The 115,343-nt window shown below is 66.8% G+C and carries 71 protein-coding genes, 1 tRNA gene and 1 pseudogene; 26 read left to right on the plus strand and 47 right to left on the minus strand.

Going from position 1 to position 115,343, the window contains the following annotated elements; translation table 11 throughout:
- Nucleotides 1-60: 60 nt before the first annotated feature.
- Nucleotides 61-1,566 (minus strand): annotated as a pseudogene (locus tag ACWKWX_RS17385) (TonB-dependent receptor); the annotation flags it as partial.
- A gap of 208 nt (nucleotides 1,567-1,774) precedes the next feature.
- On the opposite strand from ACWKWX_RS17385, the gene ACWKWX_RS17390 reads away from it, so the two are divergent.
- Nucleotides 1,775-2,455: a Fe2+-dependent dioxygenase gene (locus ACWKWX_RS17390; protein WP_483828444.1), complete on the plus strand. Its 681-nt coding sequence runs from the start codon at nucleotides 1,775-1,777 to the stop codon at nucleotides 2,453-2,455.
- A gap of 1 nt (nucleotide 2,456) precedes the next feature.
- On the plus strand, nucleotides 2,457-3,209 hold the full coding sequence (locus ACWKWX_RS17395) for a tetratricopeptide repeat protein (protein ID WP_483828445.1): 753 nt from the start codon (nucleotides 2,457-2,459) through the stop codon (nucleotides 3,207-3,209).
- 107 nt (nucleotides 3,210-3,316) lie between these two features.
- Here the strand turns inward: ACWKWX_RS17395 and ACWKWX_RS17400 are convergent, their stop codons facing one another.
- A complete protein-coding gene (locus ACWKWX_RS17400) occupies nucleotides 3,317-4,480 on the minus strand; it encodes a type III PLP-dependent enzyme (RefSeq protein ID WP_158152702.1) in 1,164 nt (387 codons plus the stop codon).
- A 480-nt stretch (nucleotides 4,481-4,960) separates the two neighbouring features.
- On the opposite strand from ACWKWX_RS17400, the gene ACWKWX_RS17405 reads away from it, so the two are divergent.
- The 3 genes from ACWKWX_RS17405 (at nucleotide 4,961) to ACWKWX_RS17415 (ending at nucleotide 9,363) form a co-directional block, all read left to right on the plus strand.
- A complete protein-coding gene (locus ACWKWX_RS17405; RefSeq protein ID WP_483828446.1) occupies nucleotides 4,961-5,533 on the plus strand; it encodes a hypothetical protein in 573 nt (190 codons plus the stop codon).
- 150 nt (nucleotides 5,534-5,683) lie between these two features.
- Nucleotides 5,684-6,880 (plus strand): sigma-70 family RNA polymerase sigma factor, encoded by a 1,197-nt coding sequence (locus tag ACWKWX_RS17410; protein ID WP_483828447.1) that lies wholly within the window; start codon nucleotides 5,684-5,686, stop codon nucleotides 6,878-6,880.
- Between the two features lie 62 nt (nucleotides 6,881-6,942).
- Complete coding sequence (locus tag ACWKWX_RS17415) at nucleotides 6,943-9,363, plus strand: TonB-dependent siderophore receptor (RefSeq protein WP_483828448.1); 2,421 nt, start codon at nucleotides 6,943-6,945, stop codon at nucleotides 9,361-9,363.
- Nucleotides 9,364-9,467: 104 nt separating this feature from the next.
- Here ACWKWX_RS17415 and ACWKWX_RS17420 read toward each other — a convergent pair whose 3' ends face one another.
- From ACWKWX_RS17420 to ACWKWX_RS17435, 4 genes are read right to left on the minus strand one after another with little or no spacing between them, the layout of a single operon-like run.
- Entirely contained in the window at nucleotides 9,468-10,634 is a 1,167-nt protein-coding gene (locus ACWKWX_RS17420) for an osmoprotectant ABC transporter ATP-binding protein OsmV (RefSeq protein WP_416422462.1), read from the minus strand.
- The gene (locus tag ACWKWX_RS17425) at nucleotides 10,631-11,284 is read right to left on the minus strand and encodes an ABC transporter permease (protein ID WP_416422463.1); all 654 of its coding nucleotides are present in this window, start codon (nucleotides 11,282-11,284) and stop codon (nucleotides 10,631-10,633) included. Before ACWKWX_RS17425 ends, ACWKWX_RS17420 begins: the two co-directional genes overlap by 4 nt.
- Nucleotides 11,281-12,195, minus strand: a complete 915-nt coding sequence (locus ACWKWX_RS17430; protein WP_416422464.1) for a glycine betaine ABC transporter substrate-binding protein — start codon at nucleotides 12,193-12,195, stop codon at nucleotides 11,281-11,283. The genes ACWKWX_RS17425 and ACWKWX_RS17430 overlap by 4 nt, the downstream gene beginning before the upstream one ends.
- Before the next feature lie 14 nt (nucleotides 12,196-12,209).
- Nucleotides 12,210-12,896: an ABC transporter permease gene (locus ACWKWX_RS17435; RefSeq protein ID WP_416427535.1), complete on the minus strand. Its 687-nt coding sequence runs from the start codon at nucleotides 12,894-12,896 to the stop codon at nucleotides 12,210-12,212.
- Between the two features lie 468 nt (nucleotides 12,897-13,364).
- On the opposite strand from ACWKWX_RS17435, the gene ACWKWX_RS17440 reads away from it, so the two are divergent.
- Nucleotides 13,365-14,108, plus strand: a complete 744-nt coding sequence (locus ACWKWX_RS17440) for a phosphatase PAP2 family protein (RefSeq protein WP_483828449.1) — start codon at nucleotides 13,365-13,367, stop codon at nucleotides 14,106-14,108.
- A 98-nt stretch (nucleotides 14,109-14,206) separates the two neighbouring features.
- Nucleotides 14,207-15,790, plus strand: coding sequence for a peptide chain release factor 3 (locus ACWKWX_RS17445; protein ID WP_416422466.1), 1,584 nt, complete (start codon nucleotides 14,207-14,209; stop codon nucleotides 15,788-15,790).
- A gap of 142 nt (nucleotides 15,791-15,932) precedes the next feature.
- Here ACWKWX_RS17445 and catA read toward each other — a convergent pair whose 3' ends face one another.
- The 3 genes from catA to ACWKWX_RS17460 are packed head-to-tail and all read right to left on the minus strand — an operon-like array spanning nucleotide 15,933 to nucleotide 18,367.
- Nucleotides 15,933-16,862 carry a catechol 1,2-dioxygenase gene (gene catA, locus ACWKWX_RS17450; RefSeq protein WP_416422467.1) on the minus strand — a complete coding sequence of 310 codons (930 nt, stop codon included), beginning with the start codon at nucleotides 16,860-16,862 and terminating at the stop codon, nucleotides 15,933-15,935.
- Between the two features lie 53 nt (nucleotides 16,863-16,915).
- The gene (gene catC / locus ACWKWX_RS17455; protein WP_416422468.1) at nucleotides 16,916-17,206 is read right to left on the minus strand and encodes a muconolactone Delta-isomerase; all 291 of its coding nucleotides are present in this window, start codon (nucleotides 17,204-17,206) and stop codon (nucleotides 16,916-16,918) included.
- A 12-nt stretch (nucleotides 17,207-17,218) separates the two neighbouring features.
- On the minus strand, nucleotides 17,219-18,367 hold the full coding sequence (locus ACWKWX_RS17460; protein WP_483828450.1) for a muconate cycloisomerase family protein: 1,149 nt from the start codon (nucleotides 18,365-18,367) through the stop codon (nucleotides 17,219-17,221).
- Nucleotides 18,368-18,488: 121 nt separating this feature from the next.
- Between ACWKWX_RS17460 and ACWKWX_RS17465 the strand changes: the two genes are divergently transcribed.
- On the plus strand, nucleotides 18,489-19,370 hold the full coding sequence (locus ACWKWX_RS17465) for a LysR family transcriptional regulator (RefSeq protein WP_483828451.1): 882 nt from the start codon (nucleotides 18,489-18,491) through the stop codon (nucleotides 19,368-19,370).
- Nucleotides 19,371-20,126: 756 nt separating this feature from the next.
- On the opposite strand, the gene ACWKWX_RS17470 is transcribed toward ACWKWX_RS17465, so the two are convergent.
- From ACWKWX_RS17470 to ACWKWX_RS17525, 12 genes are all read right to left on the minus strand, one after another.
- Nucleotides 20,127-21,206 (minus strand): polyamine ABC transporter substrate-binding protein, encoded by a 1,080-nt coding sequence (locus ACWKWX_RS17470; protein WP_483828452.1) that lies wholly within the window; start codon nucleotides 21,204-21,206, stop codon nucleotides 20,127-20,129.
- A 105-nt stretch (nucleotides 21,207-21,311) separates the two neighbouring features.
- Nucleotides 21,312-22,106, minus strand: a complete 795-nt coding sequence (locus ACWKWX_RS17475; protein ID WP_416422472.1) for an AraC family transcriptional regulator — start codon at nucleotides 22,104-22,106, stop codon at nucleotides 21,312-21,314.
- 82 nt (nucleotides 22,107-22,188) lie between these two features.
- A complete protein-coding gene (locus ACWKWX_RS17480; RefSeq protein ID WP_416422473.1) occupies nucleotides 22,189-23,160 on the minus strand; it encodes a peptide ABC transporter ATP-binding protein in 972 nt (323 codons plus the stop codon).
- Complete coding sequence (locus ACWKWX_RS17485; protein WP_473005372.1) at nucleotides 23,160-24,128, minus strand: ABC transporter ATP-binding protein; 969 nt, start codon at nucleotides 24,126-24,128, stop codon at nucleotides 23,160-23,162. Before ACWKWX_RS17485 ends, ACWKWX_RS17480 begins: the two co-directional genes overlap by 1 nt.
- 10 nt (nucleotides 24,129-24,138) lie before the next feature.
- Nucleotides 24,139-25,050, minus strand: a complete 912-nt coding sequence (locus ACWKWX_RS17490; RefSeq protein WP_416422475.1) for an ABC transporter permease subunit — start codon at nucleotides 25,048-25,050, stop codon at nucleotides 24,139-24,141.
- Nucleotides 25,051-25,060: 10 nt separating this feature from the next.
- A complete protein-coding gene (locus ACWKWX_RS17495; RefSeq protein ID WP_416422476.1) occupies nucleotides 25,061-26,071 on the minus strand; it encodes an ABC transporter permease subunit in 1,011 nt (336 codons plus the stop codon).
- A gap of 77 nt (nucleotides 26,072-26,148) precedes the next feature.
- On the minus strand, nucleotides 26,149-27,744 hold the full coding sequence (locus ACWKWX_RS17500; RefSeq protein ID WP_473005373.1) for an ABC transporter substrate-binding protein: 1,596 nt from the start codon (nucleotides 27,742-27,744) through the stop codon (nucleotides 26,149-26,151).
- Between the two features lie 70 nt (nucleotides 27,745-27,814).
- Entirely contained in the window at nucleotides 27,815-29,191 is a 1,377-nt protein-coding gene (locus ACWKWX_RS17505; RefSeq protein WP_416422478.1) for an OprD family porin, read from the minus strand.
- 129 nt (nucleotides 29,192-29,320) lie between these two features.
- Nucleotides 29,321-30,922, minus strand: a complete 1,602-nt coding sequence (locus ACWKWX_RS17510; RefSeq protein ID WP_473005375.1) for an ABC transporter substrate-binding protein — start codon at nucleotides 30,920-30,922, stop codon at nucleotides 29,321-29,323.
- Between the two features lie 264 nt (nucleotides 30,923-31,186).
- Nucleotides 31,187-32,800: an ABC transporter substrate-binding protein gene (locus ACWKWX_RS17515; RefSeq protein WP_483828453.1), complete on the minus strand. Its 1,614-nt coding sequence runs from the start codon at nucleotides 32,798-32,800 to the stop codon at nucleotides 31,187-31,189.
- A gap of 331 nt (nucleotides 32,801-33,131) precedes the next feature.
- Nucleotides 33,132-34,733, minus strand: coding sequence for an ABC transporter substrate-binding protein (locus tag ACWKWX_RS17520; protein WP_483828454.1), 1,602 nt, complete (start codon nucleotides 34,731-34,733; stop codon nucleotides 33,132-33,134).
- Between the two features lie 144 nt (nucleotides 34,734-34,877).
- On the minus strand, nucleotides 34,878-35,585 hold the full coding sequence (locus ACWKWX_RS17525) for an SIMPL domain-containing protein (protein WP_483828455.1): 708 nt from the start codon (nucleotides 35,583-35,585) through the stop codon (nucleotides 34,878-34,880).
- Between the two features lie 224 nt (nucleotides 35,586-35,809).
- Here ACWKWX_RS17525 and ACWKWX_RS17530 point away from each other — a divergent pair, with 224 nt between their 5' ends.
- From ACWKWX_RS17530 to ACWKWX_RS17565, 8 genes are all read left to right on the plus strand, one after another.
- Nucleotides 35,810-36,025, plus strand: coding sequence for an MbtH family protein (locus ACWKWX_RS17530; protein ID WP_473005379.1), 216 nt, complete (start codon nucleotides 35,810-35,812; stop codon nucleotides 36,023-36,025).
- Nucleotides 36,025-36,738, plus strand: a complete 714-nt coding sequence (locus ACWKWX_RS17535) for a thioesterase II family protein (RefSeq protein ID WP_483828456.1) — start codon at nucleotides 36,025-36,027, stop codon at nucleotides 36,736-36,738. The genes ACWKWX_RS17530 and ACWKWX_RS17535 overlap by 1 nt, the downstream gene beginning before the upstream one ends.
- 16 nt (nucleotides 36,739-36,754) lie before the next feature.
- On the plus strand, nucleotides 36,755-41,959 hold the full coding sequence (locus tag ACWKWX_RS17540; RefSeq protein ID WP_483828457.1) for an amino acid adenylation domain-containing protein: 5,205 nt from the start codon (nucleotides 36,755-36,757) through the stop codon (nucleotides 41,957-41,959).
- Nucleotides 41,956-47,646, plus strand: coding sequence for an amino acid adenylation domain-containing protein (locus ACWKWX_RS17545; protein WP_483828458.1), 5,691 nt, complete (start codon nucleotides 41,956-41,958; stop codon nucleotides 47,644-47,646). Before ACWKWX_RS17540 ends, ACWKWX_RS17545 begins: the two co-directional genes overlap by 4 nt.
- A complete protein-coding gene (locus ACWKWX_RS17550) occupies nucleotides 47,643-50,672 on the plus strand; it encodes a non-ribosomal peptide synthetase (RefSeq protein ID WP_483828459.1) in 3,030 nt (1,009 codons plus the stop codon). The genes ACWKWX_RS17545 and ACWKWX_RS17550 overlap by 4 nt, the downstream gene beginning before the upstream one ends.
- A 417-nt stretch (nucleotides 50,673-51,089) precedes the next feature.
- Complete coding sequence (locus tag ACWKWX_RS17555; RefSeq protein ID WP_483828460.1) at nucleotides 51,090-61,865, plus strand: amino acid adenylation domain-containing protein; 10,776 nt, start codon at nucleotides 51,090-51,092, stop codon at nucleotides 61,863-61,865.
- Nucleotides 61,866-62,050: 185 nt separating this feature from the next.
- Nucleotides 62,051-76,084, plus strand: a complete 14,034-nt coding sequence (locus ACWKWX_RS17560) for a non-ribosomal peptide synthase/polyketide synthase (RefSeq protein ID WP_483828461.1) — start codon at nucleotides 62,051-62,053, stop codon at nucleotides 76,082-76,084.
- A 26-nt stretch (nucleotides 76,085-76,110) separates the two neighbouring features.
- Nucleotides 76,111-77,079, plus strand: a complete 969-nt coding sequence (locus ACWKWX_RS17565; RefSeq protein ID WP_483828462.1) for an alpha/beta hydrolase — start codon at nucleotides 76,111-76,113, stop codon at nucleotides 77,077-77,079.
- A gap of 314 nt (nucleotides 77,080-77,393) precedes the next feature.
- Here ACWKWX_RS17565 and ACWKWX_RS17570 read toward each other — a convergent pair whose 3' ends face one another.
- The 5 genes from ACWKWX_RS17570 to ACWKWX_RS17590 form a co-directional block, all read right to left on the minus strand.
- A complete protein-coding gene (locus tag ACWKWX_RS17570) occupies nucleotides 77,394-79,865 on the minus strand; it encodes a TonB-dependent siderophore receptor (protein WP_416422493.1) in 2,472 nt (823 codons plus the stop codon).
- 79 nt (nucleotides 79,866-79,944) lie between these two features.
- Complete coding sequence (fhuF, locus tag ACWKWX_RS17575; RefSeq protein WP_483828463.1) at nucleotides 79,945-80,682, minus strand: siderophore-iron reductase FhuF; 738 nt, start codon at nucleotides 80,680-80,682, stop codon at nucleotides 79,945-79,947.
- Nucleotides 80,679-82,697 carry a Fe(3+)-hydroxamate ABC transporter permease FhuB gene (fhuB, locus tag ACWKWX_RS17580; protein ID WP_483828464.1) on the minus strand — a complete coding sequence of 673 codons (2,019 nt, stop codon included), beginning with the start codon at nucleotides 82,695-82,697 and terminating at the stop codon, nucleotides 80,679-80,681. Before fhuB ends, fhuF begins: the two co-directional genes overlap by 4 nt.
- Nucleotides 82,690-83,580: an ABC transporter substrate-binding protein gene (locus tag ACWKWX_RS17585; protein WP_483828465.1), complete on the minus strand. Its 891-nt coding sequence runs from the start codon at nucleotides 83,578-83,580 to the stop codon at nucleotides 82,690-82,692. Before ACWKWX_RS17585 ends, fhuB begins: the two co-directional genes overlap by 8 nt.
- A gap of 10 nt (nucleotides 83,581-83,590) precedes the next feature.
- Nucleotides 83,591-85,261, minus strand: a complete 1,671-nt coding sequence (locus tag ACWKWX_RS17590) for a cyclic peptide export ABC transporter (RefSeq protein ID WP_483828466.1) — start codon at nucleotides 85,259-85,261, stop codon at nucleotides 83,591-83,593.
- 256 nt (nucleotides 85,262-85,517) lie between these two features.
- Between ACWKWX_RS17590 and ACWKWX_RS17595 the strand changes: the two genes are divergently transcribed.
- Complete coding sequence (locus ACWKWX_RS17595) at nucleotides 85,518-86,855, plus strand: lysine N(6)-hydroxylase/L-ornithine N(5)-oxygenase family protein (RefSeq protein WP_483828467.1); 1,338 nt, start codon at nucleotides 85,518-85,520, stop codon at nucleotides 86,853-86,855.
- A 163-nt stretch (nucleotides 86,856-87,018) separates the two neighbouring features.
- Complete coding sequence (locus tag ACWKWX_RS17600) at nucleotides 87,019-88,314, plus strand: lipase family protein (RefSeq protein ID WP_483828468.1); 1,296 nt, start codon at nucleotides 87,019-87,021, stop codon at nucleotides 88,312-88,314.
- Here the strand turns inward: ACWKWX_RS17600 and ACWKWX_RS17605 are convergent.
- Nucleotides 88,268-89,065 carry an ATP-binding cassette domain-containing protein gene (locus tag ACWKWX_RS17605; RefSeq protein ID WP_483828469.1) on the minus strand — a complete coding sequence of 266 codons (798 nt, stop codon included), beginning with the start codon at nucleotides 89,063-89,065 and terminating at the stop codon, nucleotides 88,268-88,270. The genes ACWKWX_RS17600 and ACWKWX_RS17605 overlap by 47 nt on opposite strands.
- 148 nt (nucleotides 89,066-89,213) lie before the next feature.
- Nucleotides 89,214-90,086 carry a restriction endonuclease gene (locus ACWKWX_RS17610; RefSeq protein WP_483828470.1) on the minus strand — a complete coding sequence of 291 codons (873 nt, stop codon included), beginning with the start codon at nucleotides 90,084-90,086 and terminating at the stop codon, nucleotides 89,214-89,216.
- Between the two features lie 258 nt (nucleotides 90,087-90,344).
- Between ACWKWX_RS17610 and ACWKWX_RS17615 the strand changes: the two genes are divergently transcribed.
- Together ACWKWX_RS17615 and ACWKWX_RS17620 are read left to right on the plus strand one after the other, a co-directional pair.
- Nucleotides 90,345-91,328, plus strand: a complete 984-nt coding sequence (locus ACWKWX_RS17615; RefSeq protein WP_483828471.1) for an Abi family protein — start codon at nucleotides 90,345-90,347, stop codon at nucleotides 91,326-91,328.
- Nucleotides 91,329-91,751: 423 nt separating this feature from the next.
- Nucleotides 91,752-92,021: a BRO-N domain-containing protein gene (locus tag ACWKWX_RS17620; protein WP_483828472.1), complete on the plus strand. Its 270-nt coding sequence runs from the start codon at nucleotides 91,752-91,754 to the stop codon at nucleotides 92,019-92,021.
- A gap of 142 nt (nucleotides 92,022-92,163) precedes the next feature.
- Here the strand turns inward: ACWKWX_RS17620 and ACWKWX_RS17625 are convergent, their stop codons facing one another.
- The 9 genes from ACWKWX_RS17625 to ACWKWX_RS17665 all read right to left on the minus strand — a co-directional run bounded on the left by ACWKWX_RS17625 (nucleotide 92,164) and on the right by ACWKWX_RS17665 (nucleotide 100,261).
- Nucleotides 92,164-93,150 carry an Abi family protein gene (locus tag ACWKWX_RS17625; protein WP_483828473.1) on the minus strand — a complete coding sequence of 329 codons (987 nt, stop codon included), beginning with the start codon at nucleotides 93,148-93,150 and terminating at the stop codon, nucleotides 92,164-92,166.
- Nucleotides 93,151-93,372: 222 nt separating this feature from the next.
- Nucleotides 93,373-94,473: a redox-regulated ATPase YchF gene (gene ychF, locus ACWKWX_RS17630; protein WP_416422505.1), complete on the minus strand. Its 1,101-nt coding sequence runs from the start codon at nucleotides 94,471-94,473 to the stop codon at nucleotides 93,373-93,375.
- A 21-nt stretch (nucleotides 94,474-94,494) separates the two neighbouring features.
- Nucleotides 94,495-95,079 (minus strand): aminoacyl-tRNA hydrolase, encoded by a 585-nt coding sequence (gene pth, locus ACWKWX_RS17635; RefSeq protein WP_416422506.1) that lies wholly within the window; start codon nucleotides 95,077-95,079, stop codon nucleotides 94,495-94,497.
- A 146-nt stretch (nucleotides 95,080-95,225) separates the two neighbouring features.
- Nucleotides 95,226-95,822: a 50S ribosomal protein L25/general stress protein Ctc gene (locus tag ACWKWX_RS17640; RefSeq protein ID WP_416422508.1), complete on the minus strand. Its 597-nt coding sequence runs from the start codon at nucleotides 95,820-95,822 to the stop codon at nucleotides 95,226-95,228.
- A gap of 137 nt (nucleotides 95,823-95,959) precedes the next feature.
- A complete protein-coding gene (locus tag ACWKWX_RS17645) occupies nucleotides 95,960-96,901 on the minus strand; it encodes a ribose-phosphate pyrophosphokinase (protein WP_008373254.1) in 942 nt (313 codons plus the stop codon).
- A 48-nt stretch (nucleotides 96,902-96,949) separates the two neighbouring features.
- Nucleotides 96,950-97,024 (minus strand) — tRNA-Gln (locus ACWKWX_RS17650).
- Nucleotides 97,025-97,034: 10 nt separating this feature from the next.
- The gene (ispE, locus tag ACWKWX_RS17655; RefSeq protein ID WP_473005402.1) at nucleotides 97,035-97,910 is read right to left on the minus strand and encodes a 4-(cytidine 5'-diphospho)-2-C-methyl-D-erythritol kinase; all 876 of its coding nucleotides are present in this window, start codon (nucleotides 97,908-97,910) and stop codon (nucleotides 97,035-97,037) included.
- 1 nt (nucleotide 97,911) lies between these two features.
- Entirely contained in the window at nucleotides 97,912-98,529 is a 618-nt protein-coding gene (gene lolB, locus ACWKWX_RS17660) for a lipoprotein insertase outer membrane protein LolB (RefSeq protein ID WP_416422511.1), read from the minus strand.
- Between the two features lie 4 nt (nucleotides 98,530-98,533).
- A complete protein-coding gene (locus ACWKWX_RS17665; RefSeq protein WP_416422512.1) occupies nucleotides 98,534-100,261 on the minus strand; it encodes a tetratricopeptide repeat protein in 1,728 nt (575 codons plus the stop codon).
- A 174-nt stretch (nucleotides 100,262-100,435) separates the two neighbouring features.
- On the opposite strand from ACWKWX_RS17665, the gene hemA reads away from it, so the two are divergent.
- The 6 genes from hemA to ACWKWX_RS17695 all read left to right on the plus strand — a co-directional run bounded on the left by hemA (nucleotide 100,436) and on the right by ACWKWX_RS17695 (nucleotide 105,800).
- On the plus strand, nucleotides 100,436-101,713 hold the full coding sequence (gene hemA, locus ACWKWX_RS17670; RefSeq protein ID WP_416422513.1) for a glutamyl-tRNA reductase: 1,278 nt from the start codon (nucleotides 100,436-100,438) through the stop codon (nucleotides 101,711-101,713).
- Nucleotides 101,710-102,792 (plus strand): peptide chain release factor 1, encoded by a 1,083-nt coding sequence (gene prfA, locus ACWKWX_RS17675; RefSeq protein WP_416422514.1) that lies wholly within the window; start codon nucleotides 101,710-101,712, stop codon nucleotides 102,790-102,792. The genes hemA and prfA overlap by 4 nt, the downstream gene beginning before the upstream one ends.
- Nucleotides 102,793-103,623 (plus strand): peptide chain release factor N(5)-glutamine methyltransferase, encoded by an 831-nt coding sequence (prmC, locus tag ACWKWX_RS17680; protein ID WP_476295120.1) that lies wholly within the window; start codon nucleotides 102,793-102,795, stop codon nucleotides 103,621-103,623.
- On the plus strand, nucleotides 103,617-104,372 hold the full coding sequence (locus ACWKWX_RS17685; RefSeq protein ID WP_483828474.1) for a molybdopterin-synthase adenylyltransferase MoeB: 756 nt from the start codon (nucleotides 103,617-103,619) through the stop codon (nucleotides 104,370-104,372). Before prmC ends, ACWKWX_RS17685 begins: the two co-directional genes overlap by 7 nt.
- Nucleotides 104,365-105,156: a glutamate racemase gene (gene murI / locus ACWKWX_RS17690; protein ID WP_416422517.1), complete on the plus strand. Its 792-nt coding sequence runs from the start codon at nucleotides 104,365-104,367 to the stop codon at nucleotides 105,154-105,156. The genes ACWKWX_RS17685 and murI overlap by 8 nt, the downstream gene beginning before the upstream one ends.
- Nucleotides 105,157-105,272: 116 nt before the next feature.
- Nucleotides 105,273-105,800: an acyloxyacyl hydrolase gene (locus ACWKWX_RS17695; RefSeq protein WP_416422518.1), complete on the plus strand. Its 528-nt coding sequence runs from the start codon at nucleotides 105,273-105,275 to the stop codon at nucleotides 105,798-105,800.
- A gap of 63 nt (nucleotides 105,801-105,863) precedes the next feature.
- Here ACWKWX_RS17695 and ACWKWX_RS17700 read toward each other — a convergent pair whose 3' ends face one another.
- The 10 genes from ACWKWX_RS17700 to ACWKWX_RS17745 form a co-directional block, all read right to left on the minus strand.
- The gene (locus tag ACWKWX_RS17700) at nucleotides 105,864-106,334 is read right to left on the minus strand and encodes a DUF2878 domain-containing protein (protein WP_473005406.1); all 471 of its coding nucleotides are present in this window, start codon (nucleotides 106,332-106,334) and stop codon (nucleotides 105,864-105,866) included.
- Entirely contained in the window at nucleotides 106,327-107,592 is a 1,266-nt protein-coding gene (locus ACWKWX_RS17705) for a class I SAM-dependent methyltransferase (RefSeq protein ID WP_416422520.1), read from the minus strand. The genes ACWKWX_RS17700 and ACWKWX_RS17705 overlap by 8 nt, the downstream gene beginning before the upstream one ends.
- Nucleotides 107,585-108,379: a DUF1365 domain-containing protein gene (locus tag ACWKWX_RS17710; RefSeq protein WP_483828475.1), complete on the minus strand. Its 795-nt coding sequence runs from the start codon at nucleotides 108,377-108,379 to the stop codon at nucleotides 107,585-107,587. The genes ACWKWX_RS17705 and ACWKWX_RS17710 overlap by 8 nt, the downstream gene beginning before the upstream one ends.
- Nucleotides 108,376-109,620 carry an NAD(P)/FAD-dependent oxidoreductase gene (locus tag ACWKWX_RS17715; RefSeq protein WP_483828476.1) on the minus strand — a complete coding sequence of 415 codons (1,245 nt, stop codon included), beginning with the start codon at nucleotides 109,618-109,620 and terminating at the stop codon, nucleotides 108,376-108,378. The genes ACWKWX_RS17710 and ACWKWX_RS17715 overlap by 4 nt, the downstream gene beginning before the upstream one ends.
- On the minus strand, nucleotides 109,620-110,396 hold the full coding sequence (locus ACWKWX_RS17720; protein ID WP_483828477.1) for an SDR family NAD(P)-dependent oxidoreductase: 777 nt from the start codon (nucleotides 110,394-110,396) through the stop codon (nucleotides 109,620-109,622). Before ACWKWX_RS17720 ends, ACWKWX_RS17715 begins: the two co-directional genes overlap by 1 nt.
- On the minus strand, nucleotides 110,389-111,834 hold the full coding sequence (gene phrB / locus ACWKWX_RS17725) for a deoxyribodipyrimidine photo-lyase (protein ID WP_483828478.1): 1,446 nt from the start codon (nucleotides 111,832-111,834) through the stop codon (nucleotides 110,389-110,391). The genes ACWKWX_RS17720 and phrB overlap by 8 nt, the downstream gene beginning before the upstream one ends.
- A 22-nt stretch (nucleotides 111,835-111,856) precedes the next feature.
- The gene (locus ACWKWX_RS17730) at nucleotides 111,857-112,786 is read right to left on the minus strand and encodes a MerR family transcriptional regulator (RefSeq protein ID WP_416422525.1); all 930 of its coding nucleotides are present in this window, start codon (nucleotides 112,784-112,786) and stop codon (nucleotides 111,857-111,859) included.
- Nucleotides 112,787-112,790: 4 nt separating this feature from the next.
- A complete protein-coding gene (locus tag ACWKWX_RS17735; RefSeq protein ID WP_416422526.1) occupies nucleotides 112,791-113,747 on the minus strand; it encodes a YbgA family protein in 957 nt (318 codons plus the stop codon).
- A gap of 347 nt (nucleotides 113,748-114,094) precedes the next feature.
- Nucleotides 114,095-114,310 carry a TIGR02450 family Trp-rich protein gene (locus ACWKWX_RS17740; protein ID WP_416427536.1) on the minus strand — a complete coding sequence of 72 codons (216 nt, stop codon included), beginning with the start codon at nucleotides 114,308-114,310 and terminating at the stop codon, nucleotides 114,095-114,097.
- Nucleotides 114,311-114,318: 8 nt separating this feature from the next.
- Nucleotides 114,319-115,305 (minus strand): NAD(P)/FAD-dependent oxidoreductase, encoded by a 987-nt coding sequence (locus ACWKWX_RS17745; RefSeq protein WP_483828479.1) that lies wholly within the window; start codon nucleotides 115,303-115,305, stop codon nucleotides 114,319-114,321.
- Between the last annotated feature and the right edge of the window lie 38 nt (nucleotides 115,306-115,343).

Below are 115,343 nucleotides of genomic sequence, written 5' to 3' on the forward strand. Positions count from 1 at the left end.
AACGCTTGGAATATCGCAACGACCAGAAGCCATGGGCTAACTCACCAGCAACTTGAAAGTGTTTTTACACACTCTGGTACGGAAGCTGTCGTAGCGCGCGCCCAGGTTCAGCAGCCATTGCGGGTCCAGCTCGATGGTGTCGAAGGCATAGATGGCGCGGGTGTTGGCCACGGTGTCGACATCGCTGGCGTGGCTGCGGGTGATGGTACCGGTGTAGGCGTCATCGGGGTTCGGGTTGCTCAGCGAGGTGCAGGTGCCGCCGTAGGTTTCGCCTGGCTGGCAACCCACGCCACCTGGCGAGGCAGCGGTCGGGTTGGTGTTGGCCGGGTTGCTGAAGGCGTAGCCGCTGACCTTGCTTTCTTCACGGGTGAACTCGACACCGGTGGAGTAGCTGTTCTTGAACCCCAGCACGTTGAACTCGCCAAACAGGTCGGTCTGGTTGGTGGTGGTCTCGGTGGTGCTGACCCGGGCGTTGGCGCGGCGCCACACGGTGCCGTATTTGTTGACGTTCTTCTGGCTGTCGTCTGGCTGGGTCAGGATGTAGTCCTGGCCGGTGTTGCCGTGGCGCAGGGTATTCTTCAGCGTCATGGTGTCGCTGAAGTCGTGTTCGAAGGCGATGGTGCTGATGTCGGCGCGGGTCTTGCGGAAGTCGCGGTCCTTCAGGCCGTAGAAGTTGTTGCTGTCGCCGCCGTCGGTAGGCTTGTCGTGCACGTGGGCGGTGGCGGTGGAGGAGCTGTAGCCGTACGGAATGCCCGAGTCCGGCAGGTCGTTGCTTTCCACGTGGTAGTAGCTGAGGTTCAGGCGGTTTTCGGTGCCCAGGCCGAAGGTCACCGACGGTGCCACGCCCCAACGGTCGTAGTTCACCGCGTCGCGGCCGGCCACGTTCTGCTCGTGGCTCATCAGGTTCAGGCGGAAGGCCGCGGTGTCGAGGAACTTGCGGTTCACGTCCAGGGTGTAGCGGCGGGTCTGGTCGGAGCCGTAGGTGAAGCCGCCGTCAAGGAAGTCACGGTCCTGGGGCAGCTTGCTCACCAGGTTGATGCTGCCGCCGGCCGAGCCGCGGCCGCCGAACGCCGAGTTCGGACCCTTGCTGACTTCCACCGACTCGATGTCGAAGATCTCGCGGGTCTGCGCGCCGGTGTCACGTACGCCGTCCAGGTAGGTGTCGCCCTGGGCGTCGAAGCCGCGGATGAACGGGCGGTCGCCTTGGGGGTTGCCGCCTTCGCCGGCGCCGAAGGTGATGCCGGGCACGGTGCGCAGGGCGTCCTGCAGCGAGGTGGCGGCAGTGTCCTTGATCACCTGCTGCGGGATCACGGTGACCGAGCGTGGGGTGTCGGTCAGCGGTGCGGTGTATTTGCTCGAAGCCGACTTGGTGGTCTGGTAGGAAGGCTCTTGCGCCTCGCCGGTGATGCTGGTGGCGCCCAGCGAAATGGCGCCGGTCTGCTTGGCGTCGGTGTCTTCGGCGGCTTGTGCGAACTGCGCGACCGAAGCGGCGCCCAGCGCCATGCCGATGGCGGAAACCAGCAGGCGTGGCGAGCTGACAGGAACATAAACGTGTTGGCGTGACATTGTTTTTGGCCTTCCCCAAGGTGTTCGAGGCGGCGGAATGTAGGGTAAATGAAATTAGGTATCAATTGCGACACGGTGCTATCCGCACTGAATTTACATTCTTTACACATTTTGCTTACGGTTTTTACAATTTCGTACGTCAGACAGTTGTACACAGTCAATAAGAATCAATACCATTAGCGCCCTCACGTTTTCAGGTGCCTTTGCCATGCTGCTGCACATCCCCGGAATATTCTCCCCTGAGGAGGTAGCGCGCATTCGCCAGGCCCTGGAACAGGCGGACTGGGCAGACGGCAAGATCACCGCCGGGCACCAGTCGGCCAAGGCCAAGCACAATCTGCAGCTGCCCGAGGGGCACCCGCTGGCGGTGGAAATCGGCGCGGCGATGCTGGAGCGCCTGTGGCAGAACCCGCTGTTCATGTCAGCGGCGTTACCGCACAAGGTGTTCCCACCGTTGCTGAACTGTTACACGGCCGGTGGCAATTTCGATTTCCACATCGACAACGCCGTGCGCCAGGCCCGCGGCAACCCGGAGCGGGTGCGCACCGACCTGTCCTCAACGCTGTTCTTCAGCGACCCCGACGAGTACGACGGCGGCGAGCTTGAAATCCAGGACACCTACGGCACCCAGCGGGTCAAGCTGCCGGCCGGCGACCTGGTGCTGTACCCCGGCACCAGCCTGCACAAGGTCAACGCCGTCACCCGCGGCACCCGTTTCGCCTCATTCTTCTGGACCCAGAGCCTGGTGCGCGAGGACAGCCAGCGCGCGCTGCTGTTCGAGATGGACGGCGCCATCCAGAGCCTGAGCCGCGACGTGCCCGACCACCCGTCGCTGGTGCGCCTGACCGGCACCTACCACAACCTGCTGCGCCGCTGGGTGGACGTCTGACATGGGCTTCGAGCTGCGCCGCGCAGAGATCCTCGACGCCGAGCGCCTGAGCGCCATGCTCGATGCCAACCCGGCGCGCGCCGCCCAGGCCATCCTGACCGCGGCCCGCGCCGGCATCGTCGATGCCCAGGCGCTGCTGGGGCAGATCCTGCTCGACGGCCAGGGCATCGAACGCGACCCGGCGCTGGCGCGCACCTGGTTCGAGATTGCCGCCAACGGCGGCCACCTGATGGCGCGCAACATGCTCGGGCGCTGCTGTGAGCATGGCTGGGGCGGTGCGGCGGATGCCGGGCAGGCGGCGCTGCATTACCGCGAAGCGGCCGCCGCTGGGCTGGATTGGGCGCTGTACAACTACGCCAACCTGCTGGGCACCGGCCGTGGCGTGGCCCTGGACCATGAACTGGCGCTGGTCTGCTACCGGCGCGCGGCGCTGATGGGCCACGCCAAGTCGATGAACCTGCTGGGGCGCTACCTGGAAAATGGCATGGCCTGCGCAGCCGACGTGGCCCAGGCCCATGACTGGTACCGGCGTTCGGCCGAGGCCGGGGATTTTCGCGGGCAGTTCAGCCACGCGGCGGTGCTGGCCGAGGCGGGCAGGGTGGACGAGGCGCTGCACTGGCTGCAGCGGGCGCTGGAGGGCGGCAACCTGAACTTCCTGCGGGTGAGCGGGCCGGCGTTGTTGCAGGCCAATGACGCGCGCGTGCGGGCGATGGCGCAGGCCTACGCGGCAAAGGCCGCGGCGTTGAATGCCTGAGGGACGCGGCTACGCAGATCTCCGTAGCAGCGGCCGCAGGCCGCGTCATACCCCCCCCAAAAAAAAGCCCGGGCACATGGCCCGGGCTTCTTCATTGCCGCAAACGCTTAGATGTAGAACGACTTCAGCGGCGGGAAGCCGTTGAATTCCACGGCGCTGTAGCTGGTGGTGTAGGCGCCGGTGGACAGCCAGTACAGGCGGTCACCGATGGCCAGGTTCAGTGGCAGGCCGTACTTGTAGTTTTCGTACATGATGTCGGCGCTGTCGCAGGTCGGGCCGGCGATGACCACTTCTTCCACTTCGCCTTTCTTCTCGGTCCAGATCGGGAACTTGATGGCTTCGTCCATGGTTTCGATCAGGCCGCTGAATTTGCCCACGTCGGTGTATACCCAACGCTCGACGGCGGTACGCGACTTGCGGGCAACCAGTACCACTTCGCTCACCAGGATACCGGCGTTGGCGATCAGCGAACGGCCCGGCTCCAGGATGATTTCCGGCAGGTCGTCGCCGAAGTCTTCCTTCAGGAAGCGGATGATTTCTTCAGCGTAGGTTTCCAGGCTGTTGGTACGGGTGATGTAGTTGGCCGGGAAGCCGCCACCCATGTTGATCAGCTTCAGGTGGATACCGTCTTCTTCCTTCAGGCGCTCGAAGATCACCTTCACCTTGGCGATGGCGGCGTCCCACACGCTGATGTCGCGCTGCTGCGAACCCACGTGGAAGGAGATGCCGTACGGCACCAGGCCCAGGTCACGGGCCAGGATCAGCAGGTCCATGGCCATGTCGGTCTGGCAGCCGAACTTGCGCGACAGGGGCCAGTCGGCAGTGGTCGAGCCTTCGGTGAGGATACGCACGTAGACTTTCGAACCCGGGGCGGCCTTGGCGATGTTGCGCAGGTCGGCTTCGGAGTCGGTGGCGAACAGGCGCACGCCCTTCTCGTAGAAGTAGCGGATGTCCTTGGACTTCTTGATGGTGTTGCCGTAGCTGATGCGCTCAGGACCGACGCCCTGGCCCATGACCTTGTCCAGCTCGTAGATGGAGGCGATGTCGAAGCTCGAACCCTTGTCACGCAGCAGGTCGATGATTTCGACCGCAGGGTTGGCCTTGACCGCGTAGTACACCTTGGCGAATTCGAAGCCGGCGCGCAGGTCGTCGTAGGCCTGGCTGATCATCTGGGTGTCGATGAGTACGAAAGGGGTTTCTTGCTTGTCGGCGAACGCCTTCATTTTCTGGAAGGTTTCGCGCGCGAAATAGTCTTCGACCTGGATCGACATGCTGGGGACTCCTGCTGGCAAACGTTGAAAATATTCATGGGTGAAGGTGGCACCCGGTGCACACCTCTCTTGACCGCCCTCCGTATCCCCACTTTGGTTCGCCTACTTCCCAAGGCATGTCGCCGAAAGCAAAAAGGCCACTGGAAGCATGCTTCCTCATGGCCTTGCTGTCTCGTCGTCAGTACTTGAGCCGGATGGATCGTTTCCAGCATGGACGGTCGGCGCGAACTTTAGGACGTGAGGGGCTCAAGATCAACTAAAAATGTCGCGTTTTTACACGCGTTCGTCGTGGCGTCCTTTTCACCTCTTTAGTAACCGACCCACATGACAGCCTGATGTTCCCGGTGTTTGGCCGGCGGGAGACGTTTCACGCTGACTATCGCCCGCCAGGATGCCCACACTGGCCCCCGCTCCACAGCAACGCCGGGCAAGCCGCCCGACGCCAAAACACTGCGTGCGCAAGCACAGGGAACTATCGACATGGGTTGGATCAATCGAGAAAAATCGTTCGTGGCCGAGGTCAAGTGCCAGACGCCACATTTCGAAGGGCATTGGGACTGCGCGGAAATTCTGCTGGACGGGCCAGGGCAGGAGCGGCGCAAGTCAGTTGAATGGCTGACCGTGACCAATTACCCCGAAGGTGAGCGCCACCTGTTCCAGTTCGACTGCTTCTACGACGAAAAGGGCTACGCCGGCTATGACATCCGTTCCTACACCTACGGCCAAGGGCGACGCTTCAACAGCATCGGCCAGCGTTTCGGCTTCAGCAGCGGCGGCTACATCGCCCTGTATCCGTTGAAGCCCACGCCCGAGATGCTGTGGCAACCTTATATATTCGCCGACGGCCAGCCACAACCTATCCTGGAGGTGCTGAAAAATGGCCGGCTGGACAACGTCCGTATCGAAACCCGCCACGGCCGCACGCTCAAGCCCTACAAACGCTACGACGCCCACCGCAGCTGGTACTGCTACGTCAATGACGAGTCAGGCCCCGCCATGGAGCTCACCTTGCACATCCAGCAACTGGGCAAGGAGCACAATGACGACCATTGATCACGGGTAGGTCAATGCCCCGTCGAAGTGGCGTCCCTGCCACTTCGGCGCGTCGTCTGTCACTCAGCGGACGGCACTCTGTAACAGTTGCAATACATTAATGGTAACCATTACCATTCGCGCCCTCTCTCCCCTCAGTAGCTGCCGACCATGACCTCCAAGCTGCGCGGCCACCCCGGTTTTCTCGAGCATTATCAGGAGCTGCTGGGCGCCTGGACGCGCCGCCTGCGCGACCGTGCGCGCGCCGAGGACCTGACCCACGACGCCTTTGTGCGCGTGCTGGAAACCCCGGCCGCGGAGGTGCAGCAGCCACGTGCCTACCTGCATCAGGCCGCGCGCAACATCGCCGTGGATGGCTACCGCCGCGAAGACCGGCGCGCCGCGCTGGAGAGCCTGGCGCTGGCGCCCGACGCGGCCGCCGGCGCCGACCCCGAAGCGTTCGTGCAGGCGGTGCAGCTGGCCGACGCTGTGGAAAAGGCGCTGGACGAGCTGCCGCCCAACTGCCGCAAGGTGTTCGTCTGGCAGAAGCTGGAGGGCCTGAGCCAGGCCGAGATCGCCGAGCGCATGGGCCTGAGCCGCAACATGGTGGAGCGCTACATGATGCGCGCGCTCAAGCACCTGCGCGGGCACCAGGCCATTCGCTACGTGGTGGCGGCCAGTATTGTCGCGGCTGCGGTATGGCTGGGCTGGTTCACCCAGCTGCGCCACGACCCGGCCTACCAGGGCCAGTTCGCCACGGTGCTGGGCGAGCGGCGGCAGTTCGACCTGCCGGACGGCTCGCACCTGGAGCTCAACAGCCGCACGCGCTTGTCGGTGAGCTTCGTCGACGGCCAGCGGCAGGTCACGCTGCAGGAAGGCGAGGCCATGTTCAGCGTCGCCCATGACCCGTTGCGGCCGTTCGTGGTGAGTGCTGGCGCCGGCACGGTGACGGTCACTGGCACGCGCTTCGACGTGCGCCGCGACCCCGACCAGGTGCAGGTGGCGGTGGAGTCCGGCACCGTGCGGGTGCAGGGCCATGCCGCGCCGGTGGTGCTGACTGCAGGCCTGGGTTCGCGCATTGGCGAGGACGGCCAGGTGAGCCCGGCCGCCCCGGTGAACACCGCCGACCTCACTGCCTGGCGCAGCGGCAAGCTGGTGTTCAGCGCCGCGCCGCTGAGCGAGGTGGTGCGCGAAGTGTCCCGCTACCGCCAGCAACCGCTGCACGTCAGCGGCAAGGCCGCCCACCTGCGCCTGAGCAGCGTGTTCAAGGCCGATGACACCGATGCCCTGCTGCGCGCCTTGCCGAGCATCCTGCCGGTGAGCGTGCGCACCCTGGCCGACGGTTCGGCAGAAATTATCGCGCGCTGATTCAGGTTTTTTTGCCCTGGTTCGTCTTCCTGGCCAACTGTAACTTCAGGACAAGCCACGACGTGAACAACAACAAGCTCAATGCGTTAACCCTGGGCCTGCTGGCCATTACCTTCGGCAGTGTCGCCCCCCTGGCGTTTGCCGACCAGGCACCGGTCAGCGTGCAGATCCAGGCCCAGCCCCTGGCCGCGGCGCTGAACCAGCTGGGGCGGCAGACCGCGCTGCAACTGTTCTTCAGCCCCGACCTTGTGGCTGGCAAGCAGGCCCCGGCCGTCGCCGGCAACCTGGCGCCCGAGCAGGCCCTGAAGGCGCTGCTGGCAGGCAGCGGGCTGACCTATGAGATCAACCAGGGCAGCGCGGTGCTGCACGCCGCCCAGCCGACCGCCGCCACAGGCAGCGTCGAGCTGGCGCCCACCGACGTGAAAGTGGTGGGCGACTGGCTGGGCGACGCCGACAAGACCGTGGTGCAGAACCACCCCGGCGCGCGCACCGTGGTGCGCCGCGAAGCCATGGTGGAGCAGGGCGCGATGAACGTGCGCGACGTGCTGCGCGGCATCCCCGGCGTGCAGGTGCAGGACTCCAACGGCACCGGTGGCAGCGACATTTCCCTCAACGTTGGCGTGCGCGGCCTGACCTCGCGGCTGTCGCCGCGCTCCACGGTGATGATCGATGGCGTGCCTGCGGCGTTCGCCCCCTACGGCCAGCCGCAGCTGTCCATGGCGCCGATTTCCGCCGGCAACCTCGACAGTATCGACGTGGTGCGCGGCGCCGGTTCCGTGCGCTACGGGCCGCAGAACGTCGGCGGGGTGATCAACTTCGTCACCCGCGCCATCCCCAAGGACTTCAGCGGTGACGTCAGCACCACCCTGGAAACCTCGGCCCACGGCGGCTGGAAGCACACCGAGTCGACGTTCCTCGGCGGCACCGCCGACAACGGCCTGGGTGCAGCCCTGCTGTACACCGGGGTGAACGGCAACGGCTACCGCAGCAGCAACAACGGCAACGACATCGACGACGTGCTGTTCAAGACCCACTGGGCGCTGACCGACAGCGACGAGCTGTCGCTGAACTTCCACTACTACGACGCCCGTGCCGACATGCCCGGCGGCCTCACCCAGGCCCAGTACGACCACAACCCGTACCAGTCCGACCGCGACTACGACAACTTCACCGGCCGCCGCAAGGACGTCTCGCTGAAGTGGCTGCACCAGATCGACGACGCCACCCAGCTGGAAGTGCTGACCTACTACACCGACAGCTTCCGCGGCAGCACCATCGCCGCCCGCGACCAGAAAACCCTGTCGTCCTACCCGCGCAGCTACCACACCTTCGCCGTGGAGCCGCGGCTGTCGCACCTGTTCATCGGCGACAGCGTCAGCCAGGAGGCCAGCATTGGCGTGCGCTACCTGAAGGAGGCCATGCACGAACAGAGCAGCCGCCTGGCGCTGATCGACAACACGCCCACGGTCACCCCGACTTCCGACGGCCATATTTCCCAGGACCGCACCGGCGGCACCGAGGCCACCGCGTTCTACATCGACGACAAGATCGACGTCGGCAACTGGACCATCACCCCCGGCGTGCGCTTCGAGCACATCAGCACCGACTGGCACGAGCGCCCGGTGCTCGGCACCAACGGCGTGCGCGTGCAGGCGAAGGACCGCAGCGTCGAGAGCAACGAACCGTTGCCGGCGCTGAGCGTGATGTATCACCTGTCGGATGCCTGGAAGCTGTTCGCCAACTACGAGACCTCGTTCGGCAGCCTGCAGTACTTCCAGCTGGCCCAGGGCGGCATCGGCAACCAGACCGCCAGCGGCCTGGAAGCCGAGAAGGCCAAGACCTACGAGATCGGCACGCGCTATGACGACGGCACCTGGGGTGGCGAGCTGACGGCGTTCTACATCGACTTCGACCACGAGTTGCAGTACATCAGCAACGACATCGGCTGGACCAACCTGGGCGCCACCCAGCACCAGGGCATCGAGGCCTCGGCGCACTACGACCTGGCCGCTCTGGACCCACGCCTGGATGGCCTGAGCGCCAACGCCGGGTTCACCTACACCCGCGCCACTTATCAGGGCGATATCCCGGGCTTCAAGGGCCGCGACCTGCCGTTCTACTCACGCCAGGTGGCGACCGCCGGGTTGCGCTATGAAGTGAACCGCTGGACCTGGAACCTCGACGCCTTCGCCCAATCGAAGCAGCGCGCGCCGGGCACCGGCATGAACGCCGATGGCAGCTTCAACGGCAACTACATCACCCAGCCCAGTGCCGATGGCCAGTATGGGGATATGCCCGGCTACGTGACCTGGCAGGTGCGCGGGGGGTATGACTTCGGCCAGCAGCTGTCGAACCTGAAGCTGGGCGCCGGGGTGCGCAACCTGTTCGACCGCCAGTACTTCACCCGTTCCAGCGACAACAATTCGGGCATCTACCTGGGTGAACCGCGGACGTTCTATGTGCAGGCCAGTGTCGGGTTCTGATTGGCGTCGGTGTCGCCTTCATCGCGGCCAAGGCCGGCTCCTACGCCAACCGTGGTAGGAGCCGACCTTGGTCGCGATGAGGCCACCGCACATTTACCTGCCAATCAGGCTGGGGTTTGCTCCACCAACTCCGCCGGCGACACGATGTTGGTCTTCATCCCCCGCGAGCGGCCCGAGCTCAGGTACGCCGCGATGGATTCCTGGGTCACCTCACCCAGGAATACGTTTTCGGCATTGAGCACCGGCAGCCACGCGCGGTTGAACTCGTACATGCGCGACAGCAGGATGCGCAGGTGCTCGTCGTAGGCGGCGGTGGCGTTGAACGGGCGCAGGTAATCCTGGCAGGTGCCCTGCTGGCGGTGCAGGTCGCGGCGGCGCACGTAGCCCATGGCTTTATTCTGGGCGTCGGTCATGACCACGTAGCGGCGGTCGTGCTCGTCCATCAGCTCCAGGGCATCGGCCACCGGCGTCTGCGGGCTGACCGACGGCGCGTTGTCGGCGGCGTCCTCGGCCTTCACCAGCAGCAGGCGCTTGAGGGTGCTGTCCTGGCCCACGAAGTTGCTGACGAAGTCGTCCACCGGGTGCGCCAGCAGGGTGTCCGGGTGGTCGATCTGCAGCAGCTTGCCGGCACGGAAGATGGCGATCTTGTCGCCCAGCTTGATGGCCTCGTCGATGTCGTGGCTGACCATGATCACGGTCTTGTTCAGCGCCCGCTGCATCTCGAAGAACTCGTTCTGGATCATCTCGCGGTTGATCGGGTCGACCGCGCCGAACGGCTCGTCCATCAACAGCAACGGCGCATCTGCCGCCAGCGCGCGGATCACGCCGATGCGCTGCTGCTGGCCGCCCGACAGTTCGCGCGGGTAGCGGTGCAGGTACTGCTTGGGCTCCAGCTTGATCATGCTCATCAGCTCGCGGGCGCGCTCGTGGCATTTCTGCTTGTCCCAGCCCAGCAGGCGCGGCACCACGGTGATGTTTTCCTCGATGGTCATGTTCGGGAACAGGCCGATCTGCTGGATCACGTAGCCGATGTTGCGGCGCAGGGTCACCTCGTCAAGGCCGGTGGTGTCCTCGCCGTTGATCAGCACCTTGCCCGAGGTGGGCGTGATCAGGCGGTTGATCATTTTCAGCGTGGTGCTCTTGCCGCAGCCCGACGGGCCCAGGAACACGCAAATCTCGCCTTCGTTGACGGTCAGGCTCACGGCGTCCACGGCCTTTACTTCCTTGCCGTTGCTGGTGAAGGTCTTGGTCAGGTTCTGGAGTTCGATCATTTGAGTAATCCTTTGGGAGTCAGGGCGCGTTGCAGCCATTGCAGGAAGAGGTCGGCGATGATCGCCAGGACGCTCACCAGCACGGCGCCGACGATCAACATCGACATGTCGCTGCGGCTGATGGAAGTGAGGATAAGTACACCCAGGCCGCCGGCACCGATGGTGGCGGCGATGGTCATGACGCCGATGTTCATGACCACGGCGGTGCGCACGCCAGCCAGGATCACCGGCACCGCGATGGGCAGCTCGACCATGCGCAGGCGCTGGCCGAAGGTCATGCCGATGCCACGCGCGGCCTCACGGATGCCCGGCTCCACGCCGGTCAGCGCCAGGTAGGTGTTGCGCATGATGGGCAGCAGCGAGTAGAGGAACACCGCGGTGATGGCCGGCAGCGGCCCCAGGCCCTGGCCGAACTTCGAATAGAAGGGCAGCAGCAGGCCGAACAGCGCGATGGAGGGGATGGTCAGCAGCACCGTGGCGCTGGCCTGCATCACCCCGGCGGCGGCGGGGAAGCGGGTCATGACGATGCCCAGGGGCACGCCCACCAGAATCGCCAGGCTCACCGCCACGCCCACCAGGGCGATGTGCTGGCCGGTCAGGTGCAGCACCTGCGCCCAGTCCAGGTGGGAAAAGGTATCGAGGAAACTCATGGCTGCTCCTTCGCGGCGGCGGGCACGGGGTGGTCACGCAGGAACTCGGCCGCCACGGCGGTCGGGCTCAGGTGCTGCACGTCGACCTTGGCGTTGAGCTGGCGCATGGTCTCGTCGTCCAGCAGTTCGGCCAGCGGTTTCAGGTCGGCGGCCAGGTCCGGGTGGGCGTCGAGGAAGTCCCGGCGCACCACGGGCGCGGCGGTGTAGTCGGGGAAGTAGTGTTTGTCGTCTTCCAGCAGCTTGAGGTGGAAGGCGTTCAGGCGGCCGTCGGTGGTGTACACCAGCCCCGTGAACACCTGGCCGTTGCGCAGCGCGGTGTAGACCAGGCCGGCGTCCATCTGGCGAATATCGCGGCGGGTGAACTGCAGGTCATAGGTCTGGGTCAGGCCCACCAGGCCGTCGGAGCGGTTGGCGAACTCGGTGTCCAGGGCCAGCACGTGGCCTTTTTTCGGTTCATCGCGCAGCACCTGGTTCAGCTGGCTGATGGTGTTGACCTGGGGGTAGGCCTTGGCGATGTTTTCCGGCAGGGCCAGGGCGTAGGTATTGCTGAACTTCGACGGGGTCAGCCACACCAGACCTTTCTTGGCGTCGAGTTCCTTGACCCGCTGGTAGGTGGCGGCGCTGTCGAGTTTCTCGGTCACGTGGTTGTAGGACACCAGCGACACGCCGGTGTATTCCCACACCATGTCCAGCTGGTTGGTCTCCTGGGCGCTGCGCGCCAGGTTGCTGCCCAGGCCACTGGTGACCTGCACGTTGTAGCCTTTCGAATCGAGGTATTGCGCGGTGATGGCGGCCAGCACCGACTGTTCGGTGAACACCCGGGCGCCGAGGCGCACCAGCGGTTTTTCCGCAGCGTGGGCAGCGCCCGCGCACAGCAGGGCCAGGCCCAGCAGCATGCTTGGTACTTTCATGTGATTTCCTTCGCTCAGCGAGTCAGGCCGCGTTCCAGCCACAGGCGGCTGGCCATCGACACCAGGCCGTCCAGCAGCAATGCCAGCAACGCCGTGCAGGCGGCGCCCAGCAACAGTTGCGGCTGATTGTTCAAGGCGATGCCGGGGAAGATCAGGCTGCCCAGGCTGTTGGCGCCAATCAGGAACGACAGCGGCGCGGTGCCGACGTTGATCGCCAGGGCCACGCGCACGCCACCGACAATGATGGGCACGGCGTTGGGCAGTTCGACCTGGAACAGCACTTGGCGCGGGGTCATGCCGATGCCGACGGCGGCTTCCTTGAGCGAGCCCTGAACGTTTTTCAGGCCTTCGTAGGTGTTGCGCACAATGGGCAACAGGGAAGCGAGGAACAGGGCGAAGATGGCCGGGCCGCTGCCGATGCCAAGTATGCCCAGGGCGATGGCCAGTACGGCCAGGGGAGGGACGGTGTTACCGATGTTGAAGATTTGCATGAAGCGTTCGGCGCGGCCAACCATGTTCGGTCGGCTGAGCGCAATGCCGGCGGGGATGCCCACTAGCAGTGCGGCGGCCATGGAGGCCACTACCAGGATCAGATGCGCTTGCAGGTAAAACAGTAAATCTTCTTGGTACTGCTCGATGGTACTGATGCCGATCCAGTGGACCAGCAGGGCCAGGATGACGACGGCAGCCGCACACCCCATCAGCCCCTTGCCATAGCGAATAGCCACAGGCGGACTCCTATTTTTTCAGTCGGCGCACCCACCGTCGGTGGCGACAGCCATGCCTGGCGGTCAACGGTGGGTTCGCGAGAAGCAGCGCGCGGACGGCTGTGGAAACAGCGTCGATGCGCGCCATAAGCGCAGCCTCGTCAGGCTGACTTGCCGTTCTTGCAACACCCTGACGAATGGTCGAATCAGGGGAGTGGACGTCTCCGCTTATTAAAAGGTTCCCATCTGCGGCAGCATTTGGCCACCCTTAATTGACCCAGCGGTGTGGCGGGCGTGGAAAACACGACTACAATCGCCTGCCTGTTTTTGACGAAATTTTGACCAGTCAAAAGCGTATAGTCCACGCCGCGCGGCCCATGGGGCCGCACGCCTGCGTCATTTGAACCCTGGGCGCCCGACGCTCCGGGTGCCGCTTCTTCCGCTCGTGGACTACCCAATAAAATGCTACCTACCTTGCCGCGACCCACGTCACGCCCGTTGAACCTCTGGATCGGCCTCGGCATTCCTGCCGTCATCGCCATCGCCCTGTGCCTGCTGGAACTGACCGACATCGACATGGTGATCGAGCAGTGGTTCTACGACCCGGTGCAGCAGGCGTTCGCCGGCCGGCACAGCTACTGGCTGGAAAACGTGCTGCATGACCAGGCCAAGCGCGTGGTGATCGCCATCGGCGTGCTGGGCGCCCTGGGTTACCTGGCCAGCTTCCTGGTCAAGGGCCTGCTGCCGATCCGCCGTGAACTGGCGTGCCTGGTGGTGGCCATGTCGCTGTCCACCAGCTACACCGCGCCGCTGAAAGCGCTGACCGGCGTGCAGTGCCCCTGGAGCGTGACCGAGTTCGGCGGCACCCAGGCCTACAGCAAACTGTTCGAGCACCGCCCCGCCACTTCCAGCCCGGGCCGCTGCTGGCCGGGTGGCCACGCGGCCACCGGTTTCACCCTGTTCTCGCTGTTCTTCGTGCTGCGTGACCGCCGCCCGCGTATGGCCCGCGCCGGCCTGGTGTTCGCCTTTGGCCTGGGCACGGTGTTCTCCATCGGTCGCATGATCCAGGGCGCGCACTTCCTGTCGCACAACATCTGGGCGGCGATCTTCTGCTGGCTGATCTGCCTGGGCACCTACTACGTGATGCTGTACCGCCCGCAGGCCGCCACCGACAAGTTGCCTCAGGCCGCACCCGCCGCGGCCTGAGCCCCTGGCGACGGGCGAGTTGGACGCATGGTTCCAGCTCGGCCCGGGTTCAGCTATAATCGGCGCCCTTTTTTGAATCACCTCGCAGGCGATTTCCCATGACCCAACAGGCCGCCGAAGTCGCGAAACGCCGCACTTTCGCCATCATTTCCCACCCGGACGCCGGTAAAACCACCATCACCGAGAAACTCTTGCTGATGGGCAAGGCCATTGCCGTGGCCGGTACCGTGAAGTCGCGCAAGTCCGACCGTCACGCCACGTCCGACTGGATGGAGATGGAGAAGCAGCGCGGCATCTCCATCACCACCTCGGTGATGCAGTTCCCGTATCGCGACCACATGGTCAACCTGCTCGACACCCCCGGTCACGAAGACTTCTCCGAAGACACCTACCGCACCCTGACCGCGGTGGACTCGGCGCTGATGGTGCTCGACGGTGGTAAGGGCGTAGAGCCGCGGACCATCGCCCTGATGGACGTGTGCCGCCTGCGCGACACGCCTATCGTCAGCTTCATCAACAAGCTGGACCGTGACATTCGCGACCCGATCGAGCTGCTCGACGAAATCGAGGCGGTGCTGAAGATCAAGGCGGCGCCCATCACCTGGCCGATCGGTTGCTACCGCGACTTCAAGGGCGTGTACCACCTGGCCGGCGACTACATCATCGTCTACACCCCAGGCCACGGCCACGAGCGCACCGAGACCAAGATCATCGAGAAGCTGGACTCCGATGAAGCGCGCGCCCACCTGGGTGACGAGTACGACCGTTTTGTCGACCAACTGGAGCTGGTGCAGGGCGCATGCCACACCTTCAACCAGGACGAGTTCATGAACGGCCAGATGACCCCGGTGTTCTTCGGCACCGCCTTGGGCAACTTTGGTGTCGACCACGTGCTCGACGCCGTTGTCGACTGGGCGCCGCGCCCGCTGGCCCGGGTGGCCCACGAGCGCACCGTGGAACCGGTGGAAGAGAAGTTCACCGGCTTCGTGTTCAAGATCCAGGCGAACATGGACCCCAAGCACCGCGACCGCATCGCGTTCATGCGCATCTGCTCGGGCAAGTACGAGAAAGGCATGAAGATGCGCCACGTGCGCACCGGCAAGGACCTGCGCATCGGCGACGCCCTGACGTTCTTCTCGTCCGAGCGTGAGCAGCTGGAAGAAGCGTTCGCCGGCGACATCATCGGCCTGCACAACCACGGCACCATCCAGATCGGCGACACCTTCAGCGAAGGCGAAGCCCTGGGCTTCACCGGTATCCCGCACTTCGCCCCGGAGCTGTTCCGCCGCGTACGCCTGCGTGACCCGCTGAAATCCAAGCAACTGCGCCAGGGCCTGCAGCAGCTGGCCGAAGAGGGCGCCACCCAGGTGTTCTTCCCCGAGCGCAGCAACGACATCATCCTGGGCGCCGTGGGCGTGCTGCAGTTCGACGTGGTGGCCAGCCGCCTGAAGGAAGAATACAAGGTGGAGTGCTCCTACGAGCCGATCACCGTGTGGTCGGCCCGTTGGGTTGATTGCGCCGACAAGAAGAAATTCGAGGAATTCAAGAACAAGGCCGTGGAAAACCTGGCGGTGGACGGCGGTGGTCACATGACCTACCTGGCGCCTACCCGGGTGAACCTGGCGCTGATGGAAGAGCGCTGGCCTGACGTGAAATTCCGCGCGACGCGCGAGCACCACTAAGCGAAAAAGGGCAGCCCACGGGCTGCCCTTTTTTTCACCCCGCAATGATGCCGGTAGGAGCCGCGCTTGCGCGCGATTAGGCCCCGCCTGGCACACCGCAGTGCCTGCATCGCGACCAAGGTCGGCTCCTACGGTGTGTGCGTCAATCCTCCAACGCGCGCACGCGCTCGCCGCGCTGCTGCGCCTTCGGCACTTCGCTGGCCTGCAGGGTGAAGTCGAAGTCGATCTCGGCGAACCGGCCGCTCACCCCATGTTTCTGCGCCTGCACCTGATCTTCACTGAAGCGGATCTCGGCCACCAATTCGTCGCGGGTGGCGTAGGCGAAATCGTCGTACAGGTATTTGTCGCCGGCCAGGTTGATTTGCGTGGTCAGGTGGCGATGGCCCGGTGCCGAGATGAAGAAGTGGATGTGCGCCGGCCGCTGGCCATGGCGGCCCAGCTGGTCGAGCAGTTGCTGGGTGGGACCGTCGGGCGGGCAGCCGTAGCCCGAGGGCACGATGCTGCGGAAACGATAGCGGCCCTGGCCGTCGGCCTGGATGCGGCGGCGCAGGTTGAACTCGCTCTGCGACGGGTCGAAATACGAATAGGTGCCGCCGGTGTTGGCCTGCCACACATCGACGATGGCGCCGGGCACCGGCTGGCCGTCGACATCTTTCACCTGGCCCTGCATGAACAGCACGGTGCCCGGGTCGCTGCCGTCGTCCAGCCGCGCCTCGTACTGGCTCAGCGGCGCGCCGGCCACGTACAGCGGGCCTTCGATGGTGCGCGGGGTGCCGCCCAACTGGCCGGCGGCCTCGTCCTGGGCATCCAGCTGCAGGTCCATGTAGTGTTCCAGGCCCAGGCCGGCCACCACCAGCCCGGCCTCCTGGCGTGCGCCCAGCACGTTGAGGTAATTCACCGCGGCCCAGAACTCTTCCGGGGTGACCTCCAGGTCCTCGATGATTTTCACCGAGTCCTTGAGCATGCGGTGGATCAGGGTTTTCACCCGTGGGTTGCCGGCGTCGTTGAACACGCCGCTGGCTTCTTTCAGGAACTGCTGTACCGGTTCGGTCTGCGAGATGTTGACAGTCATGGGTGTGGCCTCATCTTATATTTATTAGTCAGCGCGCCAGGGGCAGGCGCCTATCAGCGGTCGTCTTCGTGGATCGAGGAAGGGTGGCGGCACATGGCGTCCACCTCGATGGTCATGTACGGGAACAGCGGCAACTGCATCAGCGTGTCGTGCAGCTCTTGCACGCTGGCCACGTCGAACACGCTGTAGTTGGCGTAGGCCCCGGCGATGCGCCACAGGTGGCGCCATGTGCCTTCCTGTTGCAGGCGCTGCGCCAGTTCCTTCTCGTCGGCCTTCAGGCGCGTGGCCTTGGCCGGGTCCATGTCGAGGGGCAGGTTCACGGTCATCTTTACGTGGAACAGCATGGCGGTTCTCTCTCAGCTGTGGCTGTGGGCCTTGGTGGCTTTGTCGCGGCGGAAGAAGGCCACGCGCTCTTCGTCGAGTTCCAGGCCCAGGCCCGGGGTGCTGGGCACGTGCAGCTGGAAGTCCTTGTACACCGGTGGGGTGGCGAGGATGTCTTCGGTCAGCAGCAGTGGGCCGAACAGTTCTGTATCCCAGGCCATCTTCGGCAGGGTGATGAACGCGTGCGCCGAGGCCAGGGTGCCGATGCCGCCTTCGAGCATGGTGCCGCCGTACAGGCCAATGCCCGCGGCGTCGGCGATGGCGGCGGCGCGCAGGGCCGCGCGGGGGCCGCCGGTCTTGGCGATTTTCAGCGCGAAGATGGTGCCGGCGCCCAGGCGGGCCAGGTTGTAGGCATCTTCCACCGATTCGATGGCCTCGTCTGCCATGATCGGGATCGGGCTGCTGGCGCTCAGGCGGGCCAGGCCGACCTGGTTGTAGCGCGAAATCGGCTGCTCCACCAGGTCGATGCCGTTGTCGCCCAGCACCCGGCAAGCACGCAGCGCCACGGCCTCGTCCCAGGCCTGGTTGACGTCCACGCGCACGCTGGCGCGGTCGCCCACGGCCTTCTTGATGGCGATGATGTGGGCCAGGTCCTTGTTCACCTCGCCGGCGCCGATCTTCAGCTTGAAGATGCGGTGGCGGCGCACGTCGAGCATCTGTTCCGCCTCGGCGATATCGCGGGCGGTATCGCCGCTGGCCAGGGTCCAGGCCACTGGCAGGCCGTCACGCAGGCGCCCACCCAGCAGCTCGCTCACCGCCAGGCCACGGCGCTTGCCCTGGGCGTCGAGCAGCGCGCTTTCAATGCCGGACTTGGCGAAGGTATTGCCACGCACGCTGCGCTCGATGCGCTGCATGGCGGCGTTGATGTTGTCGGCGGGCTGGCCAACCAGCAGCGGGGTGATGTGACTGTCGATGTTCACCTTGATGCTGTCGGGGCTTTCGTTGCCGTAACTCAGGCCGCCGATGGTGGTGGCCTCGCCAATGCCTTCCACGCCGTCGCTGCAGCGCAGGCGCAGCAGCACCAGGGTCTGGTGCTGCATGGTGTGCATGGCCAGCTTGTGCGGGCGGATGGTTGGCAGATCGACAATGATCGTTTCGAGCGACTCGATCGTGGGATGACTCATTTCGATACCCGTCAGGTTATGTTCTTGTCTGACCCGATAGTGATACGGCATTTTCTTGCAATCCAATATAGAATTGGTCTGGTCTGATACCTGTTGGGTATTATCACTGATGAGGTAAGCCGTGGAACTCAGGCATCTCCGCTATTTTCAGGTGCTGGCCCAGACCCTGAACTTCACCCGCGCCGCCGAGCGCCTGCACATCGCCCAGCCGCCGCTGAGCCGGCAGATCCAGCAGCTGGAGGACGAGTTGGGCGTCAGCCTGATCGAGCGCGCCCGGCCGCTGCGGCTGACCGAGGCGGGGCGGTACTTCTTCGAACACAGCAGCGCGCTGCTGCACCAGCTCGATACCCTGTGTGAAAACACCCGGCGCATCGGCCTGGGCCAGAAGACCTGGATGGGCATCGGCTTCGCGCCGTCGACGTTGTACGGCGTGCTGCCGGAGATGATCCGCCGCCTGCGCAGCGAAGACGCCGCGATCGAACTGGAGCTGGGCCTGTCGGAGATGACCACGGTGCAGCAGGTGGAGGCCCTGAAGGCCGGGCGCATTGACGTCGGCTTCGGCCGCATCCGCATCGACGACCCGGCCATTACCCAGACCGTGCTGCGCGAAGACCGGCTGATCGCCGTGCTGCCCACCGGCCACCCGCTGTTGGGCCACACCGCCACCCTGGCCCAGCTGGCGCGCGAGCCGTTCGTGCTGTACCCCGGCAACCCGCGGCCCAGTTATGCCGACCACGTGCTGGCGCTGTTCGCGGCGCACGGCTTGGGTATCAAGGTGGCGCAGTGGACCAACGAACTGCAGACGGCCATCGGCCTGGTGGGGGCGGGGATTGGCATCACCCTGGTGCCGGAGTCGGTGCAGATTCTGCATCGGGATGATATTGGCTATAGCCCGTTGGCGGAGGCCAATGCGACCTCGCCGATTATTCTTAGCCGCAGGGTGGGGGATGTGTCGCCGGCGGTGGGGTATTGCCTGGAGGTGATCGCGCAGCTACGAAGTTGAGCCCGGCGCCCCCGGCGCCGTTGCGGTCGCCTGTGATCTGGCTTGTGATCTGCTGTTGATCTGGCTTTTGATCTTGATTGTATGCCCCGTAAAGCGCCCGGGCCGACTGGAGGCGTCGATCAACGGGCTGCCCGAAGGGCCGAGGCCGCAGGCCGAAGAGACGGTAACCCGCAGGCTTCTATAGCGGGTGCCGTCTGCCCGTTGAGCGGCGCCGGAAGGAGGGGACCCGTAGCGCAGCGGAGGGCCCAAGCAGGGGCAAGCGTTTTTTGGTTACTTTTTTTGGCGTTTGAAAAAAAGTGACCCGCCGTAAGGGCGGAAAGGTGATTGTGCATCACTCTCGGTAATGGATATGGTCACGGATTCGGCATCTCGCTTCGGCGATTTCGAACATATCCATTTTCGCGGGGATACCACCGACCGTTTCGGCCTTACGCCGACTCACTTTTTGGCAGTCGCCCGGTGTGCCGGCCCAGCCAAAAAATCACCAAAAAGGGCTCGCCCCTGCTTGGGCCCTTCGCTGCGCTACGGGTCCCCTCCCTCCGGCGTCGCTCAAGCGGACGACGGCCCGGAATAGAAGCGCCTCCGGTTCCGTCTTCCACGGCTACGCCGTGGACCGCTTGATCAACGCCTCCAGTCGGCCCTGGCGCTTTACGGGGCCAAGATCAACGTCAAAAGCCAGATCAAGATCAAGAGCCAGAGCCAGAGCCAGATCAAGGGCCAGATCATAGGCTCGGGCGCGGTTTGTGGGTGGGGGCTTTAGCCCCCCGCGATCACCTTTGTCATTACTTTCGTGCGAATCACATCGATATCCGCCGGCATCGCCTCCAACGGGAACAACTTGCTCATGATGTCCTCGTCCGGGTACACCTTGTTATCCCCCCGCAACACCGGGTCTATCAGGGCATCGGCCTTTTCATTGCCGTTGGCGTAGTGCACGTAGTTGCTGATGCCGGCGATGACCTTGGGCTCCAGCAGGTAGTTCATGAAGGCGTAGGCGGCCTTGGGGTCGGGGGCGTCGGCGGGCATGGCGACCATGTCGAACCACAGCGGCGCGCCTTCGCGGGGCACCGAGTAGCCGATGTTCACGCCGTTTTTCGCCGCCTTGGCCTGGGTGGCGGCCTGCAGCACGTCGCCGGAATAGCCCACCACCACGCAGACCTTGCCGCTGGCCAGGTCGGCCATGTATTTCGCGGTGTCGAAGTACGCCACGTCGGGGCGGATTTTCAGCAGCGCGGCCTCGGCCTTGGCGTAGTCCTCGGGCTTGCGGCTGTGGGGTGGCAGGCCCAGGTAGTTGAGGGTGATGGGCAGCAGTTCCGGGCCGCTATCGACGAAGGCCACGCCGCAGGCCTTGAGCTTGTCGAGGTTTTGCGGCTTGAAGATCAGGTCCCAGGAGTCGGTGGGCGCGTTGTCGCCCAGGGCGGCCCTGACCTTGTCGATGTTGTAGCCGATGCCGGTGGTGCCCCACAGGTACGGGAAGCCGTGGCGGTTGCCGGGGTCGTTGACCTCCAGCACCTTGAGCAGCACCGGGTTGAGGTTGTCCCAGTTGGGCAGCTTGCTGCGGTCCAGTTCCATCAGGGCGTTGGCCTGTACCTGGCGGGCCATGAAGTGGGTGGAGGGGAACACCACGTCGTAGCCGGAGTTGCGCGCCATCAGTTTGCTGTTCAGCAACTCGTTGCTGTCATACACCGCGTAGCTGGGCACGATGCCGGTCTTGGCCTGGAACTGCTTGAGGGTGTCGGGGGCAATGTATTCGGACCAGTTGTAGATCTTGACCGTCTCCGCCGCCTGGGTGGCGCCGGTGGCGAGCAGCAAGGTGGCAATCAGGGAACGCAGCATCAGGGCAAGCCTTGCGGGTGGGGGCGGGTACAGCATAAGCCACCTGGCGGCAGATGGCACATCACCCCCTTGTGGGAGCTGGCTTGCCAGCGAGATGTTGGGGCCCTAAAAGCTCGCTGGCAAGCCAGCTCCCACACAGGCAGGCGATGTAACAAGCTTGCGTTGTTTCATGTAGGCGGTGGGCGACAGCCCGGTGTGCTGGCGGAAGCACTTGTAGAACGCCGACAGCGAGTTGAACCCGGCGGCGAAGGCCAGGGTGTCGATGCGCGCCTCGGGGTTGGTTTCCAGGGCCTGCAGCAGGTGCTTGAGGCGCGCCTGGTTGACGTAGGCGTAGAAGGTCTGGCCCAGCACCTGGTTGAGCAGGTAGGACATCTGGTTGCGGCTGTAGCCGCACACGCGGGCCACTTCCTGCAGGTCCAGCTCGGGGTCCAGGTAGGGCTGGCGCTGGTCGAAGTACTGCTGCAGGTCGTCGGCCATGATGCCTAGCTGGCGAGGGGACAGGCCCAGGCGCGAGGTGGCCGGGCGTGGTGCGTCGGCCGTGGGTTCGCGCACCAGGGCGGCGTATTCGTTGATGCGCCAGATCAGCCCGTCGCGCACGGTGATGGCTTCGCTGGCATGGAACGACACCAGTTGGGCGCCGCCGCGCAGGGTCAGGGTGTACTGGATGAAGGCGGTGTCGCCGTCCACGCGGATGCGGTCGCTGTGTTCCAGCGCCTCGTCGGCGTTGCGCGGCATGTTCGCCTGCACGTAGTCGCGCAGCTCGGCCAGGGCCAGGGTGCGGTTCTGGAAGAAATCGTGGTACTGGATAGCCGGGTGGTACAGCGCCATGACGCCGTCCAGGTCGCGGTGCTTCCAGCACAGGTGGTAGCGGGTGACGGTGGTGAGGGTGTCGGTTGGCATGCAGGCACCGGTGGTGGATGCGGACGCGGCCTGCGGCCACTGCTACGAACCCGTAGCAGCGGCCGCAGGCCGCGTCATGGCATCAGTTCAGGAACTGCTCCGCATAGTGGCAGGCCACCTGGCGGGTATCAACCTGGCGCAGCTCCGGTATTTCCATGGCGCAGCGCTCGGTGGCGTACGGGCAGCGCTTGTGGAAGGCGCAGCCCGACGGCGGGTTCAGCGGGTTGGGCAGCTCGCCGACGATCTTGATCTTCGGCTTGGCCGGGTCCGGCTTGATGGTCGGGGTGGCCGACAGCAGCGCCTGGGTGTAGGGGTGCAGCGGGCGCTTGTAGATGTCCTCCTTGGGGCCCATTTCCGCCGGGCGGCCCAGGTACATCACCAGCACGTCATCGGCCACGTGGCGCACCACCGCCAGGTTGTGCGAGATGAACACGTAGGCGGTGTTGAACTGCTGCTGCAGGTCCATGAACAGGTTCAGCACCTGTGCCTGGATCGACACGTCCAGCGCCGAGGTAGGCTCGTCCGCCACCAGCACCTTGGGTTGCAGCATCATGGCGCGGGCCAGGGCGATACGCTGGCGCTGGCCACCGGAGAACATGTGCGGGTAGCGCTGGTAATGCTCGGGGCGCAGGCCCACCTGCTGCATCATCGCCTGCACTTTCTCGCGGCGCTCGGCCTTGCTCAGGCTGGTGTTGATCAGCAGCGGCTCGCCCAGCTGGTCGCCGATTTTCTGCCGCGGGTTCAGCGAGGCATACGGGCTCTGGAACACCATCTGCACGTCCTTGCGCAGTTGCTTGCGCTCGGCCTTGCTGGCGCCATGCACCTCCTGGCCGGCGATTTTCAGCGAGCCCGAGGACGGTTCCTCGATCAGCGTCAGCGCGCGGGCCAGGGTGGACTTGCCACAGCCCGACTCGCCGACCACGGCCAGGGTCTTGCCGGCTTCAAGCTCGAACGACACGCCGTTGAGGGCGCGCACCAGGGCATGGCCCTTGAACAGGCCGCGGGAGACTTCGTAGTGACGGGTGAGGTCGCGGGCAGTAAGTACGACGGCCATCAAGCCACCTCCTGGTTCAGCGGGTAGAAGCAACGGGCCAGGCTATGGGCCTTGGGGTCCAGCGCCGGACGCTGGCTGCGGCAGTTGTCCTGGGCGTAGGGGCAGCGCGGCGACAGCAGGCAGCCCTGCGGGCGGTCATAGCGGCCGGGGACGATGCCGGGCAGGGTGGCCAGGCGCTCGGCGCCTTCGCTGTGCTCGGGAATGGCCGCCAGCAGCGCTTCGCTGTAGGGGTGCGCGGGAATGTCGAACAGCTGCGGCACCTGGCCCACTTCCACGGCTTGGCCGGCGTACATCACGCACACGCGCTGGGCGGTTTCGGCCACCACGGCGAGGTCGTGGGTAATCAGGATCAGCGCCATGTTCTGCTCTTTCTGCAGGTTCAGCAGCAGCTCCATGATCTGCGCCTGGATGGTCACGTCCAGGGCGGTGGTGGGTTCGTCGGCGATCAGCAGTTTCGGCTCGCCGGCGATGGCCATGGCGATGGCCACGCGCTGGCTCATGCCGCCTGATAGCTGGTGCGGGTAGGCGTCCAGGCGGCTTTCGGCGCCGGGGATCTCGACCTTCTTCAGCAGTTCAAGGGCACGCTGGCGCGCCTGCTTGTTGTTCATGCCCAGGTGCTGGCGCAGCACTTCCTGGATCTGGAAGCCCACGGTGTAGCTGGGGTTCAGCGCGGTCATGGGGTCCTGGAAGATCATTGCCAGGTCCTTGCCCACCACCTGCCGGCGTTGGCGCGCGCTGAGCTTGAGCATGTCGCGGCCGTCGAAATTCAGCGCGTCGGCGGTGATGATGCCAGGGTGATCGATCAGGCCCATCAGCGCCATCATGGTCACGGATTTGCCCGAGCCCGATTCGCCGACGATCGCCAGTACTTCACCCTTGTCCACCGACAGGTCGAGCCCATCGACCACCGGCACGGCCTTGGCATCGCCAAAGCGCACGTTCAGATTCTTGATATGCAACAGTGACATGGTCGTTTCCTCAGGCGGCATTCTTGAGTTTGGGGTCCAGCGCATCGCGCAGCCCGTCGCCCATCAGGTTGATTGCCAGCACGCTGAGCAAAATGGTCAGGCCAGGCAGGCTCACCACCCACCAGGCACGTTCGATGTAGTCGCGGGCCGAGGCCAGCATGGTGCCCCACTCGGGGGTCGGCGGCTGTACGCCCAGGCCCAGGAAGCCCAGCGCCGCGGCGTCGAGGATGGCCGAGCTGAAGCTCAGGGTGGCCTGCACGATCAGCGGCGCCATGCAGTTGGGCAGCACGGTGACGAACATCAGGCGCAGCAGGCCGGCACCGGCCAGGCGCGCGGCGGTGACGTAGTCGCGGTTCAGCTCGCCCATCACCGCGGCGCGGGTCAGGCGCACGTACGAAGGCAGCGAGACCACGGCAATGGCGATCACGGTGTTGATCAGGCCAGGGCCGAGGATGGCGACGATGGCCACGGCCAGCAGCAGCGAGGGCAGGGCCAGCATCACGTCCATCAGGCGCATGATGGTGGGGCCCATGATGCGCGGGAAGAAGCCGGCCAGCAGGCCCATGATGATGCCCGGGATCAGCGACATCACCACCGACGACAGGCCGATCAGCAGCGACAGGCGCGAGCCGTGGATCAGCCGCGACAGCAGGTCACGGCCCAGCTCGTCGGTGCCCAGCAGGTATTGCCATTGGCCGCCGGCCAGCCACACGGGCGGGGTCAGCAGCGCGTCGCGGAACTGCTCGCTAGGGTCATGGGGCGCCACCCACGGCGCGAAGATCGCGCAGAAGATGATCAGCAGCATGAACGCCAGGCCGGCGACGGCGCCCTTGTTCTTGGCGAACGCTTGCCAGAACTCTTTGTAGGGCGAGGGGTACAGCAGGCTTTGGTCAACGGTGACCGCGGTGTTTTCAGTAGTCATTGTCCGGGCCTCAGCGCTGGTGACGGATGCGTGGGTTGGCCAGGCCGTAGAGGATATCCACGACGAAGTTGACCAGGATCACCAGGCAGGCGATCAACAGGATGCCGTTCTGCACCACCGGGTAGTCGCGGGCGCCGATGGCTTCGATCAGCCACTTGCCGATGCCCGGCCACGAGAAGATGGTCTCGGTCAGCACGGCGCCGGCCAGCAGGGTGCCCACTTGCAGGCCGAACACGGTCAGCACCGGGATCAGCGCGTTGCGCAGGCCGTGCACGAACACCACGCGGGCGGGCGACAGGCCCTTGGCGCGGGCGGTGCGCACGTAGTCCTCGCGCAGCACTTCAAGCATGGACGAGCGGGTCATGCGCGCGATCACCGCCAGCGGGATGGTGCCCAGCACGATGGCCGGCAGGATCAGGTGGCGCAGGGCGTCGACGAACGAGCCCGGCTCGTCGCTGAGCAGGGTGTCGATGAGCATGAAGCCGGTCTTGGGCTCGATGTCATACAGCAGGTCGATGCGCCCGGACACCGGCGTCCAGCCCAGGCTCACCGAGAAGAACATGATGAGAATCAGGCCCCACCAGAAGATGGGCATGGAGTAGCCGGCCAGGGAGATGCCCATCACCCCATGGTCGAACAGTGACCCGCGCTTGAGCGCGGCGATCACCCCCGCCAGCAGCCCGAGGATGCCGGCGAAGATCAGCGCGGCGATCGACAGCTCCAGGGTGGCAGGGAACAGTTGCAGGAATTCGTGCCAGACGCTTTCGCGGGTACGCAGCGATTCGCCCAGGTTGCCATGCGCCAGGTTGCCGATGTAGTCCAGGTACTGGGCATAGAGGGGTTTGTTCAGGCCCAGGCGCTCCATCGCCTGGGCATGCATTTCAGGGTCGACGCGCCGTTCGCCCATCATCACTTCCACGGGGTCGCCCGGTATCAGGCGTATCAGTGCGAATGTCAGCAACGTGATGCCGAAGAAGGTGGGGATCAACAACCCCACGCGGCGGGCTATAAAACTAAACATCTTGAGTGGTACCTCGTCAGCCGGTTAGGCAGTTCCCGCCCACTACCCGTTTGGGGTGCGGGCGGGCGTTCTTCTTGTTACTTCACCAGGGTGGTAGCGAAGTTGTTATTGGTCAGGGGGCTAATGTGATAACCCTCGACGTTCTTGCGCACGGCGGTAAACAAGCGTGGGTAGGCCAGGCTCAGCCAGGGAATGTCCTTGGCAAAAATAGCCTGGGCCTGCTTGTAGGCCTGCTCGCGCTCGGCCGGGTCGCTGCTGGCACGTGCCTTGGCGAGGAACCCGTCGAACTCCTTGTTGCACCAGCGCGCGGCGTTCTCGCCGCTTGTGGCTGCGTCGCAGCTCAGGTTGGGGCTGAGGAAGTTGTCTGGGTCGCCGTTGTCGCCGGCCCAGCCGTAGAACGCCAAATCATGTTCGCCCTGTTTGACACGCTTGACCATTTCCCCCCATTCGAACACACGAATATCGAGGTTGAGGCCGATCTTGGCAAGGTCTGCCTGCAATAACTGGGCCGCCAGGGTCGGGTTGGGATTGGTGGGGCCGCCGCCGTTGCGGGCGAACACAGTGAAACGGGTGCCTGGCGGCACACCGGCTTCCTTGAGCAGGGCGCGGGCCTTGTCCAGGTCGTGGGGCAGGTCGCTGATGCTCTTGTCGAAGCCCAGCAGGGTCGGCGGGTAGGGGCCGGTGCCGGGGGTGGCGTTGCCCTCGCCGAACAGGGTCTTGACCAGGGTGGGCTTGTCCAGTGCCATGGCGATGGCCTGGCGCACGCGAATGTCGCCCAGGTATTTGTGCGAGGTGTTGATGGCCACGTAGCTGGTCATCAGCGCTTCCATCTCGTCCACCCGCAGGTTGGGGTCGGCCTTCATGCCGGGGATGTCGTCAGGCTTGGGGTACACCGCGATCTGGCATTCGTTGGCGCGCAGTTTCTGCAGGCGCACGTTGCTGTCGGTGGTGATGGCGAACACCAGCGCTTCGCTGGGGGGCACGCCCTTGTAGTAGTCGGGGTTGGCCTTGTAGCGGATCATCGCATCCTTGTTGTAGCGCGTGAGGATGAACGGCCCGGTGCCGATAGGCTTGCTGTTGATGTCGCCGGTCTTGCCGGCCTTCAGCAGCTGGTCGCCGTATTCGGCGGAGTAGATCGACGCGAAGCCCATGGCCATGTCCCGCAGGAAAGGTGACTCGGGACGCTTGAGGTTGAAACGAACAGTGTAGTCGTCAACCTTGTCGATGCTGTCGATCAGGTCTTTCATGCCCATGGCTTCGAAGTAGGGGAAGCCCATGGGCGCCTTGTCGTGCCAGGGATGCTTGGGGTCGAGCTGGCGCTCGAAGCTCCATAGCACGTCATCGGCGTTGAATTCGCGGGTTGGCTTGAAGTAGTCGGTGGTCTGGAACTTCACGCCGTGGCGCAGGTGAAAGGTGTAGGTCTTGCCGTCGGCGCTGATGTCCCAGCTCTGCGCCAGGTCGGGCTCGACGTCGGTGGTGCCGGGCTTGAAGCTGGCCAGGCGGTTGAAGAGGGTTTCCGCTGACGCGTCGGCCGTGGTGGCCGCCGTGTACTGGACGATGTCGAACCCTTCCGGGCTGGCCTCGGTACAGACCACCAGGGGCTTGGCGGAAATGCCGACGGCAACGCTGAACAGTGCTGCCGCGATTGCGGCTCGAAGGGGTAGCGCTTTCATGTGGTCCCTCTGTGATCAATAGCCAGGTTAGCCTGCGGCGGTGGATCGCACCGCGCGCAGGCCAGGTCGGTTACAGGATGTTGAACGGAATCGTGGTAACGATCCGCAGTTCGTCCAGGCTGCCATCAGCCTGGTTGGCACTGGCGCGGTGGGCGGTGTAGGTCGCCCGCACGCTGGTGTCTTTCAGGGCGCCACTCTGAATCACGTAGGAGGTGCCCACGCCGTATTCATAGTGGTGTTCGCCGTCCATGTTCTTCACGTCATAGGCGGTGCCGGTGTAGTGGGTGCCGTCGATGCCCCAGCCGCGGGCGCTGTAGACGTTGAACTTGAGCCCCGGCACGCCGTACTGGGCCATGTTCAGGCCGTAGGCCACCTGGAAGGATTTCTCGTTCGGGCCGTTGAAGTCCGACAGCAGGGAGTTGGCCAGGAAGATGCCGTTGGTTTCGTGCAGGTAGTCGAAGTACTCGTTGCCGTTGATCTGCTGGTAGGCGAAGGTCAGGCTGTGGGCCTGGTGGGTGGCGGTCAGCGACAGGCTGCCGGCCTGGTTGTCGATCTCGCCCATCTTGCGGGCGCCGGTGTCACGGGTCTTGTAGTAGTTGAGGCCAGTGGTCAGGCTGACCACGGCGCTGTCGCCCAGCACGTGGGTGCCGCCGAAGTAGTACTGGTTCCAGAAGTCTTCGACCTGGGTGGCGAACAGCGTGGTGGTGACGCTTTCGAACGGCTGGTAGTTGACGCCCGCGGTGGTCACCCGGTCGGTTTCCACGCCGGTGGCGCTGTATTCGCTGCGGAACTTGCTCAGGCTCTGCTCGGTACGTGGCGACACGCGGTCGAAGGTGCCGGCCTGGAACGACAGGTTGTTGAACTCCTTGCTGTCGATGCTCACGCCTTCGAAGCTGGAGGGCAGGGCGCGGTTGCCGATGGTGGCGACCATGGGCGTGTCCATGGCCTGGCGGCCCAGGGTCAGGGTGGTGTTGGACACCCGCGCCTTGACGTTGCCCAGGCCCAGCTTGCTCCACTGGCCGATGGTGTCGCCGTCGCTGTCGGCCAGGGTGCGGTTGTTCGAGCCGCCGTTGCGCGCGCTGCCACGCTCCAGCGCCACCACGTTGTACAGCGCCGCTTCCACGCCGAAGCCGACGGTGCCCTGGGTGAAGCCCGAGGTGTAGTCGACCGTGGTGCTCTGCAGCCAGTTGGTGCGGTTGTTCATGGGTTCCCGGGTGCCGTTCTTGGCGTGGCTGAACAGGGGGCCGCGCTTGGACTGTTCGCGGGCGTACCAGTTGCGCGTCCAGCCCGACAGGCTCTGGTCCTCGACAAAGCCCTTGGCGTCGGCCTGGGCGCTGCTGTCCTTGAGCGTGGTGGGGGTGAACGCCTGGCTGGCGTCATCGGCGTTGGCCAGGGCGGACAGGCCGCCGATGGACAGGGCCAGCAGTGTTTTTCTTGTAATGTTCATGGGTGAAGCTCCTTGGTTTTTTCTTTTTTTTATGCCGGGCACATTCGGGTGCTCGGTCAACTTTGGGTACAACTGTGTTTGCAAACGTTTGGCCTCGTTCAATTGGCCGCGGTTTGCCTGCACTGGGGCTCAGTCGGCCAGTGACACTCCGCTGAAGGTATTGCGGCCAAAGGGGCTGACCTTGAAGTCCTGCACCTTGGCGCTGATGGGCTGGTTAACCGTGGAGTGGGCGATCGGGGTAATCGGCACCTCCTGCTTGAGGCGCTGCTGGGCCTGGCGGTACAGCTCGCTGCGGGCTTCGCGGTCGTTGAGGGTCTTGGCCTTGGTCACCAAAGCGTCGAAGGTCGGGTCGCACCACATGGCGATGTTGTTGCTGCCGATGGCGCCGCAGCTGTACAGGGTGCCCAGCCAGTTGTCGGGGTCACCGTTGTCGCCGGTCCAGCCCATCAGGGCCACGTCGTGCTCACCGTTCTTGGTGCGCTTGAGGTATTCGCCCCACTCGTAGCTGACGATGCGCGCCTTGATGCCCACCTTGGCCCAGTCGGACTGCAGCATCTCGGCCATCAGCTTGGCATTGGGGTTGTAGGGGCGCTGCACGGGCATGGCCCACAGGGTTATCTCGTGGCCGTCCTTGACCCCGGCTTCCTTGAGCAGCTGGCGGGCCATTTCCGGGTTGTACGGCGCGTCCTTGATGCTGGTGTCGTAGGACCACTGGGTTGGCGGCATGGCGTTCATCGCCAGTTGGCCAGCCTCCTGGTACACCGCGTGCAGGATCGCCTGCTTGTTCACCGCCATGTCCATGGCCTGGCGCACCTTGAGCTGGTCGAACGGCGGGTGCTGCACGTTGTAGCCGATGTAGCCGAGGTTGTAGCCCGGGGTCTCGATGACTTTCAGCCTGGGGTCGGCACGCAGCGCGGCCAGGTCGGCGGGGCGCGGGTTGAGGGTGACCTGGCACTCGTTCTTGCGCAGCTTCTGCACGCGCACGGAAGAGTCGACGTTGATGGCGTAGATCAGCTGGTCGACCTTCACCTGGCTCGGCTCCCAGTACTGCTCGTGCGCCTTGTAGCGGATCTGCGAGTCCTTCTGGTAGCGCTGCAGGGCGAAGGGCCCGGTGCCGATGGGCTTGTGGTTAAGGTCGCTGGGCTTGCCGGCTTTCAGCAGCTGCTCGGCGTACTCGGCCGACTGGATGGCGGCGAAGCTCATGGCGATGTTCTGCACGAAGGCTGCGTCTACCGTGCGCAGCTTGAATACCACGGTCATGGGGTCGGCCTTGGTCACGCTGACCAGGTTCTTGTCCAGGCCCATGGACACGAAGTACAGGAACTCGGTGGGGTAGGCGCGGGTGAACGGGTGGTCGCGGTCGAGCATGCGCTGGAAGGTGAACAGCACGTCGTCGGCGTTGAAGTCGCGGCTGGGGGTGAACGCCTTGTTGCTGTGGAAACGCACGCCTTCGCGCAGGTGGAAAGTGTAGGTCAGGCCATCCTCGGCCACGTCCCAGCGCGTGGCCAGGCCAGGGATCACGGCGGTGCCGCCGCGTTCGAATTCGGTCAGGCGGTTGTACAGCGGTTCCGCGGCATCGTTGTCGGTGCCACCGGTGAACTGGGCGATGTCGAAGCCAGCAGGGCTGCCTTCGGAGCAGAACACCAGGCTCTTGTTGTTGGCATGGCTGAGCGGCACCTCGGCCAAAAGGCCCAGGCTCAGCAGGGATGCAACCAGATGGTGTTGACGCATGACGGTCTATTCCTTGTTGTCTGGATCGAGGCGGCCTGAGGGGTAGTCGGGCCGAGGTTCGAAACTAGGGGCGCGAGCCGTGACCGTAAATGCGCGAAATCGCTGCGACCTGTAGGAAAAATCTGAAATGCACGAAGGCCCTGCGTGAAAATGCAGTCATCGTTGTCTTCAGGGATTTCCGACTTGAGGCTGTGGGAGCTGGCTTGCCAGCGAGCTTTTCGGGGCCATCAAAAACTCGCCGGCAAGCCGGCTCCCACAGGGTGTTTACTTCTTGCTTTCGTCGATGCCCACGCCGTAGAACGAGTTCAGGCCGAACGGGCTGATCTTGAAGTCCACCACGCTGTTGCGCATCGGCTGGTAGACCGTGGAGTGGGCGATCGGGGTGATCGGCACCTGGTCTTTCACGCGATGCTGGGCCTGCTTGTACAGCTCGGTGCGCTTGGCCTGGTCAGAGGTGGCCTTGGCGGCCTTGACCAGCTTGTCGAAGTCGGCGTCACACCATTTGCCGAAGTTGTTGCCGTTGATGGCGTCGCAGCCCAACAGGGTGCCCAGCCAGTTGTCCGGGTCACCGTTGTCACCGCTCCAGCCGATCAGCATGGCGTCCATCTCGCCGTTGTGGGCGCGCTTGATGTACTCGCCCCACTCGTAGCTGACGATGTTGGCCTTGATGCCGATCTTGCCCCAGTCCGACTGCAGCATTTCAGCCATCAGCTTGGCGTTGGGGTTGTAGGGGCGCTGCACGGGCATGGCCCACAGGTTGATGGTGGTGCCTTCGGGGATGCCGGCTTCCTTGAGCAGGGCCTTGGCCTTGGCCGGGTCGTAGGCAGGGTCCTTGATGGTGGTGTCATAGGACCACTGGGTCGGCGGCATGGCGTTGACGGCCAGCTGGCCCGCACCCAGGTACACCGACTTGATGATTTCCTGCTTGTTCACGGCCATGTCCAGGGCCTGGCGGAACTTGAGGTTGTCGAACGGCTTGTGGGTCACGTTGTAGGCGATGTAGCCCAGGTTGAAGCCGGCCTGCTCAGGCATCTTCAGGTTCGGGTCGGCCTTGAGCGGCTCGATGTCGGCCGGGCGCGGGTAGGCGGTGATCTGGCACTCGTTCTTCTTCAGCTTCTGCATGCGCACCGAAGCGTCGGTGGTGATGGCGAAGATCAGGTTGTCGACCTTCACATCTTCAGGCTTCCAGTAGTCCTTGTTGCCCTTGAAGCGGATCTGCGCGTCTTTCTGGTACTTGCTGAACACGAACGGGCCAGTGCCGATCGGCTTCTGGTTGAGGTCCTGCGGCTTGCCTTCCTTGAGCAGCTGCGCGGCGTACTCGGCGGACTGGATGGAGGCGAAGCTCATGGCCATGTCCTGGATGAACGCGGCGTCCACGGTCTTCAGGCTGAACTTGACGGTGTGGTCGTCGACTTTCTCCACCTTGGTGATGTTGTCGTTCATCCCCATGTCGGTGAAGTACGGGAACTCGGTGGGGTAGGCCTTGCGGAACGGCATGTCCTTGTCGAGCATGCGCGTGAAGGTGAACACCACGTCGTCGGCGTTGAATTCGCGGGTCGGCTTGAAGTAGTCGGTGGTGTGGAACTTGACGCCTTCGCGCAGGTGGAAGGTGTAGGTCAGGCCGTCGGGGCTGATGTCCCAGCTGGTGGCCAGGCCTGGCACCACGGCGGTGCCGCCGCGCTCGAACTGGCTCAGGCGGTTGAACATGGTCTCGGCCGAGGCATCGAAGTCAGTGCCGGTCGTGTACTGGCCCGGGTCGAAGCCCGCCGGGCTGCCTTCTGAGCAGAACACCAGGCTGGTGGGTGCTGCCAGGGCAAAAGGAGCGCTGGCAAGCATGCCGGCGCCGATCAGGAACGGAATGACCGCGTGTTTGAGCATGGTGGCCTCAGTTGTTGTGTTTTTTGATTGAGGGGACCTTGTGGGTCTACCCGCCGATACTTATGCAGGCGGCATACCCAAAGCAATACTTTGACGCCAGCGAAAGGGCAAAGTGTGGAACACGCGTACAAGAATGTCGCATGGATATAAAAAACCATCCATTTGAACGTTTGCGTACGTTTTAAATGGTGCACGAGGCGCACTAAAGCTGATCATTTGGTCAGCTTTGTGCGCCATTATAGTGCACCTGTAGGAATGTGGGAGCTGGCTTGCCAGCGAGCTTTTCGGGGCAGTCAAAAGCTCGCTGGCAAGCCAGCTCCCACAATACGATTTACTGTTGCACACTCACGCCATAGAACGGCGTGAGGCCGAACGGGCTGATGCGGAAGTCCTGCACTTCCTTGCGCATGGGCTGGAACACCGTGGAGTTGGCGATCGGGGTGATCGGCACCTGGGCCTTGAGGATGTGCTGGGCCTGCTGGTACAGCTTGATGCGCTCGTCGCGGTTGCTGCTCAGCTTGGCCTGCTGGATCAGCTTGTCGTAGGCCGGGTCGCACCACTTGGCGTAGTTGCTGCCCTTCACCGCCGCGCAGCTGTACAGCACGCCCAGCCAGTTGTCGGGGTCGCCGTTGTCGCCGGTCCAGCCGTAGATCATCACGTCATGCTCGCCGGCCTTGGCGCGCTTGATGTACTCGCCCCATTCATAGCTGACGATGTTGGCCTTGATGCCTACCTTGGCCCAGTCGTTCTGGATCATTTGCGCCGACATGCGCGCGTTGGGGTTGGACGCGCGCTGCACGGTCATGGCCCAGAGGTTGATGCTGGTGCCTTCCTTGACCCCGGCTTCCTTCAGCAGCTGGCGGGCCTTGGCCGGGTCGTAGGGGGCGTCCTTGATGGTCGGGTCGTAGGACCATTGCGCCGGTGGCAGGGCGTTCTGAGCCAGTTGGCCGGCGCTCTGGTACACCGCCTTGATGATGGCCGGCTTGTCGATGGCCATGTCCAGCGCCTGGCGCACTTTCAGCTGGTCCAGCGGCGCATGGGTGACGTTGTAGGCCAGGAAGCCCAGGTTGAAACCGGGCTGGCTCTGCACCTTCAGGTCGGGGTCCTGCTTGGCCACTTCGATGTCTTCGGGGCGCGGGTAGCCGCTGACCTGGCACTCGTTGCGCTTGAGCTTCTGCAGGCGCACGGCGGCGTCCGGGGTGATGGAGAAGATCAGGTTGTCGAGCTTCACATCCTCGGGCTTCCAGTAGTCCTTGTTGCCCACGTAGCGGATCTGCGCGTCCTTCTGGTAGCGCTTGAACACGAACGGGCCGGTGCCGATGGGCTTCTGGTTGATGTCGGCGGGCCGGCCTTCCTTGAGCAACTGGTTGGCGTACTCGGCCGACTGGATCGAGGCGAAGCTCATGGCCAGGTTCTGCACGAACGCGGCGTCGATGTGGTTGAGGGTGAACACCACGGTGTGGTCGTCGGTCTTGGTCACGGACTTGATGGTGGTGTTCAGGTCCATGTCGTTGAAGTACGGCGACTCCGACGGGTACGCCTTGCGGAACGGCTGCTCGGGGTTGAGCAGGCGTTCGAAGGTGAACAGCACGTCATCGGCGTCGAAGGTGCGGGTGGGCGTGAAGTAGTCGGTGGTGTGGAACTTCACCCCGTCGCGCAGGTGGAAGGTGTACACCAGGCCGTCCTTGGACACGTCCCAGGAGGTGGCCAGGCCCGGTTCCACCTCGGTGCCGCCGCGCTTGAACTGGGTCAGGCGGTTGAACACGGTTTCGGCCGAGGCATCGAAGTCGGTGCCGCTGGTGTACTGGCTGGGGTCGAAGCCGGCGGGGCTGGCTTCCGAGCAATAGACCAGGGTGCTGGCCGCCTGGGCCAGGGGCGCTGCGCCAAGCAGCGCGGCGGCGAGCAGCAGCGGGGTGAAGGCGGATTTGTCCATGAAAGCCTCTAGGGGAGTGAGTGCCTGGCAGATTACCTCGCCGAACACACTTGTGGGAGCTGGCTTGCCAGCGAGCTTCTAAATCCCCAAAGCTCGCTGGCAAGCCAGCTCCCACAAAACCTTCATCATTTGTGCCGGGCGGTGTTACGGCATCTGCACTTCAATGGCGCCGTCGGCGCTCATGGTCACCTGGCTGGTGCCGGCCTCCACTTCAGGCGCGGGCGCCGAGTCGGCCATGGCCGATTTCATCATCATCGCCGCGCGCGGGAACGGCTGCTGATAGCCGCTGCTGTTGAGGTTCATGCTCACCACCTTGTAACCCTTGCCACCCAGCGCCTCGGTGGCCAGTTGCGCACGGGCCTTGAACGCCGCCACGGCATCCTTCAGCAGGGCGTCTTCGCTCTGGGTGCGGGCCTTGGGCGAGATGGTGAAGTTCATGCCGCCCATCTTCAGGTCCTGCAGCAACTGCCCGGTCAGGGTCGACAGGGCAGGGAAGTCGGCGCTTTCCAGGCGCAGCTCGGCGCGCTCGCGCCAGCCGGTGATCTTCTGGCCCTTGTCGTCGTAGATGGGGTAGCTGTTGCGGCTGCCCTGGCTGATCTTCACTTCCTTCACTGCGCGGGCCTTGCCCAGCGCCTTGTTCATGGCCTCGGTGACCTGGGCGGCGAGCTTGGCCGGGTCGGCGTTCTGTTCCTCGCTGTACAGGGTCACCAGCATCAGGTCGCGGGGCACTTCCTGGCTGACCTCGGCGCGCAGGGAAACCTGGTTGTAGCGGGGTTCGTCGGCCAACGCGGGAAGGCTGGCCAGCAGGCCGGCGCCGAGGAGGAAGGCGGCGCTGCGACTGAGGGTGTGCATGGGGGGACTCCTTGTGGGCAAACCGATGAGACTGTAGTTCCACCCGGGCGGTTCAGCACGGATGTGTAACCGTTTGTGGCATGGAGCGCGTTAGCGAAACGTCCCACGCCATTATCAGAAACGCCTCTCATTAATTTTCCCTCTGGCTGACTCGTCACTTCGTTGTGGTTCCAAAGCCGTGCAAGCGGCAATCCCCCAGCAACGCAATACTGACGAGGTCGGCAATGGCTTTTGATCGCGAAGACACCGTGTTCACCGTGGTGGTGAACCACGAAGAGCAGTACTCCATCTGGCCCGAATACAAGGCCATTCCCCAGGGCTGGCGCGAAGCCGGCAAGAGCGGCCTGAAGGCCGAATGCCTGGCGTTCATCGAGGAAGTCTGGACCGACATGCGCCCGCTCAGCCTGCGCCAGCACATGGAACAGCAGGCGGCCCGCTGATGCGCCTGTACTGCCTGCCGTACTCGGGCGCCAGCGCCATGGTCTACGGCCGCTGGCGCCGCAGCCTGCCGGCCGACATCGAGGTGCGCCCGCTGGAGCTGCCCGGCCGCGGCCGGCGGTTCAGCGAGCCGCTGGCCACCGACATGGTGGCGCTGGCCCGCCAGCTGGCCGCCGAGATCAGCCCCGAGCTGGACCGCCCCTACGCCCTGTTCGGCCACAGCCTGGGCGGCCTGCTGGTGCACGAGCTGGCCCACGCCCTGCGCGAGCGTGGCTGCCCGCCGCCGCGCCTGCTGTTCGCCTCGGGCACCGCCGCGCCGTCGCTGCGTGACACCGAGCGCTTTGCCGCGGACAAGACCGACGCCCAGCTGATTGCTGACCTGCGCGAGCTCAACGGCACCCCCGAGGACATCCTCGCCAATGAAGAACTGATGCGCCTGACGCTGCCGGTGCTGCGCGCCGACTTCGCCCTGTGCGGCGGCTACCAGTACCGCCCGCGGGCACCGCTGGACTGCCCCATCCAGGTGCTGGCCGGGCGCCAGGACTCGACCACGCCTGGGCAGTTGCAGGCCTGGCGCCAGGAGACCACGGGCGGTTTCGACCTGAGCCTGTTCGACAGCGGCCACTTCTTCATCCACGACCAGGCCAGCGATGTCCTCGCGCTGCTCCAGGCCCGGCTGCAACCCCTGCTGCACCGTCACGCAACAGCCATTTGAACCAAAGGTGATCGAAATGACCGAGCGCTTCGCAAGCTCGTTGGTGGAATCCTTGCAGCAACGCGCGGCCGCAACGCCGGACCGCGAAGCGCTGCGCTTCCTGGTGGACGGTGAGGAGGCCTTCGAGGCGCTCAGTTACCGGCAGCTGGCACAGCGGGCCCAGGCCATCGCCGTGTGGCTGCGCCAGCAGGCGGGGGCCGGCGAGCGCGCGGTGCTGCTGTTCCCCAGTGGCCTGGACTACGTGGCCAGCTTCTACGGCTGCCTGCACGCCGGGGTCATCGCGGTGCCGGCCTACCCGCCGGAATCCACCCGCTCGCAGCACTTGCAGCGTCTGCAATCGATCATCGAAGACGCCCAGCCCAAGGTCATCCTCACCGACTCCACGGTGGCCGGCCTGCTGGGCGACAGTTTCGCCGGCAAGGTCCAGGTGCTGGCCGTGGACCAGGTGGAAACGAGCATGGCCGCCGACTGGCAGATGCCGCGGCTGGCCGCCGATGACATCGCCTTCCTGCAATACACCTCCGGCTCCACCTCGCGGCCCAAGGGCGTGCAGGTCAGCCACGGCAACCTGGTGGCCAACGAGCGCCTGATCGCCCACGGCTTCGGCATCAACGCCCAGGACACCCTGGTCAGCTGGCTGCCGCTGTACCACGACATGGGCCTGATCGGCGGCCTGCTGCAGCCCATCTACAGCGGCGTGCCCTGCGTGCTGATGTCGCCGCGGCACTTTCTCGAGCGCCCGGTGCGCTGGCTGCAGGCCATGACCCGCTACCAGGGCACCCTCAGCGGCGGCCCGGACTTCGCCTACCGCCTGTGCACCGAGCGCGTCGCCGACGCGGCGCTGGCGCAGCTCGACCTGCGCCACTGGCAGTTGGCGTACTCGGGCTCCGAGCCCATCCGCCGCGAGACCCTGCAAGGCTTCGCCCAGCGCTTCGCTCCCTGCGGCTTCCAGGATCGCGCCTACTTCGCCTGCTACGGCCTGGCCGAGGCGACCCTGTTCGTCACCGGCAGCCAACGTGGCCAGGGCATCGCCGTGGACGAATTCGACAGCCAGGCGCTGGCCGACAACCGCTTGCAGGCGGGCCTGGGCTCGCCGCTGGTGGACTGCGGCAGCGCCCAGCCCGGGCACGCCGTGCGCATCTGCGACCCGCAGCACGGCCAGCCGTTGGCCGACGGCCAGGTGGGCGAGATCTGGGCCAGCGGGCCGAGCATCGCCAAGGGCTACTGGCGCAACCCCGAGGCCAGCGCCCAGGCCTTCGTGCAGGCTGACGGCCAGGCCTGGCTGCGCACCGGTGACCTGGGCAGCCTGGTCCAGGGCCAGTTGCGGGTGACCGGGCGGCTGAAAGACATGCTCATCGTGCGTGGCCAGAACCTCTACCCCCAGGACCTCGAACGCGCCGTGGAAACCCACGTGGCCGCCGTGCGTCAGGGCCGGGTAGGGGTGTTCGCCATCGAGCACCAGGGCCGCGAGGCCATCGGCGTGGCCGCCGAGATCGGCCGCGGCACCCAGAACAAGATCAGCGCCCAGGCCCTGGCCGAGGCCATCCGCCTGGCCGTGGCCCAGGTCTGCCAGGAAGCCCCGGCGGTGGTCGCGCTGCTCAACCCCGGCGCGCTGCCCAAGACCTCCAGCGGCAAGCTGCAACGCTCCGCCTGCCGCGCCATGCTGCAGGACGGCAGCCTCGACAGCTACGCCATCGACCGCCTGGGCGAACAAGGCCAGGTGCAGGCCCAGGCCCGCGCCCCGCTGACCGCCAGCGAGCAACTGATTGCCCCGTTGTGGGCAGACTGCCTGGGCATCGAGCCGGGCGCCGCGGACAACTTCTTCGCCCTGGGCGGCAACTCCATCACCGCCGTGCAGATGCTCGCCCGCCTGCGCGACGAACAGGGTCGCGAGGTGGCCCTGCGCGACCTGTTCGAAGCACCGACCCTGGCCGAGTTCGCCGCCCTGGTGCAGCGCCAGCCCCTGGCCACCACCACCCAGGCCGCCCGCGCCGGCGATGGCGTCGCCGGCCAGCTGTCGCCGGCCCAGCAGCGCATGTGGCTGCAATGGCAGCTCGACCCTGAAGGCCACGCCTACAACATCCACGGCGCCGTGCAGCTGCAGGGCACGCTGGACCAGGCCGCGCTGCAGCAGGCCTTCGACCAGCTGGTAGCGCGCCACGAAAGCCTGCGCAGCCGCTTCGTCGAGGAGGGCGGCGAGGTGCGCCAGCAGGTCCTGCCGGCACTGCAAACGGCCATCGAGCCGCTGACCCTCGACGGCCAGGCCAGCAGCGCCCGCCAGCCGTTCGACCTGCGCCAGGGCCCGCTGCTGCGCGCCAGCCTGGCCACGCTGGGCGCCGACAGCTGGCGCCTGGCGCTCACCCTGCACCACATCATCGCCGACGGCTGGTCGATGAACCTGCTGCTGGCCGAACTCGCCGAGCACTACAACGCCCTGCGCCAACAGCGCCCGGTCACGCTGCCGGCACTACCGGTGCAATACCGCGACTTTGCCGCCTGGCAGCGCGATTGGCTGGCGGCCGGCGAGGCCCAGCGCCAACTGGCGTACTGGCAGGCGGAGTTGGGTAACGAACACCCGCGCCTGGCCCTGCCCACTGACCAGCCGCGCCCGGCGCAACCAAGCCTGGCCGGCGCCGAACTGGCCATCGCCCTGGAGCCTGCCCTGGCCTGGGCCTTGCGCCGCCTGGCGCAGCGCCATGGGGTAACGCTGCCGACCGTGCTGCTGGCCAGCTTCCAGGTGCTGCTGCACCGCTACAGCCAGCAGCCCGACGTGCGCGTCGGCTGCACCGTGGCCAACCGCAACCAGGCCCACACCCAGGCGCTGATCGGCTGCTTCGTCAACCTGCTGGTGCTGCGCGCCGACCTGTCGGCCAACCCCTCGTTCAGCGCGCTGCTGGCCCAGGTGCACGAGCGCGCCTTGCAGGCCCAGGCCCACCAGGACCTGCCGTTCGATGCGCTGGTGGAAGCGTTGCAACCGCAGCGCACGCCGGGCGAACACCCACTGTTCCAGGTCGCGTTCGACCACCAGTGGCTCAACGACGACGTGCAGTTCGACGGCCTGCAGGTGCAGGCCCTGGGCCAGGAAGCCCTGGCCACCCAGTTCGACCTGATTCTGCACACCGTGGAGCGCGCCGAGCAGTTGTCGGCGTCCTTCACCTACCGCCTCGACCTGTTCAGCGCCGCCACCGCCGCCCAGTTGGCCCGGCATTGGCGCGCGCTGCTGCAGGAGCTGGTGGCGCAACCCGAACAGCCGCTGGCGCAGTTGCCGCTGCTGGGCGAGGACGAACAAGCGCAACTGCTGGCGCAGTGGAACCCGCAGCCCCAGGCCTTCGAACCCGCGCAGAGCCTGCATGGCCTGATCGCCGAACAAGCCCGCCGCCATCCCGTTGCGGTAGCCGTGCGCTTCGACGACCAGCACCTGACCTACGCCGAGCTCGACCAACGCGCCAACCGCCTGGCCTGGCGCCTGCGCGAGCAGGGCGTTGGCCCCGACGTGCTGGTGGGCCTGGCCGCCGAGCGCTCGCTGGAGCTGATCGTCGGCCTACTGGCGATTCTCAAGGCCGGCGGCGCCTACCTGCCGCTGGACCCGGACTACCCCGCCGACCGCCTGGCCTACATGCAGGCCGACAGCGGCATCGCCCTGCTGCTGATCCAGGACCACCTGCAACAGCGCCTGCCCGTGGTCGACGGCGTGCAGCGCCTGGGCTTCGCCAGCGACGGCTACCCCGACACCGCGCCGCCCGTGGCGGCAGGCCCCCGGCACCTGGCCTACTGCATCTACACCTCCGGTTCCACCGGCTCGCCCAAGGGCGTGCTGATCGAGCACGCCAATGTGCTGCGGCTGTTCCAGGCCAGCGAGGCGGTGCTGCCGTTCGACCATCGCGACGTGTGGACGCTGTTCCACTCCTACGCCTTCGACTTCTCGGTGTGGGAGATTTTCGGCGCGCTGCTGCACGGCGGCACGCTGGTTGTCGTGCCGTACTACGTCAGCCGCGAGCCACGGGCCTTCGCCGAGCTGCTGCGCGAGCAGGGCGTGACCGTGCTCAACCAGACCCCCTCGGCGTTCCGCCAACTGATGGTACCGCTGCTGGCCAGCCCTGAAGGCCTGCCGGCGCTGCGCACGGTGATCTTCGGTGGCGAAGCCCTGGAAGTCAGCAGCCTGCAGCCCTGGTTCGCGCGCTTCGGCGACCGCCAGCCGCGGCTGATCAACATGTACGGCATCACCGAGACCACCGTCCACGTGACCTTCCGCGAGCTGACCCAGGCCGACCTGCGCAGCAGCGCCAGCCCCATCGGCCTGCCTCTGCCGGACCTCGCCTGGTACTTCCTCGACGCCAGCCTGCAACCGGTGCCGCCTGGCGTGGTGGGCGAGCTGTATATCGGCGGTGCGGGCCTGGCCCGTGGCTACCTGAAGCGCCCCGGCCTGAGCGCCGAACGCTTCATGGCCGACCCCTTCAGCGCCACGCCGGGCGCGCGCATGTACCGCACCGGCGACCTTGCCAGCTTTAGCGCCGATGGCCAGGTGCAGTACCTGGGGCGTATCGACCACCAGGTCAAACTGCGCGGCTTCCGCATTGAACTGGGCGAGATCGAGGCGCGCCTGCGCGACCAGCCCCAGGTGCGCGACGCCGCCGTGCTGCTGCGTGCCGACGCCCAGGGCGAACAGCGCCTGGTGGGCTTCGTGGTGGCCGCCGAGCCGTGGCCCGACGCTGCGCAGGCGCTGTTGCAGCTGCGCCAGCAGCTCAAGGCCAGCCTGCCGCTGCACATGGTGCCGGCGCAGTTGCAGCAGCTCGACAGCCTGCCGCTGACCGCCAACGGCAAGCTCGACCAGCGCGCCCTGCACCTGGACGAAAACGCCTGGTTGCAACAGGCCTACGTGGCGCCCCGCACCGCCACCGAACAGGCCCTGGCTGCCATCTGGCAGAGCCTGCTGAACGTCGAGCAGGTGGGCCTGCACGACAACTTCTTCGAGCTGGGCGGTCATTCGTTGCTGGCCACGCAGCTGGCCTCGCGTATCGAGGTGCAATTCCAGCGGCGCCTGGACCTGCGCCAGGTGTTCGAAGCCGCCGACCTGCAAGCGTTGGCCGCAGCCCTGGACGCCGGCGAGGCGCTGCCCGACCAGGACGCCCTGGCCGATGAGGTGCTGGCGCTGATGCAGAGCCTGCAAGGTTTGTCCGAGGAAGAGCTGGCCCTGCTGGCCGCCGAGAAGAGCGACTCATGAACAAGGTGCTCGAATCGTTGCAAACCCTGAGCCTGGCCCAGCGCAAGGCGCTGGCGGCAGTGATGGCGAAGAAGGGCATCGACCTGTTCCGCCAGCTGCCGATCCCACGGGTGCCCCGTGACGCGCCGCTGGCGCTGTCCTTCGCGCAGCAGCGCCTGTGGTTCCTGCAACAGCTGGAGCCCGCCAGCGCCGCCTATGTGATCCCCGGCGCCCTGCGCCTCACCGGGCCGCTGGACGAGGCGGCGTTGCAGGCGGCGCTGGACCAGTTGCTGGCCCGCCACGAGCCGCTGCGCAGCCGTATCCAGGCCGAAGCCGGGGTGCCGGTGCAGCAGGTCCAGGCGCCGGCGCCGCTGCAGTTGACCCGTTGGGACCTCAGCGCGCTGCCGGTGGGCGAGCGCGAGATACGCCTTGAACAACTGCTCGACGCCGAAGCCGCGCGGCCCTTCGACCTGGCCCGCGACTGCCTGCTGCGCGGCGCGCTGATCAAGCTGGCGGCGGGCGAGCAGGTGCTGGCCCTGGCGGTGCACCACATCGTCGCCGATGGCTGGTCCATCAACCTGCTGATCCAGGAACTGACCCAGCTGTACCCGGCCCTGCGCCAGGGCACGCCACTGCAACTGCCGGCGCCTGCGTTGTACTACGCCGACTTCGCCCAGTGGCAACGGCACTGGCTGGAGTCGGGGGAGGGCGACCGCCAACTGAACTGGTGGAAGCAGCGCCTGGGCGACGAGCATCCGCCCTTGGCGTTGCCGTTGGACCGGCCACGGCCGGCGCAGCGCAGCGAGCGCGGCGGCAGCCTCGAATTTGCCCTGCCCACGGCCATGGCCCGGCAGCTGGAACAACTGGCCGAACGCTCGCGGGTCACGGTGTTCAGCGTGCTGCTGGCGGCGTTCAAGGCGCTGTTGTACCGCTACAGCGGCCAGCCGGCGATCCAGGTCGGCGTGCCCCTGGCCGGGCGCAACCGCAGCGAGCTGGAACCGCTGGTTGGGCTGTTCGTCAACACCCAGGTGCTGCGCAGCGAGGTCAGCGGCGCCCTGCCGTTCGCCACCTTGCTGGCCCAGGTGCAGGCCACGGCGGTGGAGGCCCAGCAGTACCAGGACCTGCCATTCGAAATGCTCGTCGACGCCCTGCAACCCGAGCGCAGCGCCAGCCACACGCCGTTGTTCCAGGTGCTGTTCAACCATCAGCGCCAGGGCGCGCTGGGCGCACGGCGGCTGGATGAGCAGGTGCAGATGGTGCTGGTGGAGCGCGAGCGCCGTGCGCAGAAATTCGACCTGACCCTGAGCACCGAACAGCGCGGCAGCGGCGAGATTCTCGCCAGCCTGGGCTTCAGCGCCGACGTGTTCGAGCGCGCCACGGTAGCGCGTCTGCAACAGCACTACTTGGCCGTGTTGAGCCAAGTGCTGGCACAGCCGTCGCTGCGCCTGGCCGATCTCGACCTGTTGCAGGGCGAGGCACCGCCACCGCAGTGGGGTGAAGCACTGCAGCAGCCGCAAGCGTCGGTGCTGCAGCTGTTCGACCAGCAGGTGCGCGAGCAGCCCGCCAGCATCGCCCTGATGCACGGCGGCCAGGCCTACACCTTCGCCTGGCTCGACCAGGCCGCCAACCGCGTCGCCCAGGCGCTGCTGACCCAAGGCTGCCAGCCCGGCGAGCGCGTACCGCTGGTGTGCGGCCGCAGCCCGGCGCTGGTGGCAGGGCTGCTGGGGGTGATGAAAGCCGGTGGCGCCTATGTGCCGCTGGAGTCGCAGACGCCGATCGGGCGGCTGCAGCAGATCTGCGCCGACCTGCAGGCCCGCCGCGTGCTGGCCTGCACCGAGCAACCCGAGCTGGCGCTGCCGCTGGTTCGCCTCGATCACCTGCTGGCCGCCACCGAGCCCGTGCCTGCGGTGCAGCCTGTCAGCCACGGGCTGCAACCGGCCTACCTGATCTTCACCTCAGGCTCCACCGGCCGGCCCAAGGGCGTGGTCATCAGCCACGGCGCCCTGGCCAATTACGTGCAAGGTCTGCTGCAACGCGTGGCGCTGGCGCCCGAGGCGAGCATGGCCATGGTCTCCACCGTGGCCGCCGACCTTGGCCACACCGTGCTGTTCGGCGCACTGTGCAGCGGCCGCACCCTGCACCTGCTGGACAACGACCAGGCCCGCGACCCGCAACTGTTCGCCGACTACCTCAGCCAGCACCGGGTAGGCGTGCTGAAAATTGTCCCCAGCCACTTGCACAGCCTGCTGGTGGCCGGCCACGAGGCGGCGGCGCTGCCCTGGCATGCGCTGATTCTCGGCGGTGAGGCCTGCGAGCCGGCGCTGCTGCAGCGCATTGCCCAGGCACGCCCGGCCTGCCGTATCTTCAACCACTACGGGCCGTCGGAAACCACCGTCGGCGTGCTGGCCGGCGCGGTGCTGGACGTCAGCACGCGGGCACCCCTGGGGCGCCCGCTGGCCGGCAGCAGCGTGCACGTGCTGGACGTCGACCTCAACCCGCTGCCAGTGGGCGTGGTGGGTGAGCTGTACATTGGCGGCGCAGGGCTGGCCCAGGGGTACCAGGGCCAGCCGGGGCAAAGCGCCGAGCGCTTCGTGCCCAACCCCTTCGGCGCCCCTGGCTCGCGCCTGTACCGCAGCGGCGACCGCGTGCGCTGGAACGCCCAGGGGCAGTTGGAGTACCTGGGCCGCCAGGACCATCAGGTCAAGGTGCGCGGCTTCCGTATCGAGCTGGCCGAAGTGCAGGCGCAAATCGCCGCCCATGCGGCAGTCCAGCAGTGCGCGGTGATCCTCGGCGCGGGCCAGTTGCTGGCCTACGTGGTGCTGGCGCAAGGCGCCACGTTGGACGCGATCAAGGCCGACCTGACGCGCTGGCTGCCCGACTACATGCAACCGGCGCACTGGCAGCTGCTGGCGGCGTTGCCGGTGACGGCCAACGGCAAGCTCGACAGCAAGGCGCTGCCGGCACCGGTGCTGCACAGCCGCAGCAGCGAGCAACCAATCACGGCCCATGAGCAACGCCTGGCGCAGCTGTGGCAGGACTTGCTGGGGCTGGAAGGCGTGAGCCGCGACGGTCACTTCTTCGAACTGGGCGGGCATTCCCTGCTGGCCACGCAGCTGGTGGCGCGGGTGCGCGAGCAGTTCGACGTGGCCCTGGCGCTGCGCGAAGTGTTCGACACCCCGCGCCTGGACCAGCTGGCCGCGCGCATCGCCGCGCTGGCCGGCGATACTGCCCCTGCACTGCCGGCGCTGGCCGCCGAGCCGCGCCAGGGTGTGCTGCCGCTGTCCCTGGCCCAGCAGCGCCTGTGGGTGGTGGACCGCCTCAGCGGCGGCCAGTCCGACGCCTACAACATGAGCGGCCGCCTGCAACTGGACGGCCCGCTGGACCGTCAACGGCTGGTGGCCGCCCTCGACCTGCTGGTGGCGCGCCATGAAGTGCTGCGCAGCCACTACCCCGAGGACGACAACGGCGACCCGCACACCCAGGTGCTCGACGCCCTCACGCTCGACGTGCCGTTCGCCGACTTGTCGATGCTGGCCGTGGACGAGCGTGAGCAACTGGCGCGCCAGGCCTCGCTGGACGACGCCCGGCAGCCCTTCGACCTGCTGGCCGGGCCGCTGCTGCGCGCGCGCTTGCTGCGCCTAAGCGAGCAACGGCACCTGCTGCTGTTCAGCCTGCACCACATCGTCGGTGACGGCTGGTCGGTGGGCATCCTTATCCGTGAATTCGCCGAGGCCTACCGCGCCCTCGGCGCCCAGCGCGCGCCGCAGTGGGCGCCGCTGCCGGTGCAGTACCTGGACTTTGCCATCCACCAGCAACGCTGGCTGGCCAGCGACGCCTTCAGCCGCGAACGCGGGTTCTGGCAGGCGCGGCTGGAAGGGGCGCCGAAGGTGCTGGCGCTGCCCACCGACTTCCCGCGCCCGGCCGTGGCCTCCACCGCCGGTGCCGAGCATCTGCTGCGCATCGACGCGGCGCAGTACGCGCAGATCGAGGCGCACTGCCGCAGCGCCGGGGTCACGCCGTTCATGTGGTTGCTGGCCAGCTTCCAGTGGCTGCTGCACCGGGTGGCCGGCACCGACGACCTGCTATTGGGCACCGACCTTGCCGGCCGCCAGCAGCAGGCGCTGGAGGGCCTGATCGGCTTCTTCGTCAACGTCCTGCCGCTGCGCTCGCGCACCGTGCCAGGCATGACCTTCGAGGCGCTGCTGGCCCAGGCCCGTGACAGCGCCCTGGCCACCTTCGAGCACCAGCAGCTGCCGTTCGACCGCATCGTCGAAGCCGTGGGCGTGCCCCGCGACCGCAGCCGCAACCCGCTGGTGCAGGTGCTGTTCGTGCTGCAGAACACCCCCAAGGGCCAGTTCGACATCGACGGCCTGCACATCCAGCGCCTGGAAGCGCTGGAGCACAGCTCCAAGTTCGACATGGGCCTGTTCCTCGAGCCCGAAAGCGACGGCCTGCGGGTGCGCTGGGCCTACGCCAGCGGCCTGTTCAGCGCCGCTCGCATCCAGCGCCTGGCCCAGGCCTGGCTGCAACTGATTGCCCTGGCGATTGCTTCGCCCCACACCCCGCTGGAGGAGTTCACCGTGCACGACAGCAGCGAAACCCCCGTTGGCCGCGATGCGCCGGCCATGGGCAACAAGCTCGACAAACTGAAAAAATTCATGAAGCAGCCGGCAGCCAGGCCCCAGGGCCCGCGTGAGCTGATCAAGACCCGGCCCATCGAGCCTGGCAAAGTGTTCCCGCTGCTGATCGAACCGGCCAGCCCGGACCTCGACGCCCTGGCCTGGGCCGCCGCCCACCGCGACCAGGTCGAGGCCCTGCTGCGCCGCCACGGCGGCCTGGTGCTGCGCAACTTCGGCGTGGTTACCCCGGCTGATTTCGAGGCCTTCGCCGAAGCCCTGCAGCCAGGCCTTTACGGCGCCTACGGCGACCTGCCGAAGAAGGAGGGCGGGCGCAACACCTACCGCTCCACGCCGTTCCCCGAGCGGCAGATGATCCTGTATCACAACGAAAGCGCGCACCTGGACCGCTGGCCGCGCAAGCAGTGGTTCTTCTGCGAACTGCCGTCGGCCATCGGTGGCTGCACACCCATCGTCGACTGCCGCGAGCTGTACCGGCGCCTGCCGGCCGACGTCGCCCAGCGCTTCGAACAGCGCGGCCTGCTGTACGTGCGCACCTTCCTGCAGAACCTCGACGTCAGCTGGCAGCACTTCTTCAAGACCGCTGACCGCGCCGAAGTGGAAGCGCGCTGCGAGGCCGGCGGCATCGACTACCGCTGGCTGGGCGACGACGAACTGCAGACCCGCACCCGCGCCCCGGCGGTGATCGTCCACCCGCTGACCGGTGAGCGTTCGTTCTTCAACCAGGTGCAGTTGCACCACATCTTCTGCCTGGAACCCGACGTGCGCAGCGACCTGCTGGACATGCTGGGCCTGGAGCGCATGCCGCGCAACGTCTACTACGGCGACGGTACGCCCATCGAGGACGAGGTGATGGAGTTGCTCGGCCGCCTGTACGAAGAATGCGCGGTGCGTTTCGACTGGCAGCAGGGTGACGTGGTAATGCTCGACAACATGATCGCCGCCCACGCCCGCGACCCCTACGAGGGGCCGCGCAAGATCGTCGTCGCCATGGGCGACATGTATGACCGCGCACGCCTGCAACAAGAGCGTGCCGCCCTGGCCCAAGCGCCCCTGGAGACTGTGCAATGAGCGAAGTGATGGAACTCGAACACCTGGCCCTGAGCCCGGAACAGCGGGCTGCCCAGGACGCCGGTGGCGAGCCGCAGGTGCTGTGGCTGGGCACTGCGGCCGCTGTCGACGCCCAGGCCCTGCGCCAGGGCTTCGAGCGCGCGGTGCGCGGGCAGTGGAGCCTGAACTGCCGCTTCAGCCAGCAGCCCGGCTACCGCGGCCTGCGCCAGCAGGCCCTGGAAGCGCCCGGTAGCGGCCGCTGGCAGTTCACCGATCTGCGCGGCGTGGCCGACGCCCAGGCGGCGCTGCACGGCGAACCGCCGGCGTTCGACCTCAGCCGCGGCGACGTGGTGGCCGCCCAGCTGTTTGCCGTGGCCGACAACGACTGGCGCCTGTGCCTGCGCGCCAGCGCCCTGGTGGCTGACGCCGGCAGCCTGCGCCTGCTGGCACGGCTGATGGTCGAAGAAGCGCTGGCCGAAGACGAGGAGAGCGGCCATTTCGGCCAGTTCGTCGAATGGCGCCAGGCCATGGCTGAAGACGAAGATGCCCCCGCCGGGCAAGCCTATTGGGCCGAGCACCTGCGCGCGGCGGGTGCCGGGCAGGCGCTGCAATTGCCCCTGCGCCGCCTGCACGGCCAGGCCGGCCAGGACCAGGCGTTCAGCGCCTTGGGCAGCGAACAGGTGCATGGCCTCAACGCCCTGGCTGAAAGCCGCCAGGTGCCCGTCGACAGCCTGTTGCAGGCGGCCTGGTGGGCGCTGCTGGCACGCATCGGCGGCCAGGGCCAGCTGCTGGGCGGCTGGCTGCACGACTGCCGCGCCGACTACGACTTTTTCGCCGCCAGCACCGGGGTCTACGAAAAGACCCTGCCGCTGGCGCTGAGCCTCGACAGCCGCCAGCCGTTCGCGCGCTGGCTGGCCGAGTGCAGTGCGTTGCTGGACAGCCATCGCGGCTGGCAGGAACACGCCCCGGCGCAATTGCGCAGCGACTGCTTGCGGGCCGGTTTCAGCGTCGAGGCCGCGGTGCCGGCCGGCTGGCGTGCGCTCGGCGCGCGGCCGTCGCCCTTCGAACTGGCCCTGCAGGTGCACCAGGACGCCCACGGCCAGGTCAGCGGCCTGGGGCTGTCGGCGGACCTGCGGCACTACCGCCCCGGCGACGCCCACGGCCTGTTGCAGCAGTACCTGCAACTGCTGGAGCGCCTGCCCGATGGCCTCGACCAGAGCATCGAGCGGCTGCTGGAGCCGACGGTGGCTGACGCGCGCCTGCCCGGCCCGGTGCAGACCTTCGGCGAAGGCAGCCCCCTGGCGCGCATCGCCCACTGGGCAGCGGTGGCGCCCAACGCCGCAGCGCTGCAAGGCGCCGATGGCGTGCTCACCTACAGCCAGCTCGAGCAACGTATCGAACAACTGGCGAGCACCTTGCACGCCCAGGGCGCCGGCCCCGAGACCATCGTCGCCCTGGCGCTGCCACGCTCCACCGAGCTGGTGATCGCCGCCTTGGCCGTGATGCGCAGCGGCGCCGCCTACCTGCCGCTGGACCCGCAGTGGCCGCAGGGCCGGCGCCAGCAACTGGCCGACGCCGCCAAGCCGCTGCTGGTCATCGGTGCCGACGCGGCGCTGGCCGGCCACCGCCAGCTGTCGTGGCAGGCCTGGGGTGAGCTGCCAGCGACGGCCGCAGCGCTGCCGCTGCCCACGCCGCACCAGGCTGCCTACGTGCTGTTCACCTCCGGCTCCACCGGCCAGCCCAAGGGCGTGGTCATCGAGCATCAACAGTTGCACAACTACGTCCAGGCGGTCAGCCAGGCCCTGGACCTGCGCGCTTGCCAGCGCTTTGCACTGACCTCCACGGTGGCCGCCGACCTGGGCAACACCTGCCTGTTCGGCGCCTTCGAGCAGGGCGCTTGCCTGGTGGTCGCCAGCACCGAGGACATGCAGGACGCGCCGTCCTTCGCGCGGTTCCTGGCGGCCCAGCGCATCGACTGCCTGAAGATGGTGCCGTCGCACCTGGCGGCCCTGCTCGATGACCAGGGCGGGGCATTGCCGGCCACGGTCATCCTCGGCGGCGAAGCCACCACGCCAGCGCTGGCCGAACGCATTCGAGCGCAGTCGCCGGCCACGCGCCTGTTCAACCATTACGGCCCCACCGAAGCCACGGTCGGCGTGCTCTACCAGGCAGTGGCGGGTGACCCGCTGGTGCTGGGCGGGGTGCTGGCCAACAACGTCGCCACCCTGCTGGACGAGGAGGGCCGCCGCGTGCCGGTGGGGGCCATCGGCGAGCTGTACCTGGGCGGCGCGCAGCTATGCCGGGGTTACCTGAGCGGCGACGAATCGTCGTTCATTGCCGACCCCGAGCAACCCGGCCAGCGCCTGTACCGCACTGGCGACCGCGCCGTGCGCCGCCACGATGGCGCGCTGGAGCTGCGTGGCCGTGGTGACGGCCAGGTGAAGATCCGTGGTTTCCGCGTGGAAGTGGGCGAGGTCGAGGCCACCCTGCAAGCCCTGGGGGAAGCCGCGGTGAAAGTGCTGCACGATGCTGATGGCGAAGCCAGCCTGGTGGCCTACGTGGTGGGCGACGAAGCCGCGCTGCGCCAGCAGCTGGAGGCGCGCCTGCCCGACGCCATGCGCCCGGCGCGCTACGTGCGGCTGACCAGCCTGCCGCGCCTGGCCAACGGCAAGATCGACCGCCAGGCACTCCCCGCCGTGCAGCCCGACCTTGCCAGTGGCCGCGCCCCGCGCGACGCCCTGGAGACCCTGCTGGTCGGCCACATGGCCGAACTGCTGGGGCGCGAGAGCCTGGACATCGACAGCGACTTCTTCGAGGCCGGCGGCCATTCGTTGACCGTGATCAAACTGGTGGCGGCGATCCGCAAGGGCCTGCAACTGGAAGTGCCGCCGGGCATCGTCTTCGACCACCCCAGCGTGGTGGCCCTGGCCGCCGCCCTGCGCGAACGCGAGAGCGCGCCGGGGCAGTTGGAAAAAGCGGCTGGGCTGCGCTTGAAGTTGCAGGCGTTGAACCCTGCGCAGCGCGAGGCGTTGCTTAACCGCCGGTGATTTTTGATTGGGGGATGGCTACAAGGCGCATGCCTGGATTGTTGTGGCGCCCTCAAGATCGAGCGCCGCCTGACGCGCAACCCGGCTCCTACCGTTTGTTTCGGGCCAGTTATGCCAGTGCCATCACCTTGTCCTCTTTGTTTTTTCACTGCCGATCTGTGTTGGTGTCAACAAAGCGGACGCAGGGGCCTCACAGACAAAACTGGCCCGAAACAAACGGTAGGAGCCGGGTTGCGCGTCAGGCGGCGATGCGCCGCGCGGGCGGCGCTCGATGTCATGAGGCATGCAAATCTCCCGGCAGGCCCATTGCCGCCCTGACTTGATCCCATTACCCACCCTCCCAAAACCCCGCTAAATTCCCCCACCCCCCCTTCGTCCTTCAAAGACACCAACGACACGGTCGAGAGACGGGACGACATGAACCAATTCATCGAAAATCAGGACGACGAACTGCTGGCGCTGCTGCTTGCCGAGGAAGCGGGCGAGCCAGGCATTCCCAGGCGTCCCGATGAAGGCAGTGCGCCCCTGTCGTTCTCCCAGCAGCGCCTGTGGCTGCTGCACCGCTACGACCCGGCCGCGGCCCAGTACAACCTGCCGCGGGCGCTGCGCCTGGAAGGCGAGGTGGACGTGGCGGCGCTGGAGCAGGCGTTCCAGGCGCTGATCCAGCGCCATGAAGTGTTCCGCACTCGCTTCGTCGAAGTCGACGGCCAGCCGCGCCAGGTCATTGAGCCCCACGTGAGCTTCCAACTGCACCGCGAAGAGAAGGTCGACTGCAGCCAGATCAACGCGCGTATCCGCGCCGAAGCAGCCATTCCGTTCGTGCTCGACCGCGCGCCGTTGCTGCGTGCCACGCTGCTGTCGTGCGCCGACGAGTGCGAGCAGGTGCTGCTGTTCACCCTGCACCACATCGTTTCCGACGCCTGGTCCAACGCTATCCTGGTGCGCGACCTGTCGGTGGCCTACGCCGCCGCCCTGGGCCAGGCCGACGCGCGCCTGCCGGTGCTGGAGGTGCAATACGCCGACTACGCCGCCTGGCAGCGCCAGCGCTATGAACAGGGCCACGCCCAGGCCGCTGCCGACTACTGGCGCGGCTACCTGGGCAGCCACCTGCCGGTGCTGAACCTGCCGATGGACCACCCGCGCCCGGCCATCCAGGGCCACCGCGGCGAGTCGCTGCAGGTGCAGTTGCCCGACGCCCTGCTGGCGCGCCTGCGGGCGTTCTGCCAACAGCAGGCATGCACGCCTTTCGTGCTGTTGCTGGGCGCCTGGCAGGCGCTGCTGGCGCGCCACAGCGGCCAGGACAGCTTCGCCGTGGGGGTTCCCAACGCGGCGCGCAACCAGCGCGAGATCCAGGAGCTGGTGGGCTTCTTCGTCAACACCCAGGTGTACCGCGCCGACTTCAGCCAGCCGCTCAGTGCCCGCGACCTGTGCCGGCGCCTGCGGGCCGAGGCCATGCAGGCGCTGGAGTACGCCGACTACCCCTTCGAACTGCTGCTCGACCACCTCCAGGTAGAACGCAGCCTCAGCCACAGCCCGGTGTTCCAGACCCTGTTCAACCTGCGCAACCAGGACGACAGCACCCGCCTGCAACTGCCGGGCCTGAACGTGGAAGTGATGACGCTGCCGAGCGTCACCGCCAAGTTCGACCTGTCCCTGGACGTGGCCCTGGGCGAGCACCTGCTGTGCACCCTGGAATATGACCGCGACCTGTTCGCCGCCAGCACCATCGCGCGGCTGGCCGGCCACTACGAACACCTGCTGGACTACATGCTCGACCACCCCGATGCTTGCCTGGACGACGCGCCGCTGCTTGGCCAAGCCGAGCGCGAACAACTGCAGGCCTGGAGCCAGGGCGGCGCGGCCCACGCCATGAGCGCGCCGGTGCACCGCCTGTTCGAACAGCAGGCGGCGCTGCGCCCGGACGCCCTGGCAGTGCTGTTCGACGACCGCCAGCTGACCTACGCCCAGCTCGACACCCGCGCCAACCACCTGGCCCTGCTGCTGCGCCAGCGCGGCGTGGGCGCTGACGTAATGGTGGGCGTGGCCGCCGAGCGCAGCCCCGAGCTGGTGGTGGCGCTGTTGGCCATTCTCAAGGCCGGCGGCGCCTACGTGCCCATGGACCCCGACTACCCGGCCGAACGCCTCAAGCACATGCTCGATGACAGCGGCATCGGCCTGCTGCTGACCCAGGCGCGGGTGCTGGCCAAGCTGCCGCTGGCCGGCCGCGCGCTGGACGTGCTCGACCTCGACGCCCTGGACCTGCGCCAGCCGGTGGCCCTGGCACCGGCCGCGCTGGACGCCGAGCACCTGGCGTACGTGATCTACACCTCCGGCTCCACCGGCAAGCCCAAGGGCGCCGGCAACAGCCACGGCGCGCTGTTCAACCGCCTGGCGTGGATGCAGCAGGCCTATGACCTGAGCGCTGCCGATAACGTGCTGCAGAAGACCCCGTTCAGCTTCGACGTGTCGGTGTGGGAATTCTTCTGGCCGCTGATGACCGGCGCCACCCTGACCCTGGCGCTACCCGGCGAACACCGCGACCCGGCGGCGCTGATCCGGCGCATCCGCCAGCAGGGCATCACCACCCTGCATTTCGTGCCCTCGATGCTCCAGGCGTTCATGGCCGAGCCCGACGTGGCCCGCTGCACCAGCCTGCGCCTGATTGTGTGCAGTGGCGAGGCGCTGCCCGCCGACCTGGCCGCGCGCACCCTGAAGGCGCTGCCCAACGCCGAGCTGGTCAACCTCTATGGCCCCACCGAGGCGGCCATCGACGTCACCCACTGGACCTGCCGTCTCGACGGCCGCGACAGCGTGCCCATCGGCCGCCCCATCGACGGCCTGAGCACCCAGGTGCTGGACAAGCGCCTGCAACCGGTGCCCATTGGCGTTGCTGGCGAGCTGTACCTGGGAGGCGTCGGCCTGGCGCGCGGTTACCACCAGCGCCAGGCCCTGACCGCCGAACGCTTCGTGCCTGCCGCCGACGGCAGCGGCCGCCTGTACCGCACCGGCGACCTGGTGCGCTGGCGCGAAGGCGGCATCATCGAGTACCTGGGGCGCCTGGACCACCAGGTGAAAATTCGCGGTTTGCGCATCGAGTTGGGCGAAATCGAAGCCTGCCTGCTCGAATCCGGGCTCACCCGCGAAGCCGTGGTGCTGGCAGTGGACGGCGTGGCTGGCTCGCAGCAGCTGGTGGCCTACGTGGTCGGTGACAGCGGCGTCGAGGCGCCGCTGCGCGCCTGGCTGGCCGAGCGCCTGCCGGACTTCATGGTGCCGGCGCACCTGATCAGCCTGGCGCAGATGCCCCTGAGCCCCAACGGCAAGCTGGAGCGCAAGGCGCTACCACTGCCCCAGGCGCAGGTGCAGGCCTACGTGGCGCCCCAAGGCGAGCGTGAAACCGTCATGGCCGGCATCTGGCAGCAGGTGCTGGGCCTTGAACAGGTGGGCGCCAACGACAACTTCTTCGAACTGGGCGGTGACTCGATCATCGCCATCCAGGTGGTCAGCCGCGCCCGCCAGGCGGGCCTGCTGCTGGCCCCGCGCGACCTGTTCCAGCACCAGACCCTGGCGGCCCTGGCCCAGGCGGCCCGACAGGCCGAAGCCCCGCAAGTGGAGCAGGCCCCCGTGACCGGCGCCAGCCGCCTGCTGCCGTTCCAGACGCGTTTCTTCGCCACCCAGATTGCCCAGCGCCAGCACTGGAACCAGTCGGTGATGCTCGGCTTCAACCGCACCATCATCGGCGAACACCTGCGCCAGGCCCTGCACCTGCTGCTCGAACATCACGACGCCCTGCGCCTGCGCTTCGACGCCCAGGGCCAGGCCCAGCACGCCGCCCCCGGGCAGAACGTGCTGTGGCAAGTGGCAGTGGCCGACCAGGCTGAATTGGAGGCCGCGACCGAACAGGCGCAAAACAGCCTCGACCTGCTCAACGGCCCGCTGCTGCGCGCCGTGCAGCTGCAACTGTGGGACGGCAGCCAGCGCCTGTTGCTGGTGGTGCACCACCTGGTGGTGGACGGCGTGTCGTGGCGCATCCTGCTCGAAGACCTGCAGCTCCTGTGCCGGCAGCTCGCCGACGGCGCGCGGCCGCAGTTGCCGCCGCGCACCACCGCCCTGCGTGACTGGGCCGATGCCCTGCACCGCCAGGCCGGCAGCGCGCAATTGGCCGCGGAGCTGTCCTGGTGGCAGGCGCAGCTGGCCGACAACCGGGTTGAACAGCTGGTGGCCACGCCCCAGGCGCAGGCCTGCCAGCGCGACCTGCAAGTGATCGAGACCGGCCTGGATGCCGAGCGCACCCGGCAGTTGCTGCGCCAGGCCCCGGCGGCCTACCGCACCCAGGTCAACGACCTGCTGCTGACCGCCCTGGCCCGCGCCTGGCAGCGCTGGAGCGGGCAGGCGGCGGTGCATGTGGAACTGGAAGGCCACGGCCGCGAGCAGGAGTGGGTCGACGGCGCCGACCTGAGTCGCACCGTCGGCTGGTTCACCAGCACCTACCCGCTGCGTCTGCAGGCCGCCAGCGACATGGGCGAGTCGATCAAGGCCATCAAGGAACACCTGCGCCAGGTGCCCAACCGCGGCATCGGCCATGGCGTGCTGGCCTGGCTGTCGCCCCACGGCGAAGCCCTGCGCGCGCTGCCGGCGCCGCGCATCACCTTCAATTACCTGGGCCAGTTCGACCAGAGCTTCGGCGACGACGCGCTGTTGTACCCGGCTGCCGAAAGCAGTGGCCGCAACAGCGACCCCGAGGCGCCACCGGGCAACTGGCTGAGCATCAACGGCAGCATCAGCGAGGGCTGCCTGCGCCTGGCCTGGAGTTTCGCCCCGCAGTGGTTCAGCGCCCCGCAGGTGCAGGGCCTGGCCGACGCCTGGCAGCTGGAACTGCGCAGCCTGATCGAACACTGCATCAGCCCCGCCGCCGGCGGCCTGACGCCTTCGGATTTCCCCCTGGCGCGCCTGACCCAGGCGCAGCTGGACAACCTGCCGGTGCCCGCCGCGCAGATCGAGGACATCTACCCGCTGTCGCCGATGCAGCAGGGCATTCTGTTCCACAGCGTGTTCACGCCCACCGCTGGCGCCTACATCAACCAGCTGCGGGTGGACGTGCAGGGCCTGGACCTGGCGCGGTTCCGCGCGGCCTGGCAGGCGGCGCTGGACGCGCACCCGGTGCTGCGGTGCGGCTTTGCCTGGGAAGGCGAGGGCGACGCGGCGCTGCAGATCGTGCACCGCCACGTCAGCCTGGTGCTGGAGCAGGGCAGTGCGGTCGAGGACGCGGAGCAGGTGGCCCGCGCCGAACGTCAGCGCGGCTTCGACCTGCGCCGGCCGGCGTTGATGCGCCTGCGCCTGGTGCGCCTGGCCGACGGCGGCCAACAGCTGATCTGGACCTGCCACCACCTGCTGCTGGACGGCTGGAGCCAGTCGCAGCTGCTGGGCGAGGTGCTGCAACGCTACGCCGGCCAGGCGCCGAGCCGCAGCGCCCCGGCCTACCGCGACTACATCCAGTGGCTTGGCCAGCGCCCCAGCAGCGAAAGCTTCTGGCGTGCCAACCTGGGCGAGCTGCAGGAGCCGACCTACCTGACCAACCTGCTGGCCTACGAAGGCAACGGCGACAGCGGCCAGGCCGAGGTGCAGGTGCAGCTCGACGCTGCACGCACCGCGCAGCTGCAGGCTTTCGCCCGCCAGCGCCACGTGACCTTCAACACCCTGGTGCAGGCCGCGTGGCTGTTGCTGCTGCACCGCTACAGCGGGCAGGCCACCGTGGCCTTCGGCGCCACCGTGGCCGGGCGCCCGGCGCAGCTGCCGGGCATCGAACAGCAGCTGGGGCTGTTCATCAACACCCTGCCGGTGGCGGCCACGCCGCAGCCGCTGCTCAGCGTCGACGCCTGGCTGGCCCAGGTGCAGCAGCTCAACCTGGACCTGCGCGAGCACGAGCACACGCCGCTGTACGACATCCAACGCTGGCTGGGCTACAGCGGCCGTGGGCTGTTCGACCACGTGCTGGTGTTCGAGAACTACCCCGTCAGCGAAGCCCTGCAGCAGGGCGCGCCAGCGGGGGTGAGTTTCGCCAACGCGCGCGCCACCGAGCAGTCCAGCTACCCGCTGATGCTGATGATCAACCTTGCCGAGCAACTGCACCTGCGCTTCACCTTCGACCTGGCCAGCTTCGACCGCGAGGCCATGGCGCGCCTGGCCGGGCACTTCCAGCACCTGCTGCTGGCCATGGCCGAGGACGCCGCACGGCCGCTGGCCGAGCTGCAACTGCTGGGCGATGCCGAGCGCCAGCAACTGCTGCAACGTGGCGTGCAGGGCGGCCCGGCGCTGGCCGCCGCCAGCCTGGTGCCGCTGTTCGAGCGGCAGGCCGCGCAGGCGCCGGCCAGCCTGGCGCTGATCGCCAGCGACCAGACCCTGGACTACGCCGCGCTCAACCGCCGCGCCAACCGCCTGGCCCGCGCCCTGCGTGCCTCCGGCGTGCAACCCGACGACCGCGTGGCCGTGGCCTGCGAGCGCGACAGCCAGCTGCTGGTGGCCTTGCTGGCGGTGCTCAAGGCCGGTGCCGCCTACGTGCCGCTGGACCCCGAATTCCCCGCCGAGCGCCTGGGCCACATGCTCGCCGACAGCGGCGCGCGCCTGCTGCTGACCCAGCAGCACCTGCTGGCCGAGCTGCCCGCGCACCCCAACACCTGGTGCCTGGACCGTGACCAGGCGCTGTGGGCCGACGAGGACGCCAGCGACCTTGCGCCTGTTACCCAGCCGCAGCACCTGGCCTACGTGATCTACACCTCCGGCTCCACCGGCCGGCCCAAGGGCGTGGCAGTCAGCCACGGCGCGTTGCTCAACTTCCTCGAAAGCATGGCTGAGCAACCGGGCCTGGCGGCGGGCGAGCGCATGCTGGCGCTGACCTCGCTGTCATTCGACATCGCCGGCCTGGAGCTGTACCTGCCGCTGACCCGTGGCGCCAGCGTGGTGCTGGTGGACCGCGACAGCGCCCGTGACCCGCAGCGCCTGTGGGCGGCCATCGAGCAGCACCAGGTGCGCAGCATCCAGGCCACGCCATCGACCTGGCGCATGCTCGCCGACCACCCGCAGCTGGCGGCAAAGCTTGCCGGGCGCCAGGTGCTGTGCGGCGGCGAAGCGCTGCCTGCCGACCTGGCCCAGCGCCTGATCGCGGCGGCTGGGCACGTGTGGAACCTCTACGGCCCCACCGAGACCACCATCTGGTCGGCGCGCCGCCGCCTCGACCCGCAGCAACCGCAGCCGTGGCTGGGCGAAGCCATCGCCCACACCGGCCTGTATGTGCTGGACGCCTACCTGCAACCGCTGCCCCAGGGCGTGGCCGGCGAGCTGTTCATTGGCGGCCAGGGCCTGGCCCGCGGTTACCATGGCCGCGCCGACCTGACCGCCGAGCGCTTCGTGCCGGACCCGCAAGGGCACGGCCGCCTGTACCGCACCGGCGACCTGGCGCGCTGGCGCGCCAACGGCCAGCTGGAATACGTGGGCCGTATCGACCAGCAGGTGAAGGTGCGCGGCTTCCGCATCGAGCTGGGCGAAATCGAAGCGCAGCTGCTGCGCCAACCTGGCGTGCGCGAAGCGGCCGTGGTCGCCCGCAGCGTGGGCCAGGGCCAGCAACTGGTGGGCTACGTGGTCGGCGAGGCGCTGGACCTGAACGCCCTGAAGGCCGCGCTCAAGCAGCAGCTGCCCGACTACATGGTGCCGGCGCAACTGCTGCAGCTGGCCGCCATGCCCCTGACCCCCAACCGCAAGCTCGACCGCAAGGCCCTGCCGGCACCGGACTGGCAAGGGCAGGCGTACCAGGCGCCCGAAGGCCCTCGCGAAACCCTGCTGGCCCAGATCTGGGCCCAGGTGCTGGGGCTGGACAAGGTCGGCGTGCTGGACAACTTCTTCGAACTGGGCGGCGACTCCATCGTCGCCATCCAGGTGGTGGGCAAGGCGCGCCAGGCCGGGCTGGTGTTCAGCCCCAAGGCACTGTTCGAACAGCCTACCGTGCGTGCCCTGGCCGCTGTGGTTGAAGCCGTGGCGGCCAGCACCGAGGACGACGCGCCGCTGCTGGTGCTCGACGACGCCCAGCGCGCGGCCTTGCCGGCCGGCGTCAGCACGGCGCTGCCGCTGACGCCCATGCAGCACGGCATGCTCTTCCATCAACTGCTCGACAACCGCGACGGCGTGTACGTCAACCAGCTGCGGGTGGACGTGGAAGCGGTGGACGCCGAGCGCCTGCGCCACGCCTGGCAAGCGGCGCTGGACGCCCATGACAGCCTGCGCACCGGCTTCTGCTGGCAGGGCCTGGACACCCCGCTGCAATGGGTGCAGCCGGCGCTGACCCTGCCGTTGCAGGTGCTGGACTGGCGCAATGCTTTCGACAGCCAGGCCCTCGACCGCCTGGCCGCCGACGACCAGGTCCGCGGCTTTGCCCTCGACCAGCCACCGTTGCTGCGCCTGACCCTGGTGCGTTGCGACGAGCAGCGCTACCACCTGATCTACACCCACCACCATATCCTCATGGACGGCTGGAGCACCGCGCAACTGCTGGGCGAAGTGATGCAGCGCTACCTCGGCGAGGCGCCGCCGGCCAGCCCCGGCCGCTACGGCGATTACTTGCGCTGGCTGCAGCGCCGCGACCCGGCCGCCACCGAGCAGTTCTGGGACCAGCAGCTGGCAGCGCTGGAGGCGCCCACGCGGCTCGCCGACTGCCTGGTGAAGCCCCAGGGCGGCGAGGGCTTCGGCCAGCAGGAAGTCCACCTGCCGCTGGCCGCGCTGGCCGCGTTCGCGCGCAGCCGCCAGGTCACGGTCAACACGCTGCTGCAGGCGGCCTGGGCCATCGTGCTGCAGCGCTACAGCGGCCAGCCGGCGGTTGCGTTTGGCGCCACGGTGGCGGGGCGGCCGCCGGAGCTGCCGGACATCGACCGGCAGCTGGGGCTGTTCATCAACACCTTGCCGGTGGTGTCAGTGCCCGCGCCGCACCTGCCTGTCGGCCAATGGTTGCAGCAGGTGCAGGCGCAGGCCGTGGCCTTGCGCGAATTCGAGCACACGCCGCTGTTCGAACTGCAACGCCGCCATGGCGACGGCGAGGCGCTGTTCGACAGCCTGCTGGTATTCGAAAACTTCCCGGTGGCCGAAGTGCTGGAGCGCGCCGACAGCCCGGTGCGCTTCTCGGGCGCGGGCATCCAGGGCAACACCAACTACCCGCTGACGCTGATGGCGTCGTTGGGCGACAGCCTCAAGCTGGCGTTCAACTACCGCCGCAGCCATTTCAGCGAACTGGCCGTGCAGGGCCTGGCCAGCCAGCTGCAGACCCTGCTGCTGGCGATGCTCGAAGACCCGGCGCGGCCCCTGGGCGAGCTGCCGTTGCTGGATGCCGCCAGCCAGCGCGCGCTGGTGCTGGACTGCAACCGCAGCGCCATGGCCTACGACCCGGCGCACAGCCTGCACCAGTTGATCGAGGCGCAGGCAGCGCGCAGCCCCGACGCGGTGGCAGTGATCGCCGACGACGGCCAGCTCACTTATTCGCAACTCAACGCCCGGGCCAACCGCCTGGCCGGCTACCTGCGCGAGCAGGGCGTGGGCCCGGACGTGGCGGTAGGCATCGCCCTGGAGCGCGGCGCTGCCTTGCCGGTGGCCTTGCTGGCGGTGATGAAGGCCGGTGGCGCCTACGTGCCCATGGACCCTGAATTCCCCCGCGAGCGCCTGGCGCACATGCTCGAGGACAGCGGCCTGAGCCTGCTGCTCAGCGAGCGACGCCTGCTGGCGGCGCTGCCAACCACCCAGGTGCCGACCTTCTGCATGGATGACCTCGACGGCCTGGCGCACTACGCTGCCGACAACGGCCCGGCGGTGAGCCACCCCGAGCACCTGGCCTACGTGATCTACACCTCCGGCTCCACCGGCAAGCCCAAGGGCGTGGCGGTGCGCCAGGGCGGGCTGGTCAACTTCCTGCACAGCATGGCCGCCGAACCGGGCCTGACGGCGACTGATCGGGTGCTGGGGCTGACCTCGCTGTCGTTCGACATCTCGGCGCTGGAGCTGTACCTGCCGTTGCTGGTGGGCGGCGCCGTGGTGCTGGTGGAACGCATGGCGGCCAAGGACCCGGCGCGCCTGCTGGAGGTGATCGAGCAGCATGGTGTCACTGTGATCCAGGCCACGCCGTCGAGCTGGGGCATGCTCGCCAGCCACGAGGGCTTCAGCCGCCTGCACGGCAAGCGGTTCTTCTGCGGCGGCGAGGCGCTGTCCACCGAACTGGCCGCGCGCTTGGGCGAACAGGCGGCGCAGCTGTGGAACCTCTACGGCCCCACCGAGACCACCATCTGGTCGGCGCTGAACCGCGTGCACGGCCGCCCGGACCTGGGCGGGCCGCTGGCCAACACCCAGCTGCACGTGCTCGATGACAGCCTCAACCCGGCGCCGCCGGGCGTGGCCGGCGAGCTGTACATCGGCGGCGACGGCCTGGCGCGGGGTTACCACGCGCGCCCCGGGCTGACCGCCGAGCGCTTCGTCGCCGACCCGTTCAGTGCCAGCGGCGCGCGCCTGTACCGCACCGGCGACCTGGCGCGGCGCCGCGCCGATGGCGTGCTGGAGTACCTGGGACGTATCGACCAGCAGGTGAAAATCCGTGGCCTGCGCATCGAGCTGGGTGAAATCGAAGCCTGCCTGCTGGCCCAGGCTGGCGTCGCGGACGCTGCCGTGGTTGCCCGCGAGTCGGCCTACGGCAAGCAGCTGGTGGGTTACGTCACCGGTGTCGACGACAGCCGCCTGGACGCGCTCAAGGCGCAGCTGCGCCGCGACCTGCCGGACTACATGGTGCCCGCGCAACTGCTGGCGCTGCCGCGCATGCCGCTGACCCCCAACGGCAAGCTCGACCGCAAGGCCCTGCCGGCGCCGGACTGGCAACCGCGCGACTACGTGGCCCCGCGCACCGGGACCGAGCAACTGCTGGCCGACATCTGGGCCCAGGTGCTGGGCCTTGAGCAGGTGGGGGTGACCGACAACTTCTTCGAACTGGGCGGCCACTCGCTGCTGGCCACGCAGGTGTTCACCCGCCTGCAAAGTACCTTGCAGGTGTCGTTGAGCCTGCGCCAGGTGTTCGAAGTCGCCACCGTCGCCGAGCTCGCCGAGCTGGTCGACGCCGCCCGCGCCCCGCAACCCACCACCGACCTGGACGACCTGATGGCCCGCCTGGAGGCCCTTTGACGCGCATTACCCCGTAGCCGCTGCCGCCAGGCTGCGCTGGCCCTCGAACCACGCTGGAGATCTCCAGCGTACTCTGGGGCCAGCGCAGCCTTCGGCAGCGGCTACGGGCGTTTGTGCATCCGCAACCGTTAACGATTCCCCTTCCCATTTCGTCTTGAATCACAAAGAACCCGGAATTCCTTGTGATGAACCCAGACCAATCCCTCGCCCTTGCCAAGCGTTTCATTGCCCTGCCCCTGGAAAAGCGCCGCCTGTTCCTGAGCAGCCTGCGCAATGACGGTGTCGACTTCGCCCTGTTCCCCATCCCCGCGCACAGCCATGCCGGTGACGAGCGCGAGCTGTCGTACGCCCAGCGGCGCATGTGGCTGCTGTGGAAACTGGAGCCCGCAAGTTCCGCCTACAACGTGGCCACCGCCGTGCGCCTGCGCGGCAACGTCGACCGCCAGGCGCTGGGCGTGGCCCTGCAGGCGCTGGTGGCGCGCCACGAAACCCTGCGCAGCCGCTTCGTCGAGGACGGCGCCTCCATTCGCCTGCAAGTGCTGCCGGCCGAGCAGGCCAGGGTCGAGCTGGCCGTGGAGACGGTCAGCGAAGACCAGCTGCAGGCCCGCTGCCGCGCCGCCAGCCGCGAACCCTTCGACCTCGCCAGCGGCCCGCTGCTGCGCGCGCAGCTGTTCGTGCTGGGCGCGGACGACTACCTGCTGAGCCTCACACTGCACCACATCATCACCGACGGCTGGTCCATGAACCTGCTGCTGGACGAGCTGGTTAAAGGCTACCTGGCCGGCCCAGCCCACGCCCCGCAGGCACTGCCCATCCAGTACAGCGACTACGCCCTGTGGCAGCGCTCGTGGCTGGAGGCGGGCGAGGCCGAGCGCCAGCTCGACTACTGGAAAACCACCCTGGCCGACGAGCAGCCGGCCCTGGAACTGCCCATCGACCGCCCGCGCGGCCGTGACTGGCAAGGGCAGGGCGAGCGCCATCACTTCAGCCTTGATGCCGGCCTGGTCAAGGGCCTGCGCGCGTTGGCTACCCAAGCCCGGGCGACCTTGCCGATGGTGCTGCTGGCGGCGTTCAACGCCGTGCTCTACCGCTACAGCGGCCAGGACGACATTCGCGTGGGCATGCCGGTGGCCAACCGCAACCGCCGCGAAACCGAGACGCTGCTGGGCTTCTTCGTCAACACCCTGGTGCTGCGCACCCGCCTGGACAGTCGCCAGGGCTTCCGGCACCTGCTGAACCAGGTGCGCGACACCCTGATCAACGCGCAAAGCCACCAGGACGTGCCCTTCGAACAACTGGTGGAGCGCCTGGCGCCCACCCGCAGCCTGAGCCGCAACCCGCTGTTCCAGGTGCTGTTCAACCACCAGCGGCAGACCGTCGACGCCCAGCGCCAGTTGGGGGGGCTGCGCATCGAGCCGTTCAGCAACCCCGAATGCTCGGTGAATTTCGAGCTGGTGCTGGACGTCATCGAAACCCCGGCCGGCGCGGTGAACGCGCTGCTGACCTACCCGCAGGCGCTGTTCGACGCCAGCACCATCGCCCGCATCGCGGCCGCGTTCACCGGCCTGCTGCACGCCGTGGTCGACGCCCCGGACACGGCGCTCGGTGCCTTGTTGCAGGGCGACGGCGGCAGCACCGCCCTGGCCCATGACGCGCCGCTGCCAGCGGCCGGCGCCTGGGTGCACGACAGCATCGCCGCCATGGCCCGCCGCCAGCCCGACGCCCCGGCCGTCAGCGGCGCAGGCCGCAGCCTGACGTTCGCCGAACTGGACCGCGCCGCCAACCGCCTGGCCCACCACCTGATCGCCCAGGGCGTGGGCGCAGAGACGCTGGTGGGCGTGGCGATGCCGCGCTCACCCGAGCTGATCGTCGCGCTGCTGGCGGTGATGAAGGCCGGTGCGGCTTATTTGCCGCTGGACGCCAGCTACCCACGTCAGCGCCTGGAATACTTGATGGCCGACTCGGGCATGGCCCTGCTGTTGAGCCACGCCAGCCTGCTCGATGCGCTGCCGGTGCCCGCCGGCGTGCCAGCGCTGGCCCTGGAACAGTTGGACCTCGGCGCGCTGCCCGACACTGCCCCCGCCGTGGCGCTGCATGCCGGCAGCCTGGCGTACCTGATCTACACCTCCGGGTCCACCGGCCAGCCCAAAGGCGTGGCCGTGGCCCATGGCCCGCTGGCCATGCACTGCGCCGGCATTGGCCGGCGCTATGAAATGACCCCAGCCGACCGCGAATTCCACTTCATGTCATTCGCCTTCGACGGCGCCCACGAGCGCTGGCTGACCCCGCTCAGCCACGGCTCCAGCCTGCTCCTGCGTGACGACGCGTTGTGGAGCGTGGAGCAGACCTGGCGCGCCCTGCACGACGAGCGCATCAGCGTGGTGGCGTTCCCGCCGGCCTACCTGCAACAGCTGGCCGAGCATGGCGCGGTGCACGGCAACCCGCCGCCGGTGCGTATCTACTGCTTCGGCGGCGACGCCGTGGCCGAGGCCAGCCTGGCCCACGTGCGCCAGCACCTGGCGCCGCAGTACGTGATCAACGGCTATGGCCCGACCGAAACCGTGGTCACCCCGCTGCTGTGGAAAGCCCCTGCCGAGCTGCCGTGCGGCGCGCCCTACGCGCCCATCGGCCATGGCGTGGGCGCGCGTACTCTGCACGTGCTGGACGCCGACCTTAACCCAGTGCCCCAGGGCGTGTCGGGTGAACTGTACCTGGGCGGCGAAGGCGTGGCCCGTGGTTACCACCAGCGCCCGGGCCTGACCGCCGAGCGCTTCGTCGCCGACCCGTTCAGCCAGGGCGGGCGCCTGTACCGCACCGGTGACCGCGTGCGCGTGCGCGCCGATGGCACCGTCGATTACCTGGGGCGCATCGACCAGCAGGTGAAGGTGCGCGGCTTCCGCATCGAGCTGGGCGAGATCGAAACCCGCCTGCGCGAAGTGCCCGGCGTCGGCACCGCCGTGGTGGTGGCCCGCGACACGCCGGCCGGCAAGCAACTGATCGGCTACCTGGAAGGCCAGGACAGCGCCGAGTTGCAGGCTGCCATCGACGCCCACCTGCAACGCCATCTGCCGGACTACATGATTCCCGCGCGGCTGGTGCTGTTGCAGCGCCTGCCGCTGAACGCCAACGGCAAGATCGACCGCCACGCGCTGCCCGAGCCGCAGTGGACCAGCATCGCCTACCGCGCCCCAGAAACCGAGGATGAAGCACTGCTGGCCGAAATCTGGGCCAGCCTGCTGGGCGTGGAACAGGTGGGCCTGGACGATGACTTCTTCGCCCTCGGCGGCCACTCGCTGCTGGCGGTGCAGGCGGTGTCGCGCATCAAGCAGGTGCTGGAGCTGGACGTGCCGGTACGCTTGCTGTTCGACGCGCCGCGCCTGCAGGATTGCGCCGCGCGCCTGCGCGACAGCAGCGGGGCCCAAGCGCCGGCGCTGCTGGCCGGGCCACGCCCCGAACGCCTGCCGCTGGCCAGTAACCAGGCGCGCCTGTGGTTTATCTGGCAGCTGGAACCCGAAAGCACCGCGTACCACATCAACAGCGGCCTGCGCCTGCTGGGCGCCCTCGACCAGCCGGCGCTGGAGCAGGCGTTCAACCGCGTGCTGGCCCGCCACGAAAGCCTGCGCACGCGCCTGGTGGACGATGGCCAGGGCCCGCAGCAACTGATCGACGCGCCGTGGACGTTCGAGCTGCCGGCCCGCCGCGTGCTACCGGCGGACGCCCGCGCCGAGGCCGGGCACCTGTTGCGCCAGCCGTTCGACCTGCAGCAAGGCCCGCTGCTGCGCGCAGAACTGCTGCAACTGGAGGAACAGGAGCACTGGCTGCTGCTGAGCATGCACCACATCGTCTCTGACGGTTGGTCGATGCAGGTGCTGATCGACGAGCTGACCCAGGCCTACGCGGCGCTGACGGCCGAGCGCGAGCCGCAGTGGCCGGCGTTGCCGCTGCAATACGCCGACTACGCCCTGTGGCAGCACCAGTGGCTGGCAGCGGGCGAGGGCCAGCGCCAGCTGGACTACTGGCGCACGCAGCTGGGCAACGAGCACCCGGTGCTGGAGTTGCCCGGCGACCACCCGCGCCCCGCGCGCGCCAGCCATCGGGGCGCGGTGTGGTCGTTCGAACTGGACGTGGCGCGCGCCGAACGCCTGCGCGAACAGGCGCGGCAACAGGGCGCCACGCCGTTCATGTGGTTGCTGGCCGCCTTCAAGACGCTGCTGTACCGCTACAGCGGCCAGGCCGACCTGCGTATCGGCGTGCCCCAGGCCAACCGCCAGCGCCTGGAGACCGAAGGCCTGATCGGCTTCTTCGTCAACACCCAGGTGCTGCGTAGCCAGCTCGACGGCCGCGCGCCGTTCACCCAGCTGCTGGCCCAGGTGCGCGACGTGACCCTGCAGGCCCAGGCCCACCCGGACCTGCCGTTCGACCAACTGGTGGAAGCCCTGCAACCGCCGCGCAGCCTCAGCCACAACCCGCTGTTCCAGGTGATGTTCAGCCACCTGCCGGCCACCCGCGGGCTGGAGCGCATCGGTCAGGCCGGACTGCAGATCGCGCCACTGCCCAGCCACGAGGAGACCCTGCAGTTCGACCTGCAGCTGTACACCCGCGACACCGCCGAGGGCGGCCTGCGTGGCGCGCTCAGCTATGCCCTGGACCTGTTCGAGGCCAGCAGTATCGAACGCCTGGGCGGCCATTGGCTGCAGCTGATCGACGCGCTGCTGGCCGACCCGGCGCTGCCGCTGGACAGCGTGCCGCTGCTGACCAATGCCGAGCGCGAGCAGATTGTTCATGGCTTCAACGCCACCGCCCGCAACTACAGCGCCACCGCGCTGCTGCCCGAGCTGCTGGTGCAGCAACGCCACGCCAGCGCCGACGCCATCGCCCTGGTGCACGGCGACCAGCGCCTGAGCTACGCCGAGCTGCACGCCCGCGCCAACCGCCTGGCCCACCGCCTGCAAGCCCAGGGCATCGGCAGTGACGACCTGGTGGGTATCGCCGCTCTGCGCTCAGTGGAACTGGTGGTGGGCCTGCTGGGCATCATCAAAGCCGGCGCCGCCTACCTGCCCATGGACCCCGAATACCCGCCCGAGCGCCTGGCCTACATGCTCGAAGACAGTGGCGTGAAACTGCTGCTGACCCAGCGCGCGTTGCTCGACAGCCTGCCGACGGTGGGCGGCGCCGAGCGCTGGTGCCTGGACGACGGCAGTGACGCCGCCTGGCCCGCCCATGAGCCGCTGCTGGACACCCAACCCGGCCAGTTGGCGTATTGCATCTACACCTCCGGTTCCACCGGCAAGCCCAAGGCCGCCGGCAACAGCCATGAGGCCCTGCACAACCGCCTGGTGTGGATGCAGCAGGCCTACCAGTTGACTGCCACCGACCGCGTGCTGCAGAAGACCCCGTTCAGCTTCGACGTGTCGGTGTGGGAGTTCTTCTGGCCGCTGATGACCGGCGCCACGCTGGTGATGGCCGACCCCGGCGCCCACCGCGACCCGGCGGCGCTGCAAGCGGTGATCGAGCGCGAGCAGGTCACCACCCTGCATTTCGTGCCGTCCATGCTGCAGCTGTTCAATGCCGCCGGCGCCCTGCGCGGCGGCTGCCCGAGCCTGGCGCGGATCATCTGCAGCGGCGAGGCGCTGTCCCACGACCTGCAGAGCCAGTGCCTGGCCGAGCACCCGGCGGCGCTGTACAACCTTTACGGGCCCACCGAGGCGGCCATCGACGTCACCCACTGGACCTGCCGCCTGGAGCCCGGCCAGTTCGCCGTGCCCATTGGCGAGCCCATCGCCAACACCGCCATTCACATTCTCGACGCCGAGCTGCAACCGGTGCCGGTGGGTGTCACCGGCGAGCTGTACATCGGCGGCATCAACCTGGCGCGCGGCTACCTGGGCCGCCCGGCGCTGACCGCCGAACGCTTCGTGCCCAACCCCTTCGGCGCCGGCCGCCTGTACCGCAGCGGCGACCTGGCGCGCTACCGCGACAGCGGCGTGATCGAGTACGCCGGGCGCATCGACCACCAGATCAAGGTGCGTGGCCTGCGCATCGAGCTGGGCGAAATCGAAGCCTGCCTGCTGGAACAGCCCGGCGTGCGCGAAGCCGTGGTCATCGACCGCGCCTCGCCCCAGGGCGTGCAACTGATCGGCTACCTGGTGGGCGAGGCGCTGGCCCTGGACGCCATCCGCGACGTGCTGCGCGCGCGGCTGCCGGACTACATGGTGCCGGCGCAGCTGATCGCGCTGGCGCAGATGCCGCTGTCGCCCAACGGCAAGCTGGAACGCCGGCTGTTGCCGGAACCGCACTGGCAGAGCCGCGCTTATGAAGCGCCGCAAGGGGCCACCGAAGTGCTGGTGGCCCAGGTGTGGGCCGAGGTGCTGGGCGTGGCCGAGGTGGGCCGTGGCGACGACTTCTTCGCCCTGGGCGGCCACTCGCTGCTGGCGATTCGCATGGTCTCGCGCCTGCGCCAGGCACTGAACCTGGAACTGGCGGTGCGGCAGGTCTTCGACACCCCGCAGCTGGCGGATTTCGCCCGCGCCCTGGGCGGCATCGCCAGCCCGTCGATTCGCCTGCAACGCCGCGAACGCCCGGTCTTGCTGCCGCTGTCCCACGCCCAGAGCCGCCTGTGGTTCCTGTGGCAGATGGAGCCGCGCAGCAGCGCCTACAACATACCCATGGCCCTGCGCCTGCGTGGCACACTGCACATCGAGCGCCTGCGCGAGGCCTTCGGGCAACTGGTGGGGCGCCACGAAACCCTGCGCACCACCTTCGCCACGGTCGATGGCCAGGCGGTGCAACGCATTCACCCCAGCATCGCCCTGGACATGCCGCAGATCGACCTCGGCGCCTTGCCCGCCGAGCAACGCCAGGCCCGCGCCCGCGAGCTGGCGCTGCACGAGGCCCGCGAGCCGTTCGACCTGCACAACGGCCCGCTGATTCGCGTGCAGCTGCTGCGCCTGGACGCAGAAGAACATCATCTGCTGCTGACCCTGCACCACAGCATCAGCGACGGCTGGTCGCTGACCGTGCTGGTGGACGAGCTGGCCAGCCTGTACCGCCAGGTGGCCCCGGCGCCGCTGCCGTTGCAGTACGCCGACTACGCCCTGTGGCAGCGCGACTGGCTGGCCGGCCCTGAAGGCAAGCGCCAGGTAGCCTACTGGCAACAGCAGTTGCAGGGCGCGCCAGCGGTGCTGGAGTTGCCCGGCGACTTCCCGCGCCCGGCTGAGCAAAGCTACCGCGGCGCCAACCTGCGCTGGCGCCTGCCGCGCGAGACCGGCCTGGCCCTGCGCGCGCTGAGCCAGGCGCAGCAGGCCACGCCGTTCATGACTGCCTTGGCGGTGTTCAACGTGCTGCTGTACCGCTACAGCGGCCAGGACGACCTGTGCCTGGGCGTGCCCATCGCCAACCGCCAGCGCGGCGAGACCGAAGGCCTGATCGGCTTCTTCGTCAACACCCAGGTGCTGCGCACGCGGCTCGACGCCGAGCAGCCGTTCGCGGCGCTGCTGCAACAGGTCAAGGCCACTGCGTTGCAGGCCCAGGCCCATCAGGATTTGCCGTTTGAGCAGCTGGTGGAGATTGTGCAGCCGGCCCGTTCGCTGAGCCACAACCCGCTGTTCCAGGTGCTGTTCAGCCACGAGCGGCACGCCCGCGAGCGCCGGGTGGAACTGGACGGCCTGAGCCTGGAAGCCATGGGTGGCGACAGCGCCACCGCGCAGTTCGACCTGTCGCTGTTCATGGATGAGAACGCCGACGACTCGCTGACCTTCAATTTCAACTACGCCACCGACCTGTTCAGCGCCGCCACGGTGCAGCGCCTGAGTGCGCATTTCACCCGCCTGCTGACGGCCGTGTTGCAGGCACCCGAGCTGCCGGTGGGGCAACTGCCGCTGCTGGACGCCGCTGAACAGCAGGCGCGCCTGGCGTCGGTCAACGACAGCGCGCGCCAGTACCCGGCCCTGCACTTCGAACACTGCGTGGCCGAGCAGGCCCGGCGCACGCCGCAGGCCGTGGCGGTCAGCGATGGCCGCCAGGCGCTGAGCTTCGCCGAGCTGGACGCCCGCGCCAACGCCCTGGCCGTGCGCCTGCAAGCGGCTGGCGTGGGCCCTGACGTGGCGGTGGCGGTGTGCCTGGAACGCACCAACGCCTTGCTGGTGGCACTGTTGGCGGTGTTCAAGGCCGGTGGCGCCTACGTGCCGCTGGACCCCGAATTCCCCGCCGAGCGCCTGGCGCACATGGTGGCGGACAGCGGCAGCCCGCTGCTGCTGACCCAGACCTCGTTACTGCCGTTGGCGGCGCAGCTGGGCCATGGCGGCGCGACCTGGAGCCTGGATACGCTGGCGCTGGAGCCGGTCGAGCAGGCGCCGCAGCACGCGGCGTTGCTGTCGAACCTGGCGTACGTGATCTACACCTCCGGCTCCACCGGCAAGCCCAAGGGCGTCGAAGTCAGCCGCGGCGGCCTGGTCAACTTCCTCCACAGCATGGCCGAAGCGCCGGGCCTGGCGGCCGGGCAGAAGATGCTGGCGCTGACCTCGCTGTCGTTCGATATCGCCGCGCTGGAGCTTTACCTGCCGCTGATCACCGGCGCCAGCGTGGTGCTGGTGGACCGCGACACCGCCCGCGACCCGCAACGGCTGATCGAGGTGATCGACGCCGAGCAGGTGGACGCGGTACAGGCAACGCCGTCGACCTGGCGGCTGCTCAGCGAGCAGCCGGCGTTCGCGCGCCTGCACGGCCGCACCCTGTTGTGCGGCGGCGAGGCGCTGCCGGCCGACCTGGCCGCGCGCCTGCTGGCGCTGCAAGGCCCGCTGTGGAACGTCTACGGCCCCACCGAAACCACCATCTGGTCGGCGCGCAACCTGCTCAGCGTCGGGCAGCCGCGCCCCGACCTGGGGCTGCCGCTGGCCAACACCACGCTCTACGTGCTCGACGCCGCCCTGGTGCCAGTGCCCGTGGGCGTGATCGGCGAGCTGTACATTGGTGGCGCTGGCCTGGCCCGGGGTTACCACGGCCGGCCGGAGCTGACCGCCGAACGCTTCGTGCCCGACCCGTTCGGCGCGCCGGGCCAGCGCCTGTACCGCACCGGCGACCTGGTGCGCTGGCGCGAGGGCGATGCCCTGGAATACGTCGGCCGCGCCGACCAGCAGGTAAAACTGCGCGGCTTCCGTATCGAGCTGGGCGAGATCGAAGCGCTGCTGCTGGCCCAGCCCGGCGTGCGCGAAGCCGCCGTGGTGGTGCGCGCCACCCCGCACGGCCAGCAACTGGTGGGCTACGCCGTGGCCGCCGACGCCGAGCCGCAAGCGCTGCGCGAGGCCCTGCGCGAACGCCTGCCCGAGTACATGGTGCCGGCGCAGATCGTGCTGCTGGAGCGCATGCCGCTGACCCCCAACCGCAAGCTCGACCGCCGCGCGCTGCCCGAGCCGGTGTGGCAGGCCCGCGCCTACCGCGCCCCGGCCAGCGCCACCGAGCAACAGCTGGCGGCCATCTGGGGCGAGCTGCTGGGCCTTGAGCAGGTGAGCCTAGACGACAACTTCTTCGACCTGGGCGGCGACTCCATCATCTCCATCCAGGTGGTCAGCCGCGCCCGCGACGCCGGCTTGCAGCTGACGCCCAAGGACCTGTTCCAGCACCAGCGCCTGGAGCAGCTGGCGGCCCAGGCCAGCCCGCTGCAAGCGGTGGCCGGGGTGACCGAGCAGGTACGCCATGTGCCCGGCACGCCGCTGCTGGCCGAGCACTTCCCGTTCACCGGCCTCGACCAGGCGCAACTGGACGCCCTGGACCTGGACCCGGCACGGGTGGAGGCCATCCTGCCGCTGTCGCCGATGCAGCAGGGCATGCTGTTCCACAGCGTCGAGGTGCAAGAGGCCGGGCTGTACGTCAACCAGCTGAACATTGGCATCCAGGGCCTGGACGCCGCGCGCTTCCGCCAGGCCTGGGCCGAGGTCAGCCAGGCCCACGACAGCCTGCGCAGCCTGTTCCTGTGGCAGGGCCTGGCCCAGCCGTTGCAGGTGGTGCTCACCGACGCGCCACTGCCGGTGCGCGAAGTGGACCTGCGCGGCCAGGCCGTGACCCCGGCGCTGATCGAGCAGCACGTGCTGGCCGAACGCGCCCAGTGCTTCGACTGGCAGCAGCCACCGCTGCAACGCCTGTTGTTGCTGCGCCTGGACGAATCCCATTACCGGCTGATCTGGACCTACCACCACATCGTGCTGGACGGCTGGAGCGTGTCGCTGCTGATCGGCCAGGTGCTGCGCCGCTACCTGGGCGGTGACAAGCCTGCGGTCAGCGGCCGTTACGGCGACTACATCGCCTGGCTGCAGGCCCAGGATGAAAGCGCTGCGCAAGCCTTCTGGCAGGCGCAGTTGCAGGTGCTGGAGCAGCCGACGCTGCTGGCCCAGGCCGTGGTCGACGCGCCGCAGGGCCGCGGCCATACCGCGCTGTATTCGCGCCTGGACAAGGCGCGCACCGAGCGCCTGCGCCAGTTCGCCCGCCAGCAGCGGGTGACCCTCAACACCCTGATCCAGGGCGCGTGGCTGCTGCTGTTGCAGCGCTATACCGGCCAGCGCACCGTGGCCTTCGGCGCCACCGTGTCGGGCCGCCCGGCCAGCCTGCCGGGGGCGGAAAACCTGCTGGGGCTGTTCATCAACACCTTGCCTATCGCCCAGACCCTGGCCCCGGAGCAGGCCCTGGGCGACTGGCTGCGCGCGCTGCAGGACTACAACCTGCGCGCCCGCGACTTCGAATACACGCCGCTGGGGCAGATTCAGCGCTGGTCCGGCCAGGCCGGGCAGGCGCTGTTCGACAGCATCATCGTGTTCGAGAACCAGCCGGTGGACCGCCTGCTGCGTGACTGGGACAACAGCGAGCTGCGCTTCGACGTGGGCCAGGGCTTTGGCGTGACCGACTTCGCCATGGACCTGATGGTGACCCTGGGCGAAGGCCTGGAAATCGAGTACATGTACCGCCGCGAGCAGTTCGCCGAGTCGGCGGTGTTGCGCCTGCGCGAGCACCTGGAAGGCCTGCTGGAGACCCTGCTTGAGGACGCGACGCGGCCGCTGGGCAGCATCGGCCTGCTGACCGCCAGCGAGCGTCTGGCGTTGGAAACGGCCAACCGCTTCGAGCCAGCCGCCACGGCGTTCGTGCACGAGCGCATCGACGCCTGGGCGGCGCACCAGCCCGAGCGCCCGGCGCTGGTGTGCGCAGGCCATGAACTGAGCTACCAACAGCTGGCGTCGCGCAGCCAGGTGCTGGCGCAGCACCTGCAACAGGCCGGCATCGGCGCCGAAGCGGTGGTGGGCATCGCCCTGCCGCGCTCGGTGGAGCTGCCGGTGGCGTTGCTGGCGGTGCTCAAGAGCGGCGCAGCCTACCTGCCGCTGGACATCGACTACCCGCCGGAGCGCCTGGCCTACCTGATGCGCGATTCGGGCATGCGCGTGCTGCTCACCGACCGCGCCACCCAGGGCCGCCTGCCGCTGCCTGAAGGGCTGGAATGCTGGGCACTCGAGGACCTGGCGGTGGACGGCGCCGGCCTGCCGCCGCTGCAACCGAAGCTGCACGCCGACAGCCTCGCGTACCTGATCTACACCTCTGGCTCCACCGGCCTGCCCAAAGGCGTGGCGGTGGCCCACGGGCCGCTGGCCATGCATTGCCAGGCGATCGGCGAGCGCTACCAGATGACCCCTGAAGACCGCGAGCTGCACTTCATGTCGTTCGCCTTCGACGGCGCCCACGAGCGCTGGCTCACGCCGCTCAGCCATGGCGGCTGCGTGGTGCTGCGTGACAACCAGCCGTGGAGCATCGAGCAGACCTGGCAGGCCTTGCATGAGCAGCGCATCAGCGTGGTGGCCTTCCCGCCGGCCTACTTGCAGCAACTGGCCGAGCAGGGCGCGCGCGAAGGCAACCCGCCGCCAGTGCGTATCTACTGCTTCGGCGGTGACGCGGTGCCCGAGGCCAGCCTGGCCCAGGTGCGCCGCCATTTGCGCCCGCAGCATGTAATCAACGGCTACGGCCCTACCGAGACCGTGGTCACCCCGCTGCTGTGGAAGGCGGCGCCCGAGACGCCGTGTGGCGCGGCCATCGCGCCCATCGGCGAGCGGGTCGGCGCGCGGACCACCTGGGTGCTGGACCCGGATCTGAACCCGGTGCCGGCCGGCACCAGCGGCGAACTGTATATCGGTGGCCAGGGCCTGGCCCGTGGTTACCACCAGCGCCCGGGCTTGAGCGCCGAGCGCTTCGTTGCCGACCCGTTCAGCCAGGAGGGCGGGCGCCTGTACCGCACCGGCGACCTGGTGCGCGCCCGCGCCGACGGTACCTACGATTACCTGGGGCGTATCGACCAGCAGGTGAAAATTCGCGGCTTCCGCATCGAGCTGGGCGAGATCGAGGCGCGCCTGCGCGCCGAGCCGCAGGTGCAGGCCGCGGTCGTGGTGGCCTTGGCAACCGCCGGCGGCAAGAAGCTGGTGGGCTACGTGGCCGCCGCACGCATCGACGGCCTGGCCGAGCGGCTGCTGGCCAGCCTGCACAGCCAGTTGCCCGAGTACATGGTGCCGGCGCAGATCCTGGTGCTCAGCCAGCTGCCGCTGAACGCCAACGGCAAGGTCGACCGCAAGGCGCTGCCCGAGCCGCAGTGGCAGGGTGGCGACTACGTAGCACCGCGCAACGAGCTGGAAGCCCAGTTGGCGGCCATCTGGGCGCAGGTGCTGGGTGTCGAGCAGGTGGGGGTGTTCGACAACTTCTTCGAGCTGGGCGGCGACTCCATCCTCAGCCTGCAACTGGTGTCCAAGGTGCGCAACAGCGAGGGCCTGGGCATCGAGATCAAGCTGCGCGACCTGATGCGCTACCAGACCATCGACGCCTTGCTGGCGCGCGGCGCCGACGATAGCGATGCCCCGCTGGTGGCGCTGGACAGCCAGCCCCAGGGCGCCGGCGAGCGCTTTGGCCTGTTGCCGATTCAGTCGTGGTTCTTCGAACAGCGCATGGCCGAGCCGCACCACTTCAACCAGGCGCTGATGCTGAGCATGGTCGCGCCGCTGGACGCCGTCGCGCTGGAGCAGGCGTTGCAGGCGCTGGTGCAGCACCACGATGCCCTGCGCCTGGGCTTCGAACAGGCCGGCGATGGCCAGTGGCAACAGCGTTATGCCGAGCATGACGCCAGCCAGGCGCTGCTGTGGGATGAACAACTGGCGTCTGCGGAGGCTATCGAAGCCTTGGCCAACCGCGCCCAGCGCAGCCTGGACCTGCAAGGCGGGCCGCTGCTGCGCGCGGTGCAAATGCACCTGCCCGACGGCACGGCGCGGCTGTTGCTGGTGATTCACCACATGGTGGTGGACGGCGTGTCCTGGCGCATCCTGCTGGACGATGTGCAGGCGCTGTACCAGGCGCAGGTCAGCGGCGTGCCGGCAAACCTGCCGGCGCGCACCAGCAGCTACCGCCTGTGGGTGGAGCGCTTGCAGGCCATGGCCGCCGACGAGCAGGGGCTGCCGTTCTGGCTGCAACTGCTGGACGACGCCCCGCGCGAGCTGCCACGCGACAACCCCCGCGGCCGCAACCTGGTGGGCGTGCGCGGCAACGCGCAGATGAACCTTGACCGCGAGCGCACCCAGGCGCTGCTCAAGCGTGTGCCGGGGGCGTTGCAGGCGCAGATCAACGACCTGTTGCTGACCGCCCTGGCCCGCGTGCTGTGCCGCTGGACCGGCGACAGTTCGGCGCTGATTCAGCTCGAAGGACACGGCCGCGAGGACCTGTTCGCCGACCTCGACCTGAGCCGCACCCAGGGCTGGTTCACCACCATGTACCCGGTGCACCTGAAACCCGGCACCGGCAGTGATTTCGCCGAGGCGGTTGGCCGTGTGCGCCGGCAGCTGCAGCGCATTCCCGACAAGGGCATCGGCTACGGCCTGCTGCGCCACGCCGGCAGCGCCCAGGCGCGCCAGCAGTTGCAGGCCATGGCGCAGCCGCGCATCACCTTCAACTACCTGGGGCAGTTCGACCAGACCTTCGAGGGCGGCCTGTTCACCCCGGCGCGCGAGTCCATGGGCGATGTCTACAGCCCGGTGGCGCAGTTGGCTAACTGGTTGGAAATCATCGGCCAGGTCTACGACGGCAGCCTCAGCCTGCGCTGCGTGTACAGCCGCAAGTGCTACCGCCCCGAGACCGTGCAGGGGCTGATGGACGCCCTGCGCGCAGAGCTTGAGCAACTGGTGGACAGCACCTTGGCGGTGGCCGCGCTATGAACCTTCTTTCGCATGGAAAACAGACAATGGCGTTGAACGCTGAACTGGCGGCCTTTCTCGACCTGGTGGACGAGGGCCGCGACGCCGGGCGCCCGGCAATGCACGAACAGACAGTGGCGCAGGCGCGCGCCGAATTCGAACGCTCTACCCAGGAGCTGGGCTGGCCGGTGGCGGGGCCGGTGACAGTCAGCGAGCACCGGTTCAGCGGCCGCGACGGCGCCCAGGTGCCGGCGCGGCTGTACATGCCCGCCGATGTGCCGGAACGACGGCAGCCGTGGCCGGTGCTGGTGTACTACCACGGTGGCGGTTACGTGGTGGGCAGCCTCGATTCCCATGACCAGGTGTGCCGCGAGTTCTGCTGGCGCACGCCGTGCGCGGTGCTGTCGGTGGGCTACCGGCTGGCGCCGGAGCAGCCGTTCCCGGCGGCGGTGAACGACGCCGAGGACGCGTTGGTGTGGTTGTGGGAGCAGGCGCCGGCCCTGGGCCTGGACCGCAACCGCGTAGCCCTGGCCGGCGACAGCGCCGGCGCCACCCTGGCCACGGTGGCGGCGATTGCGGCGGGGCAGGGCGGGTTGCCTGTGCAGCCGTGCCTGCAAATGCTGTTCTACCCGGTGACCGATGCGGCCGGCAGCACCACCTCGGCCGACCTGTTCGACCAGGGCTACCTGCTGGAGACGCCGACGTTGGCGTGGTTCTACGACCATTACCTGCCCGACGTGGAGCAACGCAGCGACTGGCGCGCCTCGCCGTTGCGCGCCGCGATCCCACCGGCCACCGCCCCGGCCTACATCGCCGTGGCCGGCTTCGACCCGCTGCTGGACGAAGGCCGCGCCTACGCCGCCCACCTGCGCGCCGCCGGCGTGCCGGTGACCCTGCACTGCCAGGCCGACCTGACCCACGACTTCCTGCGCATGGCCAGCATCACCCCGGCGGCGCTGCCCCTCTACGAAACCTTCACCGCCGTGCTCGCCCAGGCGCTCCACGCGAAAGCCTGACGCAGCCTTCGGCAGCTGCTACGCGAATCTGTAGCCGCTGCCGTAGCTGCGCAGGCGCGCGGCCTACGCGAAATCCTGCGTACACCGCCCCCTGTAGCAGCGGCCGCAGGCCGCGTCCTGGAGCAACGCAGGACCGCCGCCTGACGCAGCTGCTACATCCTGTGGGAGCTGGCTTGCCAGCGAGCTGTTGGGGCCATCAAAGCTCGCTGGCAAGCCAGCTCCCACAAAACAGCGTCCCCAGACGCCGCAATCACCCGCCAAAAAAAAACGCCAACCCCGCAAGGGGCTGGCGTTTTTTGTGCCGCAGGGGGCGCTTACCAGTTGTAGCTCAAGGTCGCGATCACGTTGCGGCGCGGGCCGTAGTAGCAGGCGGCGTAGTTGCTGCAGCTGGCCACGTATTCCTTGTCGAACAGGTTGCTGGCGTTGACCGCCACCTTGGTGCCGTCCAGTTTGCTCGACAGTTTGCCCAGGTCGTAGTGCACGGCGGCGTCGACGATGGTGAAGTTGCCGGTCTCGATGCGGTTGTACACCGCCGATGGCGAGGACACGCTGCTGCCCCACAGGTCGCCGGTGTAGCGCGCGCCCAGGCCGGCGCCGAGGCCGTCCATCAGGCCTTCGTGGAAGGTGTAGTCCAGCCACGCGGAGGCTTGCTGGCGTGGGGTGAACGGCAGTTCGTTGCCCTTGTCGGTGTACGACGAGGTGACATAACCGGTGCGGGTCACTTCGCTGTCGGTGTAGGTGTAGGACGCCAGCAGGTCGAGGTTCTTGCTCAGCACGGCCTTGCCTTCCAGTTCGAAGCCGCGGCTTTCGGCGGCGCCGATCTGGATGGTGTTGTTGATGTTGGTCGGGTCAGCCGTGGTCACGTTCTTCTGCTTGAGCTTGTACACCGAGGCGGTGATGTAGCTGTCCTGGCCCGGCGGCTGGTACTTGATGCCCAGCTCGTACTGCTCGCCCTCGGTGGGCTTGAAGATCGGCGTGGCGGCGCTGACCGCGGTGTTCAGCTGCGGGTCGAACGACTGCGAGTAGCTGAAGTAGGGCATCACGCCGTTGTCGAACAGGTAGGCCACGGCGTAGCGGTAGGTGCCCTTGTGGTTGTCCTGGTCGATGTAGCGGTTGGTGGCGTTGCTGCGGTCGGGACGGTAGTGGCTTTCCGAGTCAGCCCAGTCGAAGCGCCCGCCCAGGGTGAACAGCCAGTGGTCCAGCTTGATCTGGTCCTGGGCGTACACGCCGGTCTGCTTCTGTACCTGGTACATGTCGCGGGAGGTGTAGATGTTGGTGCGCGTGCCGCTGCTGTTGCCGCCGGCGTAGGGGTTGGTGGTGGTGTAGCTGCTGTTCACCACGTTGTTGTCCAGGGTGCTGCGGCGGTAGTCCAGGCCGGTGAGCAGGGTGTGCTCCAGCGCGCCGGTGTTGAATTTGCTTTCCAGCTGGTTATCGACGTTGAAGATCTGCAGGTTGCGCTTGATGTCCGAGGTCAGGCGCGACAGGTTCGGGCTGGTGGCTTCGTTGACGTAGCCGTTGCCGAACGCGGTGCGGTTCTCGATGTTGACCTGGCTGTAGCGCAGGTTCTGGCGGAAGGTGAAGACGTCGTTGAAGTGGTGCTCGAACAGGTAGCCCAGCTGCGAGCTTTCGCGGCGGAGTTTGTCGAAGTCGCTGTCACCCAGCAGGGTGTCGCTGGAGATCTTGCCGTACTGGGAGTGGTGCAGGGTGCCCGACTCCGGGTAGTACTGCTCGGTGCTGCCACCCCAGTCGCGCTGGTAGTTGGCCAGCACGGTCAGCGAGGTGTCGTCGTTGGGGCGCCAGGTGAACGCCGGGGCGATGAAGTTGCGGTTGTTCTGCACGTGGTCGACCTGGGTGCCGCTGTCCTTCACCAGGCCCGTCAGGCGGTAGCTGAACACGCCCTGGTCGTCGATGGGGCCGCCGAAGTCGAAGCCCAGCTGCTTGAGGTCATAGCTGCCGCCCTGCACCTGGATCTGGTGGTAGGGGGTGCTGGTGGGCATCTTGCTGGTCAGGTTGATCAGGCCGCCCGGGCGGCTCTGGCCGTAGAGCATAGACGCCGGGCCGCGCAGCACCTCTACGCTTTCCAGGCCGTAGGGTTCGGACATGCCGCCCTGGCCGCTCTCGCCGTAGGGCAGTTGCAGGCCGTCCTGGAACACGTAGGGCGAGAAGCCGCGGATGCGGAACTGTTCGCGGGTGTTGTTGGCGCCGGTGTATTCGCCGAACACGCCGGGGGTGTAGCGCACGGCGGAGCTGACGTCCTGCACGGCCTGCTCGTCCATCTGCTTGCGGGTGACCACCGAGATCGACTGCGGGGTCTCGCCAATGGGCGTGTCGGTCTTGGTCGCGGTGTTGGTGCGCTTGGCGACGATGCTGTATTCGGGGGTGTAGCCGCTGCCATCGCCGGCGGCGTTGATGTTGACGTTCTGCAGCAGCATGGCGTTGCCATCGGCAGTAGCGGCGCCCACGGTGATGGTGTTGCCGTTCACTTCGTAGCGCAGGCCGGTGCCGCGCAGCATCTGCTCCAGGGCCTGTTGTGGCTCCATGGTGCCGTCAACGCTGAGGCTGTTGCGGCCTTTGATCGAGTCGGCGCTGAACAGCACCTGCATGTTGGTCTGGGTGCCGAACTGCATCAACGCATTGGACAGCGGTTGCGCCGGGATGTGCACGGCTACCGGTGCCGCCAGGGCCTGGGCGCTGTACGCGGCCAGGGCCAGGCTTGCCGCCAACAGGGTCTTGGTGAAACCGGATCCTTGTGTTTCACGCCCTTTGTTGTGTCGAAACTCGAACATTATTAGCACTCGTTAAGGTTAGCTTATAAGAATCGTTTCCAATAAGACGAAACCCGCAAGCAAAACCAGAATGATTTTTTCACTTTTTTTTGCACTGCCGCCGATTGGCTGGCAACGGGCAGGACGGGCAGTAATCCACGCTGTCCAGGCGGTAGCGCAGGCAGCACACGCGGCGGGTGCTGGCGCTGGTTTCGTCATCGGGCACGGCGAAGCGCACGGGTTCGAACAGCGGGTTGCTGCAGCCGTTCGGCCACTGTTTGGCGCTGAGCAGCTCACGCCCCGGCGCCGCGCGTGCGGCGCCGCCCAGCGGGTGGCGGGCGACCACGCCCACGGCCCAGGCCACGCGCACCCCGGCGTTGCTCCACAGCACGCGCGGCGACAGGCCGCTGAACTGGGCGAGGGTGGCGCACAGCGGCGCCAGGTGCTCGAACACCAGTGGCGCGAAGCGCTCGAACGCCGAGCGCGGCTGGCGCACCTGGCCGTCGTCGCTGAGCTCGACCCGCTGCGGGTTGCCTTCGGCATCCAGGTGCAGGCGGGTGTGGTCGAGGCCTAGGGGCAACTGGCGGTCCTGCAGCAGGTCGAGGATGACCACTGGTGGCACCAGCACCGAGAAGTACCATTGCGTCCACAGCGACACCAGCGCCTTGGTGTCGCCGCCGGGGTAGCGCTGGGCGAAGGCTGCCAGCGGCGGCTGGTAGCGCTGCGGGTCGAGCAGGTCGCTGAGGACGATTCCAGGCGCGGCGCCGTCGGCCAGCGCCAGCGACTCGCCGACCCCGGCCAGTGGCCCGGGAAAGGCGCTGGCGAAGGCGGCGATCATGCGCCACCCCGGCGGCGGATCATCAGCCACATGAAGTACGGCCCACCAACAAAGGTGGCCAGCAGCCCGGCCGGGATCTGCCAGGGGAAGATCAGCGTGCGGCCCAGCCAGTCGGCCACCACCATCAGCAGCGCCCCCAGCAGCGCTGCGCCGTACAGCTGCACCAGCGCCCGGCGCAGGCCCAGCAGGCGCGCCATGTGCGGCGCCATCAGGCCGACGAAGCTCAGCGGGCCGACCACCAGGGTGGCAGCGCCGGTCAGCAACGCGGTCAGGGTCAGCAGCGCCAGGCGGCTGCGGCCCAGGTTCAGGCCGAGCATGCTGGCGGTGCTGGGGCCCAGGGCCAGCAAGTCGAGCCAGCGGCGGATCAGCGGCGCCAGGGCCAGGCCGACCAGCGCTACGGCGCAGGCGACCACTGCCTGGGGCGCACTGACCCGGTAGGTGGAGCCGGCCATCCAGCTGAGCAGGGTGCCCAGGCGCGGGTCACCGCTGACCAGGATGATGCTGGAGAACGCCCCGGAGATGGTCGCCAGGGCGATGCCGGTGAGCAGCAGCCGCTCGGGTGAAAAGCCATGCCGCCAGCCGAACGACAACAGAATCAGCAGGGTGACCAGCGCGCCGGCGCTGGCGGTCAGCAGGATGACGCCGGGGTTGAGCGGCAGGTTGGCGAGGAACACCAGGATCACCCCCAGGGCGGCGCCGGAGCTGACCCCCAGCACTTCGGGGCTGGCCATGGCGTTGCCGGTGGTGCGCTGGATCATGGTGCCGGCCATGGCCAGCATGGCGCCGGCGGCCATGGCGGCGAACAGCCGAGGGGCGCGCCAGGGCAGCAGTTGCAGGGTTTCACTGACGCTGCTGAAGGCCCAGCCACTGGGGCCGGGGGCCAGGGTCAGGGCCAACGCCAGGCACACCACCAGGGCCACGGCGCTCACCGCGAGGATGCGTGCCGGGTGGCGCGGTTTGGGCTGCTGGGCATCGGGCGTGCTGCGCGGCGGGTGCAGGCTGCGGCGCATCTGCGGCAGCAGCCACAACAGCAACGGCGCGCCCAGCAGCGCGGTGGCCGTGCCAGTGGGCAGCAGCGGGGCGAAGTTCTGGATGACCTGGTCGGCCAGCCACAGCAGCAGCGCGCCGAACAGCGGCGCGCACCATAGCTGCTGGTGCAGCCGGCGGGCACCGAGCAGCCGCGCCAGGGCCGGCGCGGCCAGGCCGACGAAGGCGACCATGCCGATGTGGCTGACCACCGTGGTGCTGAGGAATACCGCCAGGGCCAGGCCCAGGGTGCGGCTCCAGGACAGCGACAGGCCCAGGCTGCGCGCGCTTTCGTCGGACAGTTGCAGCACGTCCAGCGGCCGCACCAACAGCAGCGCGGCGAGCATGCCGGGGATCAGGCTGAAGGTCAGGTCGCGGGTCAGGCCCCAACCGTTCTGGGCCAGGTTGCCGGTCTGCCAGACGAACAGCTCGCCCAGGTATTCGTGGTTGAACAGCACCATGATCGAACCCAGGGCGCCGCAGTACAGGCCAATAATCAGGCCCGCCAGCACCACCGCCAGCGGCGCCAGCGCCTGGCGCCAGGCCAGGGCGAACACCAGCAGCATGGCCAGGCCGCCGCCGGCGCTGGTCAGCAGGGTGCGGCCCTGGTCGAGCAGACCGGGGGCGAACAGCAGGCCCACCACCAGCATCAGGTTGGCGCCAGCGGAAATGCCCAGGGTGGATGCGTCGGCCAGCGGGTTGCGCAAAATGCTTTGCAGCAGCGCGCCACTCAGGCCCAGGGCCGCGCCGGCCAGCAGGCTCACGGCCAGCCGCGGCAGCCAGGCGTGGTGCACCAGCAGCTGCGCGGTGTCGCTGGCGCTGGGGTGCACGGCGGCGCTCCACCACAGGCCGGGCGGCAGGTGGCGCAGCAGGCCGTGCAGGCTCAGGGCCACGGCGGCCAGCGCCAGCAAGCCGACCACCAGCAGCCAGCGCCGCTGCTGCGGGTTGCGGGTCTTGGTGGCGGCGTAATCGAGGGCGGAACTAGCCATGGGCGTACTCCGGGTCGGCGGGCAGGTGTTCCACCAGCAGCTCGGCGAAGCGCGCCGCAGTCTGCGTGCCGCCAAATACGTAGGTCGGCGGGATGGCGCTCAGGCGTCCTTCGCGCACGAAGGGCAGCACGTTCCACAGGGTGCTGGCACTCAGGGTCTTGAGCGAGCGCTGGCTGGCCTTGCCGAAGTTCAGGTAGAGCATGCGCGCCTCGGGGCGTTCCACCAGTTGTTCCAGCGGCACCAGGGCGAAGCCGGCCGGGCCCAGTTCGCCGTCCCAGGCGTTCACCAGGCCGACCCGCGCCAGGGCGTCGCCCAGCAGGCTATTGTGGCCCCACAGGCGCACGTGGCTGCCGCCCTGGTCGATGTCCGCGAGGTAAATCGGCCGGTGCTGTTGACTGAGGATGCGTGCGCGGGCAGCGTCCAGGCGGGCGCCGAGGCTGGCCACCAGGGCCTGGGCCTCGGGCTGGCAATGCAGCCACTCGCCCACTTCGCTGATGGCCGCCAGGCCACGGGGGATGGGCGCAAGGGTGGTAGGCACGTCCAGCACCCGCACTGGGGCAATGGCGGCGTACTGCGCCTGGGCCATCTGCTGCACGGGGCTGAGCAGGATCAGGTCGGGCTTGAGCCGCGCCAGCAGTTCCAGGCTCGGCTCCCACGACGCGCCCAGGTCCAGCACGCCGGCCGGCAGCGGCGGCTGCGGCACGCGGGCGCGGTACATGTCCAGGCTGGGAATGGCCAGCGGAGAAACGCCAAGGCCGAGCATGATCTCGGCCAGTTGCCAGTCCAGCGGGGCTACCCGCCGGGCCTGGGGTTGAGCGTGGAGCAGCGGGCTTGCCGCCAGTGCCGCCACGCCCATCAGTTGCAGGAATGAGCGCCTGTGCATGATCGCGTTGTCAGGCCTCCACGGGGTGTTGCTGGCGGGTGTCTTCGTAGATGCGCCCCGGTTCCATGCGCACCAGGCGGTCGGCGATATGGAAGTAACGGTCGTCGTGGGAAATGACGATGATGGTCTTGCCCAGGCGTTGCAGGTCCGGCAGCAGCTCGGTGTAGAAAATGCGCCGGAAGGCCGGGTCCTGGTCGGCGGCCCATTCGTCGAACACCAGCACCGGGCGGTGGTCCAGCCACGCCTGCACCAGGGCCAGGCGTTTGCGCTGGCCGGTGGACAGGTCGGTGGTGGTGAAGTTGCCGTCCTGGATGCTGACCTTGTGGCTGATTTCCAGGCGGTCGAGGTACTGGTGGGCCTCGTCGGGCAGCTTTTCGTCGGGGCCCATCAGGTCGTCGAACAGGAAGTAGTCGGCGAAGATGGTGGTGAACAGCTGGCGGTAGTCGTCGCGGTTCTCCACGCCCACTTCCTTGCCGTCCAGCAGGATGCTGCCCTGCTGCGGCGCGTACAGCCCCAGCAGCACCTTGATCAGGGTGGTCTTGCCGGCGCCGTTCTCGCCGGCGATGAACATGATCTCGCCAGCGTTCAGGCGCAGGTTCACCGGGCCCAGGGTAAAGGGAGTCACGCCTTCTACGCTGGGGAAGGTGTAGCGCGCGTCACGCAGCTCGATGCTTTGCAGCGGCGTGGCCGGTTTTACCGTGCCTTCCAGCAGCAGGTGCGGTTCGGGCGAGGCGAACTGTGCAGACAGCTCGGCGATGCGGCGGAACGATACCTGCGCACGGCTGACGATGGGCAGGTTGCCGATCAGGTGTTCCAGCGGGCCCTTCATGAACAACAGCACCAGGATGAAGCCGCTGAGGGTGGCCTTGTCGGTGTTGGGGTAGAGGCTCTGGTACACCAGCACCACGCCGATGACGATGAAGAACAGCGTCGAGCCGAAGGTCTTGGCCACCACGAACAGCTTGATCGAGCGCAGCTGGATGTCGCAGATCTTCTCCACGGTCTTCTGCAGGTGGTCGCGGTACACGCGGAAGCGGCGCGGGCGGTGGATGCGCAGTTCCTTGGCGCCTTCGGAGATGGCGCGGTAATGCTTCTGCAGGTCATCCTCGGCCTCGCGGGCCTCGAAGAAGCCGCGGATGCCTTTCAGGCGCGCGAAGTACTGGGCGGTGGTGCCCAGCAGGATCGCCACCACGGTGCAGACGAACATCGGGAACGACAGGTGTGCCAGGTAGCCCATGCAGCCCAGGGTCACGGTCAGCGACACGGCCAGGGGCGAGAAGGCGAAGGCGAAGTCGCTGATGACGTCGACGTCGTGGGTGAGTACCGGGATCAGCCGGTGCGACTTGTAGCGCTCGATCTGCTCGATGGGCGCGGAGAGGATCTTGCTGCCCAGGTCCTTGCGCAGCTTGGCGATCACGTGCTGGCCGACGTGGTTGGTGCCGATGTCGGAGAAGATCGAGCCCAGCAGCGCCAGGCTGCACAGGCCGCCGAACGCCAGCAGCAGGGTGCCGGCGGCGGGGCCGTCGGCGTGCAGGCTCTGGTTGATGGTGGCCAGCAGCGCGGTGATGCTCAGGCCGCCCATGATGCCCAGGGTGATGGACACCGCCAGGATGGGCCAGAACGGCTTGAGCAGGCTGAACAGTTCGGAGAGCGTACCTTTGGGGGGCTTGGGCTGCGTCATTGGGCTGTCGTCACAAATGGGATTCATATCCAGATAGGACGCACGAGCGGGGTAAAACCTTAAAAATTAATTTCTTGGCGGCGTTGGGGGATATCGCGAATGAGTGCCGTTTAAATTTTCCCACAGGCTTCTCGTCACCACTTGGGTAAGCGTTCCGACAGGGGACGCCGTTCCTGGGCGATACGCCTGGCGCCGCCCTTGGGGCCGCCACGGGTGTTCGTGCCAATCGACTAATGGATCGAAAGGTATTGGCGAGATGACTCAAACAGTAACTACAAGCACGCCGCTGGATGTGCTGGGCATCGGCTTCGGGCCTTCCAACCTCGCGCTGGCCATCGCCCTGGAAGAGCTGGGCGTGAAGCGCGGCCGGCACCTGGACGCGCTGTTCCTCGACCGCCAGCAGGACTACCGCTGGCACGGCAACACCCTGGTGGCGCAGAGCGAGCTGCAGATCTCGTTCCTCAAGGACCTGGTGACCCTGCGCAACCCCACCAGCCCCTTCAGTTTCGTCAACTACCTGCATCAGCACGGGCGCCTGGTGGACTTCATCAACCTGGGCACCTTCTACCCCTGCCGCATGGAGTACAACGACTACCTGCGCTGGGTGGCCGGGCACTTCACCGAGCAGTCCGCCTACGGCGAGAACGTGCTGGCGGTGGAGCCGGTGCACAGCGGCAACAGCATCGAGCAACTGCGGGTGATTTCCCAGGACAGCCAGGGCCGCGAACAGGTGCGCCACACCCGCTCGGTGGTGCTGAGCACCGGCGGCACGCCGCGCATTCCCGAGGTTTTCAGGGCCCTTAAGGGCGACGCCCGGGTGTTCCACCACTCGCGCTACCTGGAGCGCATGAACGAGCAGCCCTGCGCCAACGGCCAGCCCATGCGCATTGCCGTGATCGGCGGCGGGCAGAGCGCTGCCGAGGCGTTCATCGACCTCAACGACAGCTTCCCCAGCGCCCAGGTCGACATGGTGCTGCGCGCCGCCGTGCTGAAGCCGGCCGACGACAGCCCGTTCGTCAACGAGATCTTCTCGCCGCAGTACACCGACCTGGTGTTCAACCAGCCGGAGCTGGAGCGCGAGCGCCTGATCAACGAGTACCACAACACCAACTATTCGGTGGTGGACCTGAACCTGGTGGAGCGCATCTACTCGATCTTCTACCGCCAGAAGGTCTCCGGCCAGCCGCGCCACGGCTTCCTGTGCCGGCGCTCGATCGAGTCGGCCAAGGCCGATGCCAACGGTATCGAGCTGGTGCTGCGCGACCTGGCCACCGGCGACACCGAGGTGCACCGCTACGACGCGATCATCCTGGCCACCGGCTACGAGCGCATCTCGCACCAGCAGATCCTCGCGCCGCTGGCCGAGTACCTCGATGAATACCAGGTGAACCGCGAGTACCGTGTGCAGGCCGACCCGCGCCTGAAGGCGCCGGTGTTCATCCAGGGCTTCAGCCAGTCCAGCCATGGCCTGAGCGATACGCTGCTGTCGATTCTGCCGATTCGCGCGGAGGAGGTGGCGACGGCGCTGCATGAGAATCTCAAGTCGGCGTTCGATGGCGCTCCGGTTCGCGAGCCGACGCGCCAGACCGCGTAGCAGTGCTGGTGTGGGAGCTGGCTTGCCAGCGAGCTTTTAATAGCTCGCTGGCAAGCCAGCTCCCACTGGTGGCCATGAAGGCTGCCTGTCAGGAGCGTTTAACCAAGGAGCTTCAGTGTCTGATCGAACCCGATATGTGTGTGCAATAACCACGTGGTTGGCCATGCTGGGCGCAGGAACGGCCCAGGCGGATGCAACGGCAGGGCAGCGCGGGACGCTGCTGGAGGTGAAGGAGGTGGCGCGCTACAGCGCCGCGCAGATCAACCAGGCAACGGAAAGCCAAAGGACGTTCGTCGACAAGGTCGACTGCGGTGTGAAAGTGGTAGCGGTGCAATACCGCACCATCGGCGTCAAGGGCGAACCCGCCGACGCCTCCGCCGCGCTGGTGGTGCCCGACGGCGCCGCCTGCCAGCAACCAGCGCCCCTGCTGGGCTGGGCCCGCGGTACCGAAACCGATCGTCATCGCCAACAGGCGCAACTGGCCGCCGCTTCCGCCGGTTACCCTCTTAATTCCGTCTACGCCGCCCGTGGCTACGTGGTCATCGCCAGCGATTACCTGGGGCTGGGCAACTCCCACTATCCCTTCCACCCCTACCTGCACGCCGACTCAGAGGCCAGCACCATGGTCGACGCCTTGCGCGCGGCGCGTCTGGCGGGGGCGCAACTGGGCGTGAGTTTCTCTGGCAAGGTAATGCTCGGCGGCTACTCCCAAGGCGGCCACGTGACCATGGCCACCCAGCGCGCCATCGAGCGCGACCACCTGGGCGAATTCAACCTGGTGGCCAGCGCGCCGATGTCCGGCGCCTATGACCTGCCGCACACCTTCCGCGAGTCGTGGAACGGCGTCACCAGTGCCGGGCCCAATCAGCTGTCGCCGTACCTGCTGGCCTATACGGTGCTGGGCATGCAGCGGGTGTACGGCAACCTCTATGGTCAGCCCGAGGAGGTGTTCAAGGCGCCTTATGCCCAGGCGGTGCAGGGTGCGTTTCCCGGGCCGCTGGGGCTGCGCGCGCTGATCGGCCAGGCGCCGTTCAACCAGGTGCGCTCCATTGACGATGTGCGCCAGCCGGCGTTCGCCAAGGCCTTTGTCGAGCAGCCGAACACGCCGTTCCAGCAGGACCTGGCGCGCAACAGCACGCTGGACTGGACCCCGCGTACGCCGATGATGCTGTGCGGTACCGACCGCGACGGCGTGGTGCCGTTCGACAACGCTGCCCGGGCCCAGGCGGCGTTTGCCGGGCGCGGCGTGCAGGTGCCGGTGGTGAATGTGGACGAGGCAGTGCCGGCCAAGGCCACTGGGGCCCAGGCGCATATGATCTGGGCGTCGCTGGCCTGCTACAGCGCCATGCGCAAGATGCTCTTCGACCCGGCGCGCTGGGGCAGCGCGCTGTCGCTGGCCAGGGGCGCGGCCTTCAGCCTGCCATACCCGCTACAGTGGCCGGCGAGTCGAGGTAGCTGATAAGCGAACCGTCGCCGGGGTGGCGCATCACGCCCATGGGAATGCCGTAGATGCGCTCCAGGGTCTCGCTCTGCATCAGCTCGGCGGGGCTGCCCTGGGCCAGCAGGCGGCCGCTGTGCAGGGCCAGCAGGTGGTCGCAGTAGCGCGCGGCCATGTTGACGTCGTGCAGCACCACCAGCACGCCCAGGCCCAGCTGGCGGCTGAGGTCGTGCACCAGTGACAGCACTTCCACCTGGTGGGCGATGTCCAGCGCCGAGGTGGGTTCGTCCAGCAGCAGGAAGCGGCTGTTCTGCGCCAGCAGCATCGCCAGCCATACGCGCTGGCGTTCGCCGCCGGACAGCAGGTCCACCTGGCGTTCGGCAAAGGCGCTGATGTGGGTCAGCACCAGCGCCCGCTCCACCGCCGCGCGGTCTTCATCGCTGAAGCGCCCCAGGGCGCCGTGCCACGGGTAGCGGCCAAAGCCCACCAGCTCGCGCACCGTGAGGTTGTCGGCGGCCGGCAGTTGCTGCGGCAGGTAGGCCACCTGCTGGGCGAAATCACGGTTGCCCCAGGCCGGCAGCGGCTTGCCGTCCAGCACAATCTCACCGCTGGCGGGCACCTGCTGGCGCGCCAGCAGCTTGATCAGCGTCGACTTGCCCGAACCGTTGTGGCCGATCAGGCCGATCATCTTGCCGTGGGGAATCTGCAGGTCCAGCGGTTGCAGCAAGGTGCGGCCAGGGACTTTGAAGCTGACGGAGCGCAATTCGAACATGAGGCTTCCACGATCGCTTGAAAAGGGCAGGGCACGACAGTAGTAAATTTGCTAATGCTTATCAATTGAATATTCCGTAGCAGCTGCCAAAGGCTGCGTCCCGCCCCATCACGGTCTGCCTGGGGAGCGCGTTGGGGCCGGACGCGGCCTAGGGGCCGCTGCTACGGGGCGGGGTTTGCGGGAAGATGGCGCGCATGCCGCGGCATTTGGGGTAGTCGCTGCAGCCCCAGAAGTTGCCGCCGGCGTTGCGGCCGGTGCGCGCCACCCGGATCACCATGGGTTTGCGGCAATGGGGGCAGGCGGGCGCCTTGGGTTGCGGCTCGACCATGGGGGGCGGCACTGGGGCAGCGGCAGGTTTGGGTGGCTGCACTGTCTGTTTCTGCGCCGCGGCAATCCAGCGCCGCAGCTGGCGGCCGTCGACCAGCTTGAGGTTGCGGCCGCTGGCAAACTCGCGGGCAGGCTCGGTGAAGCGGCCGCTGGTAATCACGAAACCGCCCACCGCGCCTTCCGCGGCCATCGCCCCGTACAGTTCGCGCACCACCGGCACGCCCACCTGCAGCGCCCGCCAGTGCTTGCACTGCACCAGGTATTTCTCGCCCTCCTTGCGGGCGATCAGGTCCACACCACCATCGGGCCCGGCCCCGCCGCGTTCCTCGATGCTGAAGCCCTGGCGGCGCAACGCCTCGCCCACCAGCAGTTCGAATTCCTGCCAGGTGAAGTCGTTCACCGCATGGCCGGTGTTCAACAGCTCGCGGCGTTTGCGACGGCCGAGGACCGAGGTGATGGCGCCGATGACGAAGATGAGTGGCAGCAGGAATTGGCCGAAGGTCGCCAGGGTTCTGAACAGGCTTTGGGTCATCACCGATTGCAGTTGCGCTGGGTCGCTGACCACCGCGATGGGCGCCGTGGCCACGCCGTGCAGGTACACGCCGGAGGCCACCGCCAGGATCAGGCTGGACCACCAGGGGAGCTTGCTGGCGAGGAAGATGAGGTCGTCGAAGGTGGAGGTTTTCTTGGCCATGTCCGTGGTCTGTTGGGGTGGGTGGTGTAGCCGCTGCCGCAGCCTGGCGGCAGCGGCTACGGGCGTCAAGTCGGTTTATCTCGGGTGGAGGTAGGGAAGCGTCCTACAGGGAAACCGGAAGTGGGTGGATATCGCGGAGTGGGGCGTGCGGGATAGGCTTTCCCTGCGGTCAAAGTGGCGGCGTTTAGCAACCAGGGTTTCCCCCGACCGCAATTCTGGATAGGGCAGATGTAACCCAAGGCATGGAAGGAACCACCTATGGTTAAGTACGGTAATTCCTGGGCTAGTTTTAATGAACAGCTGGACTACCTGGCCGAAAGGGGAATGATCATCACAGACAAAGCTGTGGCGGTGAGCTGGCTAAGCCGGGTAGGTTATTTTCGGTTGAGCGGGTACTGGTACGCATTACGCGACCACCGGGTTCATCAGCTTTCGTTCGAAGGGAAGGCCACGGCCACTGGCACGCCGGTGGACATCGATGTTTTCAGGCCGGGTGCCACTTTTCAGGATGCTGTTGATCTTTATGTTTTCGACAAGCAGTTGCGCCTATTGGCCTTGGATGCCCTGGAGCGCATTGAAATAGCGTTGAGGGTTGATATTGGTCATTACCTTGGCGGGCTTCATCCCTTCGCGCACACAAAGCCTGATCTTCTCCATCGGGAGTTCAGCGGCAGGATCAATCCCAGGACTGGAGCTAGCAGGCATCAGGATTGGATGCTACGCCATGAGCAATTGGTAAGTCGCTCGCGAGAGGACTTCATTCTCGCCTGCAAAGCCAGGTATGGATCGCAGCTACCGCTTTGGATAGCAGCAGAAGCTTGGGACTTTGGAACGATGTCCACGCTGTACGACGGTATGAGGGCATGCGACCAAGACGCGATCTCGTCCAAATACGGGATTTCAAACGGTCGGATCTTCGCTTCGTGGTTACGTAGTTTGAATTATCTACGCAACGTTTGTGCGCATCATAGCCGGTTGTGGAATCGAAATATTGTTGACCAGCCAAAGCTTCCCAAGGCGGCCGAGGTGCCATGGGTCACTCATTTTCTTGGGAAAGGGCATGCCTTGGCGCGGTGTTATTTGTTGCTGTGTGTCACTCGTCATTTGATTCAGGTGATATATCCGCGATCCAGTTGGCCGCAGCGAATGAAGCAGCAGTTGCAGGCGTTCCCACAGAGCCAAAGTATCGGTTCGAGAGAGGCGCGCATGGGGCTTCACGAGGGGTGGGAAGCATCGTGGTAAAAATGCCAGCCATTAAAAAACCCCTCAGCAGCAGCATCACGAAGTGACGTTGCCGAGAGGGGCCGTGTTGGATCTGATGGTAGAGGTCAACATGAACGAGGTCAATCTGCCCGCCCGGGGCAGTGTGTAACAAAAAGCCCCGGCTCTTGCGAGACCGGGGCTTTTTCATTCCTGGTACGGGCATCAAGTTGACAAGGTTGGTCTATCTGATGCGGTGGTAGGGAAGCGTCCTACAGCAAAACCGGAAGTGGGTGGATATCGCGGAGTGGGGCGTGCGGGATAGGCTTTCCCTGCCATGAAAATGGCCGGGTTTAGCGACCTGAATACCAGCAGAGCGTTATACGTGGCGGGTAATTATGCCTGCCGATCTAGCCCTGTACCGATGTCGGCAAAAGCTGCATCGGTTGCAAATGGAACAAGCATATGGAAATTGAAGTTGGTACCTCGTCTTGCCTTACCCCCACCGTTTTCCACCGCAACGAACGAATCCTCCGCATCCTGCTGATCAACGACCGTGCCTGGCTATGTGCCCAAGACATGGGCCGGCTAATGGGCATTGGGCTGGTCGACCATCGTCTTGCCAAGCTGGACGCCGACCAGCAGTGCACGCTTACCCTGATGAGTGGCGGGCATGCGCGGGAGCGGGTGATGGTCAGTGACTGCGGGGCGTTTGCGTGTTGGTATATCACCTGATTCCAGAGAACCGAGCGTTGCGGCGGTGGTTGAGTTGTGAGGTGTTGCCGTCGTTGCGGTCGAGCGCTCGTTAACCGCATACGCACCTTGTAACTATTGCCGCCAGGTCTACTCCACTCCAGCACGGCGTGGCGGGCGGCAGCTAAATCCCGAAAGCCGTTCGGGGGAATCCGGATTCGGCAGGCAATCCGAACGATGCAAAGGTGCACCCCGGCAGTGCTGGCTTGGTATCAATCAAGTCAGCTACCGAATTGATCCAATTCGAGCGTGGGGCGATCTTCTGCATCAGAAACCAGATGATGCAGACCAGACCATACAGCCGCGTCAACGCATTTCGATCCAGATTCAGCGCAGTGAAATAGGACTCGCTGGGAACTGCGGACAGCGGATTGGGAGAGACCTGGTTCCAGATACGAGTGTGATGGGCGCAGCGGTTTCTGAGCAGGTTTATCTCTTGCAGCCAACGCGCGAAGATTCGCGCGTCGCTGAGACCAAACCGTTCCAGGATCTGGTTTTGGTACGTGCCCTTCAGTATTTCGAAATAGCGAGAAAGCGCGCCGAAGTCCCAGGCTTCTACGGCGACCCAAAATGGGATTGGGCGCCCCGATCGACGATGCCACTCGATCGAGTCTTCCGTGCTGCGCTTTAGCAATACCTGTTGGTGAGTCGACCATTCGATCCATTTGTTCCTGACTTTGCCGCGCGATATGAAGTCATTGGCATGCTTGGGCTGGATGAATGTGGCATCGGTATAGGCCATGGGGTGGTGATAGCCCACTACATGAGCGATCACCGTTCTTAAATTGACTTCCAGGCGCTCGATAGCATCCAGCATGTGCAGTCTAAGATGCTTGTCGAATCGATAAAGGGAAACCGCATCCTCAAACGTTGTGCCCGTTGCGAATAGATTCTTGCGTAGCGGCTTGCCGGAAGCAGGGCATGATTTTGCCAGGCCCGTTCCAGCATCTCTGTCGAATTCGCGTGCCGGATACCAGTAACCGCTTAGGCGGTAGTAGCCTAACTGGGCGAGTTTTCGCTCTGCGCGGGCCGGGTCAGCCACGAGCATATTGCGCTCGGTAAGGAGGGTGACGAGGTCTGGATAGCTCCGGAAAGGTTTTGGAGTCAACAACTTCCATGTCTCCAGAAATAAGAAGGCCCGAACGTAATGCCGGACTAAGCCAGCACCAGAGGATCGGGCGCGATTGAAGAGAATAGTGCCGCCAGCCCCATTTTCCGTCAAGGAAAACTGGGTTACGAAAGATGACTGGCATTGGCTGACCTCAATGGTCAGAAAACACGAAAAAGCCCCGGCTCTTGCGAGACCGGGGCTTCTTGAATGGCCGTAACGCGCTTACACGTTAAAGCGGAAGTGCATCACATCGCCGTCCTTGACGATGTATTCCTTGCCTTCCAGGCGCCATTTGCCGGCTTCCTTGGTGCCCGCTTCACCGTTGTACTGGATGAAGTCGTTGTAGGCGATCACTTCGGCGCGGATGAAGCCTTTTTCGAAGTCGGTGTGGATCACGCCAGCGGCCTGTGGCGCGGTGGCGCCGACCTTGACGGTCCAGGCGCGGACTTCCTCGACGCCGGCGGTGAAGTAGGTCTGCAGGTTCAGCAGTTCGTAGCCGGCGCGGATCACGCGGTTCAGGCCAGGCTCTTCCAGGCCCAGGGCCTCGAGGAACATGTCCTTCTCTTCGCCGTCGTCCAGCTCGGCGATTTCGGCTTCGATCTTGTTGCACACCGGCACCACGATGGCGCCTTCTTCTTCGGCGATGGCGCGGACCACGTCCAGGTGCGGGTTGCCTTCGAAGCCGTCTTCGGCGACGTTGGCGATGTACATGACCGGCTTCGAGGTCAGCAGGTGGAAGCCGCGGATGACCGCCTTCTCGTCAACACCCATGTTCTTCATCAGGCTGCGCGCAGGCTTGCCGTCGGTGAAGTGGGCGATCAGTTGCTCCAGCAGGCCTTTCTGGACCACGGCGTCCTTGTCACCACCCTTGGCGTTGCGCGCAACCTTCTGCAGTTGCTTCTCGCAGCTGTCCAGGTCGGCGAAGATCAGTTCCAGGTCGATGATCTCGATGTCGCGCTTGGGGTCGACGCTGTTGGAGACGTGAATCACGTTCTCGTCTTCGAAGCAGCGGACCACGTGGGCGATGGCGTCGGTTTCACGGATGTTGGCCAGGAACTTGTTGCCCAGGCCTTCACCTTTCGAGGCGCCGGCCACCAGGCCTGCGATGTCGACGAATTCCATGGTGGTCGGCAGGATGCGCTTGGGGTTGACGATGGCAGCCAGGGCAGCCAGGCGCGGGTCCGGCATCGGCACGATACCGCTGTTGGGCTCGATGGTGCAGAAGGGGAAGTTCTCGGCCGCGATACCCGATTTGGTCAGGGCGTTGAACAGTGTGGACTTGCCGACGTTGGGCAGGCCGACGATACCGCAATTGAAACCCATGGTGATTCCCTCTTCGTGGAGTCAGGCCTTTTGGCTGTGCAGGTTTTTCATCGCGCGATTCCACTCGCCGGCGAAGATATCCGGCAACACGCCGAGGGCAAAATCGATACTGGCGTCCAGTTTGTCCTGCTCGGCGCGTGGCGCCCGGCCCAGGACAAAGTTGGATACCTGACTGGCCACACCCGGGTGGCCAATGCCAAGCCGCAGACGGTGGAAGCCGTTGTTGTTGCCCAGCTGCGCGATGATGTCGCGCAAGCCGTTGTGCCCGCCATGGCCGCCGCCCAACTTGAGCTTGGCGACGCCGGGGGGCAGGTCGAGTTCGTCGTGGGCCACCAGAATGGCGTCTACCGGAATGCGGAAGAAATTCGCCAATGCCGCCACGGCCTGGCCGCTACGGTTCATGTAGGTGGTGGGGATCAACAGGCGAACATCATGGCCCTGATGGCTGAAACGCGCCGTCAGGCCGAAATACTTGCGATCGGCTACCAGACTGACGCCTTGTTTGGCAGCGATGCGCTCAACGAAAAGAGCCCCTGCGTTATGCCGGGTCTGTTCGTATTCCTGGCCAGGGTTTCCCAGGCCAACGATCAGTTGAATGGCGGTCACGACAGGGGCTCTTCCTTGGAATCGAATTGAACATCGCCACCGGGCTGGCCGGTGGCATGAGGGGACGAGGTCGGTTGTGTAAACTTCGCGATCTCGTCCGCTTATGCTACCGCGATGTCATTACAACTCCGGCGTGCCGAGTAAAATTACTCTGCAGCGCCTTCAGCTTCTGGAGCTACACGTGGAGCGTGGACGTTGGCAACAGCCAGGTCGTTGCCGTGAGCCAGGGCTACGAACTCAACGCCTTTAGGGGCCTTGAGGTCGGACAGGTGAACGATCGAACCGATTTCGGCGTTGGCCAGGTCGACTTCGATGAACTCAGGCAGGTCCTTGGCTTCGCAGGAAACTTCGATCTCGTTGACAACGTGGGAGATCTCGCCGCCTTTCTTCACTGGAGCTTCTTCGTTGACGAAGTGCACAGGAACGATAGCGGTCAGTTTCTGGCCAGCAACAACGCGGACGAAGTCAGCGTGCATGATGAACTGCTTGGCTGGGTGACGCTGCATGGCCTTGACCACGACGTTTTGCTTGGTGCCGTCAACGTTCAGTTCGATAACGTGGCTGAAAGCAGCTTCGTTTTCGAACAGCTTGGCGATTTCTTTAGCCAGGATGCTTACGGATTCAGCTTCTTTGTCGCCACCGTAGATTACGGCTGGGACTTGGGCGGCGAGACGACGCAGGCGGCGGCTCGCACCTTTCCCCAGGTCGGTACGCGCTTGGGCGTTCAGGATGAAATCAGTCATTTTACATCTCCAAAATAGCCATGCCCGGGTAACGTTTGCGACCAGCGTCAAACCGGGATGGGCAAAAAAGCCCCGCCCCAACGGAAGTGTTGGGGCGGGGCGCTTTTCGTCAACGAGGTGTTCGCAGGGCAGGGCCCTTAGCGGAACATCGCGCTGATCGATTCTTCATTGCTGATGCGGCGGACCGCCTCGGCAACTACCGGTGCGATATCCAGTTGACGGATACGTACACAGGCTTGTGCTGCAGCGGACAGCGGGATGGTGTTAGTGACCACCAGCTCGTCCAGCACGGAATTTTCAATGTTCTCGATCGCCCGGCCCGACAGCACAGGGTGTGTGCAGTAGGCAAAGACCTTGGCAGCGCCATGCTCTTTCAGGGCTTTCGCCGCGTGGCACAGGGTGCCGGCGGTGTCGACCATGTCATCGACCAGAATACAGGTACGCCCTTCGACGTCGCCGATGATATGCATCACTTCGGAGTGATTGGCTTTCTCACGGCGCTTGTCGATGATACCCAGATCAACGCCCAGGGACTTGGCAACAGCACGTGCACGCACGACGCCGCCGATGTCCGGGGACACGATCATCAGGTTCTCGAAGCGTTGATCCTCGATGTCATCCACCAATACTGGGGAGCCGTAGATGTTATCTACCGGAATATCGAAGAAACCCTGGATTTGGTCAGCATGCAGATCCACCGTGAGAACACGGTCGATCCCCACCACGGTGAGCATGTCAGCGACGACTTTCGCGCTGATGGCAACACGTGCGGAACGCGGACGGCGATCCTGGCGGGCATAACCAAAGTAAGGAATCACCGCAGTGATTCGGGACGCTGAGGAGCGGCGGAAGGCATCGGCCATCACAACCAGTTCCATCAGGTTATCGTTCGTCGGAGCGCAAGTCGGCTGAATGATAAAGACGTCCTTACCGCGGACGTTTTCATTAATCTCAGTGCTGATTTCGCCGTCGGAGAACTTACCGACAGAGACATCACCCAGTGGGATATGCAGCTGACGTACTACACGCCGAGCCAGATCGGGGTTAGCGTTCCCCGTAAAGACCATCATCTTGGACACGCGCAGTACCTGCCGGCTGAGGGTATACCTGGATGAGTATAAGGAAAATGGCAGGGGCGGCTGGATTCGAACCAACGCATGGCAGGATCAAAACCTGCTGCCTTACCGCTTGGCGACGCCCCTGTATCTGTTGCTACGAGTGCCCAGCACTCGTTTCCTGTGACAGACTCTGTAGTTTGCGGTGCAACATTGAGATGTTGCTGCCTTTGGCTACAAACCCTGTAAGGGTATCTGCAAGAAGGTGCGAAACTCTATCAGCTTCCGCTTTGCTTGGGAAGGCCCCAAACACACAACTTCCAGTTCCGGTGAGTCGTCCATCACCAAATTTCTTCAGTGAATTCAAGGCGTTAAGTACTTCTGGATAACGTCTTGTGACTACCGCTTCGCAGTCATTTCTGCTGTTTCCCTTGGGAACGGGGCGCACTTTAATGGGAAGTGAATCGCGTGTCAACAACGGATCTGAAAAAATTTCTGCTGTACTAACAGAGACTTGCGGGACGAGCACCAGGTACCAGGGTTCTTCGGGCTCGGCCGGGGTAAGGATTTCGCCCACGCCCTCGGCGAACGCCGCGTGCCCGCGGACGAAAACCGGTACGTCGGCGCCCAGGGAAAGGCCCAGCTCGGCCAGGCGGTCGATGCCGGCGCCGGTGTTCCACAAATGGTCCAGCCCCAGCAGGGTGGTGGCGGCGTCGGAACTGCCGCCGCCGATGCCGCCACCCATGGGCAGCACTTTATGCAGCCAGATGTCGGCGCCCAGCGTGGTGCCGGTCAGCGCCTGCAGCTTGCGCGCGGCTTTCACGATGAGGTTGCTGTCGTGGGGCACGCCCTCGATGTCGGTGTGCAGGCGGATCTCGCCGTCCTGGCGCACGGCGAATTGCAGTTCGTCGCCGTGGTCGAGGAATTGGAACAGGGTCTGCAGCTCGTGGTAGCCGTCGGCGCGGCGGCCCAGGATGTGCAACATCAGGTTGAGCTTGGCCGGGGCGGGCAGGGTCAGGCGTGGCTGGGTCATGTCAGTGCCCCAGCTGCCGTGGCTGCCAGGACTTGACCACCAGGGTCACGTCCAGGTCCTGGCCGTGCAGCTTGATGCGCTCGGGCAGGGCGTAGCCGTTCTGTTCGGTGTAGCTGAGGTATTCGACGCTCCAGCCGTCCTGTTCCAGGCTGGCCAGGCGGCTGTCGCCGTCCAGGGTCAGCTTGCTCTTGGTGTCCGGGGCGGGCAGGCCGCGCACCCACCACACCAGGTGCGACACCGGCAGGTTCCAGCCCAGCTGTTCGCCCAGCAGTTGCTCGGGGGTGGCTGCTTCATAGCGGCCCTGGTTGGCGACTTCCAGCACAACCTGGCCCGGGCGCCCGGTCAGGCGCGCGGCACCGCGGCCCAGCGGGCCGGACAGGCGAATGTCGTAGTAGTCCTGGCGTTGCAGCCAGAACAGGGTGCCGCTGCCCGAGTCCTTGGGCGCGCGGATACCGACCTTGCCGTCGATCTGCCAGCCGTCCAGCTGGGTCAGTTGCGCCTTGTGGGCGCTCCATTGTTGCGGGTTGCCCTGGCCCTGCAGGGCCTCGCGGGAACCGAAACCGGCACAGCCGGCGAGCAGGGCGATCAGGCTGAAGGTGATGACGTGGCGCAAAAACATAAGGTTATAGAGTCTCGGATCCGGTCAGGCGCAGCACGGTGGCGCGCAGGGTAGGGCTCTCGGCGGGTTCTTTCAGGTACTTGGCCCAGACTTCGCGGGCTTCGCGCTGCTTGCCGTTGGCCCACAGCACTTCGCCCAGGTGGGCGGCCACTTCCTGGTCGGGGAAGGCGGCCAGGGCCTGGCGCAGCAGGCGCTCGGCTTCGTTGAGGTTGCCCAGGCGGTAGTTGACCCAGCCCAGGCTGTCGAGCACGGCGGGGTCGTCGGGGTTGATGCTGTGGGCGCGCTCGATCAGCTGCTTGGCCTCGGCGTAGCGCGTGGTGCGGTCCGACAGGGTGTAGCCCAGGGCGTTGAGGGCCATGGCGTTGTTCGGCTCGCGCTTGATGATGGCGCGCAGGTCGGCCTCCATCTGCTGCAGGTCGTTGCGCTTTTCCGCGAGCATGGCGCGGGTGTACAGCAGGTTCAGGTCGTCGGGGTAGAGCGTCAGTGCCTTGGCCAGCAATTGCCAGGCGGCGTCCTGCTGGTTGTTGTTGGCCAGGGTCTCGGCCTCCACCAGGTACAGCTGGATGGCGTAGTCGGGTTGGGCTTCGCGGGCGGCGGCCAGGCGTTTGCGCGCCTCGTCGACGCGGCCGCTGGCCATCAGGATGTCGGCCTGGCGCAGCTGGGCGGGCAGGTAGTCGTTGCCGCCACCGACCTGGGCGTATTCCTCGAGGGCGCCCTGCGGGTCGCCTTTTTCCTCGGCGATGCGGCCCAGGTTCAGGTGCGCGGAGTCGACGTGGGCGCCGCGGTCCACCAGCTCGTGCAGGTAGTCGGCGGCCTCGTCCCAGGCCTTGGCTTCCAGGCACACCAGCGCCAGGGAGTAGCGCAGCTCGTCGTCCTCGGGGTACTGCTGCACCAGGCTGGCGAACTGCACCTTGGCGTCGGCCATGCGGTTCTGTTCCACCAGCATGCGCGCGTAGGTCAGGCGCAGGCGCTTGTCGTCAGGGTATTTGCGCAGGCTTTTTTCCAGCAGCGGCACCGCTTCCTTGCCGCGGTCCAGCAGTTGCAGCAGGCGTGCGTGCAGCAGGATAGGGGCGATTTCGCCGTCCTGCGGCGGGTTCTTCTCCAGCAGCGTCAGCGCACCCTGGTTGTCGCCGTCCTGTTGCAGCAGCAAGGCCTTGCCGAACAGCAACTGGCTGTTGCGTGGGTACTTCACCAGCAGCCGGTCGAAACTTTGCAACAGGCCATTGCGGGTGTCCTGGTCGGTGTCGGCGGCCGACAGCGCGAGGAAATCGAAATGGGTGTCGCCCTGGCCCTGCAGGACTTTTTCCATGTACACCATGGACTCGTCGTAACGGCCATTGCGCGCCAGTTGGATGGCCGCGGTGCGTTGGGCGTCCAGATCGGCAGGGGCGTTTTTCGCCCACATCAGCGCCGTGTCCAGGGCGGCCTGGTCGGCGCCCACGTACTCGGCGATGCGGTACGCGCGTTCGGAAACGCCGGGGTCACCGGTCTTGCGCGCCTGATCCACGTAGTTGTCCAGGGCGATGTCGAAGCGGTTGCGCTGGCCGGCCAGCTCCGCCGTCAACAGGCTGAAGACCGTGTCTTCAGTGAACGAGCCATACACCACCGGTTTCTCGGCAGGCTTTGGAGTGCTGTCCTGGACGGCAGCGGCGTCTTGTGGCTTGCCGGGGTGCCAGGCCTGGCAACCATTGAGCAAGACAAAAGCAAGGAACAACGCGGAGGATCTATTCATAGGGAGTTTTGGCGACTTACCTGCGGTCGGATCATCATGACACAAGCCTGTGGGCAAACCCATAAGCGATGGCACCTGCGGGGGCAGACTATTAGGACAATAGACTGCGGTAGTTGTTCTGGGGCGGACTAAGTAGGACAATTGTCGGCTTATCGACATCATCAGCGACCTTGAATGGCCTTCCTTGCCCTCGGTATCAACCATAAGACTGCCTCGGTGGATGTGCGTGAACGCGTGGCTTTCACCCCCGAGCAGCTGGTCGAAGCCTTGCAGCAGCTCTGCCGCCTGACCGACAGCCGCGAAGCTGCGATCCTCTCTACCTGCAACCGTAGCGAGCTTTATATAGAACAGGACCACCTGGCCGCAGAGACTGTGCTGCGCTGGCTGGCCGACTATCACAAGCTCAGCTACGACGAATTGCGTGCCAGTGCCTACGTGCACGAGGACGACGCGGCCGTGCGCCACATGATGCGCGTGGCCTCGGGCCTCGACTCGCTGGTGCTGGGCGAACCGCAGATCCTCGGGCAGATGAAGTCCGCCTATGCCGTGGCCCGCGAGGCAGGTACCATTGGCCCGCTGCTGGGCCGGTTGTTCCAGGCCACGTTCAGTGCCGCCAAGCAGGTGCGCACCGACACCGCCATCGGCGAGAACCCGGTGTCGGTGGCGTTCGCCGCAGTAAGCCTGGCCAAGCAGATATTCAGCGATTTGCAGCGCAGCCAGGCGCTGCTGATCGGCGCCGGCGAGACCATTACCCTGGTCGCGCGGCACCTGCACGAGCAGGGCGTGAAGCGCATCGTGGTGGCCAACCGGACCCTGGAGCGTGCCAGCACTCTGGCCGCGCAGTTCGGTGCCCACGCGGTGTTGCTGTCCGACATCCCGCAGGAACTGGTCAACAGCGACATCGTCATCAGCTCCACTGCCAGCCAGTTGCCGATCCTGGGCAAGGGCGCGGTGGAAAGCGCGCTGAAGCTGCGCAAGCACAAGCCGATCTTCATGGTCGACATCGCCGTACCGCGCGATATCGAGCCAGAAGTCGGCGAGTTGGACGACGTTTACCTGTACAGCGTCGACGACCTCCACGACGTGGTGGCCGAGAACCTCAAAAGCCGCCAGGGCGCTGCCCAGGCCGCCGAGCAACTGGTCAGCGGTGGCGTCGACGATTTCATGGCGCGCCTGCGCGAGCTGGCGGCGGTGGACGTGCTCAAGGCGTACCGCCAGCAAAGCGAGCGCCTGCGCGACGAAGAATTGCAAAAGGCCCAGCGGTTGCTGGCCAATGGCAGCAGCGCCGAGGAAGTGCTGGTGCAACTGGCCCGCGGGCTGACCAACAAATTGCTGCATGCGCCGAGCGTGCAGCTTAAAAAGCTGTCTGCCGAAGGCCGCCTCGATGCGCTGGCCATGGCCCAGGAACTCTTTGCCCTCAACGAGGGCCCCACGGATAAACCCCCGCAATGAAAGCGTCACTGCTCAATAAACTGGACACGATCCAGGATCGTTTCGAGGAACTGACCGCCCTGTTGGGCGACGCCGAGATCATTTCCGATCAGGCCCGTTTCCGCGCCTTCTCCCGTGAATACGCGGAGCTGGAGCCGATCGTGGCCGGCTACCAGGCGTGGTGCAAGGTGCAGGACGACCTGGAAGGCGCCCAGGCGCTGCTCAAGGACAGTGACCCCGACATGCGCGAGATGGCCGTCGAGGAAGTGCGCGAAGCCAAGGAGCAACTGCAGGTGCTGGAAGGCGACCTGCAGCGCATGCTGCTGCCCAAGGACCCCAACGACAGCCGCAACGTGTTCCTCGAGATCCGCGCCGGCACCGGTGGCGACGAGGCGGCGATCTTCTCCGGCGACCTGTTCCGCATGTATTCGCGCTACGCCGAGAAGCGTGGCTGGCGGGTCGAGATCCTCTCGGAGAACGAGGGTGAGCACGGCGGCTATAAAGAGGTGATCGCCCGGGTCGAGGGCGAGAACGTCTACGGCAAGCTGAAGTTCGAGTCCGGCGCCCATCGCGTGCAGCGTGTGCCGGAAACCGAGTCCCAGGGCCGTATCCACACCTCGGCCTGCACCGTGGCCGTGCTGGCCGAACCCGATGAGCGCGTGGCCATCGAGATCAACCCGGCCGACCTGCGCGTCGACACCTTCCGCTCCTCGGGCGCCGGCGGCCAGCACGTCAACACCACCGACTCGGCCATCCGCATCACCCACTTGCCCACCGGCACGGTGGTGGAATGCCAGGAAGAGCGCTCGCAGCACAAGAACCGTGCGCGCGCCATGGCCTGGCTGTCGGCCAAGCTCAACGACATGCAGACCAGCGCCGCGGCCAACGCCATCGCCAGCGAGCGCAAGCTGCTGGTGGGCTCCGGCGACCGTTCCGAGCGCATCCGTACCTACAACTTCCCGCAGGGCCGGGTGACCGACCACCGTGTCAACCTGACCCTGTATTCCCTGGACGAAATCATGGCCGGTGGTGTCGACGCGGTCATCGAACCGCTGCTGGCCGAATACCAGGCGGATCAACTTGCGGCATTGGGTGAGTAAATGACGATCATTGCCAGTCTGCTCAGAAGCGCCGAACTGCCCGAGTCCCCGACGGCGCGCCTGGACATCGAATTGCTGCTGGCGGCAGCCCTGGGCAAGAACCGCAGCTACCTGCACACCTGGCCGGAGCGCATCGTCACCACCGAGGCGGCGGCCACCTTCGACAGCTACCTGCAACGGCGCCGCCAGGGCGAGCCGGTGGCCTACATCCTGGGCCAGCAGGGCTTCTGGAAGCTGGACCTGGAAGTGGCGCCGCACACGCTGATCCCGCGGCCCGACACCGAGCTGCTGGTGGAAACGGCCCTGGAACTGCTGCCGGCCACGCCGGCCAAGGTGCTCGACCTGGGCACCGGCACCGGCGCCATCGCCCTGGCCCTGGCCAGCGAGCGCGGTGGCTGGCAGGTGACCGCGGTGGACCGCGTGGCCGAGGCCGTGGCCCTGGCCGAGCGCAACCGCGAGCGCCTGCGCCTGGGCAACGTGCGGGTGCTGGAAAGCCACTGGTACGGCGCCCTGCAGGGCGAGCGTTTCCAGATGATCATCAGCAACCCGCCGTACATCCGCGCCGCCGACCCGCACCTGGTGGCGGGCGACGTGCGTTTCGAGCCGGCCAGCGCGCTGGTGGCCGGCGACGATGGCCTCGACGACCTGCGTACCATCATCGCCCAGGCGCCTGCCCACCTGGAGGCCGGTGGCTGGCTGCTGCTGGAACACGGCTACGACCAGGCTGCCGCGGTGCGCGAGCTGCTGGCCAAGCATGATTTCGAACAGATCGAGAGCCGCGAAGACCTCGGCGGCCACGAACGCATCACCCTCGGGCGCCTGGCATGCTGAGCGACGAGGAACTGCTGCGCTACAGCCGCCAGGTGCTGCTGTCCCAAGTGGACATCGACGGCCAGTTGAAGCTCAAGGCCAGCCGCGCGCTGATCGTCGGCCTGGGTGGCCTCGGCTCGCCCGTGGCCCTGTACCTGGCGGCCGCCGGGGTGGGTGAGCTGCACCTGGCGGACTTCGACACCGTGGACCTCACCAACCTGCAGCGCCAGGTGTTGCATGACACCTCCACCGTGGGCATGAGCAAGGTCGATTCGGCCCTGCAGCGCCTGGAGGCGATCAACCCCAAGGTCAAGCTGGTGGCCCACCGCGCGGCGCTGGATGAAGACTCGTTGGCCGCCGCCGTGGCGGCGGTGGACCTGGTGCTGGACTGCTCCGACAACTTCGGCACCCGCGAGGCGGTCAACGCCGCGTGCGTGGCGGCCGGCAAGCCACTGGTCAGCGGCGCCGCCATCCGCCTCGAAGGGCAGTTGTCGGTGTTTGACCCGCGCCGCCCGGAAAGCCCCTGCTACCACTGCCTTTACGGCCACGGCAGCGAGGCCGAACTGACCTGCAGCGAGGCTGGCGTGGTCGGCCCGCTGGTGGGCCTGGTGGGCAGCCTGCAAGCCCTGGAGGCCCTGAAACTGCTGGCCGGTTTCGGCGACCCGCTGGTGGGCCGCCTGCTGTTGGTGGACGCCCTGAACAGCCGCTTCCGCGAGCTGCGGGTCAAGCGCGACCCGGCGTGCAGCGTCTGTGGCCCGGCCCGTGGCTGAAGCGCCGGTCGGGGTCTTCGATTCCGGCGTCGGCGGGCTGTCGGTGCTCGGTGAAATCCGCGCCCTGTTGCCCCACGAATCCCTGCTGTACGTGGCCGACTGCGGCCACATTCCCTACGGCGAGAAGTCCCCGGCGTTCATTCGCGAGCGCTGCGTGGCCGTGGCCGAGTTCTTCCGCGAGCAGGGCGCCAAGGCCCTGGTGCTGGCCTGCAACACCGCTACGGTGGCGGCAGTGGCGGACCTGCGCGAGCGCTACCCCGACTGGCCCATCGTGGGCATGGAACCGGCGGTGAAACCTGCCGCCGCAGCCACCCGCAGCGGCGTGGTGGGCGTGCTGGCCACCACGGGCACCCTGCAGAGCGCCAAGTTCGCCGCGCTGCTGGACCGCTTCGCCAACGACGTGAAAGTGGTGACCCAACCCTGCCCGGGCCTGGTGGAGCTGATCGAGACCGGCCAGCTGCACAGCGATGCCCTGCGCACCTTGCTGCAGCACTACGTGACGCCGCTGCTGGCCGCTGGCTGCGACACGCTGATCCTGGGCTGCACGCACTATCCCTTCCTCAAGCCGCTGCTGCGGGAAATGATCCCCGGCAACGTTATCCTCATTGATACCGGCGCCGCCGTGGCCCGCCAACTGCAGCGCCTGCTGGACCAGCGCGGCCTGCTGGCGGCTGGCCCGGCCACCCCCGCGCACTTCTGGACCAGCGGTGATCCCCAGCACTTCCAGAATATCCTGCCTATGCTTTGGGAAAAATCTGACATTGTTAGTGGATTTGTACGATAAATAATCGTACAAACTCCTAATGTGGCGATGAACCATCATCGATGTCCGGATTTCTATAGTTTCGTCATTCAAGACGTACAAAACCAAAAAACGGCATTAGACATAGGATGTTCCTGATGAAGAAACTGTTCGGCTTGGCTGCGCTTGCAGCGTTTACCCTGGGACAGAGCATGGCAGCACACGCACTGGATGGTTCGGTGTCGGTGGGGACCACGGGGGAGGGCTCGATGGTCTACCGCCTGGGGCTGCAGTCGGATTGGGACCAGAGCTGGTTCCAGACCAGCACCGGGCGCCTGACCGGCTACTGGGACGGCGGCTACACCTACTGGACTTCATCCAACCGTGGCCCGTCGAACAACACCCTGTCGTTCGCCCCGGTGTTTCGCTATGAATTCGATGGCGGTGCGGTGAAGCCGTTTGTCGAGGCCGGTATTGGCGTGTCGGTGTTCTCGAAGTTGCAGATCGATGACAACAAGCTGGGCACTTCCTTCAACTTCGAAGACCGCATCGGCTTCGGCCTGCGCTTCGCGGGCAATCAGGAAGTGTCGATTCGCGCGATCCATTATTCCAACGGCGGCATCAAGGAACCGAACGACGGTATCCAGGCCTATTCGATCAATTATCGGATGCCGTTGGGGTTCTGATCGGTCGCTGACGCCGCCTTCGGCCGCTGCTACGGGTTTGCGTAGCAGCGGCCGCAGGCCGCGTCAGCGGTTAGCCCGGTGTTGCAGCCCAACGAACACCGCCGCCCACAGCACCCCCAACCCCAGCATCGTCGGCACCAGCCCATACGGAAACCCCACTCCCGCCATCCGTCCGCCAGCGTAATACGACAGCGGCCCCGCCACCGCGCCCAACCCCGCCGCCAGCCACCAGGGCCGCGCCGTCCAGGCCAGGCAATGGCGCAAGGTAGTGGCCAGCAACGGCCACAGCAGGGCCAGCCACATGGGCAACAGCCGGCCATTGGGGTGAAAGTCGTAGACGTCCAGCCACATCAGGCCGCTGTCCAGCGCCACGCCCAGCACGAACGCCTCGACCATCAGGCGCCCGTCGCCGTGCCAGCACCAGTGCCCGACCAGAATCACCAGCACCACGATCAACCAACCGCTGTTGCCGCCCAGCACGCAGGCCAGCCAGCCGGCCTGGAACAGCACGGCGTTGGCCAGCTTCTCAAGCATCGAAGCGCCCGAGCAGCGGCTGCGGTTGCGCCGCCGGCTTGGCCAGCAGCAGTTGCGCGGTGCCGATGGTGCGCTCCAGGAAGCCACCCTCGCAGTAGCACAGATAGAACTCCCACAGGCGCAGGAAATACTCGTCGTAGCCCAGTTCACGCAGGCGGTTGTGGGCGCGGCGGAAGTTGTCGTGCCACAGGCGCAGGGTGCGCGCGTAGTGCAGGCCGAAGTCTTCCATGTGCAGCAGGTTCATGTCGGTGTCGCGGCCGACGATCTGCAGCATCGCCTGCACGGAAGGCAGCGCGCCGCCGGGGAAGATGTAGCGCTGGATGAAATCGACGCTGTGCCGCGCCTGCTCGTAGCGCTGCTCGCGAATGGTGATGGCCTGCAGCAGCATCACCCCGTCGGGCTTGAGCAGCGCCGCGCATTTCTGGAAGTAGGTGGGCAGGAAACGGTGGCCCACGGCCTCGATCATCTCGATGGACACCAGCTTGTCGTAGCTGCCGGTCAGGTCGCGGTAGTCGGACAGCAGCAGGGTCACGCGGTCTTGCAGGCCCTGGGCCTCGATGCGCTGGCGGGTGTAGTCGTACTGCTCTTTCGACAGCGTGGTGGTGGTCACCCGGCAGCCGTAGTGGCTGGCCGCGTACAGCGCCATGCTGCCCCAGCCGGTGCCGATTTCCAGCAGGTGGTCGCCGGGGGTCAGCGCCAGTTTCTGGCAGATGCGTTCCAGCTTGTTCAGCTGCGCCTGTTCCAGGCTGTCGTCGGTGCGGGTGAACTGCGCGGCCGAATACATCATGGTCGGGTCGAGGAATTGCTCGAACAGGTCATTGCCCAGGTCGTAGTGGGCGGCGATGTTCTTCTGCGAGCCCTTGCGGGTGTTGCGGTTGAGCCAGTGCAAGCCACGCACCAGCGGCCGGCTGAGGCGCGCCAGGCCGCCCTCCATGGCGTCCAGCACGTCGAGGTTGCTGACGAACACGCGAATTACCGCGGTCAGGTCCGGGCTGGTCCAGTAGCCGTGGATAAAGGCTTCGCCGGCGCCGATGGAGCCGCCGCTGGCCACCAGCCCCCAGGCCGAGGCGTCCTGCACGTGAATTTCCCCCACCAGTGGCGAGGCAGGGTTGCCGAACCGCAGGTGCTCGTCGCCTTCCACCACCAGCAACTGGCCGTGGCGCAGCGAGTTCAGTTGCCGCAGCACGCCACGGCGCAGCAAAGCGCTGGTCATGCCGTAAGTGCTGAACGGTGTGGCCTTGGCCTCGAAACTATTCATGGCGTCGTTCCTTTGCGTGGGCGGTGGCGGCGCGATATGAACCCTGCGCGCGACTGTGGTTGACGATGGGAATGCGTTTAAGCGCCAAGCGCAGGGCCTGCCAGTAGATGGCCAGGCAGGTCTTGGCGGTCATCCAGGGAAACGCCAGCAGTTGGCGATGCAGGTTGCCGCGGCTCATGGCGTGGCGGTGCAGGGTCAAGGTGGCGTCGAAGACCTTGGTCTCGCCCTGCCAGTCGGCCATGTGCACGCCCAGGCGCTGCGCCGGGGGGCTGAAGCTCATGCGGTATTCCAGGTCGCGGGGCAGGAACGGCGAGACGTGGAAGGCCTTGGCCACGGCGAAGTGCTGGAAACCTTCGCCCTCGGCCGGCAGCACGTAGTGATAGCGCTCGCGCCAGGGGGTGTTGGTAACCTCGCAGAGGATGGCTACCAGCTGCTCCTGGGCGTTGAAGCAGTAGAAGAAACTGACCGGGTTGAACGCCAGGCCGAAGCTGCGCGCCTGGGTCAGCAGGCGAATCGCGCCGTCGGGGCTGAAGCCCAGGGCCCGCGCCACGCACTGGCGCACGGCATCGGCCAGGGGCAGGCCGCTGGCGGTGTGTTCGCGCAGGTAGTCGCTTTCACGAAAGGCGAACGGCGCCCAGCGGCTGTGCCCTGCCAGCGGCGACAGCCCCAGCACCTGGGCCTGCTCGGCCAGGTCCAGGTACAGCAGGCCGATGCGGTAGCGGAACTGGTGGCCGCGCGGGGCGAACCGCCGGTGGCTGACCCAGCCGCTGTACAGGGCGCTGTTCATAACGCCTGCCCGAACGCGTGAGCCACGCGCAGGGCGCTGGTGACCCCGTCTTCGTGGAAGCCGTTGGCCCAGTAGGCGCCGCAATAGTAGGTGTGCTGCACGCCATGCAGTTCCTGCCAGCGCGCTTGCGCGGCCATGCCGGCCAGGCTGTATTGCGGGTGGGCGTAGGTGTAGCGCGCCAGCACCTGGGCCGGGTCGATGGCGGCGCTCTGGTTGAGGCTGACGCAGAAGGTGGTGGGACCTTGCAGGCCTTGCAGGATGTTCATGTCGTAGGTGACGGCGGCGGCCTGGCCGCTGCCATCGAGGCGGTAGTTCCAGCTGGCCCAGGCCAGGGGGCGGGTGGGCAGCAGGCGGGTGTCGGTGTGCAGCACCACGTCGTTGTCGGCGTAGGGCAGGGCGCCGAGAATCTGCTGCTCGGCCTCGCTGGGCGCGGCCAGCAGCGCCAGGGCCTGGTCGCTGTGGCAGGCGAACACCACCTTGTCGAAACGCTCGGCGCCGCGCGGGCTGTGCAGGGTTGCGCCGTCGGCGTCACGCTCCACGCGGCTGATGGCGCAGTCCAGGTGAATATGCTCGGCGAAGCCTGCGGTGAGCGGCGCGATGTAGCGGCTGGAGCCACCTTCCACCACGAACCACTGCGGCCGGTGGGTGACCGAGAGCAGGCCGTGGTTCTTGAAAAAACGCACGAAGAACTGCAGCGGAAAACCCAGCATGTCCTGCAGCGACATGGACCAGATGGCCGCGCCCATGGGCACGATGTAGTGATTGATGAAACGCTGGCCGTAGCCCTTGGTGCGCAGGTACTGGCCCAGGGTGGTCTGTGCGGTGATGCGGTGGCTGGCAAGGTCGGCCACGGCTTCGCGGTTGAAGCGCAGGATGTCCTTGAGCATGCCCCAGAAGCCGGGGGACACCAGGTTGCCGCGCTGGGCGAACAGGCTGTTGAGGTTGTTGCCGTTGTATTCCAGGCCGCTACCCGGGTCGCTGACCGAGAAACTCATCTCGGTGGCCTTGAAGGGCACGCCCAGTTGGTCCAGCAGGGCAATGAAGTTGGGGTAGGTCCACTCGTTGAAAACGATGAAGCCGGTATCGATCGCGTAGTGCCGGCCCTGGTGCTCGATGTCCAGGGTATGGGTGTGCCCGCCGATCCACGAGGAGGCTTCGAACACCTCCACCTGGTGCTCACGGCTGAGCAGGTAGGCGCAGGTCAGGCCGGCGATGCCGCTGCCGATCACGGCGATTTTCATCAGTTGTCCCCTTCCAGTGGGTTCGGGCGCACCATGCGCTTGCCGATGATCAGCTTGAGCCGCGCCGGCAGCCGTGACAGCGGCCACAGGGCGGTCATGAACAGCGCCGGGAAGGCGATTTCCAGCGGCCGCTTGTCCAGGCGCTCGACGATGTGTCGGGCGGCCTCTTCGGCGCTGATCATCATCGGCATGGGGAAATCGTTTTTCTGCGTCAGCGGCGTGTCGACGAAGCCGGGGCTGACCACGGTGACGTCGATGTGCTCCTGGGCCAGGTCCACCCGCAGGGATTCGAACAGGTAGCGCAGCCCCGCCTTGGAGGCGCCGTAGGCCTCCGAGCGCGGCAGCGGCAGGTAGGTGACCGCGCTGGCGACGCCGGTGAGGTGCGGGCGCACGCCCTTGCGCAGCAGCGGCAGGGCCGCCTCGATGCAGTAGCTGCTGGCGAACAGGTTGGTGCGGATCACTCGCTCGAAAATCAGCGCGTCGAAGTGCTGGGCGTCGACGTATTCGCAGGTGCCGGCGTTGAGGATCACGCTGTCCAGCGCGCCCCAGACCTGCCCGATGCTGGCGCCGATGGCCTTGACCTGGTCGTGGTCGGTGAGGTCGCCGGGCACCACCAGCACCTGGCCGGGAAAGCGCCGTTCCAGCAGGCGCAACGGCCCTTCGGAGCGGGCGCTGACCGCTACCTGCGCACCTTCCAGCAGCAGGGCTTCGGCCATGGCCTCGCCCAGGCCGCTGCTGGCGCCGGTCAGCCAGATGCGGCGGGGCACGTCAGCCATGATGGCCTCCGCTTACCTGGCGCTGCGGCAGGTTCTTGAAGGCGGTGAGGGCGCGGTCGCGGCTCTTGCCCAGGTCGACGATGGGGCGCGGGTAATCCGCCGGGCCGAACAAGCCGCCGGCGCCGGCGGGGTTATGGATTTCCTTGCTGCCCAGGTCGGCCAGTTCCGGCAGCCATTCCTTGAGGAACACGCCGTGCTCGTCGAAACGTGCCGACTGGCTGTGGGGGTTGAAGATGCGGAAGTAGGGCGCCGCGTCGGTGCCGGTGGAGGCGCTCCATTGCCAGCCGCCGTTGTTGGCGGCCAGGTCGCCGTCGATCAGGTGGCGCATGAAGAAGCGCTCGCCTTCGCGCCAGTCGATCAGCAGGTTCTTGGTCAGGAACATCGCCACCACCATGCGCAGGCGGTTGTGCATCCAGCCGGTTTCGAGCAACTGGCGCATGGCCGCGTCGATGATCGGGATACCGGTGCGGCCGCGCTGCCAGGCTTCCAGTTCCTTGGGCGCATGGCGCCAGGCCAGGGCCTCGGTCTCGCTGCGGAAGGCGCGGTGCATGGACACCCGCGGGTAGCCCACCAGGATGTGCTTGTAGAACTCGCGCCACAGCAGCTCGTTGATCCAGGTCACCGCGCCGACGTTGCCGCTGTCGAACTCGCCATGGTTGTGGTTGAGCGCGGCGTGCAGGCACTGGCGCGGCGAGATCACCCCGGCGGCCAGGTAGGCCGAGAGCTGGCTGGTGCCCGGCCGCGAGGGGATGTCGCGCTCGTGCTGGTAGTACTCGATGGGCTCGTCGACGAACTGGTCCAGGCGGTGCTTGGCCTCGTCCTCGCCGGCCGGCCACAGCGCTTGCAGCGCGGCGCTGGGGGGGGGGAAGCCCTGCACTTCGGCGGGCACCTTGTCACGGGCGATGTGCACGGGCGCCTGGGCCTTGGGGGCGCGGACCACGGCGGGAATGCCGTGGTGCAGGCGCTCGTAGCAGACCTTGCGGAACTGGCTGAACACCTGGAAGTAGTTGCCGGTCTTGGTGAGGATGCTGCCGGGCTGGAACAGCAACTGGTCAAGGTGGCTGTCGAAGCCGATGCCGGCGGCGTCCAGCGCCTGGGCCACGGCAGCGTCGCGGCGGCTTTCGTTGACGCCGTATTCCTCGTTGCAGTGCACGTGCTCGACGTGGTGCTGTTGGCACAGTTGCAGCAGGGCCTCGGGCGCCTGGCCCCAGGTGTCGATGGTGCGGATCAGCAGGGGAATATGCTTTTGCGCCAGCTGTTCGCTGAGCTGTTGCACGTTGCGCAGCCAGAAGTCGACCTTGCAGGCGGCGTCGTCGTGCTGTTGCCACTGGCCAGGGCTCACCAGCCACACGGCCAGGGTCGGGCCCTTGGCGCAGGCGGCGGCCAGGGCGGTGTTGTCGTGCAGGCGCAGGTCAGTGCGGAACCAGATCAGTTGCATGGGTTTTCCGTGTGTAGTCATGTCAGAGCACCCCCAGGCGCTGCAGGCATTGCTGGGCTGCCAGCGGGGTATCGAGCAGGTGCAGGCGCCCGGTCTCGAGGTTATGTACGGGCCAGTCGTGCTGATGGATGCATACCGTTGGTCCGACTATCAGGGTTTCTCCGTCCAACCCGGCCAGCAGCCGCGGCAGCTGCGCAAGGTTCAGCGGCCTGGCCGAGTACAGCAGCACCGCCCGTGCGCCCAGGCGTTCGGCGGCCAGGGCCAGTTCGCCGGGCGGCAGCGGCCAGTCGAACACTTCCACCGGGCAATCGGCGCTGCTGGCCAGCCAGGCGCACAGCCACAGGTGGGGCTCCAGGGGCAGGTCGGACTGGTTCACCAGCAGCAGCGGCGCGCCGTTGAGCTGGCGGTTGTTGTGGTAGATGCGCGCGCCCAGCTTGCTGCGCAGCCAGGACAGGAAGAACACCCGCTCCATCTGCGCGCCGAACTGGCCTTGCCAGCGCTGTTCCAGTTCCTCCAGCAAGGGCAGCAGCAGGTGCTCGCACAGGGTTACCGGCGGGTACAGGGCCATGGCCTGGTTGAAGGTGTCGTCGACGCGGCGCTCGGCCAGCTCGCCAATGGCCTGCAGCAGGCTGGCGCGCAGCGGCAGCCAGTCGCCGCCGTCATGGGCCTGGGGCGTGGCCGCCTGGCCGTTGTCGAGCAGGGCCATGACCTGGCCCACGGCCACGCCGCGGCCCAGCCAGGTGAGGATCTGCTGGATGCGCTGCACGTGCTCGGCGCCGTACAGGCGGTGGCCCTTGGCGGTGCGGTGCGGCACGATCAGGCCGTAGCGCCGCTCCCAGGCGCGCAGGGTGACCGGGTTGACGCCGGTCTGGCGCGCCACTTCGCGAATCGGCAGCCAGCCGTCACGCATCGCCTGGATGGCGTCGTCGCCCTCGGGGGTTGGAGTGTTCATGGGGTCAGATCGCATTTCGAAGGCTGAGATTTTCCGGGTGCGGCTGCAGGTACACCTGCTGGCTCACATAAGGGTCGGGGTGCAGGCGCAGGTGATGCTTGAGCAGGGTAAGGGGCACCACCAGCGGCACGATGCCCAGGCGGTATTGTTCGATCAGGTGCTGCATTTCCTGGCGGTCGCCGTCGCTGAGGGTGCGCTTGAAGTAGCCGCTCAGGTGCTGCAGCACGTTGCTGTGGGTGCCGCGGGTGGCGCAGCGTTTCAGCGCTTCCATCAGCTCGCTGAAATAGCGCGGGCCGATTTCACTGGCGTCGCCACGGCCCATGGTGCCCAGCAGCTTGCCCAGCACTTTGTATTGCAGCGGGTTGTTGGCCATCAGCTGGTACTTGTAGCGCGAGTGGAAGCGCATCAGGCCGCCACGGCTCAGGCCTTCGTGCAGCAGCGCCTGCCAGTCGGCGTAGGCGTACACGCGGACGATGAAGTTTTCGCGCAGCACGGCGTCGCACAGGCGCCCGTCTTCTTCCACCGGCAGGTCGGGCCGCGCGGCGCAGAACGCTTCGGCGTAAATGCCGCGGCCGCCTTCGTGCTGTGGCGCACCGTTGTCGCGGTAGACCTTGACCCGCTCCAGGCCGCAGGACGGCGACTTGTGCATGAAGATGTAGCCGCTGAGGTCTTCCATCTGCGCGGCCATTTGCGTGCCGTAGTCGGCCAATGCTTCGGTGACATCGATGCTGGCGTCGACAGTGCCCAGCGCGCGGGGCGCCTGGGCGTCGCCGACCAGGCGGATTGGCTGGCGCGGGATGCCCAGGCCAATGGCGACCTCAGGGCAGGCCGGGACGAAATCGAAATGTTCGGCCAGGGCGTGGGTGCACAGGCGCGATTCCTTGTGCCCGCCGTTGTAGCGCACCTCGGCGCCGAGCAGGCAGGCGCTGATACCGATGCGGGGCTTTGGGGAGTTGGGCATGGGCGTACACTCTTGTACAGGCAGGTGATCTTGTACAACTTACCTTCATAGTAGGACGAAGGCTGTACAAGTCAAACATTTTGTACAAGATTTAAGCCCCCGTAGCAGCTGCCGCAGGCTGCGTCGGCCGTTATGCGGTGTGCCTGATGCTGTGCGGTGGCAGGGACGCGGCCTGCGGCCGCTGCTACGGGTTGGCGGTCCGTAGCAGCTGCCGTGGGGCTGCGTCGGCCGTTATGCGGTGTGGGCAGGAGGGACGCGACCTGCGGCCGCTGCTACGGGTTGGCGGTCCGTAGCAGCTGCCGTGAGGCTGCGTCGGCCGTTATGCGGTTGGCGCGGTCTGTGGTGTGTCAGCGCCAGCCCATCAGCCAGGTCTGCGCATCGCGCAGCGCCTGCCACGGCATTCGTTCGCTGCGCCGGGTCAGCACGGCCTGCAGTTCAATCTCGAGGACAGTGCCTTCCTCGTCCCGAAACAGTTCGGTCACCAGGAAGTGTTTTTCCCGTTGCCGGGGATGGGCTGCCGTCCATTTGGACAGCAGCAGTTTGCGCGGGTCAAGGCGGTGCAGCGGGGCAGTCATTCCAGGTGCTCAAGCAGCCGGCGGGACGCTTCCAGGCCGCTGAGCCAGGCGCCTTCCACCCGGCCGGACAGGCACCAGTCGCCACAGGCGTACAACCCCAGGTCGGCGTCGGCCAGCGCGCCCCATTCGTGCGCTGACGCAGGGCGGGCGTAGAGCCAGCGGTGGGCGATGCTGAACACCGGCGCCGGCATGGCGCAGTTGGCGAGTTCGGCGAAGGCGCCGTGCAGCTGCTCGATCACCTCTTCCTTGGGCAGGTCGATGTGCTGTTTGCTCCAGCTGCTGGTGGCGTGCAGCACCCAGGTGTCCAGGGTGGCTTCGCGCCCCGGCTTGCTGCGGTTGCAGGCCAGCCAGTCGAGGGGGCTGTCTTGCACGAAGCAGCCTTGCATGGCGGTTTCCAGCGGCTTGTCGAACGCCAGGGCGATGGCCCAGGTGGGCTCCATCTGCACCCCGGCGGCCACGCCGGCAAGTTTTGGCGCCGCGGCCAGCAGGGCGGTGGCCTGGGGCGCGGGCAGGGCGATGATCACGTGGCTGAACGGGCCGTGGCTGCAACCTTCGGCGTCCAGCAGGTGCCAGTGGTGCTTGCCGCGGAACACCTCGGTGATGCGGCAGCCGAACACCGCGTTCATGTCGCCGAGCATGGCCTTGGCGATCGAGCCCATGCGCGGGGTGCCGACCCAGCGGGTCTGTTCGTCGGGGGAGGGGCTGAGCAGGCTGCCGCGGGCGTTGAACAGCTGCGGCTTCCATTCTTCCACGCAGCCCACGCTTTGCCAGCGTTGGACCTGGTCGACGAAGCGCCGGTCGCGGGCGGTGAAGTACTGCGCCCCCAGGTCCAGGGAGCCGGCGTCGCTGCGCTTGCTGGACGCACGGCCGCCCGGGCCGCGGCTTTTGTCGAAGAGGTGTGGCGCGTGCCCGGCCTTGAACAACGCCTGGGCAGCGGAGAGTCCGGCAATGCCGGTACCGATGATCGCAATAGGTACTGTCATGGTGGCCTCGTTACTTCTTTGCACAGACTACGCTTAAG

The sequence above is a fragment of the Pseudomonas imperatae genome, from assembly GCF_057128625.1.

What these genes read in the sequence shown, in the direction of transcription:
- ACWKWX_RS17390 (WP_483828444.1), top strand. Translation starts at nt 1,775, where the DNA reads ATGCTGCTGCACATCCCCGGAATATTCTCCCCTGAGGAGGTAGCGCGC.
- ACWKWX_RS17395 (WP_483828445.1), top strand. Translation starts at nt 2,457, where the DNA reads ATGGGCTTCGAGCTGCGCCGCGCAGAGATCCTCGACGCCGAGCGCCTG.
- ACWKWX_RS17400 (WP_158152702.1), bottom strand. Translation starts at nt 4,480, where the DNA reads ATGTCGATCCAGGTCGAAGACTATTTCGCGCGCGAAACCTTCCAGAAA.
- ACWKWX_RS17405 (WP_483828446.1), top strand. Translation starts at nt 4,961, where the DNA reads ATGGGTTGGATCAATCGAGAAAAATCGTTCGTGGCCGAGGTCAAGTGC.
- ACWKWX_RS17410 (WP_483828447.1), top strand. Translation starts at nt 5,684, where the DNA reads ATGACCTCCAAGCTGCGCGGCCACCCCGGTTTTCTCGAGCATTATCAG.
- ACWKWX_RS17420 (WP_416422462.1), bottom strand. Translation starts at nt 10,634, where the DNA reads ATGATCGAACTCCAGAACCTGACCAAGACCTTCACCAGCAACGGCAAG.
- ACWKWX_RS17425 (WP_416422463.1), bottom strand. Translation starts at nt 11,284, where the DNA reads ATGAGTTTCCTCGATACCTTTTCCCACCTGGACTGGGCGCAGGTGCTG.
- ACWKWX_RS17430 (WP_416422464.1), bottom strand. Translation starts at nt 12,195, where the DNA reads ATGAAAGTACCAAGCATGCTGCTGGGCCTGGCCCTGCTGTGCGCGGGC.
- ACWKWX_RS17435 (WP_416427535.1), bottom strand. Translation starts at nt 12,896, where the DNA reads ATGGGGTGTGCGGCTGCCGTCGTCATCCTGGCCCTGCTGGTCCACTGG.
- ACWKWX_RS17440 (WP_483828449.1), top strand. Translation starts at nt 13,365, where the DNA reads ATGCTACCTACCTTGCCGCGACCCACGTCACGCCCGTTGAACCTCTGG.
- ACWKWX_RS17445 (WP_416422466.1), top strand. Translation starts at nt 14,207, where the DNA reads ATGACCCAACAGGCCGCCGAAGTCGCGAAACGCCGCACTTTCGCCATC.
- catA (WP_416422467.1), bottom strand. Translation starts at nt 16,862, where the DNA reads ATGACTGTCAACATCTCGCAGACCGAACCGGTACAGCAGTTCCTGAAA.
- catC (WP_416422468.1), bottom strand. Translation starts at nt 17,206, where the DNA reads ATGCTGTTCCACGTAAAGATGACCGTGAACCTGCCCCTCGACATGGAC.
- ACWKWX_RS17460 (WP_483828450.1), bottom strand. Translation starts at nt 18,367, where the DNA reads ATGAGTCATCCCACGATCGAGTCGCTCGAAACGATCATTGTCGATCTG.
- ACWKWX_RS17470 (WP_483828452.1), bottom strand. Translation starts at nt 21,206, where the DNA reads ATGCTGCGTTCCCTGATTGCCACCTTGCTGCTCGCCACCGGCGCCACC.
- ACWKWX_RS17475 (WP_416422472.1), bottom strand. Translation starts at nt 22,106, where the DNA reads ATGCCAACCGACACCCTCACCACCGTCACCCGCTACCACCTGTGCTGG.
- ACWKWX_RS17480 (WP_416422473.1), bottom strand. Translation starts at nt 23,160, where the DNA reads ATGGCCGTCGTACTTACTGCCCGCGACCTCACCCGTCACTACGAAGTC.
- ACWKWX_RS17485 (WP_473005372.1), bottom strand. Translation starts at nt 24,128, where the DNA reads ATGTCACTGTTGCATATCAAGAATCTGAACGTGCGCTTTGGCGATGCC.
- ACWKWX_RS17490 (WP_416422475.1), bottom strand. Translation starts at nt 25,050, where the DNA reads ATGACTACTGAAAACACCGCGGTCACCGTTGACCAAAGCCTGCTGTAC.
- ACWKWX_RS17495 (WP_416422476.1), bottom strand. Translation starts at nt 26,071, where the DNA reads ATGTTTAGTTTTATAGCCCGCCGCGTGGGGTTGTTGATCCCCACCTTC.
- ACWKWX_RS17500 (WP_473005373.1), bottom strand. Translation starts at nt 27,744, where the DNA reads ATGAAAGCGCTACCCCTTCGAGCCGCAATCGCGGCAGCACTGTTCAGC.
- ACWKWX_RS17505 (WP_416422478.1), bottom strand. Translation starts at nt 29,191, where the DNA reads ATGAACATTACAAGAAAAACACTGCTGGCCCTGTCCATCGGCGGCCTG.
- ACWKWX_RS17510 (WP_473005375.1), bottom strand. Translation starts at nt 30,922, where the DNA reads ATGCGTCAACACCATCTGGTTGCATCCCTGCTGAGCCTGGGCCTTTTG.
- ACWKWX_RS17515 (WP_483828453.1), bottom strand. Translation starts at nt 32,800, where the DNA reads ATGCTCAAACACGCGGTCATTCCGTTCCTGATCGGCGCCGGCATGCTT.
- ACWKWX_RS17520 (WP_483828454.1), bottom strand. Translation starts at nt 34,733, where the DNA reads ATGGACAAATCCGCCTTCACCCCGCTGCTGCTCGCCGCCGCGCTGCTT.
- ACWKWX_RS17525 (WP_483828455.1), bottom strand. Translation starts at nt 35,585, where the DNA reads ATGCACACCCTCAGTCGCAGCGCCGCCTTCCTCCTCGGCGCCGGCCTG.
- ACWKWX_RS17530 (WP_473005379.1), top strand. Translation starts at nt 35,810, where the DNA reads ATGGCTTTTGATCGCGAAGACACCGTGTTCACCGTGGTGGTGAACCAC.
- ACWKWX_RS17535 (WP_483828456.1), top strand. Translation starts at nt 36,025, where the DNA reads ATGCGCCTGTACTGCCTGCCGTACTCGGGCGCCAGCGCCATGGTCTAC.
- ACWKWX_RS17540 (WP_483828457.1), top strand. Translation starts at nt 36,755, where the DNA reads ATGACCGAGCGCTTCGCAAGCTCGTTGGTGGAATCCTTGCAGCAACGC.
- ACWKWX_RS17545 (WP_483828458.1), top strand. Translation starts at nt 41,956, where the DNA reads ATGAACAAGGTGCTCGAATCGTTGCAAACCCTGAGCCTGGCCCAGCGC.
- ACWKWX_RS17550 (WP_483828459.1), top strand. Translation starts at nt 47,643, where the DNA reads ATGAGCGAAGTGATGGAACTCGAACACCTGGCCCTGAGCCCGGAACAG.
- ACWKWX_RS17555 (WP_483828460.1), top strand. Translation starts at nt 51,090, where the DNA reads ATGAACCAATTCATCGAAAATCAGGACGACGAACTGCTGGCGCTGCTG.
- ACWKWX_RS17560 (WP_483828461.1), top strand. Translation starts at nt 62,051, where the DNA reads ATGAACCCAGACCAATCCCTCGCCCTTGCCAAGCGTTTCATTGCCCTG.
- ACWKWX_RS17565 (WP_483828462.1), top strand. Translation starts at nt 76,111, where the DNA reads ATGGCGTTGAACGCTGAACTGGCGGCCTTTCTCGACCTGGTGGACGAG.
- ACWKWX_RS17570 (WP_416422493.1), bottom strand. Translation starts at nt 79,865, where the DNA reads ATGTTCGAGTTTCGACACAACAAAGGGCGTGAAACACAAGGATCCGGT.
- fhuF (WP_483828463.1), bottom strand. Translation starts at nt 80,682, where the DNA reads ATGATCGCCGCCTTCGCCAGCGCCTTTCCCGGGCCACTGGCCGGGGTC.
- fhuB (WP_483828464.1), bottom strand. Translation starts at nt 82,697, where the DNA reads ATGGCTAGTTCCGCCCTCGATTACGCCGCCACCAAGACCCGCAACCCG.
- ACWKWX_RS17585 (WP_483828465.1), bottom strand. Translation starts at nt 83,580, where the DNA reads ATGCACAGGCGCTCATTCCTGCAACTGATGGGCGTGGCGGCACTGGCG.
- ACWKWX_RS17590 (WP_483828466.1), bottom strand. Translation starts at nt 85,261, where the DNA reads ATGACGCAGCCCAAGCCCCCCAAAGGTACGCTCTCCGAACTGTTCAGC.
- ACWKWX_RS17595 (WP_483828467.1), top strand. Translation starts at nt 85,518, where the DNA reads ATGACTCAAACAGTAACTACAAGCACGCCGCTGGATGTGCTGGGCATC.
- ACWKWX_RS17600 (WP_483828468.1), top strand. Translation starts at nt 87,019, where the DNA reads ATGCTGGGCGCAGGAACGGCCCAGGCGGATGCAACGGCAGGGCAGCGC.
- ACWKWX_RS17605 (WP_483828469.1), bottom strand. Translation starts at nt 89,065, where the DNA reads ATGTTCGAATTGCGCTCCGTCAGCTTCAAAGTCCCTGGCCGCACCTTG.
- ACWKWX_RS17610 (WP_483828470.1), bottom strand. Translation starts at nt 90,086, where the DNA reads ATGGCCAAGAAAACCTCCACCTTCGACGACCTCATCTTCCTCGCCAGC.
- ACWKWX_RS17615 (WP_483828471.1), top strand. Translation starts at nt 90,345, where the DNA reads ATGGTTAAGTACGGTAATTCCTGGGCTAGTTTTAATGAACAGCTGGAC.
- ACWKWX_RS17620 (WP_483828472.1), top strand. Translation starts at nt 91,752, where the DNA reads ATGGAAATTGAAGTTGGTACCTCGTCTTGCCTTACCCCCACCGTTTTC.
- ychF (WP_416422505.1), bottom strand. Translation starts at nt 94,473, where the DNA reads ATGGGTTTCAATTGCGGTATCGTCGGCCTGCCCAACGTCGGCAAGTCC.
- ACWKWX_RS17640 (WP_416422508.1), bottom strand. Translation starts at nt 95,822, where the DNA reads ATGACTGATTTCATCCTGAACGCCCAAGCGCGTACCGACCTGGGGAAA.
- ispE (WP_473005402.1), bottom strand. Translation starts at nt 97,910, where the DNA reads ATGACCCAGCCACGCCTGACCCTGCCCGCCCCGGCCAAGCTCAACCTG.
- lolB (WP_416422511.1), bottom strand. Translation starts at nt 98,529, where the DNA reads ATGTTTTTGCGCCACGTCATCACCTTCAGCCTGATCGCCCTGCTCGCC.
- ACWKWX_RS17665 (WP_416422512.1), bottom strand. Translation starts at nt 100,261, where the DNA reads ATGAATAGATCCTCCGCGTTGTTCCTTGCTTTTGTCTTGCTCAATGGT.
- hemA (WP_416422513.1), top strand. Translation starts at nt 100,436, where the DNA reads ATGGCCTTCCTTGCCCTCGGTATCAACCATAAGACTGCCTCGGTGGAT.
- prfA (WP_416422514.1), top strand. Translation starts at nt 101,710, where the DNA reads ATGAAAGCGTCACTGCTCAATAAACTGGACACGATCCAGGATCGTTTC.
- prmC (WP_476295120.1), top strand. Translation starts at nt 102,793, where the DNA reads ATGACGATCATTGCCAGTCTGCTCAGAAGCGCCGAACTGCCCGAGTCC.
- ACWKWX_RS17685 (WP_483828474.1), top strand. Translation starts at nt 103,617, where the DNA reads ATGCTGAGCGACGAGGAACTGCTGCGCTACAGCCGCCAGGTGCTGCTG.
- ACWKWX_RS17695 (WP_416422518.1), top strand. Translation starts at nt 105,273, where the DNA reads ATGAAGAAACTGTTCGGCTTGGCTGCGCTTGCAGCGTTTACCCTGGGA.
- ACWKWX_RS17700 (WP_473005406.1), bottom strand. Translation starts at nt 106,334, where the DNA reads ATGCTTGAGAAGCTGGCCAACGCCGTGCTGTTCCAGGCCGGCTGGCTG.
- ACWKWX_RS17705 (WP_416422520.1), bottom strand. Translation starts at nt 107,592, where the DNA reads ATGAATAGTTTCGAGGCCAAGGCCACACCGTTCAGCACTTACGGCATG.
- ACWKWX_RS17710 (WP_483828475.1), bottom strand. Translation starts at nt 108,379, where the DNA reads ATGAACAGCGCCCTGTACAGCGGCTGGGTCAGCCACCGGCGGTTCGCC.
- ACWKWX_RS17715 (WP_483828476.1), bottom strand. Translation starts at nt 109,620, where the DNA reads ATGAAAATCGCCGTGATCGGCAGCGGCATCGCCGGCCTGACCTGCGCC.
- ACWKWX_RS17720 (WP_483828477.1), bottom strand. Translation starts at nt 110,396, where the DNA reads ATGGCTGACGTGCCCCGCCGCATCTGGCTGACCGGCGCCAGCAGCGGC.
- phrB (WP_483828478.1), bottom strand. Translation starts at nt 111,834, where the DNA reads ATGCAACTGATCTGGTTCCGCACTGACCTGCGCCTGCACGACAACACC.
- ACWKWX_RS17730 (WP_416422525.1), bottom strand. Translation starts at nt 112,786, where the DNA reads ATGAACACTCCAACCCCCGAGGGCGACGACGCCATCCAGGCGATGCGT.
- ACWKWX_RS17735 (WP_416422526.1), bottom strand. Translation starts at nt 113,747, where the DNA reads ATGCCCAACTCCCCAAAGCCCCGCATCGGTATCAGCGCCTGCCTGCTC.
- ACWKWX_RS17745 (WP_483828479.1), bottom strand. Translation starts at nt 115,305, where the DNA reads ATGACAGTACCTATTGCGATCATCGGTACCGGCATTGCCGGACTCTCC.